The organism is Flavobacterium sp. LC2016-13 (assembly GCF_009707955.1).
Classification (GTDB): domain Bacteria; phylum Bacteroidota; class Bacteroidia; order Flavobacteriales; family Flavobacteriaceae; genus Flavobacterium.
The window spans coordinates 634,385-749,727 of record NZ_WMDQ01000002.1; the positions used below are offsets into that span (position 1 = coordinate 634,385).

Annotated in this window: 112 protein-coding genes and 1 tRNA gene (2 of these 113 running past the window's edge); 62 read left to right on the top strand and 51 right to left on the bottom strand. The window is 31.2% G+C overall.

Translation table 11 applies throughout. The features are described from left to right. Positions 1 to 60, top strand: partial view of a GNAT family N-acetyltransferase gene (locus GKZ86_RS06695; RefSeq protein WP_154782326.1) — the end only. Its footprint begins 462 nt before the window's first position; the window shows 60 of its 522 coding nt (coding positions 463-522); its start codon lies beyond the left edge, outside the window; its stop codon occupies positions 58 to 60. 89 nt (positions 61 to 149) lie between these two features. On the opposite strand, the gene GKZ86_RS06700 is transcribed toward GKZ86_RS06695, so the two are convergent. From GKZ86_RS06700 to GKZ86_RS06720, 5 genes are all read right to left on the bottom strand, one after another. After that, the gene (locus GKZ86_RS06700; protein WP_154782327.1) at positions 150 to 545 is read right to left on the bottom strand and encodes a helix-turn-helix domain-containing protein; all 396 of its coding nucleotides are present in this window, start codon (positions 543 to 545) and stop codon (positions 150 to 152) included. 180 nt (positions 546 to 725) lie between these two features. Continuing rightward, the gene (locus GKZ86_RS06705; protein WP_154782328.1) at positions 726 to 1,424 is read right to left on the bottom strand and encodes a hypothetical protein; all 699 of its coding nucleotides are present in this window, start codon (positions 1,422 to 1,424) and stop codon (positions 726 to 728) included. Between the two features lie 48 nt (positions 1,425 to 1,472). Further along, a complete protein-coding gene (locus GKZ86_RS06710; RefSeq protein ID WP_154782329.1) occupies positions 1,473 to 2,183 on the bottom strand; it encodes a hypothetical protein in 711 nt (236 codons plus the stop codon). 109 nt (positions 2,184 to 2,292) lie between these two features. Next, positions 2,293 to 2,823: a hypothetical protein gene (locus GKZ86_RS06715; protein WP_154782330.1), complete on the bottom strand. Its 531-nt coding sequence runs from the start codon at positions 2,821 to 2,823 to the stop codon at positions 2,293 to 2,295. Positions 2,824 to 2,965: 142 nt separating this feature from the next. Then, a tRNA-Val gene (locus tag GKZ86_RS06720) sits at positions 2,966 to 3,043 on the bottom strand. Positions 3,044 to 3,307: 264 nt separating this feature from the next. Between GKZ86_RS06720 and GKZ86_RS06725 the strand changes: the two genes are divergently transcribed. Beyond that, entirely contained in the window at positions 3,308 to 5,101 is a 1,794-nt protein-coding gene (locus GKZ86_RS06725) for an ABC transporter ATP-binding protein (RefSeq protein ID WP_154782331.1), read from the top strand. 299 nt (positions 5,102 to 5,400) lie between these two features. Here GKZ86_RS06725 and GKZ86_RS06730 read toward each other — a convergent pair whose 3' ends face one another. Continuing rightward, complete coding sequence (locus GKZ86_RS06730; protein ID WP_154782332.1) at positions 5,401 to 6,570, bottom strand: proline dehydrogenase family protein; 1,170 nt, start codon at positions 6,568 to 6,570, stop codon at positions 5,401 to 5,403. Positions 6,571 to 6,732: 162 nt separating this feature from the next. On the opposite strand from GKZ86_RS06730, the gene GKZ86_RS06735 reads away from it, so the two are divergent. The 6 genes from GKZ86_RS06735 (at position 6,733) to recQ (ending at position 16,094) form a co-directional block, all read left to right on the top strand. Then, positions 6,733 to 9,444: an O-antigen ligase family protein gene (locus GKZ86_RS06735; protein ID WP_194632461.1), complete on the top strand. Its 2,712-nt coding sequence runs from the start codon at positions 6,733 to 6,735 to the stop codon at positions 9,442 to 9,444. A 120-nt stretch (positions 9,445 to 9,564) separates the two neighbouring features. Continuing rightward, the gene (gene aroB, locus GKZ86_RS06740) at positions 9,565 to 10,632 is read left to right on the top strand and encodes a 3-dehydroquinate synthase (protein WP_154782334.1); all 1,068 of its coding nucleotides are present in this window, start codon (positions 9,565 to 9,567) and stop codon (positions 10,630 to 10,632) included. Positions 10,633 to 10,931: 299 nt separating this feature from the next. Next, positions 10,932 to 12,335, top strand: coding sequence for an arginine decarboxylase (locus GKZ86_RS06745; protein ID WP_154782335.1), 1,404 nt, complete (start codon positions 10,932 to 10,934; stop codon positions 12,333 to 12,335). 105 nt (positions 12,336 to 12,440) lie between these two features. Then, entirely contained in the window at positions 12,441 to 13,409 is a 969-nt protein-coding gene (locus GKZ86_RS06750) for a deoxyhypusine synthase family protein (RefSeq protein ID WP_059115305.1), read from the top strand. Between the two features lie 7 nt (positions 13,410 to 13,416). Further along, positions 13,417 to 13,827, top strand: coding sequence for a DNA primase (locus GKZ86_RS06755; protein ID WP_154782336.1), 411 nt, complete (start codon positions 13,417 to 13,419; stop codon positions 13,825 to 13,827). A 134-nt stretch (positions 13,828 to 13,961) separates the two neighbouring features. Then, complete coding sequence (gene recQ, locus GKZ86_RS06760; protein WP_154782337.1) at positions 13,962 to 16,094, top strand: DNA helicase RecQ; 2,133 nt, start codon at positions 13,962 to 13,964, stop codon at positions 16,092 to 16,094. 185 nt (positions 16,095 to 16,279) lie between these two features. Here recQ and GKZ86_RS06765 read toward each other — a convergent pair whose 3' ends face one another. From GKZ86_RS06765 to GKZ86_RS06780, 4 genes are all read right to left on the bottom strand, one after another. Next, positions 16,280 to 16,795 carry a DinB family protein gene (locus tag GKZ86_RS06765; protein ID WP_154782338.1) on the bottom strand — a complete coding sequence of 172 codons (516 nt, stop codon included), beginning with the start codon at positions 16,793 to 16,795 and terminating at the stop codon, positions 16,280 to 16,282. 34 nt (positions 16,796 to 16,829) lie between these two features. After that, positions 16,830 to 19,415: a phosphoenolpyruvate carboxylase gene (locus GKZ86_RS06770; RefSeq protein ID WP_154782339.1), complete on the bottom strand. Its 2,586-nt coding sequence runs from the start codon at positions 19,413 to 19,415 to the stop codon at positions 16,830 to 16,832. 90 nt (positions 19,416 to 19,505) lie between these two features. Continuing rightward, positions 19,506 to 19,985 carry an Lrp/AsnC family transcriptional regulator gene (locus GKZ86_RS06775; protein WP_007805990.1) on the bottom strand — a complete coding sequence of 160 codons (480 nt, stop codon included), beginning with the start codon at positions 19,983 to 19,985 and terminating at the stop codon, positions 19,506 to 19,508. Between the two features lie 77 nt (positions 19,986 to 20,062). Next, positions 20,063 to 21,217 carry a M14 metallopeptidase family protein gene (locus tag GKZ86_RS06780; RefSeq protein WP_154782340.1) on the bottom strand — a complete coding sequence of 385 codons (1,155 nt, stop codon included), beginning with the start codon at positions 21,215 to 21,217 and terminating at the stop codon, positions 20,063 to 20,065. A 312-nt stretch (positions 21,218 to 21,529) separates the two neighbouring features. Between GKZ86_RS06780 and GKZ86_RS06785 the strand changes: the two genes are divergently transcribed. Beyond that, complete coding sequence (locus GKZ86_RS06785; protein WP_154782341.1) at positions 21,530 to 22,003, top strand: helix-turn-helix transcriptional regulator; 474 nt, start codon at positions 21,530 to 21,532, stop codon at positions 22,001 to 22,003. Positions 22,004 to 22,086: 83 nt separating this feature from the next. On the opposite strand, the gene GKZ86_RS06790 is transcribed toward GKZ86_RS06785, so the two are convergent. Then, the gene (locus GKZ86_RS06790; protein ID WP_154782342.1) at positions 22,087 to 22,638 is read right to left on the bottom strand and encodes a 1-acyl-sn-glycerol-3-phosphate acyltransferase; all 552 of its coding nucleotides are present in this window, start codon (positions 22,636 to 22,638) and stop codon (positions 22,087 to 22,089) included. A gap of 66 nt (positions 22,639 to 22,704) precedes the next feature. Between GKZ86_RS06790 and GKZ86_RS06795 the strand changes: the two genes are divergently transcribed. Genes GKZ86_RS06795 through GKZ86_RS06815 form a run of 5 tightly spaced genes read left to right on the top strand, consistent with a single transcriptional unit; the run spans position 22,705 to position 25,596 of the window. Beyond that, the gene (locus GKZ86_RS06795) at positions 22,705 to 23,370 is read left to right on the top strand and encodes a spermidine synthase (protein ID WP_154782343.1); all 666 of its coding nucleotides are present in this window, start codon (positions 22,705 to 22,707) and stop codon (positions 23,368 to 23,370) included. Between the two features lie 11 nt (positions 23,371 to 23,381). Then, positions 23,382 to 24,059 (top strand): peptidoglycan DD-metalloendopeptidase family protein, encoded by a 678-nt coding sequence (locus GKZ86_RS06800; RefSeq protein ID WP_154782344.1) that lies wholly within the window; start codon positions 23,382 to 23,384, stop codon positions 24,057 to 24,059. Between the two features lie 6 nt (positions 24,060 to 24,065). Then, a complete protein-coding gene (locus GKZ86_RS06805; RefSeq protein WP_154782450.1) occupies positions 24,066 to 24,539 on the top strand; it encodes a hypothetical protein in 474 nt (157 codons plus the stop codon). A gap of 13 nt (positions 24,540 to 24,552) precedes the next feature. Then, positions 24,553 to 25,077, top strand: coding sequence for a hypothetical protein (locus GKZ86_RS06810; protein ID WP_154782345.1), 525 nt, complete (start codon positions 24,553 to 24,555; stop codon positions 25,075 to 25,077). Positions 25,078 to 25,125: 48 nt separating this feature from the next. After that, on the top strand, positions 25,126 to 25,596 hold the full coding sequence (locus GKZ86_RS06815) for a nuclear transport factor 2 family protein (RefSeq protein ID WP_154782346.1): 471 nt from the start codon (positions 25,126 to 25,128) through the stop codon (positions 25,594 to 25,596). A gap of 212 nt (positions 25,597 to 25,808) precedes the next feature. Here the strand turns inward: GKZ86_RS06815 and GKZ86_RS06820 are convergent, their stop codons facing one another. From GKZ86_RS06820 to GKZ86_RS06830, 3 genes are all read right to left on the bottom strand, one after another. Beyond that, on the bottom strand, positions 25,809 to 26,414 hold the full coding sequence (locus GKZ86_RS06820) for an NAD(P)H-dependent oxidoreductase (RefSeq protein ID WP_154782347.1): 606 nt from the start codon (positions 26,412 to 26,414) through the stop codon (positions 25,809 to 25,811). Between the two features lie 121 nt (positions 26,415 to 26,535). Then, on the bottom strand, positions 26,536 to 27,399 hold the full coding sequence (locus GKZ86_RS06825; RefSeq protein ID WP_154782348.1) for an AraC family transcriptional regulator: 864 nt from the start codon (positions 27,397 to 27,399) through the stop codon (positions 26,536 to 26,538). Positions 27,400 to 27,623: 224 nt separating this feature from the next. Then, positions 27,624 to 29,111 carry an aminotransferase class V-fold PLP-dependent enzyme gene (locus tag GKZ86_RS06830; protein ID WP_154782349.1) on the bottom strand — a complete coding sequence of 496 codons (1,488 nt, stop codon included), beginning with the start codon at positions 29,109 to 29,111 and terminating at the stop codon, positions 27,624 to 27,626. A 179-nt stretch (positions 29,112 to 29,290) separates the two neighbouring features. Between GKZ86_RS06830 and msrA the strand changes: the two genes are divergently transcribed. Together msrA and GKZ86_RS06840 are read left to right on the top strand one after the other, a co-directional pair. Next, positions 29,291 to 29,821 (top strand): peptide-methionine (S)-S-oxide reductase MsrA, encoded by a 531-nt coding sequence (msrA, locus tag GKZ86_RS06835; protein ID WP_154782350.1) that lies wholly within the window; start codon positions 29,291 to 29,293, stop codon positions 29,819 to 29,821. Positions 29,822 to 29,987: 166 nt separating this feature from the next. Next, positions 29,988 to 31,556 (top strand): YdiU family protein, encoded by a 1,569-nt coding sequence (locus GKZ86_RS06840; RefSeq protein WP_154782351.1) that lies wholly within the window; start codon positions 29,988 to 29,990, stop codon positions 31,554 to 31,556. Between the two features lie 138 nt (positions 31,557 to 31,694). Here the strand turns inward: GKZ86_RS06840 and GKZ86_RS06845 are convergent, their stop codons facing one another. Continuing rightward, positions 31,695 to 32,663 (bottom strand): YpdA family putative bacillithiol disulfide reductase, encoded by a 969-nt coding sequence (locus GKZ86_RS06845; protein ID WP_154782352.1) that lies wholly within the window; start codon positions 32,661 to 32,663, stop codon positions 31,695 to 31,697. Positions 32,664 to 32,667: 4 nt separating this feature from the next. Beyond that, positions 32,668 to 33,144 carry a CYTH domain-containing protein gene (locus GKZ86_RS06850; RefSeq protein WP_154782353.1) on the bottom strand — a complete coding sequence of 159 codons (477 nt, stop codon included), beginning with the start codon at positions 33,142 to 33,144 and terminating at the stop codon, positions 32,668 to 32,670. Positions 33,145 to 33,432: 288 nt separating this feature from the next. On the opposite strand from GKZ86_RS06850, the gene GKZ86_RS06855 reads away from it, so the two are divergent. Both GKZ86_RS06855 and GKZ86_RS06860 read left to right on the top strand, forming a co-directional pair. After that, complete coding sequence (locus GKZ86_RS06855) at positions 33,433 to 34,254, top strand: OmpA family protein (RefSeq protein WP_228526544.1); 822 nt, start codon at positions 33,433 to 33,435, stop codon at positions 34,252 to 34,254. 20 nt (positions 34,255 to 34,274) lie between these two features. After that, positions 34,275 to 34,823, top strand: coding sequence for a hypothetical protein (locus GKZ86_RS06860; protein WP_154782355.1), 549 nt, complete (start codon positions 34,275 to 34,277; stop codon positions 34,821 to 34,823). A gap of 92 nt (positions 34,824 to 34,915) precedes the next feature. On the opposite strand, the gene GKZ86_RS06865 is transcribed toward GKZ86_RS06860, so the two are convergent. From GKZ86_RS06865 to menD, 9 genes are all read right to left on the bottom strand, one after another. After that, complete coding sequence (locus GKZ86_RS06865) at positions 34,916 to 35,959, bottom strand: o-succinylbenzoate synthase (RefSeq protein ID WP_154782356.1); 1,044 nt, start codon at positions 35,957 to 35,959, stop codon at positions 34,916 to 34,918. A gap of 83 nt (positions 35,960 to 36,042) precedes the next feature. Next, positions 36,043 to 37,245, bottom strand: a complete 1,203-nt coding sequence (locus GKZ86_RS06870; protein ID WP_154782357.1) for a M48 family metallopeptidase — start codon at positions 37,243 to 37,245, stop codon at positions 36,043 to 36,045. A 20-nt stretch (positions 37,246 to 37,265) separates the two neighbouring features. Then, positions 37,266 to 38,717, bottom strand: coding sequence for a S41 family peptidase (locus tag GKZ86_RS06875; protein ID WP_154782358.1), 1,452 nt, complete (start codon positions 38,715 to 38,717; stop codon positions 37,266 to 37,268). A 235-nt stretch (positions 38,718 to 38,952) separates the two neighbouring features. Next, a complete protein-coding gene (locus GKZ86_RS06880; RefSeq protein ID WP_154782359.1) occupies positions 38,953 to 39,630 on the bottom strand; it encodes a metal-dependent hydrolase in 678 nt (225 codons plus the stop codon). A 29-nt stretch (positions 39,631 to 39,659) separates the two neighbouring features. Further along, on the bottom strand, positions 39,660 to 40,622 hold the full coding sequence (gene menA, locus GKZ86_RS06885; RefSeq protein ID WP_154782360.1) for a 1,4-dihydroxy-2-naphthoate octaprenyltransferase: 963 nt from the start codon (positions 40,620 to 40,622) through the stop codon (positions 39,660 to 39,662). A 120-nt stretch (positions 40,623 to 40,742) separates the two neighbouring features. Next, on the bottom strand, positions 40,743 to 41,576 hold the full coding sequence (locus tag GKZ86_RS06890) for a 1,4-dihydroxy-2-naphthoyl-CoA synthase (protein WP_035681238.1): 834 nt from the start codon (positions 41,574 to 41,576) through the stop codon (positions 40,743 to 40,745). 751 nt (positions 41,577 to 42,327) lie between these two features. Continuing rightward, positions 42,328 to 43,182: a S1 RNA-binding domain-containing protein gene (locus GKZ86_RS06895; protein ID WP_154782361.1), complete on the bottom strand. Its 855-nt coding sequence runs from the start codon at positions 43,180 to 43,182 to the stop codon at positions 42,328 to 42,330. A gap of 165 nt (positions 43,183 to 43,347) precedes the next feature. Then, a complete protein-coding gene (locus tag GKZ86_RS06900; RefSeq protein WP_154782362.1) occupies positions 43,348 to 43,689 on the bottom strand; it encodes a DUF2853 family protein in 342 nt (113 codons plus the stop codon). A 90-nt stretch (positions 43,690 to 43,779) separates the two neighbouring features. Continuing rightward, positions 43,780 to 45,441 carry a 2-succinyl-5-enolpyruvyl-6-hydroxy-3-cyclohexene-1-carboxylic-acid synthase gene (gene menD, locus GKZ86_RS06905; protein ID WP_154782363.1) on the bottom strand — a complete coding sequence of 554 codons (1,662 nt, stop codon included), beginning with the start codon at positions 45,439 to 45,441 and terminating at the stop codon, positions 43,780 to 43,782. A 178-nt stretch (positions 45,442 to 45,619) separates the two neighbouring features. Between menD and GKZ86_RS06910 the strand changes: the two genes are divergently transcribed. Both GKZ86_RS06910 and GKZ86_RS06915 read left to right on the top strand, forming a co-directional pair. Next, positions 45,620 to 46,795: a thioredoxin family protein gene (locus GKZ86_RS06910; RefSeq protein ID WP_154782364.1), complete on the top strand. Its 1,176-nt coding sequence runs from the start codon at positions 45,620 to 45,622 to the stop codon at positions 46,793 to 46,795. A gap of 13 nt (positions 46,796 to 46,808) precedes the next feature. Next, a complete protein-coding gene (locus GKZ86_RS06915) occupies positions 46,809 to 47,306 on the top strand; it encodes a GNAT family N-acetyltransferase (RefSeq protein WP_154782365.1) in 498 nt (165 codons plus the stop codon). Positions 47,307 to 47,462: 156 nt separating this feature from the next. Here GKZ86_RS06915 and GKZ86_RS06920 read toward each other — a convergent pair whose 3' ends face one another. Both GKZ86_RS06920 and GKZ86_RS06925 read right to left on the bottom strand, forming a co-directional pair. Next, a complete protein-coding gene (locus tag GKZ86_RS06920; RefSeq protein ID WP_154782366.1) occupies positions 47,463 to 48,050 on the bottom strand; it encodes a glutathione peroxidase in 588 nt (195 codons plus the stop codon). A gap of 404 nt (positions 48,051 to 48,454) precedes the next feature. Then, positions 48,455 to 48,592: a hypothetical protein gene (locus tag GKZ86_RS06925; RefSeq protein ID WP_154782367.1), complete on the bottom strand. Its 138-nt coding sequence runs from the start codon at positions 48,590 to 48,592 to the stop codon at positions 48,455 to 48,457. Between the two features lie 351 nt (positions 48,593 to 48,943). Here GKZ86_RS06925 and GKZ86_RS06930 point away from each other — a divergent pair, with 351 nt between their 5' ends. From GKZ86_RS06930 to arsB, 8 genes are all read left to right on the top strand, one after another. Continuing rightward, positions 48,944 to 49,474: an RNA polymerase sigma factor gene (locus GKZ86_RS06930; RefSeq protein WP_154782368.1), complete on the top strand. Its 531-nt coding sequence runs from the start codon at positions 48,944 to 48,946 to the stop codon at positions 49,472 to 49,474. Next, the gene (locus GKZ86_RS06935; RefSeq protein WP_154782369.1) at positions 49,474 to 50,262 is read left to right on the top strand and encodes an anti-sigma factor domain-containing protein; all 789 of its coding nucleotides are present in this window, start codon (positions 49,474 to 49,476) and stop codon (positions 50,260 to 50,262) included. Before GKZ86_RS06930 ends, GKZ86_RS06935 begins: the two co-directional genes overlap by 1 nt. Positions 50,263 to 50,365: 103 nt before the next feature. Then, the gene (locus GKZ86_RS06940; RefSeq protein WP_154782370.1) at positions 50,366 to 50,752 is read left to right on the top strand and encodes a DoxX family protein; all 387 of its coding nucleotides are present in this window, start codon (positions 50,366 to 50,368) and stop codon (positions 50,750 to 50,752) included. Between the two features lie 17 nt (positions 50,753 to 50,769). Then, positions 50,770 to 51,504 (top strand): DUF3667 domain-containing protein, encoded by a 735-nt coding sequence (locus GKZ86_RS06945; protein ID WP_154782371.1) that lies wholly within the window; start codon positions 50,770 to 50,772, stop codon positions 51,502 to 51,504. A gap of 82 nt (positions 51,505 to 51,586) precedes the next feature. Further along, positions 51,587 to 51,919: a helix-turn-helix transcriptional regulator gene (locus GKZ86_RS06950; RefSeq protein WP_154782372.1), complete on the top strand. Its 333-nt coding sequence runs from the start codon at positions 51,587 to 51,589 to the stop codon at positions 51,917 to 51,919. An 18-nt stretch (positions 51,920 to 51,937) separates the two neighbouring features. Continuing rightward, positions 51,938 to 52,411 (top strand): DUF6428 family protein, encoded by a 474-nt coding sequence (locus tag GKZ86_RS06955; protein ID WP_154782373.1) that lies wholly within the window; start codon positions 51,938 to 51,940, stop codon positions 52,409 to 52,411. Between the two features lie 15 nt (positions 52,412 to 52,426). Beyond that, on the top strand, positions 52,427 to 53,059 hold the full coding sequence (locus GKZ86_RS06960; protein WP_154782374.1) for a protein-tyrosine-phosphatase: 633 nt from the start codon (positions 52,427 to 52,429) through the stop codon (positions 53,057 to 53,059). Further along, positions 53,059 to 54,123 carry an ACR3 family arsenite efflux transporter gene (gene arsB, locus GKZ86_RS06965; protein ID WP_154782375.1) on the top strand — a complete coding sequence of 355 codons (1,065 nt, stop codon included), beginning with the start codon at positions 53,059 to 53,061 and terminating at the stop codon, positions 54,121 to 54,123. Before GKZ86_RS06960 ends, arsB begins: the two co-directional genes overlap by 1 nt. Positions 54,124 to 54,225: 102 nt before the next feature. On the opposite strand, the gene ccsA is transcribed toward arsB, so the two are convergent. Continuing rightward, a complete protein-coding gene (gene ccsA, locus GKZ86_RS06970; RefSeq protein ID WP_154782376.1) occupies positions 54,226 to 57,429 on the bottom strand; it encodes a cytochrome c biogenesis protein CcsA in 3,204 nt (1,067 codons plus the stop codon). Positions 57,430 to 57,742: 313 nt separating this feature from the next. On the opposite strand from ccsA, the gene GKZ86_RS06975 reads away from it, so the two are divergent. The 16 genes from GKZ86_RS06975 to GKZ86_RS07050 all read left to right on the top strand — a co-directional run bounded on the left by GKZ86_RS06975 (position 57,743) and on the right by GKZ86_RS07050 (position 74,626). After that, complete coding sequence (locus tag GKZ86_RS06975) at positions 57,743 to 59,428, top strand: glycoside hydrolase family 28 protein (RefSeq protein ID WP_154782377.1); 1,686 nt, start codon at positions 57,743 to 57,745, stop codon at positions 59,426 to 59,428. Between the two features lie 79 nt (positions 59,429 to 59,507). Then, on the top strand, positions 59,508 to 60,269 hold the full coding sequence (locus GKZ86_RS06980) for a Rossmann-like and DUF2520 domain-containing protein (RefSeq protein ID WP_154782378.1): 762 nt from the start codon (positions 59,508 to 59,510) through the stop codon (positions 60,267 to 60,269). A 7-nt stretch (positions 60,270 to 60,276) separates the two neighbouring features. Continuing rightward, positions 60,277 to 60,780: an HAD family hydrolase gene (locus GKZ86_RS06985; protein ID WP_195936671.1), complete on the top strand. Its 504-nt coding sequence runs from the start codon at positions 60,277 to 60,279 to the stop codon at positions 60,778 to 60,780. A 90-nt stretch (positions 60,781 to 60,870) separates the two neighbouring features. Continuing rightward, positions 60,871 to 61,797 carry a geranylgeranylglycerol-phosphate geranylgeranyltransferase gene (locus GKZ86_RS06990; protein WP_154782380.1) on the top strand — a complete coding sequence of 309 codons (927 nt, stop codon included), beginning with the start codon at positions 60,871 to 60,873 and terminating at the stop codon, positions 61,795 to 61,797. Continuing rightward, positions 61,790 to 62,374 (top strand): Maf-like protein, encoded by a 585-nt coding sequence (locus GKZ86_RS06995; RefSeq protein WP_154782381.1) that lies wholly within the window; start codon positions 61,790 to 61,792, stop codon positions 62,372 to 62,374. The genes GKZ86_RS06990 and GKZ86_RS06995 overlap by 8 nt, the downstream gene beginning before the upstream one ends. An 11-nt stretch (positions 62,375 to 62,385) precedes the next feature. Then, on the top strand, positions 62,386 to 62,916 hold the full coding sequence (locus GKZ86_RS07000; RefSeq protein ID WP_154782382.1) for a mechanosensitive ion channel domain-containing protein: 531 nt from the start codon (positions 62,386 to 62,388) through the stop codon (positions 62,914 to 62,916). 115 nt (positions 62,917 to 63,031) lie between these two features. After that, entirely contained in the window at positions 63,032 to 64,135 is a 1,104-nt protein-coding gene (locus GKZ86_RS07005) for an AI-2E family transporter (protein WP_154782383.1), read from the top strand. A gap of 86 nt (positions 64,136 to 64,221) precedes the next feature. Then, positions 64,222 to 66,054 (top strand): hypothetical protein, encoded by a 1,833-nt coding sequence (locus GKZ86_RS07010; protein ID WP_154782384.1) that lies wholly within the window; start codon positions 64,222 to 64,224, stop codon positions 66,052 to 66,054. Between the two features lie 195 nt (positions 66,055 to 66,249). Then, positions 66,250 to 66,765 carry a hypothetical protein gene (locus GKZ86_RS07015; RefSeq protein WP_154782385.1) on the top strand — a complete coding sequence of 172 codons (516 nt, stop codon included), beginning with the start codon at positions 66,250 to 66,252 and terminating at the stop codon, positions 66,763 to 66,765. A 142-nt stretch (positions 66,766 to 66,907) separates the two neighbouring features. Then, on the top strand, positions 66,908 to 69,439 hold the full coding sequence (locus tag GKZ86_RS07020; RefSeq protein WP_154782386.1) for a PIG-L family deacetylase: 2,532 nt from the start codon (positions 66,908 to 66,910) through the stop codon (positions 69,437 to 69,439). 124 nt (positions 69,440 to 69,563) lie between these two features. Then, positions 69,564 to 71,288 (top strand): sodium:solute symporter, encoded by a 1,725-nt coding sequence (locus GKZ86_RS07025; RefSeq protein WP_154782387.1) that lies wholly within the window; start codon positions 69,564 to 69,566, stop codon positions 71,286 to 71,288. 62 nt (positions 71,289 to 71,350) lie between these two features. Continuing rightward, positions 71,351 to 71,779, top strand: coding sequence for a hypothetical protein (locus tag GKZ86_RS07030; RefSeq protein WP_154782388.1), 429 nt, complete (start codon positions 71,351 to 71,353; stop codon positions 71,777 to 71,779). Between the two features lie 56 nt (positions 71,780 to 71,835). Then, positions 71,836 to 72,636, top strand: coding sequence for a hypothetical protein (locus GKZ86_RS07035; RefSeq protein WP_154782389.1), 801 nt, complete (start codon positions 71,836 to 71,838; stop codon positions 72,634 to 72,636). A 10-nt stretch (positions 72,637 to 72,646) separates the two neighbouring features. Continuing rightward, positions 72,647 to 73,126 carry a hypothetical protein gene (locus tag GKZ86_RS07040; protein WP_154782390.1) on the top strand — a complete coding sequence of 160 codons (480 nt, stop codon included), beginning with the start codon at positions 72,647 to 72,649 and terminating at the stop codon, positions 73,124 to 73,126. A gap of 34 nt (positions 73,127 to 73,160) precedes the next feature. Beyond that, positions 73,161 to 73,889 (top strand): alpha/beta hydrolase, encoded by a 729-nt coding sequence (locus GKZ86_RS07045; protein WP_154782391.1) that lies wholly within the window; start codon positions 73,161 to 73,163, stop codon positions 73,887 to 73,889. 107 nt (positions 73,890 to 73,996) lie between these two features. Then, a complete protein-coding gene (locus tag GKZ86_RS07050) occupies positions 73,997 to 74,626 on the top strand; it encodes an MCP four helix bundle domain-containing protein (protein ID WP_154782392.1) in 630 nt (209 codons plus the stop codon). A 154-nt stretch (positions 74,627 to 74,780) separates the two neighbouring features. On the opposite strand, the gene GKZ86_RS07055 is transcribed toward GKZ86_RS07050, so the two are convergent. The 5 genes from GKZ86_RS07055 to GKZ86_RS07075 form a co-directional block, all read right to left on the bottom strand. Next, positions 74,781 to 75,623, bottom strand: a complete 843-nt coding sequence (locus tag GKZ86_RS07055; RefSeq protein ID WP_154782393.1) for a DUF2911 domain-containing protein — start codon at positions 75,621 to 75,623, stop codon at positions 74,781 to 74,783. A 71-nt stretch (positions 75,624 to 75,694) separates the two neighbouring features. Further along, positions 75,695 to 76,357: an HAD family phosphatase gene (locus GKZ86_RS07060; protein ID WP_154782394.1), complete on the bottom strand. Its 663-nt coding sequence runs from the start codon at positions 76,355 to 76,357 to the stop codon at positions 75,695 to 75,697. A 179-nt stretch (positions 76,358 to 76,536) separates the two neighbouring features. After that, entirely contained in the window at positions 76,537 to 77,259 is a 723-nt protein-coding gene (locus GKZ86_RS07065) for a ThiF family adenylyltransferase (RefSeq protein ID WP_154782395.1), read from the bottom strand. A 47-nt stretch (positions 77,260 to 77,306) separates the two neighbouring features. Continuing rightward, entirely contained in the window at positions 77,307 to 77,957 is a 651-nt protein-coding gene (locus tag GKZ86_RS07070) for a TatD family hydrolase (RefSeq protein WP_154782396.1), read from the bottom strand. Continuing rightward, the gene (locus tag GKZ86_RS07075) at positions 77,957 to 78,556 is read right to left on the bottom strand and encodes a DUF1684 domain-containing protein (RefSeq protein WP_154782397.1); all 600 of its coding nucleotides are present in this window, start codon (positions 78,554 to 78,556) and stop codon (positions 77,957 to 77,959) included. The genes GKZ86_RS07070 and GKZ86_RS07075 overlap by 1 nt, the downstream gene beginning before the upstream one ends. A gap of 98 nt (positions 78,557 to 78,654) precedes the next feature. Between GKZ86_RS07075 and GKZ86_RS07080 the strand changes: the two genes are divergently transcribed. The 10 genes from GKZ86_RS07080 (at position 78,655) to GKZ86_RS07125 (ending at position 87,520) form a co-directional block, all read left to right on the top strand. Next, on the top strand, positions 78,655 to 79,872 hold the full coding sequence (locus tag GKZ86_RS07080; RefSeq protein ID WP_154782398.1) for an MFS transporter: 1,218 nt from the start codon (positions 78,655 to 78,657) through the stop codon (positions 79,870 to 79,872). A 165-nt stretch (positions 79,873 to 80,037) separates the two neighbouring features. After that, positions 80,038 to 80,406, top strand: coding sequence for a BlaI/MecI/CopY family transcriptional regulator (locus GKZ86_RS07085; protein ID WP_154782399.1), 369 nt, complete (start codon positions 80,038 to 80,040; stop codon positions 80,404 to 80,406). Positions 80,407 to 80,427: 21 nt separating this feature from the next. Further along, complete coding sequence (locus GKZ86_RS07090; protein ID WP_154782400.1) at positions 80,428 to 82,209, top strand: M56 family metallopeptidase; 1,782 nt, start codon at positions 80,428 to 80,430, stop codon at positions 82,207 to 82,209. 11 nt (positions 82,210 to 82,220) lie between these two features. Beyond that, positions 82,221 to 82,361: a hypothetical protein gene (locus GKZ86_RS07095; protein ID WP_154782401.1), complete on the top strand. Its 141-nt coding sequence runs from the start codon at positions 82,221 to 82,223 to the stop codon at positions 82,359 to 82,361. A 192-nt stretch (positions 82,362 to 82,553) separates the two neighbouring features. Further along, a complete protein-coding gene (locus tag GKZ86_RS07100) occupies positions 82,554 to 83,996 on the top strand; it encodes a serine hydrolase (protein ID WP_154782402.1) in 1,443 nt (480 codons plus the stop codon). 60 nt (positions 83,997 to 84,056) lie between these two features. Further along, the gene (locus GKZ86_RS07105) at positions 84,057 to 85,490 is read left to right on the top strand and encodes a serine hydrolase domain-containing protein (protein WP_154782403.1); all 1,434 of its coding nucleotides are present in this window, start codon (positions 84,057 to 84,059) and stop codon (positions 85,488 to 85,490) included. A gap of 77 nt (positions 85,491 to 85,567) precedes the next feature. Continuing rightward, positions 85,568 to 85,708, top strand: a complete 141-nt coding sequence (locus tag GKZ86_RS07110) for a hypothetical protein (protein ID WP_059115245.1) — start codon at positions 85,568 to 85,570, stop codon at positions 85,706 to 85,708. Positions 85,709 to 85,738: 30 nt separating this feature from the next. After that, complete coding sequence (locus GKZ86_RS07115) at positions 85,739 to 86,233, top strand: hypothetical protein (protein ID WP_154782404.1); 495 nt, start codon at positions 85,739 to 85,741, stop codon at positions 86,231 to 86,233. Between the two features lie 65 nt (positions 86,234 to 86,298). Next, positions 86,299 to 87,144: a DMT family transporter gene (locus GKZ86_RS07120; protein ID WP_154782405.1), complete on the top strand. Its 846-nt coding sequence runs from the start codon at positions 86,299 to 86,301 to the stop codon at positions 87,142 to 87,144. A 7-nt stretch (positions 87,145 to 87,151) separates the two neighbouring features. Next, positions 87,152 to 87,520, top strand: coding sequence for a hypothetical protein (locus GKZ86_RS07125; RefSeq protein ID WP_154782406.1), 369 nt, complete (start codon positions 87,152 to 87,154; stop codon positions 87,518 to 87,520). A gap of 58 nt (positions 87,521 to 87,578) precedes the next feature. Here GKZ86_RS07125 and GKZ86_RS07130 read toward each other — a convergent pair whose 3' ends face one another. Beyond that, entirely contained in the window at positions 87,579 to 88,133 is a 555-nt protein-coding gene (locus GKZ86_RS07130) for a fasciclin domain-containing protein (protein ID WP_154782407.1), read from the bottom strand. Positions 88,134 to 88,343: 210 nt separating this feature from the next. On the opposite strand from GKZ86_RS07130, the gene GKZ86_RS07135 reads away from it, so the two are divergent. From GKZ86_RS07135 to GKZ86_RS07145, 3 genes are read left to right on the top strand one after another with little or no spacing between them, the layout of a single operon-like run. Further along, the gene (locus GKZ86_RS07135; RefSeq protein WP_154782408.1) at positions 88,344 to 88,868 is read left to right on the top strand and encodes a biopolymer transporter ExbD; all 525 of its coding nucleotides are present in this window, start codon (positions 88,344 to 88,346) and stop codon (positions 88,866 to 88,868) included. A gap of 12 nt (positions 88,869 to 88,880) precedes the next feature. Next, complete coding sequence (locus GKZ86_RS07140) at positions 88,881 to 89,414, top strand: biopolymer transporter ExbD (RefSeq protein WP_154782409.1); 534 nt, start codon at positions 88,881 to 88,883, stop codon at positions 89,412 to 89,414. A 27-nt stretch (positions 89,415 to 89,441) separates the two neighbouring features. Then, a complete protein-coding gene (locus tag GKZ86_RS07145) occupies positions 89,442 to 89,963 on the top strand; it encodes a biopolymer transporter ExbD (protein WP_154782410.1) in 522 nt (173 codons plus the stop codon). Positions 89,964 to 90,123: 160 nt separating this feature from the next. Here the strand turns inward: GKZ86_RS07145 and rpsA are convergent, their stop codons facing one another. The 11 genes from rpsA to GKZ86_RS07200 form a co-directional block, all read right to left on the bottom strand. After that, positions 90,124 to 91,902: a 30S ribosomal protein S1 gene (gene rpsA / locus GKZ86_RS07150; protein ID WP_059115236.1), complete on the bottom strand. Its 1,779-nt coding sequence runs from the start codon at positions 91,900 to 91,902 to the stop codon at positions 90,124 to 90,126. Positions 91,903 to 92,284: 382 nt separating this feature from the next. Then, the gene (locus GKZ86_RS07155; protein ID WP_154782411.1) at positions 92,285 to 92,650 is read right to left on the bottom strand and encodes a DUF805 domain-containing protein; all 366 of its coding nucleotides are present in this window, start codon (positions 92,648 to 92,650) and stop codon (positions 92,285 to 92,287) included. 11 nt (positions 92,651 to 92,661) lie between these two features. Next, the gene (locus GKZ86_RS07160) at positions 92,662 to 93,018 is read right to left on the bottom strand and encodes a hypothetical protein (protein ID WP_154782412.1); all 357 of its coding nucleotides are present in this window, start codon (positions 93,016 to 93,018) and stop codon (positions 92,662 to 92,664) included. Between the two features lie 25 nt (positions 93,019 to 93,043). Next, entirely contained in the window at positions 93,044 to 93,517 is a 474-nt protein-coding gene (locus GKZ86_RS07165) for a hypothetical protein (protein ID WP_154782413.1), read from the bottom strand. Positions 93,518 to 93,862: 345 nt separating this feature from the next. Next, on the bottom strand, positions 93,863 to 95,239 hold the full coding sequence (locus GKZ86_RS07170; RefSeq protein WP_154782414.1) for a nucleoside permease: 1,377 nt from the start codon (positions 95,237 to 95,239) through the stop codon (positions 93,863 to 93,865). 68 nt (positions 95,240 to 95,307) lie between these two features. After that, the gene (gene cmk / locus GKZ86_RS07175) at positions 95,308 to 96,000 is read right to left on the bottom strand and encodes a (d)CMP kinase (RefSeq protein WP_154782415.1); all 693 of its coding nucleotides are present in this window, start codon (positions 95,998 to 96,000) and stop codon (positions 95,308 to 95,310) included. 45 nt (positions 96,001 to 96,045) lie between these two features. Then, positions 96,046 to 96,648 (bottom strand): murein L,D-transpeptidase catalytic domain-containing protein, encoded by a 603-nt coding sequence (locus GKZ86_RS07180; RefSeq protein ID WP_154782416.1) that lies wholly within the window; start codon positions 96,646 to 96,648, stop codon positions 96,046 to 96,048. Between the two features lie 107 nt (positions 96,649 to 96,755). After that, positions 96,756 to 97,355 carry a murein L,D-transpeptidase catalytic domain-containing protein gene (locus GKZ86_RS07185; RefSeq protein ID WP_154782417.1) on the bottom strand — a complete coding sequence of 200 codons (600 nt, stop codon included), beginning with the start codon at positions 97,353 to 97,355 and terminating at the stop codon, positions 96,756 to 96,758. Positions 97,356 to 97,367: 12 nt separating this feature from the next. Beyond that, complete coding sequence (porQ, locus tag GKZ86_RS07190) at positions 97,368 to 98,387, bottom strand: type IX secretion system protein PorQ (RefSeq protein ID WP_154782418.1); 1,020 nt, start codon at positions 98,385 to 98,387, stop codon at positions 97,368 to 97,370. 216 nt (positions 98,388 to 98,603) lie between these two features. Next, entirely contained in the window at positions 98,604 to 101,057 is a 2,454-nt protein-coding gene (gene lon / locus GKZ86_RS07195; protein WP_154782419.1) for an endopeptidase La, read from the bottom strand. A 262-nt stretch (positions 101,058 to 101,319) separates the two neighbouring features. Continuing rightward, a complete protein-coding gene (locus GKZ86_RS07200; RefSeq protein WP_154782420.1) occupies positions 101,320 to 102,018 on the bottom strand; it encodes a hypothetical protein in 699 nt (232 codons plus the stop codon). Between the two features lie 257 nt (positions 102,019 to 102,275). On the opposite strand from GKZ86_RS07200, the gene GKZ86_RS07205 reads away from it, so the two are divergent. The 4 genes from GKZ86_RS07205 to GKZ86_RS07220 are packed head-to-tail and all read left to right on the top strand — an operon-like array spanning position 102,276 to position 105,166. Further along, positions 102,276 to 102,830, top strand: coding sequence for an RNA polymerase sigma factor (locus tag GKZ86_RS07205; protein ID WP_154782421.1), 555 nt, complete (start codon positions 102,276 to 102,278; stop codon positions 102,828 to 102,830). Beyond that, positions 102,827 to 103,363: an anti-sigma factor gene (locus tag GKZ86_RS07210; RefSeq protein ID WP_154782422.1), complete on the top strand. Its 537-nt coding sequence runs from the start codon at positions 102,827 to 102,829 to the stop codon at positions 103,361 to 103,363. Before GKZ86_RS07205 ends, GKZ86_RS07210 begins: the two co-directional genes overlap by 4 nt. Then, the gene (locus tag GKZ86_RS07215) at positions 103,347 to 104,408 is read left to right on the top strand and encodes a hypothetical protein (RefSeq protein ID WP_154782423.1); all 1,062 of its coding nucleotides are present in this window, start codon (positions 103,347 to 103,349) and stop codon (positions 104,406 to 104,408) included. Before GKZ86_RS07210 ends, GKZ86_RS07215 begins: the two co-directional genes overlap by 17 nt. 17 nt (positions 104,409 to 104,425) lie before the next feature. Next, positions 104,426 to 105,166 carry a head GIN domain-containing protein gene (locus tag GKZ86_RS07220; RefSeq protein WP_154782424.1) on the top strand — a complete coding sequence of 247 codons (741 nt, stop codon included), beginning with the start codon at positions 104,426 to 104,428 and terminating at the stop codon, positions 105,164 to 105,166. A 135-nt stretch (positions 105,167 to 105,301) separates the two neighbouring features. On the opposite strand, the gene GKZ86_RS07225 is transcribed toward GKZ86_RS07220, so the two are convergent. The 6 genes from GKZ86_RS07225 to GKZ86_RS07250 all read right to left on the bottom strand — a co-directional run bounded on the left by GKZ86_RS07225 (position 105,302) and on the right by GKZ86_RS07250 (position 114,931). Then, positions 105,302 to 106,627 carry an MFS transporter gene (locus GKZ86_RS07225; protein ID WP_154782425.1) on the bottom strand — a complete coding sequence of 442 codons (1,326 nt, stop codon included), beginning with the start codon at positions 106,625 to 106,627 and terminating at the stop codon, positions 105,302 to 105,304. 167 nt (positions 106,628 to 106,794) lie between these two features. Then, complete coding sequence (locus tag GKZ86_RS07230; protein WP_154782426.1) at positions 106,795 to 107,607, bottom strand: M48 family metallopeptidase; 813 nt, start codon at positions 107,605 to 107,607, stop codon at positions 106,795 to 106,797. An 87-nt stretch (positions 107,608 to 107,694) separates the two neighbouring features. After that, on the bottom strand, positions 107,695 to 110,094 hold the full coding sequence (locus GKZ86_RS07235; protein ID WP_154782427.1) for a glycoside hydrolase family 31 protein: 2,400 nt from the start codon (positions 110,092 to 110,094) through the stop codon (positions 107,695 to 107,697). A 201-nt stretch (positions 110,095 to 110,295) separates the two neighbouring features. Next, on the bottom strand, positions 110,296 to 112,200 hold the full coding sequence (glgB, locus tag GKZ86_RS07240; protein ID WP_154782428.1) for a 1,4-alpha-glucan branching protein GlgB: 1,905 nt from the start codon (positions 112,198 to 112,200) through the stop codon (positions 110,296 to 110,298). Positions 112,201 to 112,233: 33 nt separating this feature from the next. Beyond that, positions 112,234 to 113,514, bottom strand: a complete 1,281-nt coding sequence (locus GKZ86_RS07245) for a glucose-1-phosphate adenylyltransferase (RefSeq protein ID WP_154782429.1) — start codon at positions 113,512 to 113,514, stop codon at positions 112,234 to 112,236. Further along, a complete protein-coding gene (locus tag GKZ86_RS07250) occupies positions 113,504 to 114,931 on the bottom strand; it encodes a glycogen synthase (protein ID WP_154782430.1) in 1,428 nt (475 codons plus the stop codon). The genes GKZ86_RS07245 and GKZ86_RS07250 overlap by 11 nt, the downstream gene beginning before the upstream one ends. Positions 114,932 to 115,071: 140 nt before the next feature. Here GKZ86_RS07250 and GKZ86_RS07255 point away from each other — a divergent pair, with 140 nt between their 5' ends. After that, on the top strand, positions 115,072 to 115,343 hold the 5' end (the start) of the coding sequence (locus GKZ86_RS07255) for an alpha/beta hydrolase (protein ID WP_154782431.1). The gene runs 595 nt beyond the window's last position; only the first 272 of its 867 coding nucleotides appear in the window; it begins with the start codon at positions 115,072 to 115,074; its stop codon lies off the right edge, out of view.

Genomic DNA, 115,343 nt, shown 5'->3' on the forward strand with positions numbered 1-115,343 from the left:
AAATTGGATGATGTAGTTGAAAATAATCCAAATCTTATTTTGTTTCGATTGATAATTTAAGCAGAGTTGTAAAAAAAGAGTTGTAAAAAATATAAGAACAAAAAAAACTCCAAAGTCTTATGATTTTGGAGTTTTTACTTTTTAAAGATTTATTTTTCTTTTATTATTTTCTCTAAATATTCGACTTTATCTTTTTCAGCCTGAACTAAACGTTCGTAAAGTTCTACAACTTTATCAAGCGGATTAAAGCTAGGTTGGATATTGATTGCGTTTAATGTTGAATTGTCATGGCTATTAAATGTATTATTGATAACACTTAATAAGATTTCATCATTATAGTTTTTAATAGCTTCTGCGCTTACACCAAGTACTTTTGCAATTTCAGCCAGTTTTGAATCATCTATAGTTTCGCTGTTTTCAATAGCAGAAATCGCTTGCTGGCTAGTGCCTAAAGCTTGCGCCAATGCTTCCTGTTTCATATCGCGAAGTTCACGAATGCGGCTTATGTTTCTTCCGATATGTTTTGGTTTTGTTATTGTGCTCATAATTCAAAGATAATAATTAAGTATAAAAAACAGGAACTGTAAAAAACATAATTTAAAATGTAAACTACAGATGTTGATGGGGGCTTGAGACAAAAATACAATTTTTCTTATAAGTATTGTGTTTTCCTTTTGTCGGATTTCCGGTTATAGACATTAAACTAGCTATTTGTAAAGCCTCCGTTAATTGTAGTTTTTTTGTTTTGTTATTTCAGAAATGTAATTTTTTAAATTTTCACTTTCTTTATTTTGTAACAAGGATAAATAATGGGTTAATAGTTCTTTGTCGTTTAAAATTTCATGAATGACATATAGACATCCCATTTTATGATGTTCATCATCAATAGTTTCCCATGAAATTTTTATTATTTTTTTTATGTCCGAATAACCAAGTTTTCCAAGTGTAATTAAAGCTAATCTTTTGGTATATTCATTTTTTTCATTGTAAAACACAAGCAATATTTCCTCAATTTCCTGAGTTAAAGAGCTAATTTTTTTAAATGAAGATACAAATTGAGATTTAGCATCGTCTAATTCAACTTTGTTAATCTTAGAAAGTGTTTTACTAAGATTTATAAAATCATTTTTTTTAAGATTTCCTAGATTAGATAATTGTGATCCCGTTGAAAGCCATGCAATCATTCTGCCTCGATCCCAATTACGTGAAATTAGATAAAGTAAATTTTCTTCATCTTCTTTATCTAAGTTTTTTATTAGATCTTTTTCTAATAACTCAGAATAAAAATCTTCAATTTCATTCCAGTCTGGATAACCTGCATCGTCAAATAAAAGCTCTTGAATATTTTGTTGAGAGTAATTTTCAGAAAGCCATTTTCTGAAATTAAAAACTAAGTCTTGTAGCTTTAGCTTAATGTCTTTCATGAAATTATCGTTTAATTATATATCTGGAGCTGTATAATTTTTTATCTTTTAATCATTTAATAACTTTCCTATTCTTCTCATTTCTTTACTATATGCTTTTCTAAAATCAATTTGGTCGTAATTTGTCAATTCTTCCCAAACAATATTTATGGGGTTGTAATTGACGCCTTTAAAATCTGTTACAATTATGGGAAAATCAAAATTAGTTTCCAGATTCCAATTTATTTCTTTTTTAGAATTCATTTTTATTACCTGTCCAATATAAGCAACCAAATTATCATAAATTTCAGTCATTGCTTTTACATTACCAAAATCAAAAACTAATTTTGATAATAAATCAAGGCTTTTTGTTGAATAATTTAATTGATTAATATCTGTTTCAAGAATTCTTGCTAAGTCTTTTTGTAATTGATCAACCTTATTTATTATAGAATTTTTATTTTTTGAATAAAATGACCAATGTTGAAAATTACTATTCCTGCCATTTTCCTTGTCCTCTTTCATTCGTTTGAGTTTGAACACGAAATTATCAAAATATTCTTTCTCAAATATTAGACCTTGCCCGCCCTTTTTCTGGTTCGCTTCTTGAATATATAGTATTCTATTTCTACTAATTAAGAAAACTTGATTTAATATAAAATTTCCATTATCAAATTCTTCAGTAAGGAAATTTGTGTATTCTTCGTTCAATATACCTTCTGAATTGACCAATTCAAAAGTTTCTGTTTTAGATAATTTTTCTATGTTTGGTTTTCCCATAAAATATGAAGCAATTGTGTATAGGTTTTAAAAGAGTTAATTTAACTGTTTTAAAATTATTATGGCATAAATTAAAAAATGAAAAACGAAATTGAAATAATATATTATTCTAATAATTCCAATAAGTTTCCGGTGAAGAAGCCGTTGTGTTCATTTCACCATTAACTAGCATTTTTAAAAGTTTAAATGAATGCTGATATCTGTCTTTAACTTTTTCTATTCCTGATGATGACTCCCATCCTGAGCTATTGACTGTTTTTTCAAATTCTTTTGAGTCGGTGAATTCCAATTTCCCATTTTCAAAAATTATATTCATGGCTCTTCTTCTCATTTCATGTAAATTAGAACCTGTTATATATTTGTCGGTTGATTCGATTTTTTCAATTATTATATCGATCAATTCAATTATTTGCGCTTTCCTTTCATCAGTAATAATGAACTCTTCAAGTTCCATTGACATTCCGCCATATATAAGTGGCAATGATTGTATCGCTAATTCATATTTGAATTCATTAATCCATTCTATTGAGTCGAGTTTTTGAGTTTCAATTTCATTTATCAGGCATAATTGCATAGCTTCAACAAAGCCATGTTTTGCCCAAAATCCATTTTCTTTAATATTAACGAAACTGCTTGCCATTTTCTATGTTACCTATTTGTGTGTTTTTACTAAGATAGAAAACTATTCTTTATAAACTATCAAATGAATTTTTAATGAATCTATACAGAAGCTGTAGAAAAATATAAAACAAAAAAACTCCTTAATTTCTTAAGGAGTTTCTTGGTGGGCGATGAGGGGTTCGAACCCCCGACCCCCTCGGTGTAAACGAGGTGCTCTGAACCAGCTGAGCTAATCGCCCTATTTTATTAGGTTGCTATCATTACTGATTGCGAGTGCAAATATACAGCTAGAATTCGTATTTGCAAGCGTTTTTAGAAATAAAATGAAATAATTTATTGCAATTTTATTTATCGATCTATTTTTCAGCTTTTTAAAAAGAAAATAAAAATTGCCTTTTTCTTAGTATTAAGTTAAAAAATGAAATCTGGTACTCTAATTAATAATATTCTTTTGTATTCACTTGCTATAATCATACATTTGCATACCTTAATTGTATATTCAAATGGCAAGATACCAAGAAAATGATTTACCGAAAGCTAAATTAGACTCTAACTCACTTCAAAAAGCACTCCGAATTTTTAAATATGGTAAAAATCATAAATGGAAATTTTTTCTAGGCTTAATTTTTCTCTTATTAACCAGCGCTACTGCCCTCGCCTTTCCTAAGTTAATGGGAATGCTGGTAGATTGTGTAACCAATAAAGATTTAAACAGAGCTAACGAAATTGCTCTTGCACTTTTGGTTATATTAACGCTGCAAGCTGTTTTTTCTTTTTTCAGAATTTCTCTTTTTGTAAATTTTACCGAAAACTCGTTGTCAAATATTCGTTTCGCACTTTATGAAAATTTGGTAAAACTGCCAATGTCTTTTTATTCTCAAAAACGTGTTGGAGAACTTAACAGCAGAATCAGTGCCGATATTTCGCAATTACAAGACACTTTTACGACAACCATAGCGGAGTTTTTACGTCAGTTAATCTTAATTATTGGTGGTTTTATTATTTTAGGAAATATAAGCCCAAAATTAACGCTTATGATGCTCGCAATTGTGCCAATCGTAGCAGTTGCAGCAGTAATATTTGGAAGATTTATTCGTAAATACGGTAAAAAAACACAAGATAAAGTAGCAGAAAGCCAGGTTATTGTTGAAGAAACATTGCAGGGAATTAGCAATGTAAAAGCTTTTGCTAACGAATGGTATGAAATTCAGCGTTATAAAAACAAGATTAAAGAAATTGTAAAAATTGCCATAAAAGGCGGTCAATACAGAGGTTATTTTGCTTCGTTCATAATTTTATGTCTTTTTGGATGCGTTGTTGCCGTAGTTTGGTACGGAATCACGTTGACTATTAAAGGTGAAGTTGAAGGCGTTGGAGATTTGATTTCATTTGTACTTTATACCACATTTATAGGTGCTTCTTTTGGAGGAATTGCTGAAATGTATGCACAAATTCAGAAAGCTGTTGGAGCAACAGAACGTGTTTTTGAATTGTTAGAAGAAATTCCGGAAGATATTAAAGCAAACTCAAAATCATCATCAGCTATAGAAAAAATAAAAGGAACTGTAAGTTTCAATAATGTTGCTTTTAGTTATCCTTCCCGAAAGGAAGTTCAGGTTCTTAAAGATGTAAACTTTAAAGCTGAATTTGGTCAGAAAATTGCAATCGTTGGACCAAGTGGTGCCGGAAAATCTACTATTTCTTCTTTATTATTGCGTTTTTACGACATTACTTCTGGAGAAATTCTGGTTGACGGGAAAAATATTTATGATTACGATTTAGAAAATCTTCGTGGTAATATGAGTATTGTTCCGCAGGATGTTATTTTATTTGGAGGAACCATTAGAGAAAATATAGCATACGGAAAACCGGATGCTACAGAAGAAGAAATTATGTTGGCTGCTAAACAAGCCAATGCATTAAATTTCGTAGAAGGATTTCCTGAAAAATTCGAAACTTTAGTGGGTGAACGTGGTGTAAAATTATCTGGCGGTCAACGTCAGCGTATTGCAATTGCAAGAGCACTGCTTAAAAACCCAAGTATATTGATTTTAGATGAAGCTACATCATCACTAGACAGCGAAAGCGAGAAACTGGTTCAGGAAGCATTAGAAGTATTAATGGAAGGAAGAACAAGTATTATTATTGCACACCGCCTTTCGACAATTAGAAACGCTGATAAAATCCTGGTTTTAGACAACGGAAAAATTACCGAAGAAGGAACACATCAGGAATTAATAAACCTGGAAAACGGAATTTACAAAAACCTAAGTAATCTTCAGTTTAGTAATTCTTAAATTAGAATTTTCAATTTTTAAATTGCAAATTTCAATAAAAAATCCAGAATTTATATTCTGGATTTTTTTTGTGCTTATTTTGTGTCATTTCGACCGGAGGGAGAAATCACATCCAGAGAGCAACGAACCGGAATTCCGTTATGTGATTTCTCCCTCCGGTCGAAATGACACAAACTTTGTCTACAACAACAAACCCGACAGGTTTTTAAAACCTGTCGGGTTTACCAACACAACGGAATAAAAAAGCTCCAATGAAAATTGGAGCTTTTTTTATGTAAACTGTAAACTGAGACTGAAAACTATTTCCCTTTTCTTCTCTTACGTTCTGCTTTTATCATCGATAATTCACGGCTTGTTTGTCCGGCTACAGATGTGTTTTCTTCAGCACGACGAATCAAATATGGCATAACGTCTCTAACAGGCCCAAAAGGCAGGTATTTAGCAACATTATAACCATTTTCGGCAAGGTTGTAACTAATATTATCACTCATTCCGTACAATTGCCCAAACCAAATTTTATTATCGTTAGTTGCAATTCCTTTTTCCTTCATCATTTTCATCAATTTGTATGAACTCAATTCGTTGTGAGTTCCTGCAAAAATTGACATTATATCTAAATGCTCTAACATATATTGTACAGCAGCATCATAATTAACATCGGTTGCTTCTTTAGAAACACAAATTGGCGAAACATAATTTTTTTCTTCCGCTCTTTTGTTTTCTTTTTCCATGTAAGCGCCACGAACCAATTTCATTCCAATAAAGAAACCTTCATTTTTGGCAATCTCATGCAATTTTTTCAAATAATCCAAACGATCCCAACGGTACATTTGTAAAGTATTAAAAACAATTGCTTTTTCTTTATTGTATTTACGCATCATTTCGGTAACTAAATCATCAGCAGCATCCTGCATCCAGCTTTCTTCACCATCAATCAATAAGGCAACATCTTTTTTGTGAGCTTCGCTGCAAACATGATCAAAACGAGCCACTACTCTATCCCACTCTGCTTGCTCATCTGGAGTTAACGTTTGTTTTTCTCCTAATTTTTCATACAATTCAAAACGACCAAAACCTGTTGGCTTGAAAACAGCAAACGGAATCGCTAAGCGCTCTTTTGCAAATTCAACCGTTTTTAATGTCATTTCTAAAGCTGCATCAAACTGAGCCTCTTCTTCTTTTCCTTCAACTGAATAATCTAATACAGACGAAACGCCTTTAGTAAACATTTTATCCACTACAGTTATACAGTCATTTTCATTTACTCCTCCACAAAAATGATCAAAAACCGTTGCACGAATCAATCCTTCAACCGGAAGATGTGCTTTTATAGCAAAATTAGTAACTGCAGTACCAATTTTAACCAAAGGTTCGCTGTCGATCATTTTAAAAAGAAAATAAGCCCTGTCAAGTTCGGTATCACTTTTTAGTGAAAATGCAACTTGAGTGTTATCGAATATTTTTTCCATTAAGTTTAGTTTTTGTGCAAAGATATAGACTGTTTTGAATATTATTTACTAAAACGTATCATATTTTTTAATATCATTAATCAGTTCAAAATTGTTTTATATTTAAAAAGTAAGATTTTACTTTATTTTTTTATGTATTTTTGCAAAAGAAATAAAAATATCATGAATAATACGATCGAAAATATAATAAACGAAACCAAAGGGAAACAGGCTACATCCGGTTTTGTTGTTCTTTCTTTTATATGTTCTCTGTTAATTATTGACTTTTTCCCTTATTTTAAGACCTTAGAGATCATTAATCCGCAGTTTTTATATTTATCGCTTTTAAATGTAATTATGGGCATTTATTTTTATGCCAATTCTAAAGCCATTTCTCAGGATATCTTACCTATTTTTAAACGTAATTCTGTTTTTAAACTTTATTTAGTCTTTGTTTTACTTTGCGGGATCTCTGTTTTTTCAGCCAAAAACACATCACTTGTATACACAAAACTGACTCAAATAATTATTATTTTCTGCCTTTTTATAAACCTTACTATTTTACTGAAAAACAAGCTGGATTTGGTTTACAAAATTGTATTCATCGTAAGTATTTCAGCCTTAATTCAATCTTGGCAGCAACTTTGTCATTTTGTAATTATTCCAAGAAATGCTTCAATTATCGATCTTTTAAATAATATGAAAGGAAACACAGGAAACATTAATATACTTGCTGCCAGCCTTACTATTAAAGTTCCGTTTCTGCTATGTGGTATAACACATTTTAATAAATACAAAAAATGGTTTACTGTTTTTTGCTTGTTTTCAGTTACTGCCGTTATCTTTTTAACAGGCGCCAGAACTCCGCTTATCAACTTGTTTTTAATATTTAGTATTTACATCATTTATCTTTTTAGAGAATTTTCGTTTACAAGAACAGCTCTTTCAAAAATCTTATTTCTAATAATTCCGGTATTAATTGCTATTTTATTTTCAAACTCCATTTTTCAAAAATCAAAAGATAAAAGCAGATACGTTTCTTTAGAAAACAGAGTTAGCCAAATTAACACCAAAGATGAATCATCACAAGCGAGGTTAACATTTTGGAATAATGCGCTTAAAATGAATGAAAAAGCACCATTTGGAATTGGTTTGGGTAATTATCAGGTTGAATCTATTCCTTATGAAAGAACAACCTCAAACGACTCTACGGTGTCTTTACATACGCATAATGATTTTCTTGAAATTTCAGCAGAAACCGGAATAATCAATGGTCTCGTTTATCTTTCTATTTTCATCTATCTTTTTATTATCAATTTAAAAAACATAATAAAACCAAAAAAGAAAGAAGATCAGGTAATTGCTCTGTTAACTATGATGCTGCTAATTGTTTACGGAATAGATTCTTTATTTAATTTTCCTATGTACAGGCCAACAATGGCGATCTTTTTCAGTTTAATTTTAGCCCTAAGTTTACTTAATAATTCAAATGAAAATTTGGCAGCGTTTAAAGCAAAGAAAACATCATATAAAATAATAATTTCAATTTTAACTGGTGTAGCCATACTAACGAGTTATTCTGCTTTTATAATTTTTAAAGCTTCAAATCTTGAATATTTAATTTCCGGAGATAACATTAATATGAATCAAAAAGGAAGATTGACGGGAGATGAAGTAATAAAAAGAATGTCAGCCTATCCAAATACATTTAGCAGTTCAGAATCATTTTATGAATATGCGGGAATTTATTACGTACGTGAAAAACAATACGACAAAGCTTTAAAATGTTTTGCTAAAGCAAGTAAAATTAATGGCTATTCAGGACGTATTGAGTTTTATAAACAAGTTATTTCTAAACACAAAGGAGATATAGATAGTGCTTATATCTATTCTAAAGAATCTTTTTATTTGCGTCCAAGAAATTATGCAATATTTGAACCTGCAATTGATTTTGCAATATCAAAAAAAGATACATTAGAAATACTAAAAGAACATAAATTATTTAATAAATACAGACCAATGCCCAAAACCTGGATTAAAGCAGCAAAAGGGCTGCAGTTTTCAGGATATAATGATAAAAGTTTAATTGGTTTTGTTGATCAGGGATTAAAAACTTTTCCTAAAGACAGCTCATTAACAGCAATGAAAAATAATCTGTTAATAACGAATTATCTTGTTGGCGGGCAAGGATTTGAAATGAATTCAGACTTAAATAAAGCATTGGATTCCTATGAAAAGGTTTTAAAGATTGATTCTAAGAATATATATGCATTGCAAAATATCGGTTTCAATTATTTTAAACAAGGACAGAATAAAAAAGCGATAAGCAGTTTGTTAAATGCGCTGGAATATTCCGGTTTAAATGATGGTAAAACAGAGTTTTATCTGGGTCTTGCCTATTTAAAAGAAAGAGACAAAACGAATGCCTTGAAATATTTTAATATTTCAAAAACCAGAAATTTCCCTTTGGCAAAACAATTAATATCTTCTTATTTGTATCATGAAGATCCTGCTACTGAAAAATCCTTTGCCAAAAGAAAAAATGATCTTTTAATTGCAGATTATATTGCAGAAGGTCAAAGCTTTGAAGAACAAAAAAAGATGGATAAAGCACTTGAATCTTATCAGAAAGCTTTAAAAGTTGATTCTAAAAACATTTATGCCTTTCAAAATATAGGTTTCTACTATTTAAAAGTAGGGCAAAGTAAAAAGGCAATAAATTATTTATTGAACGCATTAAAATATCCAGGCTTAAACAACGGAAAAACAGAGTATTTCTTGGCAATTTGTTATTTAAATGAAAATGACAAAACTAATGCGTGCAAATATTTAAATATATCCGAGGAAAAAAAATATTCTGGTGCGCAACAATTAACGGCAAAGATTTGTAAATAGTTTCTGTTCTATTTAAAGGACTAATTTAGAATGATTCGTTTTAAAACAAATTAGGGTTAAAGTTTGAATATTATTTGTTGAAAAATCCCTTATTTTGCGGTTTCAATTAACCGAAGAATTATGCAATCTATTCAAGCGAACAATTACCTCGTGCATTTTAACCAGAATGCTTACGAAGCTTTAAATAAACATTTAAGAGAGAATAAATACTCTAATATCTTTATTATAGTTGATACTCAAACAAATGAATATTGTCTTCCTAAGTTTTTACCTGTAATTGAAACGGATTTAAATATCGAAATTATTGAATTTGAATCTGGCGAAGTAAATAAAAATATTGAAACTTGTATTGAAATCTGGAATGTATTAACAGAACTTGGCGCAGATAGAAAAGCATTAATAATAAATCTTGGCGGCGGCGTTGTTACAGATTTAGGCGGATTTGTGGCCTCTACTTTTAAAAGAGGTGTTGATTTTATAAATATTCCAACTACACTATTATCAATGGTTGATGCTTCTGTTGGAGGGAAAACCGGAGTTGATTTAGGAAATTTAAAAAACCAGATTGGTGTTATCAACGTTCCGCAAATGGTTTTAATTGATACTCAATATCTTGAAACTTTACCGCAAAGCGAAATGCGTTCCGGATTAGCAGAAATGCTAAAACACGGTTTAATTTATGATGCAGCATACTGGAAACAGTTTTTAGATTTAAAAGCTATCGATTATGCTGACTTTGATGAATTGATTTATCGTTCAGTCGAAATTAAAAATGAAATCGTAATTCAGGATCCAACAGAGAAAAACATTCGTAAAGCATTGAATTTCGGGCATACTTTGGGACATGCGATAGAAAGTTATTTCTTAGAAAGCGAAACCAAAACAACATTATTACATGGAGAAGCAATTGCGATTGGAATGATTTTGGAAAGTTATATCTCATTACATAAAAATTTAATTACAGCAGAAGAATATGCTGAAATTAAAACCGCAATTAAAAGCATTTATGATGATGTAATTATTGAAGAAAATGACATCGAACCGATCTTGGAATTGCTAATTCACGACAAAAAAAATGAGTACGGTTTAATTCAATTTGCCTTAATTGAAGGCATTGGTAAAATAAAAATTAACCAATCCGTTGAAAATAAATTAATTCTGAACGCGTTTCAAGATTATAAATCTTAAACTTTTTTTAATCAAAAGCATTGCTTTAGGTATATATTATTTTTTACATTTGCCACGATGAAAACAAACAATAAACAAAGACATTTCAGTTCTTATAGAAACCGGCTCAATAGTTCCTTACTAAGGATGTTGAATCGTTTTTATAATAGTAAAAGTCCGTTTTGTTTTGATGTTTTCCAATGCTCAAAAGCAGAACACGAAAAACTGCAAATTATATTTGCCAATATTAGGGTTTGAATTTTAGATTTAGCAAAAAATCACTAAATTTAATAATTACTACTTAAAATATTGACAAATAAATGAATACAAAATATTCTGACCTAATAAATCAAACTTATTATTTTCCACAAGAGGAATTTAAATTAAATAAAGACAACTTACAATTTCACAACATCGATTTGATGAAATTAGTTGAGCAATATGGTACCCCATTAAAATTTACTTATTTACCTCAAATTTCTGAAAATATCAACAAGGCAAAAGCCTGGTTCAGAAAATCGATGGAAAAAAATAAATACGAGGCAAAATATTATTATTGTTATTGTACTAAAAGTTCTCATTTTGAATACATTATGAATGAAGCTTTTAAAAACAACATTCATATTGAAACATCATCTGCTTTTGATGTTAATATAGTAGAGAATTTGTTGGAAAATGGCAAAATAAACAAAAGTACTTATGTCATTTGCAACGGTTTTAAAAGAGATGAATACATCAGCAATATTGCAAGATTAGTTAATAACGGACATAAAAACACGATTCCGATTATTGATAATTATGAAGAATTAGACTTGCTTCAGGCTGAAATTAAAGGAAAATTCAAAATAGGAATTAGAATTGCTGCCGAAGAAGAACCTAAATTTGAGTTTTATACTTCAAGATTAGGTATTGGATATAAAAACATTGTTTCGTTCTATAAAAAACAAATTCAGGAAAATGATAAATTAGAGCTTAAAATGCTTCACTTTTTTATCAATACCGGAATAAATGATACAGCATATTATTGGAATGAGTTGGTAAAATGTATCAAAGTATACATTGCACTTAAAAAGGAATGCCCTACTCTTGATGGTTTGAACATTGGAGGCGGTTTTCCAATTAAAAATTCATTAGCTTTTGAATATGACTATCAATATATGATTGACGAAATCATCAATCAGATTAAAATAGCATGTGATGAAGCTGAAGTTGATGTTCCGAATATTTTTACTGAATTTGGATCATTTACAGTAGGAGAAAGCGGTGGTGCAATTTATCAGATTTTGTATCAAAAGCAACAAAACGACAGAGAAAAATGGAATATGATCGATTCATCATTCATTACCACTTTGCCGGATACGTGGGCAATCAATAAGCGTTTCATAATGTTGGCAGTGAATCGTTGGAATGATACTTATGAGCGGGTTTTATTAGGAGGATTGACTTGTGATAGTGACGATTATTACAATTCAGAACAAAATATGAACGCTATTTATTTACCTAAATACAACAAGGAAAAGCCATTATATATTGGTTTCTTTAATACTGGTGCGTATCAGGAAACTATTGGAGGTTACGGAGGTTTACACCACTGTTTGATTCCACAACCTAAACATATTTTGATAGATCGTGATGAAAATGGAATTTTGGCAACTGAGGTTTTCTCAGAACAACAAACTTCTGATGATGTATTGAAGATTTTAGGGTACACAAAAAAAATATAAAAAAAAACCTGCAAATTAAATGTTAATATCCATAAAATTATTAATTTGCAGTACCATCTAAAAGGTTAAACTTTTAATTCAAAAAAAAACAAAAAAACAAAAAAAATGAAAGGACCAATCAGTCAGTTTATTGAAAAACATTATTTACACTTTAATTCTGCTTCTTTAGTTGATGCTGCAAAAGCATACGAACAACAACTAGCAAATGGTGCCAAAATGATGGTAAGTATGGCTGGCGCTATGAGTACAGCAGAAATTGGTAAAATTTTTGCCGAAATAATTAGACAAGATAAAGTACAAATTATTTCATGTACTGGAGCCAATCTAGAAGAAGACATCATGAATTTAGTAGCACACTCTCATTACGAAAGAGTGCCTAACTATCGTGATTTGACACCAGAAGACGAATGGGCTTTGCTTGAAAGAGGATTAAACCGTGTTACTGATACATGTATTCCTGAGCATGAGGCATTCCGTCGTTTACAAAAACACATTTACAAAATCTGGAAAGATGCTGACGATAAAGGTGAGCGTTATTTTCCTCATGAATTCATGTATAAAATGCTTTTATCTGGCGTTTTAGAAGAATATTATGAAATAGATTTGAAAGATAGCTGGATGTATGCTGCAGCAGAGAAAAATTTACCTATTATTGTTCCGGGGTGGGAAGATAGTACTATGGGTAATATTTTTGCATCATACGTAATCAAAGGAGATTTAAAAGCTTCTACCATGAAATCAGGAATTGAATATATGGTATTCCTGGCAGATTGGTATCCAAAAAACAGCACTAACGGAATTGGATTTTTTCAAATTGGTGGTGGTATTGCAGGAGATTTTCCTATTTGTGTGGTACCAATGTTGTACCAGGATATGGAAATGCATGATGTTCCGTTTTGGTCATATTTCTGCCAGATTTCAGATTCAACAACCAGTTATGGTTCTTATTCCGGAGCAGTTCCAAACGAGAAAATTACTTGGGGTAAATTAGATATTAAAACCCCTAAATTTATTATTGAGTCGGATGCTACAATTGTTGCACCGTTAATTTTTGCTTACTTATTAGATTTATAGGATATTTATGAAAAGAGTTATAGTAGACTACGCTAAACTTACCAACGAAATTTTGAACCTTTTGGTAGAAAAATTTCCTGATGGTTATGATGATTCGGATGTTATCCGTTTTAGAAATGCTAAAAACGAATTGATCGAAGCTGTTGAAGTTCGTACTGAAGACACTATTTATTTAGTAAAAATTAGTACTAAACTTGCTGACAGAATCGAAAATTACGATGAAGACGATGATATTGACGTTGATGTTGATACAATCGAGCCAGTTAAAGGTCTTGATCTTGATGATGATATTGATGATGACGAAGATGACGACACACAAGATAAACCAGATGCTGACGGTGGAGATGATGACGATGATGATGACAGGGATCCGGATGATATTGCTGACGAAGATGATGATGAAGACGATGAAGATTAATTCATCTCTTTCTAAATAAATTAAAGGAACTCATTCGGGTTCCTTTTTTTATTACTTAAAAGAATATTTTAAATATAAGAAAAATACTATATTTAATACTTTTTATTATATTTACTGCTTATACAATCATTACAATGACTTCAGAAATTCTACACGCCAAACTGAAAGAAAATTTCGGATTTGAAAAATTCAGGCCAAATCAGGAAACTATAATTAATACCATACTTTCGGGTCAGGATACTTTGGCTATTATGCCAACTGGTGGAGGAAAATCAATTTGTTTTCAATTACCAGCATTAGTTTTGCCGGGAATTACAATTGTAATTTCTCCTTTGATAGCTTTGATGAAAGATCAGGTTGATAGCTTAAAAACCAACGGAATTAATGCCTGTTATATTAATAGCAGTCAATCTAGTGAAGAACAGCAATTTTATATTGAAAACTTAAAATCTAATAATTTTAAACTGGTTTACATTGCTCCTGAAAGTTTATCTTATCTTGATGTTGTTTTTAATGAACTGACGGTAAGCTTAATTGCAATTGATGAAGCACATTGTATTTCGTCATGGGGACATGACTTTCGTCCGGCATATACTAATTTAGGGTATTTAAAAAGCCGCTTCCCTTCTACTCCAGTCTTAGCTTTGACTGCGACTGCTGACAAGGCAACACGTACAGATATTACAAAACAGTTAAAACTTATAAATCCTAAAACATTTGTAGCTTCGTTTGACCGAAAAAATTTAAGTTTAGAAGTTCGTCCAGCTTTAGACAGAGTAAAACAAATCATTGATTTTGTTGAAAATAAGCCCAATGAATCTGGAATTATTTATTGTTTAAGCCGTAAAACAACAGAAGAACTGGCAGATAAATTGCAAAAAAAAGGAATTAAAGCGAAAGCTTATCACGCTGGTTTAGAAAATAAACTTCGTGCCAAAACTCAGGACGAATTTATAAATGATGATTGCCAGGTTGTTTGTGCTACTATTGCTTTTGGAATGGGAATTGATAAATCGAATGTTCGTTGGGTGGTTCATTATAATTTACCAAAAAATATTGAAGGATATTATCAGGAAATTGGACGTGCCGGCCGTGACGGATTGCCCGCAGAAACTGTTTTATTTGAAAGTTATGCAGATGTAATTCAGCTTCAGAAATTTGCTTCTGAAGGATTGAACTCTGATGTTCAATTGGCAAAATTAGAGCGAATGAAGCAATATGCAGATGCTTTGAGCTGCAGAAGAAAAATACTTCTCTCCTATTTTGGTGAATTGGTTACAGAGAATTGTGGTAATTGTGATATTTGCAAAAAACCTCCAACATTTTTTGACGGAACGATTTTAGCACAAAAAGCATTGTCAGCTATTAGCCGTTTGCAAGAAACAGAGCCTTTAGCTGTAATTGTTGACTTTTTAAGAGGCTCGAGAAACGCATATATCTACGAAAAAAATTATCAAAGCTTAAAAACGTACGGAATTGGCGTTGACATTTCATGGTATGACTGGAATCAATACTTAATTCAGTTGATTAATCTGGGATATTTGGAAATTGCCTTTCATCAGCACAATAAAATCTTATTAACTCCTTTTGCGAGGAAAGTTTTATTTGAAGGTGAAAAAGTAAAATTGACAACAGTTGTCAAAAAAGTAATTGATAAAAACGAAATCAAAGAAGCTAAAGCAAAAATGACAAAGAATTCACTTTTTGAAACACTTCGAAAATTACGTTACGAAATTGCCCAGGAAGAAGAAGTTCCGGCGTATGTAATTTTTAGTGATGCTGCTTTACGACAAATGGAAGTTTTAAGACCAATGAGTGATGAAGAATTCCTTGCTGTTGAAGGAGTTGGAAAAGCAAAACTCGAAAAATACGGTTCGGAGTTTATAAATGCGATAATTGAATTTCAGAAAGAAAAAAAGACAAATACAAAAAGTAAAAAAGAGGGCAATACGTATAAAACAACCTTAGAGCTTTTTGAAAATGGAAATACTGTAGAAGAAATTGCCGGAAAACGAAATCTTGGGCAAACTACTATAATTTCGCATTTAGCTAAATTATATGTTGATGGTCATGATATAAATATAAGTCAATTTATAACTAACGAAGAAGTTGCTGAAATACAAAAAGCACAAATTGAATTAGAATATCCAACAGCTCTAAGATCTTATTTTGATCATTTTGAAGAAAAAGTTTCTTATGACAAAATTAGGTTTGGTCTTGCTATTATAGAGAGAAAGAAAGCTGATACTGAAACCGTTAAATTGTAGTTAAAATAGATTATTATCATTTTGTGTCATTTCGAGGAACGAGAAATCACATCCAGAGAGCAACGAACTGAAAATATGTTATGTGATTTCTCGTTCCTCGAAATGACACAAGATTGCGCTTAAATAAAAAATCCTGTGAAAAGTAATTTCACAGGATTTTTTTATTTTCAAACATTTTTAAAAGTTTACAAATATCTTTCTGCAAACACTTTTTGATGATGTTTTTGATGTCCGATAATAACAAAGCCCAACGCACGCACAGAAATTTGATTATTCGATGCAGTTCCAATTCGTTTAAGTTGTTCTTCAGATAAACTTTTATAAAATAATAAATTTGAATGTCTTACGGCTGACAATTCAGTTAGTAAATCCTGAATACTTCTTCCGTTTGAATTAGTACTATTTGCGTAATCATCTTCTTCAAAACTTGCTAAAGGAGTTTTATCACTTCTTGAAAAACGTAATGCGCGATAAGCAAAAATACGTTCGCTATCAATTAAATGCTGAATAATATCTTTGATTGTCCATTTGCCTTCAGCGTAACGGTAATCAAATTTATCCATTGGAATGTTTTGAACAAACCTGATAAAATCATGAAGGGATATTTCTAACTCTTCGATCAAATTTACATTTCCTGCTTCCTGAATATAGGTTTTAAATCCGCCTGAATATTCATTTTCTAATAATTGGTCTGAATTCATTTTGATATTTTTATAAACGTGTTTTAAAATATAATTAAGCTGAATTTCTACTTGCATTTGTGTTTCCAAAAAGAGATCTGGTCACGATTTTTTCGTACACTTTAATTAACTCTTCGTGATTATCATTTTCTTTGTTCAATTCATTAATTCTCAATAAAGCATATTGTTGTATTGTCAACAAAGGCATTACGATACGCTCTCTTATTTGAATTGATGCTATACCATCAGGATAATTTTCCATCAAGCTTTTATGATCTGCAATCTTAAGCAAAAGACGTTTAGTTTCTAAAAACTCATCGTAAATAATTTGCCAGAATTCACCAAATTCAGGATCTTTTCTCATGTATGCCGTTAATGGAAAAAATGATTTTGCCAATGACATCATACTGTTTTCAAGCAATGTTTTGAAAAATAAAGAGTTTTGATATAAATCATGCACTTTATCCCATTGATTTGTGTCTTCAAAATATTTCAATGCCGTTCCTACTCCAAAAAATCCTGGCACATTTTGTTTCAATTGGCTCCATGAACCTACAAAAGGAATCGCTCTTAAATCTGCAAAATCCAATTGCTCAGATTTACTTCTTTTCGAAGGACGGCTTCCTATATTTGTTTTAGAATAATACTTCAACGTACTCATCTTCTCTAAATACGGAATAAATTTCGGGTGATTTTTAAAGCTTAAATATTTATCATATCCTAAACCGGCCAACTGCGTTAAAATCTCAGTTTCCGTGCTAGTTAACTCATTTTTCTCTTTACTAAAAACCTGATTAGTTACACCGGCACTTAATAAGTTTTCGATATTGTAACGGCAAGAATCTAAAGTACCAAAATTTGAACTAATAGTTTGTCCCTGAACAGTTATCTGAATTTCGTTATTTTCAATTTTAGGACCTAACGAAGCATAGAATTTATGTGTTTTTCCGCCACCACGTGCCGGAGGGCCACCGCGTCCGTCAAAGAAAATTGCTTTAATGCCATATTTTCTTGAAATTTCAGTTAATGCAATTTTTGCCTGATAAATACTCCAGTTAGCCATTAAATAACCACCATCTTTAGTTCCGTCAGAGAAACCAAGCATAATGGTTTGTTTGTTTCCTCTTGCTTGTAAATGCTTAGAATATTCAGGATTTGTATACAATTGCTCCATGATTTCATGGGCTTTTTGCAAATCATCAACCGATTCGAAAAGCGGAATAATATCAACTGTAGGGTTTTCCCAGTTATTCAGACGAATCATGGCAAAAGTTTCCATTACATTCAGTGCGCTTTCGTTATTACTAATAATGTAACGGTTTGCACCAAATTCACCATTGTTTTCCTGAATTGTTTTAATTGCCTGAACTGATTCTAAAGTAGATCTTGTAATTTCATCCTCAAAATCAGCAGGATTCAATTCTCCTTTAACTTTAGATAAAACAACTAATTTCTCTTCCTCAGATAATTCAAAATAATTTTTAGGGAAAATGTTTGAACCGGAATTTAAATAATAATTCACAACATCTTTAAAAACAACATTATGAATTTTACTATTCTGACGAATATCCAAAGTTGCAAAATGAAATCCAAACAAATTTATTTTAACCAAAAACGCATCTAATTCATCTAAATATAAAGACTGATGTTTTTCGATTATGATGTTTCTGATTTTGTTTAATTGCGAAAGCATTTCTTCTAAAGTAATGTAAATTTCACCTTTAGAATAAAATACAGAACGGTAGAGTTTTTGTTCAAGTTCAGTTACTAAAGTATCTACTCCTGAGAAAGTTAACTTTCTTTTTAAGTTTCTCATTTCAACATAATAACACTTTAAGATTGACGTTCTTAAACGATCGGCAACTTTTAAAGTTATTTCTGTTGTGACAAATGGATTTCCGTCTCTGTCTCCTCCCGGCCAGAAACCAAGTTTTATTAATTGGTTTTGAATTGCGTTTCCGTGAAGAATATTTTTCTGTAAATAATGAACAATTTCTCCCGAAGTAGCATAAAAAACATTCTCTAAATACCAGATCAAACTAACAGCCTCATCATAAGGATTTGGCTTTTCGTTTTGAATAAAAGGCGTTTTTCCTAACTGAGCTAACAACTGTTTAATTTTAAACAAATCATTTGAGCGAATAGCTGCCGTTAAATCATTGATAATACCCAATACCGGACCAGGGTAAAACTGTGTAGGATGTGCTGTTAAAACTGTTCTGACATTAAAGTTTTCCAGGAATTCAACAAGTTCGTCTTCCTTCTCTTTTGCATCTGTTTTTTCTTTAATATCACGAAGAGAACCACGACCTTCCATGTTATTAACTTCCGGAAAAGCTGCGTCTTCTATAGCATCAAATAGTACAATTTGGCGCTCTATATACTGAATAAATCGAAACATTAAGTCGATTTTTTCAGTCTCTGAAGCATTATTTAAATATTTGTTTGAAAAGAAATCAAAAATTTCTTTTGGTGTTTCTTGTTTTTTAAAGCCCGTTTCGCATGTTTCTGTAAATAAAGGAAGTAAAACTCCAGTATTATCTATCGAATCAAAAGGTAATGTTATAAAAACACTATTATAAATATGATATTTCGATAAAACATCTTGATTAAAACGTTCAATTTTTGGTAACGTATACATAATCTTGTTGTAGTTGGTTGGTTAATAGGTCATAAAAAAACCCCAAGAATAAACTTGAGGTTATATTTTAATATAGCATTCAAGAAGTTATTACATATTTTTAAAAATAGTATGCATCAAACGCTTCTTATCGTTTATACTTTCTTCCAATGAAATCATTGTTTCTGTTCTGTAAACACCTTCAATATCGTCAATCATGAAAATAACTTCTTTCGCGTGTTTCGTATCTTTTGCTCTAATTTTGCAAAAAATATTAAACTTTCCTGTCGTTACTGAAGCTACAGTTACGAATGGTATTTGATTGATTCGCTCTAATACAAATTTTGTTTGAGACGTATTGTTAAGGAATACACCTACATAAGCAATAAATGAATACCCTAATTTATCGTAATCTAAGGCTAGTGAAGATCCCATGATAATTCCTGCGTCTTCCATTTTTTTTACTCTAACATGTACTGTTCCAGCAGATATCAATAGTTTTTTTGCAATGTCAGTAAACGGAACTCTCGTATTGTCTATTAACATATCTAAAATCTGGTGATCTACTTCATCTAAACGAAATTTACTCATAATTCTTTAATTAATATTACTAATTGCTATAACAAAGTATAAAAATATATATAAAAAATAACAAATTCACATAAAAATTAACTTTTTGTCAATCCGTTAACAAATTTAACATTTTTATTTAAATAAAAATCTGCTTTTTGATTCAATTTCGGAAAATTGGTATTGTCATCAGAATAACTGGCGCCTTGCCCGTCATATTCAAAATGTCCAAAATAATTTTCCAATTCGCCTACTTCAACTATATAAGCGTTGAACTGAATCTCATTTTCAATCAATTCTTCTTTGTATTGTGCGACAAAATTCGTAATAATTTCGATACCATCATAATTTATTTTGATGTTTTTATACATAAAATCATAAAAAACAGCTTTATTTTGTGAAATATTCAAATAATCATTAATTCGATTATCAACTAAATCGTTTTCGGAAAGTAGTTTGAAGCTCGAAATTAGTGAGAAAAATATGAACTTTCTTGTGATTTCCCTTTGATAATCGTCAGCAAAATGTCCTGCTTCAAATAAAATTGTCGGAACTCCCAAAAACTGAAAAGTGTCTCCTATACAATTAATATTAAAGGAATCATCAAATCTACCTACCTGACCCGGAATGTATTGCTGTAAAACATCATTTAGCCCCGCAATAAGGTTTATTGCTTTTAACCTATTATCATTAATCTCTCTTTCTTCATTGTAAGATGGTGCTAAAAACGATACAGTTGCCGGTTTTCCTGTTTCTCCGGCACCAAAAATAGTACGCTGATCATGTAGGTTAAAGCAATAATGTGGTTTAAAAGTCTCAAATACTTCTCTTAATACATTGCTTTCTGGTTGTGTAAGGTTTTGAGAATCACGGTTTAGATCTATCTTATTGGCATTTTCACGTGTATATAAGGCAGCTCCATCAGGATTTAATATCGGAATTGCATAAAAAGTAAAAGTCTCGAGCATTTTCTTTGCAAAATCAGAACCGCTGTTTAAGACGTTGATAAAGTCAAATAAAGCTTTTGTGGTTGTGCTTTCGTTTCCGTGCATTTGAGACCATAAGTAAATGCGTGTTTTTCCTGTACCAATTTCGTAACTATATATAGGTTTGTCTAAAACTGATCTGCCTATAACTTTTACCGGATTATTGATACTTAATTTATCTAATAAGGGTTGAATATGATCTAAAGTCAAATAACGACCTTGAATAGATTGTTCTTTGTGTTGGTTAAATAATTCTTCTAAATTCATTATAATTCGATTAGTTTACAAAAGTAAACATCTTTATTTTTACAATTGTAAACAGTGAAAAGAAAAGATAATTTAGAAATGTAAACAGGTTTTTAATGCAGAAATCAACTCTTTTGCCTAATGGAGTTAACAAATGTTATCTTTGTTAATAAACTTAATTAAATATTTAAAAATCAATTAGTTAATATCATTTACTTCTAGTGATTTTACTCTATTTACAGGTATAAAAAACCATTTTACAAGTGTAAAATTGCTTATATCACTTCTTTTAGTTACATTTGTAAACTCACCAATTTAAAAACAGAATTTACAATGGTAAACATCGATGATTTTGTAAAAAGGCTCGAAATAATCCTCGATTATTATGCCTTAAATGCTTCTTCTTTTGCAGATAAAATTGGTGTGCAACGCTCTAGCATGTCGCACCTGCTTTCTGGCAGAAACAAACCAAGTCTTGATTTTGTAATGAAAATTATGGAAGTTTTTCCGGATGTAGATCTGTATTGGATTTTAAATGGTAAAGGAAGTTTTCCTAAAAATGATGAAACTATACATTCAAAAACAGAAGAAATTATTGAAATTGAAAAATCTTCTGCTCCTATTCCATCCAATCAAAATATAATTTCATCTAATTTATTTTCGGATATTAGTCAGACAAAAAATGAAAGTACAGAAATAAGAAATTTTTCAGATCCCAAAAACTCAAATTTTGGCACTGATGAAAATGAAATTGAAAAAATTGTTTTTTTTTATAAAAACGGAACCTTTAAGGTATATAATCCTTAATTTGAAATTTTCGCATATTTGAAAATTTTTTAAAATATTTTTCATTTAAGCGATTCTCACGGAAGCAAAAAAACATCGAAAATTTAGAGTTGGAATCCATTTTCGGGAATTTTACCTAAAACTCCTTCATAATGCTTTTTCAAAATCTGCAAATCGGCTTCATAATTTCCAGTAGGAAAAAATGGCGCTCCTAAATTAACTTCTTTCTTTCCCCAGTCAAAAGCAACAGGAATAATTGGCACATTAGCTTTAAGTGCAATATAATAAAAACCGCTTTTTATTTCTTTAACACCTTTGCGTGTTCCTTCTGGTGCAACGGCCAAACGAAAAACTTCTTTTCGATCAAAAATCGCCGCAATCGAATCTACTTTATTCAAACCACCTGTACGATCTAATGGCTCGCCTCCTGCACTTCTAAAATAATATCCGAAAGGAAATTTGAATAATTCTTTTTTTCCAACCCAGTTCATTTCCTTTCCGGAAATCCCACGCGTTAATACTCCCAAGTAAAAATCATGATTACTTGTATGGGGCATTACCATCATAACACATTTTTTCACTTCAACATTTTCTAACCCTACTATCTTCCAGCCAATTAACTTATAAAAGATGAACTTGTACAATTGTTTCTTCATTAAAATTTATTATTTCATGCAAAATAAAAGATTTAAAATGGTAAATTTGAGTAAAACCCGTACAAAATGATCCAAAAAATATTTAGTTACATTATTCCAATCAAAATATTTAAAAAAAAATCAGCCCGAAGTAAAACTATTGAAGTTACCTGGGCAAACGGAGAATTAGTTTTAGATTCTGAAAATACAAATTATTCGTACGGAAGTTTGCAACGTATATTAAGGTATGGTTTACGAAATATTGGTTATGAAAAAATCACCAAGATGAATCATATTTTATTATTAGGAGTTGCTGGTGGAAGCGTCATTAAAACTTTGGTTGATGAAGTTGAATATAAAGGTAAAATTACCGGTGTTGAAATTGACTCTGATATGATTCAGATAGCTAATCAATATTTTAATCTTGACCAAATCAAACAACTTGAAATTATAATTGATGATGCTTTTGAGTTTGTCCTAAAAACCAAAGAAAATTACGATTTAATTATTATTGATGTTTTTGAAGATATAAAAATGCCGAATTTTTTATTTGAGACGTTTTTTACGGAACGAATATTATTTCTTTTAAAAAATAAAGGATTTGTTATTTTCAATACTATGATATTAGATGAAGCACATAATGTGCGGAATAGAAAGTATATTTCAGAAATAAATCCTAAATTGTTTACCTCAAAAATGTTGCCTCGCGTAGAAGTTCACAACGAATTAATAATCATTGAAAAAGTCGCTTAATTTACCATTTTATGAAGACCCTAGTTTCTATTTTAAAAGCTTTACCCCCTACTAAAGTTATCGATTCGAGTATAGAATTTTCAAAATATATAGCTTTGGATTTATCCGTTACCAATCAGGAATTGGTTGAGAAAAAACCCGAAAATGCTACTGAATTTGAAGCTTTTATTTCGAATTATTTAAAAAAAAACAATGCAGAAGTTGCTTATGGCGGCTATATTGAAGGACGGAATTTATATCAAAGAAGTACCATTTTTAAAAATGAATCGAATCCTGAACGTAATATTCATATCGGTCTTGATTTATGGTGCAAAGAAGGCACCACAATTTTAGCGCCTATAGATGGTAAAGTGCATAGTTTTAAAGACAATGTAGGACTGGGAGATTATGGCCCAACGATTATTTTGGAACATGAAATTGAAAATGAAAAATTTTATACTTTATACGGACATTTATCGTTAGAAAGTATACAAGACCTTACCGTTGGGACAATTTTCAGAAAAGGCGAAAGTTTTGCAACCTTTGGAAATTCGGCAGTTAATGGAGATTATGCTCCACACCTACATTTTCAGATTATAAATAATATCGAAAATTATAATGGTGATTATCCAGGAGTTTGTAACATAAACGACTTAAACTTTTATATTGAAAACTGTCCCGACCCAAACTTATTATTAAAAATAACTTAAATGATTATGAAGAAAGCGGGATTGATTATATGTTTGTTGTTGCTAATTGGTTGTAAATCGAAAAACATCAGTAGAGACACAGAAGATTTAAAAATTAAAAAAGTTGTTTCGACTGAAGTTAGCTCAGATCAACAAAGAAAAGCTTATGATTTAGGCAAACGAGTTTTAGAAACTTGTAATACATCAAAATTTAAACCTTTTAACGAAACAGAAGTTACCCAGTCTGTAATGGAAAATACAACTGAAGAACGATTGACAAAAACCTGTCAAAGGTTTAGACAATATTATGGAAGTTTTGTTGATTTGAAATTAGATGGAGTTTATAAAACAAAACAAGAGACTATTTATCGATACCATGCTGTATATACAAAAAAAGTAGCTAACAAAGAATTACGTGTTTTTGTGAATGAAAATAATTTAGTTTCTGCCATAAAATCAATGGACTGGGATGAAAAATTTGAGTCTCAAATAACAGATTAAAAAATCTAAAAATATGAATATAAAATTCCCTCTTTTTGTGTTATTGTTTATCTCAGCTATAACAAATGCTCAGCAAACCATGATTGTAAATGGTTCTAAACCTTTCTCAGCAACACAAAATTATACTTTTATCTGCGAGAAATATGCTTTTACGGGCGAAGTAAATGTTCAGGTTGCAAAAACAGAAAAAGGAGGAATTTTAAAATTAACAATTGCAACATCAAACGGCAAAACCAAAATTGCCGGAGGTGTTTATGTCGATTTGGCAAATGCAGATGTTATTGCCTGCACTGATAAAAACGTTAAAGAATCTGCTGATGGTAAAACAACCTCTTACTATTATTTTACTCCGGCAGAAATGAATAAACTTAAAAAGACTGATATCAAGGCAATTAGATTTATAATTACAGGAAGTTCAAATACCTTTGGTGATCAAACAGGATATTTTACGGCACAAAACAAAATATCTTATTTTTCTACCGCTTACGATCAATCAAAAAAAACATTCGATACGGCCAAAGAAATTAGTGTTTTATAAAGATTTTTTAATGTAATAAATCTTATATTTATAAACTAAACGTATTTTATGAACTCAAACGAAAAACTTATAGAAAAATTCTACTCTGCTTTTGCAAACGCTGATTACAAAACAATGAGCGAATGCTACCACCCAAAAATTCATTTTATAGATCCAGCTTTTGGCTTACTAAAAGAAGGACAAGTTTCTCGCATGTGGCAAATGCTGCTTTTAAGAAGCAAAGGAAATTTAAAGATCGAATTCTCCAATATTAAAGCCGATGATTTTACCGGTTCAGCAAATTGGGTCGCAACTTATAATTTCAGTAAAACCAATAGAAACGTCATTAATAAAATTGCTGCCGAATTTGTTTTTCAAGATGGCTTAATCATCAAACACACTGATAATTTTGATGTTTGGAGATGGTCAAAACAAGCCTTCGGAGTTACAGGATATTTATTAGGCTGGACAGGTTTTTTTCAGAATAAAATAAAAGAGCAGGCATTATTGTCACTGAGAAAATTTCAGGAATCAAAATAACTTTCATCTTTTACAATTTAATTTTGTGAAGCAGAACTATCACGGTTTTTTCAAGACCATTAGTTCCCGCTTTCGCCTTTATCTTTGTTCGTTCCTCTCAAAGGATACCGGCTCTATCGGGGCTAAACAAGAACCAATAGCGATTTTTAAGAAATAGTAAATCCGACATTTTTATTCTGAAGTCTCAGACAAAAATGTCGGATTTGTAGTTTCTATAAATTAAAAACTTTAGCCAAATGTTTAGGATAATTTTCAAGATCATTTTCTATAGTTCCACTTTTAAAAATATCAAAACAATTATAATCAGGTGAAATATCGAAACCACAAAAACGGTAATTACTCGAAATATTCAAAAATAAATCTGATGTTGTTTTTCCTTCCATAAATTTTTGATTAGCATTTCCAAAAGCTTCAGACGGCGCATTCCAGGTTGCACAAATCATAAACTTCTTTCCATGTAATTTTCCACCACTTCCATATTGTCTTGTTAAATCTTCCCTTGTTCTTCCATCTCCCGAAAGAAATTTTTGACTATGCAATCCACTATTAAAAACTTCATCTGCATATTTTTTATAAATCCACGGTGCACCAAACCAATTTACCGGAGTTTGCAAAATAACAATATCTGATTTTAAATGTTTTTCTACTTCATCATCAGCATTATACCCATCTTCGACTTTTGTTTCAAGAACCTCATAATTCTTAGTTTCAAAAAAATGCTTAGCTTTTTCAACAAAGGAATTATTCAATTTTCCTTCTGTCCAATTTGGGTAAGTTAAATGTGTATTGATTAATAGTACTTTTTTCTGTTTTTCCATTTTAATATTTTTTACTCAGCAAAAGTAAAAATGGATGATCGGACAGGAAGAAACAAACTACCAGTAAAAAAGAAACAAATTACTGATAAAAAAACGCTGTATTTTTTTGAGTTTTGGAATATTATTGATGATTGCTATTTATTTGTTCCCTATATTCTTTAGGAGTTAAATTGACTTGCTTTTTGAAAAACTTAGAAAAGTAGTTAGGATACTCAAAACCTAATTCATAAGCAACCTCGGTATTATTCATCGAATTATTTTTCTCTAATAATTCTTTTGCTCTTTTTATGACAAATTCATGAATGTTTTCAAGAGCCGATTTATTTGTAAAATGTTTAATAATATCTCCCAAATAATTTGGAGTCAAACCCAATTGATCTGCAAAATACTGAACATTAGGAAGTTGTTTTACAGGTTGATTATAATAATCTTTTAAACTTTGTTGAAAATCAGATACAATACGATTGTATTGTTTTGGATTTGTAGAAAATTGTCTGATATAAAAAGATTCAACTACAGAAATCAAAACATTGACATAAGAAAGTAAAACACCAAAACTTCCTTTTTCGCTTTTGTAATATTTAAACATTAAACTAAAAATAGAAGTTATTTCCTCTACTTCACTTTGCGTTAAATATAAGGCTTCATGTTGTCCGTAATCAAGATAAGTTTTGAATAGAAATCTATTTTCATCTATTAGCTTTTTAGAAAGTTGCACATACATTCCTGTATAGTTAGGTTCAACATCCCAGCCATTTACCATGTGAGGACTACTGAAAAAAATAGCGGTTATAGGTTTTGGAATTGTTACTGATTTATCAATATAATCAATTTTTATAGAAATACGATAAAAATCAGCCATTACCGGTTCCGATTGTGAACGCATATTTTTAGAATCATAATAACCAATATCAATGTCGTTATCGATTGGTTTTTTTAATCCAACATATTCGTTAAACGATTCGAATTCCTTAAAGATTTTCATTTTATTATAATTCTGGTTTCGACAAAGGTTAGAAAAAAATCAAGAAACTACTAATCATTTTACCGCAAAGAACGCTAACTGTTTTATCTTGTATAATGTTAAAAACACACAAAGTTCGCAAAGCTTATTAGATTTAGCTTTGCGAACTTTACATTTTTTATAAAACCTCAAATATAAATACTTAGTGTTTCTTTGCGGTAAAATAACGCTACAATAAAATAGTACTACGATTTAAACCAGCCGGCAACCAATTCATCTTCAAATGAATTCGCATTTTTATGAATAAACTCGTTTGTGCTTTTATTATAAGAATAATCTAAAGCCCATGTTTTATGATTTTTAGCCAAATCTTTAATACTATCACAAACAAAAGCAATTTCTTCGTCAGTAGTTGTTGGGTGAATCGACATTCTGATCCATCCCGGTTTTTTGATTAAATCTCCAATCGTAATTTCATTAACCAATTTATTCGAAGTTTCCTGATCTACGTGTAATAAAAAATGACCGTAAGTTCCCGCGCAACTGCATCCTCCTCTGGTTTGAACTCCAAATTTATCATTCAATAATTTTACACCTAAATTAAAATGCAAATCTTCAATAAAAAATGAAATTACACCCAAACGGTTTTTATGTTGTCCTGCTAAAATTCTGATATTTGGTACAGTATCCAATTCATTAAAAACATAATCAACAATTTCATGTTCACGTTGCAAAATGTTTTCAATTCCCATTTCTTCCTTTAGCTCAATTGCCAAAGCGGTTTTTATAACCTGAAGGAAACCAGGAGTTCCGCCATCTTCGCGATCCTCGATATTGTCAATATATTTATGTTCTCCCCAAGGATTTGTCCAGCTTACCGTTCCTCCACCCGGACAATCAGGAATCATATTATTGTATAATTTTTTATTAAAAATCAAAACTCCCGAAGTTCCGGGTCCACCTAAAAATTTGTGTGGCGAAAAGAAAATAGCATCAAGATACGATTCAGGATCTTCAGGATGCATATCAATTTCTACATAAGGTCCTGAGCAGGCAAAATCTACAAAACAAACACCATTATGTTGATGCATTAATTTGGCAGCTTCATGAAAAGGTGTTTTTAAACCTGTAACATTCGAACAGGAAGTAATCGAAGCAATTTTGATTGTTCTATCTTCGTATTTATCAAGCAATTGAGCTAAATTATCCAAGCAAAAAAGTCCTTTTTCGCAAGACGGAATAATTTCAACATCTGCAATTGTTTCTAACCAGGAAGTTTGATTTGAATGATGTTCCATATGTGAAATAAAAACAACCGGTTTTTTTTCAGCAGGAACTGTTATAAAATCTTTTAAATTTTCCGGAATTTTTAAACCCAGAATACGTTGAAATTTATTGATAACGCCTGTCATTCCTGTTCCATCTGTAATCAAAACATCATCATTATTAGCATTAGTATGACGCTTAATAATATTTCTGGCATGATGATACGCTTTTGTCATGGCAGTACCTGACACGGTAGTTTCAGTATGTGTATTGGCTACAAAAGGCCCAAATTCATTAAGAAGTTTATCTTCAATTGGGCGATATAATCTTCCGCTGGCAGTCCAATCGGTGTAAATAATCTGTTTTTTTCCGTAAGGAGATGTAAATTCCTGATTAATTCCGACAATATTTTTTCTAAAATCCTGAAAATAGGTTTCTAAAGTGATGGTATTATTTTTGCTATTCATTAGTGTGCCTAGTTTGATTGCAAATATATTGCTTTTTTATAGAATTGTGAATTTATCAATTATAAACTTCAAACATTAAACAACCTTTTAGTATCTTTAGTTAAATGGTCTTTTTTTAATTAATTTATCATAATATTCTATCAGATTAATAGGGCATATAAACTTAACTCTAAACATTTATGCAAAATTTATCAGTAGCCACTTTTGGTGGTGGATGCTTTTGGTGTATAGAAGCTGTTATTCAGCGTTTAAAAGGAATAGAATCCGTAAAATCAGTATATTCGGGAGGTTTTATTAAAAATCCACCCTATCGGGAAGTTTGTACTGGCAGAACCGGACACGCAGAAGTCATACAAGTTACCTTTGATCCTGACATAATTTCATATCATGATTTGGTTTTTATATTTATGACAAGTCATGATCCAACGACGTTAAATCGTCAGGGTGCAGACAGTGGTACTCAATATCGTTCTATTGTTTTATATCATGATGATGAGCAAAAAAGCATTGCTGCTCAGGTTTTTGAAGAAGTAAAAGCTTTTTATGAAGATCCGATTGTAACTGAATTAAAAGCTTTTGAAGTTTTTTATAATGCTGAAGAAGACCATCAAAACTATTACAATAATAATCAGGAAGCGCGTTATTGTCAAATCGTAATCGATCCGAAAGTACAGAAATTAAAAAAAATGTACGCTGATAAATTAATTTAAAAAAGTTTAGCCACAGATTAAAAATGATTTACACAGATTATTTAAATGTTTATTCCACACAGATTTAAGCAGATTTATTTATTTCTAAATTTAAAAAATCTGCTTAAATCTGTAGAATCTGCGAGAAACAAAAACATTTTAATCTGTGGTTAAAAATAAAACTCAAATGAAAAATTTAAAAATAAATAATCGATTTACTGCTGAATTACCTGCTGATCCTAACGAAACCAATGAAATTCGTCAGGTATCAAATGCTGTTTTTTCTTATGTAAATCCAACAGAACCAAAAAATCCGAAGTTAATTCATGCTTCAAAAGAAGTAGCCGAATTAATTGGAATTTCAGAAGATGAAATTCAGTCTGAATCTTTTTTAAATGTTTTTTCAGGAAAAGAAATTCTTCCTGAAACTCGCCCGTATGCAATGTGTTATGCAGGACATCAATTTGGAAACTGGGCAGGACAATTAGGTGATGGCCGCGCCATTAACTTAACAGAAGTTGAACATAATAATGCTTTTTTTACGCTGCAATTAAAAGGCGCCGGAAAAACTCCTTACTCAAGAACTGCAGATGGTTTAGCGGTTCTACGTTCTTCCATAAGAGAATATTTGTGTGCCGAAGCTATGTATTATTTGGGCGTTCCTACTACCCGATCACTTTCTTTAATGCTGTCTGGCGATGAAGTTTTGCGTGATATTTTATACAACGGAAATCCTGCTTACGAAAAAGGAGCCATTGTTTGTCGAGTTGCTCCATCGTTTATTCGTTTTGGAAGTTTTGAAATGCTTACTGCCCGAAATGAACTTAAAAATCTAAAAGAATTTGTAGAATATAATATCAAGCACTATTTCCCGGAAATTAAAGGCGAACCAAAAGAACAATATTTACAGTTCTTTAAATCGGTGGCGGACAAAACACGCGAAATGATTTTACATTGGCAAAGAGTGGGTTTTGTACATGGTGTCATGAATACTGATAATATGTCTATTCACGGAATCACAATTGATTACGGCCCATACGGTTGGTTAGAAAACTATGATCCTAATTGGACTCCGAATACAACTGATAGCCAAAACAGAAGATATCGTTTTGGGAATCAACCTCAGGTTGCGCAATGGAATTTGTATCAATTAGCAAATGCACTTTATCCTTTACTTAATGAAGCTGAACCTCTGGAAAAAATCTTAGAAACATTTATTGCTGATTTTGATTCAGATTATAAAACAATGTTTTTAAGTAAATTAGGTTTATTTACTTCAACTGAAGCTGATGGTAAATTAATTACTGGTTTAGAAACTATTTTGCAATTATCTGAAACTGATATGACGATCTTTTTTAGAAATTTAAATAGAATAAAAAAGACTGATTCTGCAAAAGATGCCATCGAAAAAATTCGTGATGCTTTCTATATTCCAGAAGAAATTTCAGGAGATATTTTAGATTCGTGGACAAAGTGGTTTTCGGTTTACATCGAAAGATTAAACACAGAAGAGCTTTCAGATGAAAATCGTGCAGAAAAAATGAATACCATAAATCCGAAATATGTATTGCGAAATTATATGGCACAATTAGCAATCGATGCCGCAGATCAAGGCGATTATTCATTAATAGATGAACTATTTCTGCTTTTGCAAAAGCCATACGACCAACAACCAGAATCAGAAAAATGGTTTGCAAAACGACCAGATTGGGCACGTTCTAAAGTGGGGTGTTCAATGCTTTCTTGTAGTTCTTAACAATATTTTTTGCCACAAATTTCACGAATTTACACAATTTTTTTATTGATAATAAATGTCACATTGAGCGAAGTCGAAATGCACACAAAGTGTTCTCGACTTCGCTCGAACTGACAACAAAATTCGTGGCGAAAATTTTTATTTCGAAGTAATATAATCTACAATCATACTAGCGTGAACGCGTGAATTTTCTATAAACCATTTGTGTGTTTGCATTCCACCACAAACTACACCGGCCAAAAATAAACCTTCAATATTTGTTTCCATTGTTTCCGGATTATACGTTGGCGTTTTTAGTTCATCATCAGAAAGTTGAATACCCATTTTTTCAAGGAAAGTCAAATCTGGTTTGTAACCGGTTAGAGCCAGAACAAAATCATTTTCTATCGTAACTTTTCCTTCGGGAGTTTCAATTTCAACTTCATTTTCTCGAATCTCAGTAATATTCGATTCAAAATAAGCTCTGATACTTCCCTCTTCAATTCGGTTTTCAATATCGGGTTTTACCCAATATTTTACTCGTTTATTGATCTCGTTTTTGCGAATAACCATTGTAACGTTAGCTCCTTTTCTCCAACACTCTAACGCTGCATCGACAGAAGAATTATTGGCACCAACAACCAAAATATTCCTAAAAGCATATTCGTGTGCTTCTTTGTAATAATGACGAACTTTTGGCAATTCCTCTCCTTTTATGTTCATTTCAATCGGAATATCATAAAATCCGGTTGCTATAATTACGTTTTTTGATTCGTAAATAGCTTTGTCTGTCGCAATTTTAAATAAGTTGTTGTCTAATTTCTGGACCTGATTTACTTTTTCAAATAAATTGATCGAAAAATTAAAATAACAGTGAATGTTTCGATAATATTCTAAAGCTTCCTGACGACCTGGTTTTGATGCCAGGCAATTAAAGGGAATGTTTCCAATTTCAAGTCTTTCGGCTGTTGAGAAAAAAGTCATGTATAACGGGTAATTAAAAATACTATTTACAATCGCACCTTTTTCTATAATTAAATAACGTAAGTTTTTCTTTTGAGCTTCAATTGCACAGGCAAGTCCAATTGGTCCGCCTCCAACAATAATTAAATCGTATTGATCTGTCATAAATCTATTCTTTTCCCCAATATTTAAAAGGATTTTTACTTAAATATGCGTTGTAATATCGTTCATCATTAGTTACTTCTTCTCCCAGCCAATCCGGTTTTTCAAAAGTATCTGTTTCTGATTTCAACTCAATTTCAGCCATAATTAATCCTTCATTTTCTCCATAAAATTCATCTACTTCAAAAACATGATCTCCGGATTTTATTTCAAAACGAGTTTTTTCAATTTTACCTTTCTCGCAAAGTTTAAGCAATTCCAGCGCTTCATCAATCGGAATTTCATTTTCCCATTCAAAACGCGACATTCCGCCATGGTGGCCAATTCCTTTTATGGTCAAAAAACCTCTTTCTCCTTTAATTCTAACACGAACTGTTCTTTCAGGAAGTGAGCTTAAATATCCCTGAGCAATTTTATTTTGAGTAAAAGCCTGTTCTTTAAAATTATCTGATTTTACAAGAAACTTTCTTTCAATTTCAATCATTTTAATTTATAAATTAATTTATAATGCAAGTTACTCAATTTAATTCAGTCTTAAGATTGAGAATTCTAATAACTTCTCTTTACATATCAAAAACATAATTACTTAATAACCAAACTATTAACTATTAAATATTTAGATAAATCGCTATTCTGTATTTATTTTTTTGTTAAATTTGATATAATCTTAACTTCAATACTTATGTCTAAAAAAGCGCTCTATCTATTAGGCATTGCTATAACCATTATTTTAGGTACGTTTTTGTATATAAAATTTTGTTGCAATTGCAGTATGAATACACCAGTAGTTGATACTCAAAAAGATTCGACTGTAGTGGTAAAGGAAACAAAATGGGTTCCTTTTGTTCTTAGTGGTTCAGGAATTGATTATCATACCAATGATAATATCAAGTTCTTAAAAAATAGTCCATCGATTATTGTTCCTGTAAGTGATTCTGTGACTATTGGAATTGAAAATCTTAAATCATTTTTAATAGCAAATCCTAAGCAAAAAGTAACAATTACCGGTTATGCAACTTCTGATGAAACCAATACAACTAAATTCGAGAATCTTGGTCTTGCAAGGGCAAATGAGGTTAAAAATTATTTTGTTTCTAAAGGTTTATCAGGAAATCAATTTGATGCAAAAGGTGAGATTATCGATAAATGGAAATCAAATTCAGACACGCTTATAGGTCCGGTTGAATATCAATTTGCGACTTTGGATACGACGGCAATCGCTAATGATGAATGGAGTATTTTGAAGGAAAAAATTAACTCTGATGCATTGATTCTTCATTTTAATACCAATAAAGCCAGTGACAAAACTAGCGCTGATGAAAAACAAAAAATAAGCGAAATTGTTAAGTATTCAGAGCATGTAAAAGATGCAACAATTTTGATTGTTGGCCATACTGACAATGTTGGAAATAGAGATGCAAATATTGTTTTGGGGCAAAAACGTGCTGAATTTGCAAAAAACTATTTGACCAAAAATGGTATTGACGGATCTCATATCATAACAGAATCAAAAGGGCCAGATGAACCAATTGGAGATAATACAACTACTGAAGGTAAAGCGAGTAATCGAAGAACAGTAATTACAATCAAATAATTAATCAAAAATATACTATTATGAATATACCTTGTATTTTAATACCTGTGCTAGTGGGATTAATCTGTGGAATTTTAGGTTACTTACTAGGAAAATTGAATTCAAAAAATGATGATTCGCTTGCATTGGCTTTACAATCTGATTTAGATCTCTGCAAAGACAATACGAAGCGCTTAAATACAAAAATAGCATCGTTAGAGGCTGAATTAGAAGCAAAAGCAAATACTTCTGCACCACAATCTTTTAAAGCAAATGTACCGCCATCAATTTTATTTGACGCTGAATTAGCGAAATTAGTTTATGGAAAAAAAATAGGAAATAATGATTTGAAAATTGTTGAAGGTATTGGCCCAAAAATAGAAGCTTTGTTTAATGCTGCCGGAATCAATACCTGGAAAGAATTATCTGACGCATCAATAGAAAAGCTGCAAGCAATTTTGGATGCCGGAGGAGAAAATTATGCAATTCATAATCCGAGTACCTGGGCAAAACAGGGATTATTGGCTTATGAAGGCAGATGGCAGGAATTAAAAGACTGGCAGGCAGGAATGACTGGAGGGAAAGAGTAAGGAGAAAGGTTCAAAGGTGCAGAGTTACAGAGGTTCATAGGTTTTTAATACTTTGTCCCTTTGTAACTCTGCACCTTTGAACCTTTGTAACTTTAATTATCAAGAAAATCTGAATTCCAATTTTTAGATGTATTGTACCATAATTGTCCTTTTGAGACTTCTAGCGGGCAATCAAAATTATTGGTATAAAGTGCTCCCGTTCCTAAACCTTGCGGCATTTCAGAATTTTGCAAAAATGTCCATTGTGCAATAGCATTCAAGCCAATATTACTTTCTAATGCAGATGTAATCCACCAACCAATATTATATTTATCGGCCAAAGTAATCCATTCCTGCGTTCCTCTAAAACCTCCTATAAAACTTGGTTTCAGAATAATGTATTGTGGTTTAATTTGTTGCAATAATTTTTCTTTTTCTTCTAATGAAAATACACCAATTAGTTCTTCATCTAAAGCAATAGGAAATGGTGTTGTTTCGCATAAACTTTTCATTGCTTCAATGTTTCCTTTTTTAATAGGCTGTTCAATACTATGAAGTTGAAATTGATTGAGTTGATTTAATTTATCTAAAGCTTCATTTAAAGCAAATGCGCCATTGGCATCTACTCTGATTTCGATTTGTTCAGCAGAAAAATGACTTCGGATAAATTGCAATAATTCTAATTCTTTTTGAAAATCAATTGCGCCAATTTTCAATTTTATGCATTTAAATCCTTCGGCTAATTTTTCTTCGATTTGTTGTTTCATGAAGGAAGATTCTCCCATCCAAACTAAACCATTTATTACAATTGACTTAGAATTATTGGTAAAATCAGAAGGAAATAATAGATATGGATTTTCACTTTTTAATGATAAAAAGGCCATTTCTATTCCAAATTGTATCGATGGGAATTCTAATAAAGATTCCCAAAGCGCGGTTTCTCCCAAATGAATATTTTCGCAAGTCCATTTAAGTTTTTGCTCATAATCATCTCTGTCATCTGCACTTAAACCACGCAAAATGCCACACTCACCTATTCCTTTTTTGCCATCTTTTTCAAGAACGATAAACCAGGTTTCTTTTTCGGTCATAATGCCACGAGAAGTCCCGGACGGGCGTTTAAATTCGAGCATGTATTTATGATAGGTCGCTTTCATAGAAATGTTTTTTCACCATATAAGTAATATAAGAAAGTTTAAAATTGAAGTAAAAGTTTAATGAACTTATATGGTAAAAAGATTTAGTTAAAAAGATTTAAAACGCGTTCAAAATCTTTTGATGGTAATCCTGCTTTTTGAAAAACAGCAAAATCTTGTTTTGTTTTATCGGTCCAGCTCAAACTATCGGTAACATTTTGAGTCTGGTATTTTTTATAGATTGCTTTTGCTTCGCTATAATCATCGCTCATCAAATAAACATGCGCTAAATTAAGTTTGACAAGTAGTTCAGTATCGTCAAGCTTTTCACCTTCTTTTAGAGATTTAATTGCTTTGGCGTATTGTTTGGTTAAAATATAGCAATAACCAATTGAACTGTAATCAATTGCTGTAGCTTTTCCGTCATTAATTATGGTGTTTAATTTTGGAATTGCTTCGTTGTATTTTTGCAAGTTTATTAAAGTTGAAGCTTGTGTTCTTAAATCATTATAAACGTTTTTAGAAATATCAGCATCGTTATAACAAAGGTTTCCGAAATCTTTGTAGACTTTATTTTTTTCGATTGGCAATAATTTCTGAAACTCTGTATAACGGTATTGTTTCATGATTTTTTCTAAAATACAAACACAGAAATCATCAGAATTGGCCATTTTTTGCGCCATTGTTGATGTTTTGCACAAACTGATAATTTCATTTTTATTATCCTGATTCCAACCACGATTTAGTTTTGTATCAACCCAAGGCACAACTTCTAAAACAATTTTCTGGCTTAAAACCCAGTTTTTGCTATGAAATCCAAAATATATGGTGCTTATATTTTGTCCTAAACAAGATGATTTATCCAGTGATAATCGTTTGGCATCTTTACTGATTGCTTCTTCTTGTGCATAACAAGCTTTATCTGTTTTACCATCATCAATATATTTTTTTACATCTTCGTTTGAAGTAAAAAGTGCATAAGTACAACTGTCATCGCCTGAAATTTTCGACATTAAGAAAACTGCTCCGGCAGAACCCTGACTTATTCCGGTTGGATCCGGAATTGCTTTTAAAACTGAAACCAAACTGTTTGCCATTTGTTGGTTTTCATCCAAAAGTGTAATTCTATATACAATTTCAGTTGTTCCAACTGGTAAATCTTCTGTTTTTAAAGTAATTCTATCGCGGGCGTATGCAATAATTTCTTTTGTTGTTGCACGCTCTTTATCCCAATAACCATCTTTTTGTGCAAAAGAATTGTAAGTAGAAGCTATTAAAAGGATTAAAAATATTCGTTTTAGATTCATATTCTAAATGGATTTTAAACTTAGTTTGCTTTTAATTTATTTTCTGTAAATCTAATCCATTCATAGTCAGGAATGGTTTTGTCAATATAAAAATCAGGCTGAATGCCTTTACCGTCAATTTGCATGTCTGGAATTCTAAAACTTTTGGTTAGGGAATAACCTAATTTTAAAGTTTTGCATGGAAAATCAACAAAATACATATTAGAGATATCAAGTACGCCTTCAGTAGTAGTACCAAAAAGTTTAACTTTTTTACTTTGCTTTGCAATTAATAAAAATTCCTCTGCTGTACTGCCATTATTTTCATTAATAATAACACCAACATTTTTTGGATTTGCATAGAATAGATCCGATTTAATTTCGTCAACTATTTGGTCTTCAATATTTATAAATTTACCAATATTTGCGTTTAATTTATCCAATCCTTTTTTTGCCCATTCTTTCTCTTCTGCTGACCAATTAGGATCTGCCATAAAATCTTCCATTCTCTTGTTGTTTAGAGGTGTCGATAAATATTGAACGCCTACACTTCTAATTGTATTTGTATAGATGTATGGAATTATTTTTTGGAAACTGGCATCAGATCCTCCTCCATTATTTCTTATGTCAATAATTAAATTTTCTTTTGAAATTATGAGTTCATGATTGGCTGTGATGATACTATCAATTATTTTTTTATTAGCATATTTAAATGACGGAATGCGCAATAAAACAGTTTTGTCTGAAATTTGTTTTATAAAAGGGATTTGAGCTGTCAGCGATTCAACATAAGTTTTTATGTCTGAATCATCTTCAGGATTGTTAGGAAAAATTCTTTTTAATGAAACTGATCCAAATTTTAGAAAGTTATTGCCAACAAGTTTCACGTTATCAAACTTTTGAGCAGTATAATCGCCCATATAATAAACAGCATTATTGGTTTTATCCGGAAACTCTTTTATCTTAAATTTTACTTGATATTGTTTCCATTTGCTGTCTTTTACATCTAAAACATAACCAATATATTCATTATCTTTTTTGATAACTCCAATGGTATAAGGAGGAGAGAGCCAAATTCCTTCGAATGTTGGGTTAGAAATCTTTGCAAAATTATTTTTTAATTCTGCTTCGGTTATTTCTATTTTTTCCCATTTTGTTTCAGTTTCTGTATCACTTTTAGCAACTGCTTTTTCAGCATATTCGGGTTTTATTGCTAAAGATAAATGTGCAGGTCTAAAAAATAGCATCCAATCAAAAAGGACATTTCTACAATCAGTCAGATCTTTTATTTTTTTTACTTTTTTAATAAATAGATCATTATGATTTTGATATTCTGCTAATCCTTTTTTATCTATTACATATTGAAAACCAGCATCATTATCTTCAAAAGTTTTTTTAAGCCAGTTAAAATTATCTTCGCATGAGCATTTTTGCGCAAAGGAAGCATTTGAAACGATAATTAAAGCGAATAAAAATATTCTATTTAAATTCATATTTGGTTTGTTCTTTTTAGCTGGATTTTTTAGATGAGAATGACACATATTATGCCAAAAATAATTTTGTTATGAAACTGATTGCCCTAGCCCCGATAGAGGCGGTATCCTTTTTTAAGGCGTCCTGAAACTTCGGGATCTCGCCTTAAAAAAGATATAGCCGAAAGCGGGATTAGCTCCTTATTCTTCGACTCCGCTCAGAATGACAAATTCATTTTGCTGAGAATAAGAATTATTACAATTCTATTGATTCTCCTATTTCTAAAAGCATCAAATCTTTTCCTTTGTCAAAAAACTTACGGATAGATTCTTCGTGATTGATTTCGATATAACCAAAAGTATCAAAATGGTAACCTAAAATTTTATCGCATTCTACAAAATCAGAAGCAATTATAGCGTCTTCAACATCCATTGTAAAATTGTTTCCGATTGGAAGGATCGCTAAATCTAATTTAGTTCTTAACGGAATCAATTTCATATCAAATGTAAGAGCGGTGTCTCCGGCAATGTAGATGTTTTTGTGTTCTCCTTCGATCACAAAACCTCCAGGATTTCCGCCATAACTTCCGTCAGGGAATGAACTTGAATGAATTGCATTTACGTATTTTACTTTTCCAAAATCGAAATTCCAGCTTCCGCCGTGATTCATGGGATGCGCGTTAAGTCCTTGTTTTGCGTAATAGCTTGTAATTTCTGCATTTGAAACAATTACTGCATTTGTACGAGTTGCAATAGCTTCAACGTCAAGAACGTGATCGCCATGTGCATGTGTTAGTAAAATATAATCGGCTTTTAATGTGTTTATGTCAATTGCCGCAGCTTTTGGATTTCCTGTAATAAATGGGTCAACAATGATGTGTTTTCCTCCAACTTCAATGCCTAAAGAAGCGTGTCCGTAAAATGTGATTTTCATTTTTATAAATTTTAAAGTTGAACTTATTTTTATCTTCCTCCCAGGAAGAGATTAACAATGATGTCTGAAATTAATGAAATCATACATACTGTCAATAATATTGAAAGCAAAAATGTACTAAGTGCCAGTTTTTTTAATTCTGGATCTAACAGCTTAGGATTTTGGTTTTTATAAACAGTAATTAAATGTTTGGTTAAAGGAATAAATGCCAATAAAAACAAATACTGATCAAAATTATAATCGCTTAAAAAAGCAAAAATAACCACCAAAAGCATAGCGGTAACAATTAAAGTGAAATGATAAATTTTAGCTTTTTTGCCGCCTATTTGAACTACAATTGTGTTTTTTCCTGATTTTCTATCTGATTCTTCGTCACGCATATTGTTTAGGTTTAAAACGCCAACGCTTAATAAACCAATTGAAATAGCGGGTAAAATTAAAAGTGGATCTACTTCTTTTGAATATAAAAAGTTAACTCCCAAAGTGCTTACAAGCCCAAAGAAAATAAATACAAATACATCTCCAAATCCTCTGTAACCGTAAGCTGAATTACCTACTGTATAACGAATTGCCGAAACAATTGCAGCGATTCCCAGTAATAAGAAAAAGATTGAATAAAGGAAATTTGTTTGTCCAAAGGCAAAATATATTAAAGTTATGGCAGATAATAATGTTAGTACAGAAGTTATTATTATTGCTTTTTTCATCGCCTGAGGTGTAATTACTCCGCTCTGAATAGCACGCATGGGACCTACTCTGTCTGCGTTATCAGTACCTTTTACACCATCTCCGTAATCGTTTGCAAAATTTGATAAAATCTGTAAACCAAGTGTTGTTAAAAGTGCAAAACCAAAAATTTTCCAGCTAAAAACCTCTGTTGGCGTATTGATGGTTTCGGTTGGGTTAGACAAAGCATAAATACTTCCTACTATAATTCCGGAAACTGATAAAGGTAATGTGCGCAATCTGGCGGCTTCAATCCAATGTTTCATTATTTTTTAATTTTAGATTTTAGTCCCGACGCTTCGGGATTGATTTTAGATTGTTACATACTGAATTTAAATTGCAGATTTCAAAAACCTAAAATCTGCAATCTAAAATCTAAAATATTTTTATGGAAGCCATTTATTTTCTCCAAAGTTTGGTTTTCTTTTTTCTAAAAAGGCATTTCTTCCTTCTTTTGCTTCTTCGGTCATATAAGCCAAACGGGTTGCTTCTCCGGCAAAAACTTGCTGACCAACCATTCCATCGTCTGTTAAGTTCATGGCGAATTTTAGCATTTTTATAGAAGTTGGTGATTTTTGAAGTATTTCCTGCGCCCATTCATAAGCGGTGTCTTCAAGCTCGTCATGCGGAATCACAGCATTTACCATTCCCATATCCATCGCTTCCTGAGCTGAATAATTTCTTCCTAAAAAGAAAATCTCACGCGCTTTTTTCTGACCTACCATTTTAGCTAAATAAGCAGATCCGTATCCACCATCAAAACTGGTTACGTCAGCATCTGTTTGTTTAAAAATTGCATGTTCTTTACTGGCCAAAGTCATGTCGCAAACTACGTGCAAACTATGTCCGCCACCAACAGCCCATCCGGGAACAACGGCAATGACAACTTTTGGCATAAAACGAATTAAACGTTGTACTTCAAGAATATTTAAACGATGTTGACCATCTTCTCCAACATAACCCTGATGTCCGCGTGCATTTTGATCTCCTCCGCTACAAAAAGAATATACTCCGTCTTTGGTAGAAGGACCTTCTGCAGAAAGCAAAACGACTCCAATTGACGTGTCTTCCTGTGCATCGTAAAAAGCCTGGTATAATTCTGAAGTTGTTTTTGGGCGAAAAGCATTTCTAACATTGGGTCTGTTAAACGCGATTCTTGCAACTCCGTTACATTTTTTATAGGTTATATCTTCAAATTCTCTGGCAGTTATCCAATCCATTGCTATTTGTTTTGTTTTTAAAAATTATAGCGTAAAAATAAAGCATTTTTATATTTATACCTACTCAATTTGCTTTAAGTCTTTATGAAAATATCTTCGAATGTTAACAATTGGTATTTACTTACAAAAAATAACATTATTTAACATTTGATTTAAAAAAAAAGAAGTAATTTTACAACCTAGAAATCAATGAGATACAATTAATTTCATTCTTTTCAGATTGATTTTCTTTCACTGATTTATTAACCTAAAAAATGATTTTTTTGAGAAAATTTAAAAAATTTGTCGCTCATTTTTTTGGGGTTTTAAATACTAAGACTTTAATTGATGGGCAAATGGTTTATTCGTTTGTTGAAACTTCAAGGAAGAGATAGTAACACCTATGGTTAAAGAATAGAATTGTGTATTCAATTTGTCTAAAAGGATTACGATAATGGGGACTTAATTAAAAATTGAAGTACTTTCTATAAATATATAATTATCCAACTAAATGGTTCTGCCGTGAAATTGATTTTTTGCTTTTAAAACGAATGCATTAAGCTATTTAAAGACATACAAAAAAAAGATCAAAGAAGTAATTTCTAAAATTTTTAAAGCTGTTATTTTTTTGATTGATTCGAATAATTTTATTTCTGTTTTTTTTTAATTACAATTTTTTTTAAAACTAGAATAAAAAAGGGAAAGGCTACTCGTATGAGTAGCCTTTCTTGTTATAATGATTTTAAAAAAAACTTAATTATTCTTTTATGAATTATTCTTTTACAATATAAATTCCGTCATCTTTAATCTCTATGAGTTTTTCTTTATATAAAGCTCCAATTGCTTTTTTAAACGTTTTTTTGCTCATTTTCAATACCGTTTTAATATCCTCCGGATGCGAATTATCATTTAAACGTAAAAAACCTCTGTTGGCTCTTAATTCATCTAAAATCTTTTCTGCATTTGGTTCAATACTTTGATAACCTTGTACTTGCAAAGCAATATCTATTTTATTATCAGGTCGAATGTTTTTGATGTAACCACGCATTCTGTCGCCTGTTCTAATCGCATCATCATACACTTCATCTTTGTACAATAATCCTTTGTGCTTTTCATTGATGATAACATTAATACCAATTTCAGTAATGTGTGATACAATTAAATCAACTTCTTCACCTTTTTCAACTGTTAAATCATCATTGCTTAAAAACTGATTGGTTTTACTTGATGCAACTAAACGATTTGTTTTTTCATCCATATACAGATAAACTAGATAACGCTTTCCTTTTTCCATAGGACGCGCTTGCTCTTTAAACGGAACCAGAATATCTTTTTCCATTCCCCAATCCATAAAAGCACCAACCTGATTAATGTAGTTTACTCTTAAAAGTGCAAATTCATTCAATAAAATATACGGTTCTAGTGTTGTTGCAACCGGGCGCTGTTCATGGTCCAAATAGACAAAAACAATAAGCTCTTCGCCTATTTCAAATTCGTTTGGAACATATTTATTGGGTAATAATATATCATGAATTCCTTCAGGGTCTTTTTCAGGATTTCCTAAAAATAAACCAACTTTGGTATCACGTAATATGGTAAGTGTATTGTATTTTCCTATTTCAATCATATTCTTGAGTTTCTAAGCCGATAAGTGACTAAGTTTCTTTGCTGCAAATGTACGAAGTTTGAAAATGGTTCAAAGAAATGTTTTAGATAAAAGCAACAATAAATGCAATATAAAAACAAAAGCGCCCAATAAAGGCGCTTTTGTAATTTTGAATTGCTTTAAATCTTATTTATAAACACTTTCTTTTTTAAAGTGCAAAGTCAGTAAATAATAAACTACTGCTCTATATTTGTGTTTGTTAGATCTGCCATATTTTTCTAAAACAGCTTGAATTGCAGCATCTAATTCAGGCGAATCTTTTAGGCCTAATTTTTTAATTAGAAAATTTTTCTTTACAGTATCTAATTCAGACTGTTGGCTTGCTGCAACTGTAGATGAATCAGCGTTGTAAATTGATGGTCCGCAACCAATTGTTACTTTTGTCAGCAAATCCATGTTTGGAGTTACACCACATTTTTCCTTTAAATCTTCTGCATACTTTTTAATTAATTCTTCTCTTGCACTCATAATAAATATAAATATTGGTTACTTTTAATGTTTCCAAATATATAAATTATATCAAGTGAATAATTAATTTTAACACTATTTAACTTACAATTAAATTAACTCTTTAAAGTATTGTTTTAATATTTTATCATTTTCAATAGTTGGAGTAAATATTTCTAAGATTACCGGCGTTTCGTCATTAGCATATAAACTGTTGATTCCTTCTTTTAAAGTATCTGAATCACTCGCTGTTAAATAATTCATCTTATACATTTTAGCCAAATGTTCAGCGGTTAAATGATGCGATGTTTCAAAATAAGTATTAAAAACAGGTTTTTCTTCGTGTCCCGGTAAGATTCTGAAAATTCCACCTCCTCCATTATTAATCAAAATAATTTTGAAGTTTTTAGGAATATAAGAATTCCATAAAGCATTACTATCGTATAAAAAACTAATATCTCCAGTAACGAAAACAGTTTGTTTCTGGTTTCCAACTGAAGCACCAATTGCTGTAGACGTACTTCCGTCGATTCCGCTGGTTCCTCTGTTGCAAAAAACTTCAATTGAAGGATCAATATCAATTAATTGTGCATAACGAATTGCAGAACTATTGCTAATTTGCAATTGAGAATTAACCGGCAAAGATTCAATCACTTTCTCAAAAACCTTGAAATCTGAAAACGAGATTTTATCTAAATATTTACTTCGTTTTAATTTTCTTAAATCATAAACTTCCTTTATTTCTTCAAAATAATTGCTTTCCGTAAAACTGGTTTTCGCCAGTAATTCATTGAAGAAATCGTTTGGTTTCATGACAAAATGCTTTGTCAAAGCTCCAAATGTATCATAAGCACGTAAGGTATCAATATGCCAATGTTGTTTTGGTTTATACTTTCGTAAAAAGCCTTTTATTCTTTTTGAAACAATCATTCCGCCAAAAGTTATCAGAATTTCAGGATTAAAGGCCTCAAAATCATGATCATCAAATGGTGTAATTAAAGTATCAATGCTACTAACAAAATCAGGATGATGTAGGTTTGAAGTAGTTTCTGTCAAGACTACAATTGATGGATCGTTGGCAAAATTTTGAATAATTTTTTCATCAATAGAATTTGCTTCATTTACACCAACTAAAACTAATTTTCGTTTGGCTGAGTTCCAAATTGAAACAAATTCCTCTACATTTTCTATAATTTTTGTTCCGATAATTTCTTCAGAATGTGTGATTTTTGGTTCAACAGAAAGTGTTTCAACAGTTTCATACAAAGGTTCTTCAAACGGAGCGTTTATATGAACCGGTCCTTTTTGAAGAATGGCAGTTTCGATTGCTTTATTGATTTTTAAATCATTTTCTACAGAAGCTTCTTCGGTTAGATTGGCATTAAAAACCGAATGATTTTCGTAAACATTTTGCTGACGAATGGTTTGCCCGTCTCCAATATCAATTTTACTCTGAGGTCTGTCTGCAGAAATTACGATTAACGGAATCTGGCTGTAAAATGCTTCGGCCACAGCCGGATAATAATTTAATAAGGCAGAACCTGACGTACAAATAATAGCGGTTGGCTGTTTGGTTTGCTGTGCAATTCCTAAAGCAAAAAATGCTGCACAACGCTCATCTGCAATGCTGTAACAGTTAAAATTATGATTTTGTGCAAAACCTATTGTTAAGGGAGCATTTCTTGATCCCGGAGAGATAATAATATTGGTGATTCCTTTTGCTAAACAAATTTCGATAATGCTTTGTGCAAGCGGTATTTTGGGGTAAATCATTCTAAATGGTGTATAATATTTTTAGAAAATTTATTGCTTGAAAAATTTTCTTTTACTATTACAAAGTTACAAACTTCATGTTTGATTTGACTTATATATTAGGAAGATATTAAGACTGATTTTAGAAAAAGGCAATATATTTGTAAATCATAATTTTCTTTATCAAAATAAATACTTTATGCGTTTCTTATATTTATTTTTTGTTTTTGTTTCCCTGCAGGCTGTACAATCTCAGAATCAATTTACTGTCGATGGAATTTCATACAAAACTGCGTTAGAGAATGCTAAAACACAAAATAAACCTGTTTTCGTAATGCTTTATGCAGATTGGTGTCCGCATTGCAATCAAATGAAAAAAGAGGTTTTTAGCGATGCAAATGTTATGGATTTCCTGAATAAGAATTATATCTGTATTTGGAAAAATATAGAAAAGGAAGAAGGAATTGCTCTTAAAAATAAATTTAAAACGACATCCCTTCCTTCATTTTTATTTTTAGATTCAAATAAAACACTTTTATATGCTTTAAAAGGCGAAATGAAAACGCCTGAATTTTTAGCTGAAGCCAATTATGCTTTAAACCCGAAATTTCAACTGCCTTATTTAGAAAAAGATTTTTTAGCAGATCCTAGCAATTCAACAAAGTATTTCGCATATTTAAATACCCTGAAAAAAGGGAAAGACAGAACTGAATTATCGATTCCTACTCATATTTATCTTGAAACACAATCTGATGCACAACTAGTAAGTGAAACCAACTGGCGTGTTATTGCAAACGGTGTTACTGATATTAATTCGAGAGAATTTCAATATGTTTTAAAACATCAAAAGGAATTTGCTGCTGTAGCTTCGCAAAATCGCATTGATCGAAAAGTTGAAAGTATTGTCAATGAGTTACTTCGGCCTCTTGTTGATAATTTAGATACTATAAACTATTATAAACAAAGAGAAATTGCTAAATCAATACGATTACAAAAAACAGATTCTCTTGTTTTTAAATTTGATTTGACATTGGCTGAACGAACTGAAAAATGGGATTTTTATAAAAAGGTTACGCTTGAAAATACCGAAAAATTAGTTTGGAATGATGCCAGTTTTCTAAAAGATATTGGTCAAACCTTTTTAAAACATATCTCTGATGCTGAAAGTTTGAAAAAATCTATTTTTTGGGTAAAACATTCCTTAGAATTAAATGATTCTTATGATGGAAATTTATTGATTGCAAAGCTTTACAATAAAATCAAAGACAAAAAATCGGCTTTAAAATACGCCAAAGATGCTAAAGTTATTTCGAATGAAATGAATTGGAATCCTAAAGAAGTTGATACTTTATTAGCAGAATTAAATACAAAATAAACTCACCAAAACCATGAACGTTACTCTTAGACCAGCAACCACAAACGATTTAGAAAAAATCCTCGAGATTGTAAATTATTCTATTTTGCATACAACAGCAAATTATAATTATGATATTCAGACTCTTGAAGTACAGACAAAATGGTTTGAAGATAAAAAAGCTAAAAACATGCCTATTGTTGTAGCAGATTTAGATGGCGAAGTCGTTGGTTTTGGAAGTTACGGGCAATTTCGTGAGAAAATTGGTTACCAATATACTGTAGAACATTCGGTTTATGTAGTAGATAATATTATTGGAAAAGGTGTTGGATCTCAATTATTAACCGAATTAATTCGTCTGGCTAAAGAACAAGGCCTGCACGTAATGATTGGCGCTATTGATGCAGATAATGCAGGAAGTATTGCTTTTCATGAAAAATTCGGATTTATTGCTACCGGAACGATTCGCGAAGTAGGTTATAAATTTGATCATTGGCTTGATTTGGTTTTTATGCAGTTGATTTTGAAGTAGTTTATTTGCACGCGGATGACACGGATTCGCTAAAGCGAAAACGCGGATTTAAAACGGATTTTTTATTTTACTAATATTTTGATCGAAATAGCACAAAAAAAATCCACAAATTTGATTTATTCAAATTTGTGGATTTTTTGGTTTAGATAGTTCTAACTAGCTTTTAATCCAGTTGATAACGTCCGGCTCTGTAACTAAAGTTTTTGGTTTAATTACTTTTACCAATTCTCCTTTTTCGTTGATTAGGTATTTTTGAAAATTCCATTCTACTTCAGAATCCTGTAAACCATTTTTAGATTTTTGTGTCAGGAATTTGTATACTTCGCACATATCATCTCCTTTTACAGAAACTTTATCCATCATAGGAAATGTTACACCATAATTTTGTTGGCAAAAAGCACCAATTTCCTCATTTGTACCAGGTTCCTGAGAAGCAAAATTGTTAGCAGGAAAACCTACAATTACAAAACCTTTATCTTTATATTCTTTATAAACAGCTTCAAGATCTTTATATTGAGGCGTTAATCCGCATTTTGAAGCGGTATTTACAATTAATATCTTTTTTCCTTTCAGAGACGCAAAATCAAAAGTATTTCCAGATAAATCTTCTACTTTAAATTGGTAAATAGTTTCTTTTGTCATGGCTTGATCCGTTTTAGGCGTTTTTGTTTTATTGGTTTGCGCTTGGTTTTGGCAGCTAAATAATAATAGAACGCCATACGCTAAACATAATATTTTTTTCATTGTTTCTAATTTTTTTATAAAATTAATCAAAATCTGTTTTGATGATTGAGTTTAAGCGCTTTATTTTTTATTAAACTTAAGTTAAATAAAAAAATGAAGCCTAGCGTTAATCAGACGCTAGGCTTCTCCCCATACAAACAAATCAAACCATGAATTAATCCTTATATATCTTTTGAGTAACAAAATTTTCTTTTGTTTTTACTCGTTATTTATTAGTTTAAAAATTATAGCTGACGCCTTGGTTTTAATGAAATTATACTATTAATCAATAAATTACACTAATCTCAAAATATTTTAATTGGCTTGTAAATGTTATTTTAATTTGCTTGGTGTATATTTAGTGTGCATTGATAAAATCTTTCACTTGGAAGTCCAAGGACATCAACTATAAGCTTTATAAATTTTTAATTATTATTAAAATCAATCGAAATACTTAAACGGGCCTTACTATTTTTAAAATTGCTGTCGTTAGAATTTGTAAGTGCCAAAACAGTAGTTAATCCTACAATTAATATTTTCAAATTATTTGTCATATTATTCATGATATTAATTCTTTAATTATTCTAATTATTTTACAATTTCAATCTTAAAAAGCGCCGTTTGTAATAATCATCGCAGAGTTGTTTATCGGCATATATTTTAATTCTTACAAATTTGATCTGCTTTGCTATTTACTGGCACATTTCATTTTATGTTATAATAGCATTTACGTAATAGGATTACTTTTGGTTTTAAAAAACGTGAAAAAAACTTATTTTTTTTCATAATCCCTTATTTTGCTAAGGTTTAGACTGTTAAAAAAAATGCGTTTTTCACAAAAAAATAAATTATCTTTATCTCAGAGATCTAAAAAAAGATTCTATAAAATTTGTTTAAGCTTAAAAACCACATCTATGAGTCAAGAAGAATTATTAGTTTTAATTTATAAAAAAGACGAAAGAGCTTTTACCCATTTGTACGACATGTATTCTAAAAGTCTGTTTTCGGTCATTAACGTTTTAATAAAAAACCGCGAAGAAGCCGAAGATGTTTTGCAGGAAGTTTTTGTCAAAATCTGGAAAAACATAGATTCCTATAATGAAGGTAAAGGACGATTTTACACCTGGATCCTTAATATAGCTCGTAATACGTCGATTGATAAGTTAAGATCCAAAAATTTTAATAACAGCCAAAAAAACCTTTCTTCAGATAATTTCGTAAATCTGTTAGATGACAGTAATAAATTAACTAATAGAATTGATACAATAGGAATTCAGGAGTTTGTAAAAAAACTAAAACCAAAATGTATTGAGATTATAGATTTATTATTCTTTAAAGGATATACCCAGCAGGAAGCTTCAGAAGAATTAGCAATGCCACTGGGAACTGTCAAAACTCAAAACAGAAACTGTATTAACGATTTACGTAATTATTTAAAAATCTAATGGAAGCACAAGAATATATAGAATCAGGAATTTTAGAATTGTATGTTTACGGTTTATTAACCGAAACTGAAAATCTGGAAATAGCGGAACTGGCTAAAAAGAATCCCGAAGTTGATCATGAAATTATTGAGATAGAAAAAGCTATTGTAGCCCTGTCATCAAGTTTCTCACCTTTTCACTCGGTAGCTAATTTCGAGAAGATAAAAGCTCGTTTAGAGCTTAAACATGGTAAAGTGGTCGACATGAAACCGGCTTCAAACTGGTCTCAATATGTGGGCTGGGCAGCTTCTGTTTTATTGCTTTTAGGACTTGGATACCAAACCTTAGAGTTAACAAAAACAAAAGAAGCAATTGCTACTGTTGGCACTGAAAAAAATAAAATTCAAAGAGAATTTGCTTATTTAGATCAACAAAATAAGCAGACTGAGAAAAACTTAACTATCGTTAGGGATATCAAAAATACTGGTGTAACACTTGGCGGTCAGGCGGTTTCTCCTACATCATTTGCAAAAGTATATTGGAACAAAGAAACCAAAACTACTTATATTGATGCTGCAGGTTTACCAAAACCACCAAAAGGAATGGTTTATCAGGTTTGGGCTTTAAAACTTAGTCCGGTACTTACACCAACAAGTATTGGTTTGTTAAGCGATTTTGAAGGAAATGATCAAAAGATATTCTCTGTAGAGCAAACAGATTCTGCTGAAGCTTTTGGAATTACGCTTGAACCGGCCGGAGGAAGTTTAACTCCTACTATGGAACAACTGTATACTTTAGGAAAAGTTTAAAAATCAATTTATTATAAAACTCAAAACGCATATTAATTTATTTTAATATGCGTTTTTTTATTATTTTTAAAACAAAATAACAACCAAAAAACCAAAATCAAACATGAACGGAACTTTACTTTTAAGAATTGCAACTGCTATTATACTGCTCTCCCATTCCGTTATCGGAATTTTTGATAATGGCATAAATGATTTTGGGAACTTATATCTAAATCAGATTGGATTTGCTCCTTTCGGCGTTTTTTTGGCGTGGTCTATTAAATTATCCCATATTGTTGCGGCTGTGCTTTTGCTTCTTAATAAGTATATAAAACTTGCGGGATTTGTAACCATTTTTGTTTTGATTATGGGAATCGTTTTAGTTCATTTTCAGGAAGGCTGGTTTGTTGTTGGCGGCGGAAGAAACGGCGTTGAGTATAACTTTTTATTGATTTGCGTTTTATTGGCTATTATGTATCCAAACGGTTTGAAAAAACAAAATGAGTTGTAATTCAAAAGAATTTAAACATGGAAATAATCTGTAAAAACTGTCATCAAATTTACAAAGGTCATTATTGTAATAATTGCGGACAATCTGCTGAAACCCATAAAATAAACCTGCATTTTTTGTGGCATGATATTCAGCATGGATTATTTCATTTTGATAAAGGAATTTTATATTCTGTTAAACAATTATTTACACGACCAGGAGATTCTATAAGAGATTTTATTGAAGGAAAACGCGTAAGGCATTTTAAACCATTGTCTTTAGTCGTGATTTTGGCAACACTTTACGGGCTTTTGTATCATTATTTTCGTATTAATGTAATACATGCAACGTCGACAGATCCTAAAGTAGATTATTTGAAGTTTAATGAATGGATGGCAACGCATTTTTCCTGGGTAACTATCGCTACCATTCCTATTTTTACGTTAGGAACTTATATCTGTTTTAGAAATCAAGGCTATAATTTTATAGAATATTTCATTCTAAACACCTTCAAGGCTTCGCAAAAACTCTGCGCCCACATTGTCACATTTCCTTTACTATATATCTTCAATAATACACCACACATTCAAAAAGTAACAATTCTGATATACACTATTGATCTTGTTTTAATTTTTTGGACAAATATTCAGTTTTTTAATAAAATATCTAAAACAAAGGCCTTCTTTTTATCCTTACTGAGCCATATTATATTTTTAGTTTGTTTTATTACACTATTGGTGATCATTTTTATATTGAAAGCAACATTTAATTAATACATTCCAAAAATGAAATTTTCAGGTTTTTCCTTTTTTTATAAAAATCTATATCGTAATATTGCAATATAAAAATAAAACGATGGGAATTACTAAATCAGATCATTTTACAGACAATCAAAATGAATTGGCCATTTTAGCAAAAGCTTTAGGTCATCCGGCCCGAATTGCCATTATACAATACTTGCTTAAAGTAAATACTTGTATTTGTGGTGATATTGTAAACGAGCTTCCTCTTTCTCAACCTACAATTTCCCAACATTTAAAAGAGCTTAAAAATGCCGGATTAATTAAAGGAAATATAGAAGGAAATGCCATCTGTTATTGCATTAACGAAACTGGATTTGAAAAAATTAGAGGCTTTTTTGATGTTGTAACGCTTCATCTGGAGAAAAGAAAAAACGAATGTTGTTAATCATTAAATCAAATTATTATGAAACTTTCAGAAATTAAAAAAATATTAAATAGTGTTGAAACAGTAAATTTTCAATTGCCTAACGGAAATTTTGTTCCGGAACATTTTCATGTAACTGAAGTAGGTTTAATTACTAAAAATTTTATCGATTGTGGCGGAGTTGTTCGTAAAGAAACTGTTGTAAACTTTCAGCTTTGGGATGCTAACGATTTTGAGCATCGCTTAAAACCTCAAAAATTAATTCACATTATCGAACTTTCAGAAAAAGTTTTAGGAATTGAAGATTTTGAAATTGAAGTAGAATATCAGGATCAAACCATTGGGAAATACGATTTAGGTTTTAATGGAAAAGATTTTGAATTATTAAATAAAACTACAGCTTGTCTGGCTCAAGATCAATGTGGAATTCCTGCAGAGAAACCAAAGCTTAAATTAACTCAATTAAACGCCGATAGCGGAAATTCTTGTGCTCCCGGCGGCGGATGTTGTTAATTAATATTTGTAGCTATGACCAATTCAAATAGATTATTTCCTGAAATACAAGAAATTATTACTTCTTTTAATTTTGAAACGATTAGTGTAGAACGTAAAAATGTTTTGCAACCGCTAATTGATTTTATTCAATCGAAAACTGATGCTAAGCAAGAAATCAGACTAAATTTAATTTGCACCCACAATTCAAGAAGAAGTCATTTATCGCAAGTTTGGGCGCAAACGGCAGCTTATTATTATGATATAAAAAATGTTTTTTGCTATTCAGGCGGTACTGAAGCAACCACTTTATTTCCTAAAGTTGCCGAAATTCTGGAAAAGGAAGGTTTTAAAATTAAAAAGCTTTCAGAACAAAATAATCCGGTTTATGCTATAAAATTTGCTCAGGATTCAGCACCTGTTATTGGATTTTCTAAAACATATGATGATGATTTTAATCCTGAAAATGGTTTTGCAGCTATTATGACGTGCTCACAAGCTGATGAAGGTTGTCCTTTTATAGCAGGTGCTGAAAAAAGAATTCCTATTACATACGAAGACCCTAAAATCTTTGATAATTCAGATGAACAAGATGAAAAATATCAGGAACGAAGCCTTCAAATTGGTTTAGAAATGTTTTATGTTTTCTCTCAAATTAAAAAGCAATAATGTTAATAGATCAATCTAGTCCAGTTATAGGCCGAAAAAAGCTTAATTTTCTCGATCGTTTCCTAACGCTTTGGATTTTCATAGCGATGGCAATTGGAGTTTCAATTGGATATTTTATTCCGTCAAGCGGAAATATAATAAACACATTTTCCAAAGGAAGTACCAATATTCCATTAGCAATTGGACTTATTTTAATGATGTATCCTCCTCTTGCAAAAGTAAAGTATGAACGAATGCTGAATGTTTTTAAAAATGTAAAAGTACTTGGTGCATCATTAGTTTTAAATTGGATTATTGGTCCAACTCTTATGTTTGCTTTGGCATTATTATTTTTACAGGGATATCCAGAATATATGATCGGACTGATTTTAATTGGATTAGCGCGTTGTATAGCGATGGTTGTTGTCTGGAATGATCTTGCAGATGGAGACAGAGAATATGCGGCAGGATTAATTGCTTTAAATAGTATTTTTCAGGTTCTTCTTTATAGTTTTTACGCTTATATTTTCATAACCATATTACCTCCATTTTTTGGATATTCAGGTTTTAATATAGCTATAAGTATTAGTCAGATTGCAGAGAGTGTGGGTATTTATTTAGGAATTCCGTTTGCACTTGGCATAATTAGCCGCTATATTTTGATAAAATATAAAGGCGAAGAATGGTTCCAGAATAAATATTTGCCTTTTATTTCTCCCATCACTTTGATAGCTCTACTATTTACGATTGTAATTATGTTTAGCTTAAAGGGAAAATTAATTGTTGAGATTCCACTAGATGTTATTAGAATTGCAATACCATTAGCACTATATTTCGTGATCATGTTTATCCTTAGCTTTTTCATCGGAAAATATTTTGGAGCTGATTACTCTAAAAGTACAGCAATTGCATTTACAGCAACTGGAAATAATTTTGAGCTTGCAATTGCCGTTGCGATTGGTGTATTTGGAATTAATAGCGGTCAGGCTTTTGCTGGCGTAATTGGTCCTTTGGTTGAAGTTCCAGCCTTAATTGCTTTGGTAAATGTCGCTTTTTGGTTTCGAAAGAAATATTTTTCATCTTAAACAAATAACATTTACACTTAAAGAAATTAAACATCTTTAAAATCAAATATTCATTCATAAAAAAAGGTTCAACTTACGTTGAACCTTTTTTATGAAAATTAATTATTTTTTGCTTTTATAATATTTTCTATATTTTGGATATGTTAAAGCTCCAATGACTGAAATTGTTCCCAACGAATACCAAATCCAGCTTAGTGAATGCGCTTCTCCACTTGCGTACGAGTGTAAACCAACCAAATGGAAGTTTACTCCATAATACGTAAACAAAATCGATACAAAGGCATACATACTCATTAAATTGAAGAACCATTTACCTCTTAAAGAAGGAACAAAACGTGCGTGAATTACGAACGCATAAACCATAATTGAGATTAATGCCCAGGTTTCTTTTGGATCCCATCCCCAGTAACGTCCCCAACTTTCGTTTGCCCATTGTCCTCCAAGGAAGTTACCAATGGTTAACATAATCAAACCAATTGTCAATGACATTTCGTTGATATAAGTGATTTCTTTTATGTTTAAGCTCATTTTGGCTTTGTTTTTTTCATTGGTAAAGAAAATCAATACCAAGGCAACAAAACCTAAAATCATTCCAAGAGCAAAAGGTCCGTAACTTGCTACAATTACTGCAACGTGAATCATTAACCAATACGAGTTCAATACAGGCTGTAAATTAGCAATTTCAGGATCAATCCAGTTTGCGTTTGCGGCCATGAAAATCATTGAAGTAACAAATGCTGCAGATGCTACAGTAAGTTTCGATTTTCTGTCGAAAGCTAAACCAAAGAACATCGTTGCCCACGCTACATATACAATTGCTTCATAAGCATTACTCCACGGTGCATGCCCGGAAATATACCAACGAGCGATTAAAGCTACGGTATGAAGTGCAAATATTAACCCTATCAAAATATGGAAACCATTTACAGTGTAGCGTAAAAACTTTTTCTCAAAGAAAATGTTAAATAAAGTAAAAATCAACATAAAAATACCGGCAAGTGAATACCAATAAAACATTTTTGGTAAAATATTATAGGTATTATAGGCAATTTCAAGATCGATTTTTCTTTCGCCAGGACGTACTGCGCTTCCAAATTTCTTTTGAAAGCCATTAATACTTTCTACCAACTGATCGGCTGTAGTAAAGTTTTTAGAAATCGAACCATTATTTAAAGCACTAAAATACATAGGTAAAATTTGCTTTACATAAGTAGAATCCATGCCTTTTAAACCTGCGTTTTGTATTTCTAAATAAGAAATCCATTTATTGCCGGGATCATTTGGAATTGGAAATATTTTTAAAATACTTCCGCTTAAAGCAGATTCCATTAAGTTTACTTTCTTATCAGTTTCAATAAAATCTTTCTCAAAATTATTTGGATTCGCTGCTTTATATGCTGCATCTAAATAAGGAGAAAGTTTATAATTTCCGTTTTCATCAAAGAATTTTACAAAAGGAGCAAATTTAGCTTCTTTCTCAATTCCGATAATTCTGCGAATACTGTCGTTTTCAGGTTTGATGTAAATTATAGGAATCTGAATCCAAACCTGAGCATATTGTGTCATAGACAAAAATACCTGATCAGAATTCATTCCGTTATACTTATCATCATGGCTTACTTTTCTCAATAATTCAGATGAGAAAGTATTAATAGGCTTCATTCTTCCTCCCGCATCCTGAATAATCAAGCGTCCAAATTTAGCGGCATGCGCTTCCGGAGCTTTATAAATAGACAATAACGAATCTAATTGTTTTTGACTTGGCGGAGCGGTAACGTGATTGGCATGATCATTAGGATCTGCTGTATGATTATGATCGTGTCCAGGTGTGTGAACGTGAGGTGCTTGTGCAAAACCACTCAAACCAATCATTAAAACCAAAATGGTAATTAATTTTTCTTTTTTCTTTTTAACAACTTCTAATTTGCGTTTTAAATCTGCAAAACGAGAATGTTTGGTAAACATGATAGCCATTAATCCAAAAAACAATATAAAATAGCCTAAATAAGTAATTGAAGTTCCCCACCAATCGTGGTTTACAGATAATACAGTTCCTTTTTCGTCCGGATCAAATGAAGATTGGAAAAAACGGTATCCTTTATGGTCTAAAACGTGGTTCATATAAATATCAGCATCAAAAGTTTCAGCTGAATCCTGAACGGTAACTTTACTTTCAAAAGCAGAATAACTTTTTTCTGTTCCCGGATATTTTGTAGCAATAAAATCGTTTAATTTAATTTTAAAAGGTAAAACATACGCTTTACTTCCATAAAATAAAGAATATTCTATTTTACCAATTTTAACGGTTTGAGGCTCTCCTACACTTCCTTTAGAACCTAAAAGTCGTACTTCTTTTTCCTGGCCTTCAGCTTTTACTTTAACAATTAAAGCATCAGTATGCGATTTTGCTTTAAAATCTTTACTTGATTCATAATCAACAATTCCTTTTACAGCAGGATCCGGAAAAACAATTCGGATATCACCAATACTATATAACGAACGCATCATTAAAGGCTGAACATTATCTTTGGTTACAGTTCCTTTTAGTTTATCTGCCATTCGCATAAATTCCCCTTCAAAAGGAGTTTGAATGGTATATTTTTCACCTTTTGTATTAATATTTATGGCACCGTCTGTCTGCTTATTCAAAGCAAATAAAACGTTATGAATGTTCTGAACTTCACCTTCTTTCAGGAAATGTTCTTCACGTCCGCCAGCACCGGCTTCAACTAATTTTAAGTATAAAGTTCCGTTAGCGGTTGGTTTTATCGTTTCTTTCGCTCCCATAATATAGTTTACGTAACTCACTTCAAAAGGAGTTTCATCAAACTTTCCTGAAATCGAAAAATCATTATTGGTAACCGGCGAAAGCAAAAGGCTTTTATCAAAAACCCTGCGTTTCATTTCGCCTTTATATTCTCCATCTGCAAAAACAGTGATGAATGTTTTGTCTGAATAAATTTGGTTTTCTGCTGCACCTTCACGGATTGGCATCATTCCTTCGTAACTAATATAACGTGTAATAAAAGCTCCTAAAATGATAAAAACAAAAGCAATATGAAGTAAAAAAGTGGCCCATTTTTCTTTTTTAAGCAATTGATAACGCTTAATATTTCCAAAGAAATTCAACATAAAAACGGCCATTATAGCCTCAAACCACCAAGTATTGTAAATTAAAATTCTGGCTGTATCAGTATTGTACTTACTTTCGATAAAAGTTCCAACACCCATTGCGATTGCAAATGTTAAAAAAAGAACGGCCATTAATCGTGTAGAAAACAAAAAAGAGAATATTTTTTTATCCATTTTTGAGGAATTACATTGTATAAAAGTGCCACAAAAGTACTTAAAAATGTTGAGTTCCAATATTTGGTATTTGTTAATTAAAACCAAAAAAAGGATCTTTAACAATGTCGAATTATGTTAAATCGTAAGTTATTATTTACGTGCAAATACTATTAAACAATTTCTTTGATAATTGATATTTTTTATTAGATTTGTGTAATCGATTACATTATTAATTTGTTTTTTATAAAAACAGATTTTTTAAGGATCCGCAAAAAGTAGTAATCAAAATAAGAATTATAGCTATCAATAACCACCTCATATAATAACTAACATGAAAATTAAACCAACAAACTTGTTGTGGATTACTTTGACAGTTTTATCTATAAACTGTTTAAAAAGTACTGCACAAAATTCAAAGCCAAGCGAAACCTATAAAAATATAGAATTCAAAATGGCAAAAGTTCAGGAACCTATAATACCAAAAAATACAGTAAACATAATCGATTTTGGTGCTGTAAATGGCGGATATGTTTTAAATACAAAGGCCTTCGCCGATGCCATTGATGCAGTTTCTAAAAAAGGCGGCGGAAAAGTTATCATTCCACCCGGAATATGGCTAACCGGACCAATTATTTTAAAAAGTAATATCGAATTATATGCTTCAACCGGAGCATTAATTAAATTCTCGACAAACAAAGATTTATATCCTATTATAGAAACCAGTTTTGAGGGATTGAATACATGGCGCTGCATCTCTCCTATTTATGGAAAGAACTTAGAAAATGTAGCTTTTACAGGAAATGGCGTTTATGATGGTTCAGGGGAAGTTTGGCGTATGGTAAAGAAAAGTAAATTAACCGAAAGCCAATGGAAAACTTTAATAGCTTCCGGCGGTGTTCTTAATGATAAAAAAGAAAGTTGGTATCCATCTGAACAATATGTAAAAGGAAACCAAAATGCAGATCAAAATGTACGCCCGGATTTAAAAACAAAAGAAGAATTTCAGGCTATTCGTGACTTTCTTCGCCCGGTAATGGTAAGCATTCAAAATAGTAAAAGAGTACTTTTTGACGGACCTGTTTTTCAAAATTCTCCTGCATGGAACATTCATCCTTTGATGGTTGAAGATTTAATTGTACGCAATGTTACCGTTAGAAATCCATGGTATTCTCAAAACGGAGACGGCCTTGACGTAGAATCCTGCAAAAATGTTGTCATAGAAAATTCTAGTTTTGATGTAGGTGACGATGCTATTTGTATTAAATCAGGAAAAGACAAAGACGGTCGTGATCGTGGTGTTCCGTGCGAAAATATCATTGTCAAAAATAATATCGTATACCACGGACACGGCGGTGTTACCGTGGGAAGTGAAATGTCCGGAGGCGTAAAAAACCTTCATGTATCTAATTGTACTTTTATGGGAACTGATGTTGGTTTACGTTTTAAAAGTACACGCGGACGTGGCGGAATTGTTGAGAATATCTTTATTTCTGATATTTATATGATTGATATTCCATCGCAGGCAATTTCTTTTGATCTTTATTATGGAGGAAAATCAATTGCCGAAACTTTGGCTGAAGGAGGAAATAAAGTAAGTACTAAAATGGTTCCTGTAAATGATGAAACGCCACAGTTTAAGAATATTTCTATCAAAAACATAACCATTTCAGGAGCTTATCAAGCTGTATTTCTGCAAGGTTTACCTGAAATGAACCTTGAAAATATTGAAATTTCAAATCTTACTGCAAAAGCACAAAAAGGCTTTTCGATTATTGATGCCAACGGAATCAAAATTAACAACGCTAAACTAGACATTGAAAACCCGACTGTTTTTGAAATCTATAATGGTAAAAATATGTCTTTGAAAAATGTTGAATTCAACTCAACTTCAACTAAAGCAATTACTATTGATGGCGCAGCAAGTGAGAAAATCGAATTGGTTACAGATAAAAAATCTGATTATTCTAAAAAGACAACTATCACAGAAACAGTTTCTAAAGGAGCTGTGAAATTTTAAATAAATTAAATATACAAAACATTCCAAAGACGCACTTCTGTGCGTCTTTACATTTAAAAAATAATGCTAATTTTGCGATATGATTCGAATAACGCTAATTGGTTCCGGAAATGTCGCGCAACATTTAATAAAAGCTTTCACCAAAAGTGAGCTTATTGAAATTGTACAGGTATTTTCGAGAAAAAAAGAAACTCTAGCTCACCTACTCGATTCTGATAAAATTACAAATGATTTTTCTGCTCTAAAAGAGTCTGATTTATATATCATAGCTGTTTCAGATAATGCTATTGCACACGTTTCTAAGCAATTACTTTTTCAAAATAAGCTTGTGGTTCATACTTCAGGAACGGCTTCAATTGATACTTTGGATGCTAAAAATAAAAGAGGCGTTTTTTATCCGTTACAAACATTTTCTAAAGATAAAGCAGTGGATTTCTCCATAATTCCGATCTGTTTAGAAGCTGAAAATCAAGCAGATTATGCTATTCTGGAAACGGTTGCGAAAAGTATTTCGAATGCCGTTTATTCCATTAGTTCAGAACAACGAAAAGCGCTGCATGTTGCCGCTGTTTTTGTCAATAATTTTACGAATCATTTATACCAGATTGGTCACGAAATTTGTGAAGAACACCAGGTTCCTTTTGACGTTTTAAAACCTTTAATTCAGGAAACTGCAGAAAAAATCAATACATTAAATCCAATTGATGCCCAAACCGGACCTGCTAAACGCGGTGATTCGACAACAATCGAAGCGCATTTGGAATATTTATCAAAAGAAAATCAAAAAAATATCTATAAACTTTTAACTCAATCTATTCAAGATGATAGACAAACATTTTAAACAAATAATGAACGACATCACAACATTTATTTTTGATGTTGATGGCGTGCTTACAGATAGTTCAGTTTTTGTTACCAATGAAGGAGAAATGCTTCGCACAATGAATATTCGTGATGGTTATGCCATGAAAGCAGCTATTGAAAGCGGTTATAATGTCTGTGTTATTTCTGGCGGAAGCAATGAAGGCGTTCGCATTAGACTTCGTAATTTAGGAATTACAGACATTCATTTAGGAACTCCGGATAAAGTTAAAACTTTTAAAGAATATACCGATACTTATAATATAAAACCAGAACAGGTTTTATATATGGGAGATGATATTCCTGATTATCATGTTATGAAATTAGTAGGATTGCCAACTTGCCCGCAAGATGCAAGTCCTGAAATCAAAAATATTTGTCGTTACGTCTCACACGTTAAAGGCGGAAGAGGCGCTGCACGTGACGTAATCGAACAAGTCATGAAAGTACAGGGGAAATGGATGGAATATTTTAATGGAAAACACGACTAAATAATTTTAGATTAATTCTACAAAGATTAAACCTTAGTTTTAAACCTTTGCACCTTTGTTACTTAGAACCTCAGAACCTTTAAAAAAAAAATGAAATTTTTAAAACTAATCCGATATCAAAATTTACTAATGCTGGCTTTTATGCAGCTTTTATTTCGTTATGCTTTCTTAAAACAGCAAGATATTCCTTTGTCTTTAGCAGACTGGCAATATGGTTTATTGGTTTTAAGTACAGTTTTATTGGCCGCTGCGGGATATCTAATTAATAATATCCTTGATGTTGCCACAGATACTATCAACAAGCCAAATGACGTTATTATTGGTAAAGGAATTTCAGAAACTGCAGCTTATAATATTTATATCGGACTTAATATTACCGGTGTTGCTATTGGTTGCTATTTATCGAACGTGATCATGAGACCAAGTTTTGCAGTTATATTTATTCTGATTGCTTCTGTACTTTATTTTTATTCTACGTCGCTAAAACAAATTATGATTTTAGGAAATTTTGTCGTGGCTGCTGTACTGTCCTTTAGTGTTATTATTATCGGCGTTTTCGATCTTTTTCCGGCTACAAATGCAGAAAATCAAGCGCAAATGGCAAGTATGTTTTCTATTTTACTCGATTATGCTTTATTTGCTTTTATGATTAATTTTATTCGCGAAATCGTAAAAGATATTGAAGATGTAAATGGAGATTATAATCAGGGAATGAATACTTTACCGATTGCGATTGGTAAAAGCCGAACCTCAAAAATTGTTATCGGATTTGCTATTATTCCGTTTATTTCATGTTTGCTTTACATCAACAAATATTTTGTAGAAAATAAACTTTTCATTGTTACTTTTTATGCTTTTGCTTTTGTTTTAGCACCACTTTTATATTTTATCGTTAAAATATTTAGTGCAAAATCACAAAAGGACTTTCATCATTTAAGTACCGTTTTAAAGTTGATTTTACTTTTCGGAATTTTATCAATTTTGGTTATCACTCTAAATATCAAGTACAATGCTTAAGGAAAAATTAAAAAAATATACTTTAATTCTGGCTTCGGGATCACCGCGCAGACAGCAATTTTTTAAGGATTTAGATCTTGATTTCGAAATTAGAATAAAAGAAGTCGAAGAAGTTTATCCTCCGCAATTAAAAGCGGCTGAAATCACTAATTTTTTAGCTGAATTAAAAGCGGCTGCTTTTGAAGGAAAGTTAAAACCAAACGAAATTTTGGTAACAAGCGACACCATTGTATGGCATCAGAATAAAGCTTTGGGAAAACCAAAAAGTGCCGAAGAAGCTTTTGAAATGATCAAATCTATGTCGAACACAACGCACGAAGTTATTACGTCGGTTTGTTTTAAAACAGACTCTGCTTCTACCCTCTTGCACGATATTACAAAAGTTACTTTCAATGATTTATCTGATGAAGCAATTTTGTATTATATCGAAAATTATAAACCTTACGATAAAGCCGGAGCTTACGGTATTCAGGAATGGTTTGGTTTTATGGCAGTTGCAAAAGTCGAAGGTTCATATACCAATGTAATGGGGCTTCCAACAGATAAAGTTTACCAATATTTGAGTACTTTAGTATAAAAAAATTATCTATGTTTTCTTTTAAAGGATATAGCCAGGAAATATTGGCAACAGGAATTCTCATTTTTGCATTAGTGGCTTTACGCTTAATTATTGCGAAGTTAATTCGTCGTTATGCCAAAACAAGCCAGTTATTAGAACATCGTACTAATTTGGTAATCAAATATATTCACTTGTTAATGAATGTGTTAGTTGTTATCAGTTTAGTTGTAATCTGGGGAGTTAATACAGATGATATTTTTATAACCGTTTCTTCAATTGCAACGGTAATTGGTGTGGCTTTTTTTGCGCAATGGTCTATTTTGAGCAATATAACTTCCGGAATGATTTTGTTTTTTTCATTTCCATTCAGAATTGGAGATACAATCAAGATTCATGATAAAGATTTTCCTATCGAAGCAGAAATTGAAGACATTAGTGCTTTTCATGTTAATTTGAAAACAAAAGAAGGCGAAAGAATTATTTTTCCAAACAATTTATTATTGCAAAAAGGTATTTCTATAATGCCAAGTCACTACGAGGAAAAAGAGTTTTTTGATTAAAATTTGAATGGGAATTTTGTAATGTAATTCAGAAAACGTACAACATTACTTATAGAATAAAAGAGGAATTTTGTTATAGATCTTATCTAATTTCTAAACCTAATTTCACCACCAAATGACTCGTTCAGTAAAATTGCCATTTTATGCCAAACTTTCCCTTATTCTTGTAAGTTTAATTTGTTTTGCTTTTATTTTCTGTCTCGGAAAAGATATCATTACGCCCGTTTTGATGGCTTTTTTATTTGCTGTTCTACTACTTCCAATCTTTACGCTTTTACATGTAAGACTTAAATTTCCAAGACATCTTGCAGCGATTATTTGCGTCCTTATTTTTGCCGCATTTATCGTTGGTATATTAGTTTTTATCTCTTATCAGGTTAAGGATATTGCTAACGATTTTGATACTATTAAGAAAAATACAAATGTTTTTATCACTGAGATACATAAGTTTGTAAAAGATAATTTTCATATCAGTATTGGCGAACAAAAGAAATATCTTGATACAGTTACGAAAGATTCTGTTAAAAACGGAGGTGTTGTTACTGTAGGTTCGGCAATATTATCTATCACAGATCTACTAATAGATTGTACTATTATTCCAATATATACGTTTTTATTTCTTCTTTATAAAGACCATTTTATTCTTTTTCTGGCAAAATTAGTGAACAAGGAAGATCATTCTGCATTAAAAGATATTTTGGCGCAAATACGAGTTTCCATAAATAATTATATTGTCAGTTTATTATTAGAAATGATTATTGTTTCAATCCTGACTGGCTTAGGACTTTGGATTGTTGGCGTAAAATATTTTATTCTATTAGGATTAATAACAGGAATCTTAAACCTAATACCGTATATAGGGATAACAGTTGCAGGTGTTATAACTCTTTTGGCTACTTTATCGGGAACACCGGATACATCAATATTTATAAGCATATTAATTGTAAATGTTGTAGTTCAATTAATTGATAATAATTTGCTCGTGCCTTTAATTATTAATTCTAAAGTAGAAATTAATGCCTTTGTATCTATTATCGGTATCATTGTTGGTGGTGCCGCAGCGGGAATTTCAGGTATGTTTTTAGCGATTCCGTTACTAGCTATTTTAAAAATTATTTTTGAAAGAATAGAATCATTAGAACCATGGGGATATTTGATGGGCAATCATATGCCTAAAAAATTTACATGGAGAGTTCGAAAAATAAAAGTTGAAAATTAATATTAACAAAGTCTTTAGAGGGTATGAGTATTATTTGACTTATATTCATACGAAAATCCTCTTTTTAAAAGCCAAAATAAATCTGAATGAATCGAAAATTAAAAATACTATTTTCTATTTTACTTTGCTTTTGTTTACAAAGTATTTGTGCACAATCAGATAAGCCTAAAAAAGAGGTTAAAAAAGATAGTGCCGCTGTATACAAACAAATTCAGAATTATTCTAAAAAAAATAAATTTACCAAAACACTGCACAAATTACTTTTCAGAGCCAATAAACCTAAGCGCGAAGAAGATCAAATTCTAGAGAATAAAATCAAGGATTACGACGGTAAAATTATTCGAAAAATTAATGTTATTACGCTGGATCCTTTTGGCCAATCTATAGTAGATACCACTAAACAACCCAAAAACTGGGGAGAAAGAACCGGTAATAAACTGCATTTAAAGACAAAGAAAATAGCCATTTACAACTTATTGCTTTTTAGAAGAAATACACCTTATGATTCTTATAAAATACAGGAATCTGAACGTTTGATACGTTCTCAAAGATATGTTTCAGCAGTAAAAATTACAAATGAACTGGTTAGTACAGCATCAGATTCTGTCGATGTTACAATTCGTGTTTTAGATTCCTGGAGCACTATTCCAAGATTTTCAATATCAGGAAGTAAAGTTTCTGTTGGATTCAAAGAAAAAGATTTTTTTGGTTCCGGTCAACAATTGGAATATCGTTTTACCAATCGTTTTGATGATGGTCAAAATGGAAATGACGTAACCTACACTGTACCAAACATAAAAAATACTTATGTAAGCGCTGTATTTAAGTACAACATGGACTTAGATAATAATTACAGTAAAAGTGTTGATTTTGAAAGGGCTTTTTATTCTCCGCTAACCAAATGGGCCGGAGGAATTTATGTTGGGCAAAATTTCAGAAAAGATTCTTTACAGGCTCCTGCGCCTGACACAACGTATGCTTTTCAGACTTTTAAAAATAATTTTCAGGATTTATGGGTTGGAAAAGCTACAAAAGTCTTTGAAGATGATGTTAACGGAATAACTAATTTGATTGTTTCTGCTCGTTTTTTAAATGTCGATTACACAGAAATGCCTTCAGAAATATATGATCCTACACATTTTTATTCAGATGAAAAATTCATTTTGAGCGGTATCGGAATCAATACAAGAAAATTTATCAAGGACAGTTATATTTTTAGGAACGGTGTTACAGAAGATGTACCTATTGGTAGAATTTACGGTATAACACTTGGTTATCAATATAAAAATAAAATGTGGCGGCCTTATGTCGGAGCGCAGTTTTCGTTTGGAAATTATTATGAATGGGGATTTTTAAGTACCAATCTTGAAGTTGGAACTTTTATTCATCAATCAAAAACCTATCAAACCGCCTATTTATTAGAGTCCAATTATTTTACACAATTGTTTAGTATCGGAAATTGGAAATTAAGACAATTCGTTAATCCTAAATTGGTTTTAGGCGCAAATCGCGAAGAAATTATTGGCGATGAGCTTAATATAAATAACCAAAATGGTTTGCAGGGATTTAATACTGCTTTGTACGGAACCAGTAAATTGCTTTTGTCTTTACAAACCCAAACCTATGCGCCACATGCAATTGGAGGATTTCGTCTGAATCCATTTTTTAATTATACTTTAGCGTTGTTAGGAAGTCCAAATGATGCCATGTTTAATAACAAAGCTTATCATAAAGTTACACTTGGCTTATTAATAAGTAATGATTATTTAGTTTTCAGTTCCTTTCAATTATCCATGTCATACTATCCAAGTATTCCATTGCAAGGAGATAATGTATTTAAAACCAATACTTTTGAAACCACAGACTATGGTTTGCAAAATTTTGAACTGGCAAAACCAAGAATTGTTGAATATAAATAGCCCTAAAAAAATAGAAATTTATTTTATTTTTAAATTATTTATAACTTTTTAAAAATCAATTGTTTCCAGATATCGTAAGGGATAAAGCTCGACCAAATGGATATTTTGTTCGACAAAATGCACCTCATTTTCATTTTTGGCACAGTATATGAATATCGGTAAATAGGATTACGATTAACATAAAAACTAAAAAAAATGAAAACAGTTAAGATAGCAATCGCAGGATTATTTCTTTTGATTGCAAATGCCACGCAAGCCCAGGTATCAGTAAACGTAAATATTGGGACACGCCCTGATTGGGGACCAGCAGATTACGACCAAATGGAATATTACTATTTGCCAGACGTAGAAGCATACTACGATGTTAGAGCCTCTCAATTTATTTATTTTGGCGGAGGAAGATGGGTTAGAGCAAGCCGTTTACCAAGACAATACCGCAATTATGACTTATACGGAGGATATAAAGTAGTTTTAACAGATTACCACGGAAGAACTCCTTATACTTACTTTGACAGACACAGAGTTAAATATTATAAAGGATATCACGGTGCACCACAAAGACCATACAGACCAAGACCGGTTTATGGATATAATGATCGTCCAGTTCGTCACGAGCACAGAGATAACAGAAATCATGATAAACATGATAGACACGACAATCACCATGACAGACATGATGATCGCCACGATGATCATCACGGAAGAAGGTAATAATACAAATATTAGAGAGCATCAGACAATGATGCTCTTTTTTTATTGGTGGTTATTAAATTCAATATTAACATTTCATTTAAATAATCTTCAAAGATATAATTAGTATTTTTGAAGCTCTTTCAAAACACCTAATTGCGCTATGCGAAAAATTCAATTACAAATTCTTTTATTTTTCTTTACAGGGATTTCTATTTCTTTTGCACAACAACCACAAAAACTAAGTTCTGTAGAAATTTACAATCAAATTAAAAAACTAAACTTTCTAGGTTCTGTATTGTATATTGCTGCACATCCTGATGACGAAAATACGCGTTTAATAACCTATATGGCAAATGAAATGAATGCCAGAACAGGTTATTTATCGTTAACACGTGGTGATGGAGGACAAAATTTAATTGGTCCGCAATTGCGCGAATTATTAGGTGTTATTAGAACTCAGGAATTAATTGAAGCCAGAAAAATTGATGGTGGAGAACAGTTTTTTTCTCGTGCCAATGATTTTGGTTTCTCAAAAAATCCAGATGAAACGTTACAAATTTGGGATAAAGATAAAGTCCTTGCCGATGTAGTCTGGACAATCAGAAAATTTCAGCCAGACGTTATCATCAATAGATTTGATCACCGCTCGCCTGGAACAACGCACGGACATCATACATCATCTGCAATGCTGAGTGTAGAAAGTTTTAAATTAACAAACGATTCAAAAATATATCCGGAACAATTAAAATACGTAACACCTTGGCAGGTAAAACGTCAGTTTTTTAATCCGTCGTGGTGGTTTTATGGAAGTCAGGAAAAATTTGATGCTGCCAATAAATCAAAATTTACAAAGTTAGAAACAGGTGTTTATTATACCGGAATCGGGAAATCGAATCAGGAAATTGCCGCTTTAAGCCGCAGCCGCCATCAATCGCAAGGTTTTGGAAGTACGGGAGCACGTGGCAATGAAACTGAATATTTAGAACTTATAAATGGAGAAAATCCAAAAGATCGTGATAATTTATTTGATGGAATTGATACAACCTGGAATCGTGTTAAAAACGGAAAACCTGTTGGTGAATTAATCACTAAAATTATCGCAAATTATAATTTCAGTAACCCTTCTGCAAGTATTCCGGATTTGGTAAAAGCTTATGCAATGATTGAAGCTTTAGAAGATGACCATTGGAAAACGTTAAAAACAACTGCCATAAAAAATATCATCAGCTCTTGTTCCGGATTATATCTGGAAGCAGTTGCAAGTGAGCAGGAAGCAACTCCGGGAAGTACAGTAAAATTAAGTCTTGAAGCAATTAACAGATCATCTGTCGAAATGCAATTAACAAGTTTAACAACATTGCCGGATAATAAAACTACGGTTCAAAACAGTATTTTAAAAAACAATAACGATCAAAAAATAAACCTTCAATTACAACTTCCTAATAACATTGAATACACACAACCGTACTGGCTTAAAGAAAAAGCAAGTGTTGGAATGTACACGGTTTCAAATCAGGAAAATATTGGAATTCCGGATATTATCAGAGAAGTAAAAGTTGTTTTTAATGTAAAAATAAATGGCGTTGAAATTCCGTTTGAGCGTAATGTAATTTATAAATACAATGATGGCGTAAAAGGCGAAATGTACAATTTTCTGGATATTGTACCTGAAGCTACAACTTCGATTCCTGAAAGAGTTTTGATTTTTAAAGATACCAAAAGCAAAATGATTCCTGTAAAAGTTCGTGCAGGAAAAGACGGAATTAAAGGAAATTTACAATTAGAATTACCAAAAAGCTGGGCCGTTTCTCCGCAACAAATTCCGTTTTCTTTAGACAAAAAAGGAAATGAACAAGTATTTTATTTTGAAGTTACACCGCCAACTTTACCGGAAGAAGCCGTTGCAAAAAGCATTGTAACCATAGACAATAAACGTTTTGATAAAGATGAAACGATCATTGATTACAGCCATATTACCAAACAAATGGTATTAAAACCAGCTGAGTCAAAATGCATCAGAATCGATTTAAAAACATCTGGAGATGCCATTGGTTATATTATGGGTGCAGGTGACGAAGTCCCGGAAAGTTTAACCCAAATGGGATATAAAGTAACGATTTTAAAGGCAGAAGAAATTACGCCCGAAAAACTAGATTCTTTTAGTACCGTTATTACAGGAATTCGCGCCTACAACACAGTAAACGTTTTAGCCAACAAACAAAAAATACTTTTTGATTTTGTAAAAAGCGGTAAAAATATGATCGTTCAGTATAATACACCGCATAGTCTGGTTACAGATAAAATTGCGCCGTATGATTTAAAACTTTCAAATGATCGTGTAACCGAAGAAAATGCAAAAATTACCTTTCTTGCGCCAAATCATCCTGTTTTGAATACACCAAATAAAATAAGTACGAAAGATTTTGAAGGTTGGACACAAGAGCAAGGTTTATATTATCCTAATGAATATGATCCTGCCTTTATCCCTATTATATCTTCGCATGACAGAGGAGAATCTGCCAAAGACGGCGCATTATTAGTCGCTCCTTACGGGAAAGGATATTATATTTACACCGGTTTAAGCTTTTTTAGAGAATTACCGGAAGGCGTTGCAGGTGCGTACCGATTGTTGTCGAATATAATTTCATTAAAACAACCGATAGAAGCTCCTAAACAGGAATTAAAAAACTAAATGAATCAAAATCATGGAAGTTAAAAAAACAAAAAAGTGGAAAAAAAGCTATACCTACGTTTTGGTAGCCAACGCTGTTTACATTGTGATTTTTTTCTTAATCATGCAATTATACTCATAACCTATGCAACTATTTGATTGGATCGTACTGATTGTTACGCTTTTGTTTATTGTTGGATATGGATCCTGGAAAACCAAAGGAAGTAAAAACGTCGAAGATTTTATTCTCGGAAACAACGAAACTCCCTGGTATACCGTTGGACTTTCTGTTATGGCAACGCAAGCCAGCGCCATTACTTTTTTATCGACGCCCGGACAGGCTTATCATGACGGAATGGGTTTTGTGCAATTCTATTTTGGATTGCCTATTGCAATGATTGTTATTTGCGTGACTTTTATTCCTTTATATCATAAAAATAAAGTCTTTACAGCATACGAATTTCTTGAAAAACGATTCGATCTTAAAACCCGTTCTCTTGCTGCAATTTTATTTTTGGTACAAAGAGGTTTAGGAACCGGACTTACAATTTATGCGCCTGCTATTATTTTATCGGCTCTTTTGGGATGGAATTTAACGTATATGAATATCATTATTGGTCTTCTAGTTATCATTTATACATTCTCCGGAGGAACAAAAGCCGTAAACGTAACGCAAAAACAGCAAATGTTTGTGATTATGACGGGAATGATAATTACTTTTTTCCTGATTTTACATTACTTACCAAACGATATGACGTTTAATAACGCATTGCATATCGCCGGAGCAAATGATAAAATGAACATTGTTGATTTTTCATTTGATCCTGAAGAAAAATATACTTTCTGGAGCGGAATTACAGGTGGTTTTTTCCTTGCCCTCGCCTATTTTGGAACTGATCAATCTCAGGTTGGACGTTATTTATCCGGAAAATCGGTTCGTGAAAGCCAAATGGGATTAATCATGAACGGACTTTTAAAAGTTCCGATGCAGTTTTTTATTTTGCTAACGGGAGTTATGGTTTTTGTGTTTTTTCAATTCAATCCGGTTCCTTTAAATTTTAATCCGAACAATAAAATTGTCATTGAAAAATCTGCTTATAAAGAAGAATATCATGCCTTAGAGAAAAAACTGGCAACACTTTCAGAAGATAAAAAAGTAATTAATCTTTTATACATCGATCAGTTGAATCAGGATTTTGATAATCCTATTTTGCGTAAAGAACTGGTCGCTTTATCAAACAAAGAAAGAGATTTGCGAGATCGCGCTAAAGAAATTATTTCGAGAGCCGACAGTACAAGTGAAACCAATGATAAAGATTATGTCTTTTTTCACTTCATTTTACATTATTTGCCAAAAGGTCTTATTGGTTTATTACTGGCTGTAATTCTTTCAGCAGCGATGTCGTCAACAGCTTCAGGCTTAAATGCATTGGCATCTACAACTGCAATTGATATTTACAAACGAAACCTTAAAACAGAAAAATCAGAGAAACATTATCTAAATGCAACCAAATTTTTTACACTTTTCTGGGGAATTGTAGCGATCCTTTTCGCTTGCGTTGGTACATTGTTTGAGAATTTAATTCAGCTTGTAAATATTATTGGTTCTATTTTCTACGGAACTGTTTTAGGAATCTTTTTAGTTGGATTTTATTTGCGTCATGTAGGCGCAAAAGCAATGTTTACAAGTGCTGTAATAAGCCAAACGACTATTTTTATCATTTATTATTTCTTGATATACAAACAGGAAAGACTGGGCTATTTATGGTTGAATTTTATTGGGGCAATTTTAACGATTTTACTGGCTCTGATTATTCAGTTTATATTTTGTAAAAGAAAAGCAAAATGTGATGGTATAGTTTTGGAATAATATTTTTAAATATTTACATAATTTAGAGTTTTGAATTGTGTTAAATAATTTGATATAAAAAAATGACGAAACAAGAATTATTATTTCATTTGAAAGGTGCAAGTTTTGTAGCGCTAAAATTTGCAGAAAATTATGTTAAAGATAAATTGACTACTAATTTCAGATATAACGTAATCTTTACGCCGGCAAATACAAGTGGAAATATTGATCAGTTTGATATTTATCCTGAAGATGAAGGAATTATAAAACTAAATTTAAGTGATAATGAAGTTGTAGATTTACTTTATAGAAAAAATAAAATTCCAATTTGGATTGATATAAATGTTCTTAAAGTAAATGGAAAAACTACAATCTTAAATCTTGCATGCGCTGGACGTTATTCTGAAAACAAAGAAGTGTATTATTATAACGATGACGGATTTGCTCCATTTGGAATTAAAGGCCCAACATTTCCAATTGGCCATAAAGAAGGCAAAAAATTTAGATTGTAAGCTAAAACTTTTAAATAGTAATTCTAATTTATTCTCATAAACTAATATCTTTTAAAATGAAAATATCAAAAATAGCTTTATTTATCATTTTAATTTTTATAATTCTACCTCTAAATTGCTATTCTCAAAAACTAAATGTAATAAAACTTGATAGTTTATTTAACGAGTTTAAGAAAAATTCATTCTATGCAAGTATTTATCCTGCAAAAAAAGAACTTGAAAACTACCAAATAGCAGTCATACCTAAGTTAATTAAACTTTTAAGTGATACAACTTTTGTAAAATTAAAGGGTACAGCAGATTTAATTTATCCAGGAACTACAACTTATTATGGACATGGGCATTATATACCCTATAATATGGATTGGATATCGATACGTTCTGGTTGGCTGCTTGAAGATTTAACATTTCAAGATTTTGGTTATAAAAATTCTGAAGTTAATGATGAAACACTTATGAAACTCATGAAAGAGAATTATTATGATTACATTAATAATGGAACTTATGAGTTAGATTGGAAAAATAAAACTTCACAACAAAAAAACATAGAGTACAAAAAAATACTTTTTAAGAAAACTGAAAAATGGTGGAAAGAAAATCGAAAAAAATGGAATAGAATTTCAGCTATAAAAGAAGCATTAAAATCTAATAATGAGAACAGACTGAGTAATGTATTTCAATATTTAAGATTTGGAAATTCCAAGTGTGATAATTTAACCAAAGAAATATATCTAAAGGAAATAGAACCTTTAATACTTGTACTAAAAGAAGCCAATACTTACCCAGAAATACAAGAACAAATTAAATTGATATTGAGTGACTCTGTAAATTCAAAGATATTAGATAATAAAATTTAATAAAAAAACTATGTTAAAACAATGTCTTTTGGTCGTCGTATTGTTTTTCTGTGTTCAAGTTGAAAGTCAAAATATAGCAGATAACGAAGAAATTGAGGGTAATTCGATTTCAGCTCAACTTTACACAAAATGTTTTGATAATCTAAATCAAGGCTTAGATATTTTAGAAAAGTATCCTACGTTTAAAGATGTAAAACTATGTTCTATAGCATATTGCATGATGTTATTATATTATAAAGATGAAGAAATAAAACGCGTCGCTGAACAAAGATTAAGAGGAATTGCAACACAACTTTTTCAGGAAGGAAATCCAGTATATTTAATTTCCGGAATGGATAGTTATTTAACGGCACAGGAAAAAAACAAAAATCTCGAAGATGATAATCATATCGTTTATATTAGTATTGCGGCTTGTCTAACTTTATCATTTGAAGCCAAAGCACAAGAAATAGTAAACGAGCAAACAATGCAATTAATAAATAGAAAGTAAAATATTATATTCGTTTAATTAATCTTTTATTAAAATGAATAATAAGAATAAAATATTAAAAACCTTAAAAAGAATATGGTTTGTTTGTGCCATTTCATTTATTTTTTGGTTATTCTATTCTGCTCAATCTCATGGAGTTTCAAAATCATTCTTAGAAAGTAATCATAAAATCACGGTAAAAGATAATGGAGATTATTTTCTATTTGATCCCCAACAAACTACAGATAAAGTCTTTGTTTTTTATCCTGGTGCAATGGTCGATCCTAAAGCTTACGTGCCATTATGCAGAAAAATTTCAGAAAACGGTATAAAAGTTTATTTGATTAAAATGCCTTGGAGATTAGCTACAAATGGTTACGAACTTCCAAAACAGCTTGGTTTATTATTAGATAAAAACAAAACATATATTTTAGCCGGACACTCGCAAGGCGGAAAAATGGCAGCGCAATTCGTGAAAGAAAATCCAAATTTAATTGATAAATTGATTTTAATCGGAACAACACATCCTCGAGATATTTCACTTGCAGACAGTAAAATTCCAATCTTAAAAATATATGGTTCTAATGATGGTATTGCAGATGAAAGAACGATTTTTAAAAATAAGAGCAAACTTCCCGCTACTGCAAAATTTGTAGAAATCAAAGGTGCAAATCATGCTCAATTTGGTTATTATGGTTTTCAATTGGGCGATAATTCTGCCGAAATTTCACGCGAACAGCAACAAGCAGAAACATTAAAAATTATAATGAAATTTATTAATTGAAATTTCAATTTCTAAATTTTGTGTTCGAATAGCTTTGTAAATTCTACATCAAAATCTTTTATCTTTGAGAAGCTAACCATTTGTAAGTCAATTTTAAAATCAGCATTATGAAAGATCTAAAGAAATATAGCAATAAAACAAAAGCTGCTTTCATTTTGCTAATTATAATGTTGATTATTATTCTGAGTAATTTGAATACATTACAAAATTCTAAAAAAGTCAACGAAAACATCAATGCAATTTATAACGATCGATTGGTTGTTGCACATTATATTTTTCAATATTCTAAAGAACTTCATTTTATAAAAAGCGAGGCCGAAAAACTTGATTTAAGCGATAATATTAAAAAAGATGAAATTATTCATACTTTAAATATCGTTCATAACATTGATGATCTCTATGCTAAAACTGTTTTAACCAATAAAGAAAAAGAACATTTTGATACGTTTCTAGCTTCCTGTAAAGAAATCAATAATCAGGTAGAAAATAAAAACTGGAATAAAATTGCCTTTGCCAGTGCAGAAGCTTTAAAAACTTTAGAATCATTATCTGAAATTCAGATTAAGGAAGGAAAAGCAAAATTAGCAAATGCCAATGCGATGTATAACAAAAATAATAGTTTGGGACAACTTCAGATTGCTTTGCTTATTATTTTAGGAGGAATTACTTTTTATTTACTGATTGTAAAAAAAAGAAAAAGAAAAATCAAAATCCCTGAACCGCCGAGTATGAATTAGATAATCTAGTTTCATGTTATTTTTGTTTCAGGTTTCAGGTTTAGTTGTTGTGTTATTTCGATACGTTTATTTTTCCTGTAAAGCATAAAAAAAACCAAATTCTAAAGCTAAACTTTAGAATTTGGTTTTTCAAAAATATTGCAATTTTAAAGTATTATCTACTCCACTCAGCAATACTATCTTTATTCATTTTTACGTAATCCTGATTGTTTGCAGCTTCAGCAGCAGCTAATGAAACTTTTGCCGTTTCGATTGCTCCTTTTTTATCACCTTGTTTTGCCTGAATTAATGATTTTAATCTCGACATAAAATAAGGCTTATCAGTGCTCATATCTAGTGCTTTGTCTATATAAACTTTAGCAGTTGTAATATTTCCGTTTGATTGAAACAAATATTGAGACGCAGCATAATAATCATTAGAAGTTGGTCCGCCCAAAGTTTTTTCAATACTTGCAGTTGCATTTTTAGCAGTAGGAACTTCAAATTTCAAAGCAACATGAGAATTTTCCCAAGCCATTTCTAAATAACCAAAATTAGGATCTAAACCATTAATTCCAATTGTAAAAGTTTCAACCGGATTTGGTAAAGCATCTTCTTTAACTGTAGTTCTTAAAGCAACATAAGCATCGTTCCAGTTTTCAGGCAATCCCCAGTTATCAGTTGAAAGATAAAAAATTACTTCCCAGCTTTCGATTTTAGGAATTGTATAAATTGCATATTTCCCTTTTTTTAATGTTTTACCATCAATAACAACATCATCACTAAAATTAATGATCGTGTTTTCATTAGCTCCTGTTCTCCATAATTTACCAAACGGAACCAAGTTTCCAAAAACCGCTCTGCCTCTCGCTCCCGGTCTTGAATAAGTAACTTCAACATCCGTTAAACCAACAGTTTGTTTTATATAACCTTTTGGACTCGCTTGTGGTGTTTTTATTTGCGCCTCTATAGCAAAAGGAGCCAAAATAATGGCCAATGCAATAAATAATTTCTTCATTTTTTAAGTTTATTTTGTTTTGTTCAAATTTACAAATTCAATTAGCGAACGAATGTTAAATTTTATATAATTCAAGCTCCTAACTGTGATATTTTTTGTGCATTTAGTTCACTAAACTCGTTTATTATTAAGTCGGCTTCAGATAGATCCTGCAATTTAGAATGATGACTATTATAGCCAACACAAAAAATTCCTGCTGCTTTTGCAGCCCTCACTCCATTTGTACTGTCTTCGATCACAATACAATTTTCTTTTGGAGCAATTGATAATGAAGCTGCATGCAGGAAAATAGCCGGATTTGGTTTTGATTGCGGAAAATCTTCACCACTTACAACATACGTAAAATATTGATGTAAATTGAATCTTGTAAAAACACGCTCAATCGTTACTTTTGATGCAGAAGAAGCCAAAATCAGCTGAATTCCATTAGCATACAAATCTTTAATCAAATCTTCAACTCCTTCTAATAAATACAAGTCTTCCTTAGTATCAAAAGCATCATTAAAAATGTTTCTTTTTCTTTGAATCAAATCTTCAACTTCATGCTCAATTGTTGGAAAAAAACCTTTTAAAGTCTGAAAAGTATTTCGCGTAGAAAATCCCGTAAACGAAGTATACATTTCTTCGGTTACTTCAATATTTAATTCTGAAAATTGTTTGTAATACGCATAACGGTGAACGGGTTCTGTATCGACAATTACGCCGTCCATATCAAAAATTACTGTTTTTATCATTTTTTTTAAGGTGCTAAGGTTCTAAGTCACAAAGGTGCAAAGGTTTTCTGTAGAGGCGCACAGCAGTGCGTCTTTTTCTTTTATAATGCTTTTAAATTTCTTCTAAAGTGCCAGGATTATGAAATACTAAGTTGCTAAGTTTTTTAGCTAAAATCTTAGCAACTTAGAACCTTAGTATCTTAGTCTCTTTTTTTAGCAAGCAAATATCTAATTACAGTTTCTGCGGCATGAAGTCCAAATAAACCTGGCATATAACTGTTGGTTCCGTAAAAAGATTTTTTAAAATTTTTTCCGTCTGTTAGTTTCAAACTCTTTTCGTCTTGAATTTCAGATGAAAAAACTACTTTCAATTTATTGATTTTTACTTCTTTTAAACGCTTACGTATAGTTTTAGAGAAATAACAATTAATTGTTTTAGAAATATCACTCACTTTTACTTTCGAAGCCAGCATTTTTCCGCCAGCACCCATACTGCTTATAATTTTAACTCTTTTGCGTTTTGCGGCAATAATTAAATTTAGTTTTGGAGTAATACTATCAATACAATCCAGAACATAATCAAATTCAGGCGAAACAATCTCAAAAGCGCGTTCCGGAGATAAAAATTCCTCCACACGAGTCAATTTCAATTCCGGATTAATATCCATCAAACGATCTCCAACAATCTTAATTTTTGGCTGTCCAACTGTCGAATGCAAAGCAGGTAATTGTCTGTTAATATTCGTAATATCAACAACATCACCATCAACAATTGTCATGTTTCCTACTCCTGCCCTTGCTAAAAATTCAGCTGCAAAAGATCCTACTCCGCCTAAGCCTACTACTAAAACATTTGCATTACGCAAGTTTTCTAATCCTTCTTTTGTAAATAAAAGCTCGGCTCTTTCTGTCCACTCTGCCATATATATTCTTTTGTTTGTTTTTATTTTTTTTGTTTCAAGTTTCAAGTTCACTCTTCACTAAACACATCTCTAAAATTACTTGAAATAATATCTTGTAATTTCTTAATTGTTAATTCTTTATATTCTGAAGCTAAATCATAAACCTGTTTAATATTTTCTTCAATTGTGTCGGTTTCCAGAAAAAAACGATCATTTGGAATGTTCTGAAAAACAGTTTTCAAATCCGGATTTCTAAGTAAATATTTCCCAAACGAAATATAAAATCCTTCTTTAATAAGTTGTTCTGCAATTTGATTGTTTTTAGAAAAACCGTGCATAATCATCGGAACTGAAATTTTCAATTTCTTTTTAATTGCTATAACTTCCTGAAAAGCTGCAACACAATGTATTACTACAGGTTTTTTATATTTTTCGGCTAAAACTAATTGCTTTTCGAAAACTGAAATTTGTAATTCTAACGGAATTTCGATTCGCTTATCTAAACCACATTCACCAATTGCCAGACAATTTTGGGTTTGCAATTTCTCTTCAATAATTTTCAAATCAGCATCAATTCTGTTTTCTACAATATACCAGGGATGAATTCCAATTGAATAAGACGGAATTGAAGCATCAAATTCATGCGGATATTGATTCACCAACTCTAAAATATCAGGTTGGTTTGTAAAATGATGTGTATGAAAATTAAAAAATTCCATTAATGAAATGTTTTCACTCCGGCTTTAATCTCAACATTCAAATCATTTTCCAAAGGAACAAGCGGACATGAATATTTGTGATTATAAGCACAATAAGGATTGTAAGCCTGATTAAAATCTACTGCAATAGTACTTCCTTTCGGAATTTTTAGATCAATATATCTTCCACCTATATAACTTTCTTTTCCTGAAGTTAAATCTGAAAAAGGTAAAAACAAATGATCTTTATATTCTTTCGTTTTAGAAAGTTCAATATTTCTGTAAACATTCAATTGCAATGCAACATTGTTTAAAGTAAAATATAAAGTTCCGTATTTTATATATTTTGGAGTTCTTGTTCCGGTAGTTTTCATTTCAAAAACTTTTTCATTCTTTGCTTTTACGAACTTTGCATTCACAAAATATTTTCCATCAATCGGGTAAAAATCCAAGGCTTTAAAAGCCTTTAAATCTTCTTCCATCAACGGACTCGTCTTAGCATCAGCATATTCTGAATTTATTGTTTTCTGAAATTTTTCTGTATCAGTTTTATTAAATTTACTTTGGCTAAAGCAAAAATTAAAAACCAGCAACACTAAAAAAGCAATACTATTTTTCATCTTTGAAATTTTGAGCAAAAATAGTTTAAAAGTAACAAAGCACCAACCGCTATACCCGACAAAGTTTCCTAACTTTGTGGCAAATAACTTCATTTATAATGCTCAAAACTGCTTTTAACCAATACATCAATAATTTTAGGGGATTTTCAAGAGAAATTTGGATACTTACGCTTGTTACTTTTATCAATCGTGCAGGAACAATGGTGCTTCCTTTTTTATCAAAATATTTAAAAGAAGATCTACAATTTACTTATAATCAAGTGGGTTGGATCATGGTTTCTTTTGGATTAGGTTCTATGTTAGGTTCATGGTTGGGTGGAAAATTATCTGATAAAATCGGATTTTATAAAATCATGATTTTTAGTTTGTTTACGAGTGGTGTTTCACTTTTTTTCATACAATATATTACTACTTTCTGGGCATTATGTTTTGCAATGTTTGTGTTAATGGTTATTGCAGATATGTTTAGACCTGCAATGTTTGTTTCATTGGGCGCTTATGCAAAACCAGAAAATAGAACTCGTGCCTTAACTTTAGTTCGTTTAGCGGTAAATTTAGGTTTTGCTGCCGGTCCTGCTTTGGGAGGTTTAATTATTATGGGAATTGGATATCAAGGGCTTTTTTGGGTTGATGGTGCTTCCTGTATTATTTCAATTTCAATTTTTGCTTTATTAGTTAAAGAAAAGAAGAAAGCAGTTCATGGTGATAAAATGGAAATTCCGGCAGAAATAAAATCAGTTTTTCATGACCGCATTTTTTGGGTTTTCTTATTTGTGAGTTTTATAACCGCGATGATTTTTTTCCAGTTGTTTACCACTTTACCATTATATCATAACGAGAAATTTGGTTTAAGCGAATTCCAAACCGGGTTATTAATGACTTTAAACGGACTTTTAATTTTTGCTCTAGAAATGCCAACTGTTGGTTTTATGGAAAGAAAAGCATTTCCTAAAATTCGAATTATTATTCTTGGGTCATTTATAATGGCGTTGAGTTTCTTTCTATTATTGATTAATGTCTGGGCCGGAATATTAGTAATTAGCATGATTTGTATTTCTATTGGAGAAATTTTGACCTTTCCTTTTTCAAATGCTTTTGCTCTAAGTCGTGCGCCACGTGGTCAGGAAGGTCGTTATATGGCACTTTATACAATGAGTTTTAGTTTGGCACATATAATAAGTTCAAAAGTTGGTTTCGAAATTATATCTCGTTTAGGATATCAAATCAATTGGTTTTTTATGGCTTGTGCTGGAGTTATTGCAACGCTTTGTTGCTTTTGGATTAAAAAAGCATTGCTGGACGAAAAAATATCTTAAAAATTTTATTGCACATAAATCATTAATATTCAATTTATTACATTTAAATTTGAATGGTTTTTTTATACTCTAAACTCAAATTGAACTTGTTTTTTAGTTAAATAACTATATTTATAGTTGTGTAACTAAAAAAATAGTTGTAGTTTTGAATTAAAATTAGAAAACATGCAAAAGTTAACCAACAAAGAAGAGGAAATCATGCACATTTTATGGAGGCTTAAAAAAGCATTTGTAAAAGAAGTTCAGGCTGAGATAACTGAAGATCAACCGCATTACAATACCCTATCGACTATTGTTCGTAATCTTGAGGAAAAGGGTTTTGTGGGACATAATGCTTTTGGGAATACGCATCAATATTTTCCAATTATTACTTTAGAAGCCTACAGCAAAAAGTATATGAAAACGGCCATAGACAACTATTTTAATAGTTCGTATAAAAATATGGTTTCATTTTTTGCTAAAGAAGAAAAAATTTCGGCAGATGAATTACGCGAAATTCTGGCTATGATCGAAAATCCAAAAGAAGAAAAATAGAAGCAAAATAATTATTTATTTATGGAAGCACTTTTCATTTTTATCGCAAAATCAAGTGGACTTTTAGTCTTGTTTTACTTTGCTTATTATTTTTTATTACGCAAAGAAACATTTTTCAATAGTAATAGATGGTTCCTGTTAATTGGTTTGGTGACTTCTGTAGCATTGCCTTTTTTGGTTTACACCAAGATTGTTTGGGTCGATCCTACTCCACTGCCAACTCTGAATTATTCTCATGCTTATATTCCACAAACAATTCAAGAAGAATCTTTTGAAGTTAATTGGAATTTAGTTTCACTTGCTATTTATGCGATAGGATTTTCTGCTTTTATGATCAAATTTGCTTTAGATTTTTATAGTTTAAATTCAGTTTTAAAAGGTAAAAAAGTACAGCAACAAGCTGATTTTAAATTTGTCGATATCAACGAAAATATTGCTCCATTTTCTTATTTTGATTATATCGTGTACAACTCATCAATGTATACTGAGGCAGAATTAGAAAATATTTTGGAACATGAAAAAGTGCATAGCGATCAAAATCATACTATTGATGTGCTAATTTCGAGAGTTTTTTGTGTATTGTTTTGGTTCAACCCAATTATTTGGCTGTACAAAAAAGCCATTCTTCAAAACCTTGAATTTATTGCCGATAGCGAAGCTGCCAAAAAAATATCTGACAAAAAAGCGTATCAATACACGCTTTTAAAAATAACAACACATGAAAGCTGTGTTGCAATCACCAATCATTTTTATCAATCATTAATCAAAAAACGAATTGTCATGTTAAACAAAAATCAATCAAAAAAATGGAATTACTGGAAGTATTATGCCGTAATTCCGGCACTGGTAGCCTTTGTACTATTATTTCAAATTAAAGTAATTGCACAAGAGAAAAAAGAAATCGAAGAAAAAATCGAAAAAGAAGTTCAGGTAGAGAAAAAGCAAGATATTGATGTTTATAAAATCAGAAAAACAACAACAGATCAGGAATTAAAAACAATTGCCGAAAAGCTAAAACAAAATCATAATCTTAATTGTGAAATATCTGATGTAAAAAGAAATGCTGCTAATGAATTGACTGCTATTAAGGTTGATATCGAAAAAGGGACAGGAAAAGCACAAACTATTCAAATTGAAGGAAATAATGCCATTAAAAGTTGCGGTATTGTTATTACAACCCATAATGACGGTGTTAAAAAAATCAACGTTATTACAGATGGAGGAATTGATAAACCAATGGTTATTGAAAATCGTATTGTTGAAGTTAGAGAAATTCACAACGACAATAATAATAACAACAACAATAATAATGTAGATGCGATTGATCCTCCATCTCCGCCTTCTCCACCTTCTCCTCCGACAATGCCAACTTTTCCTGATGGACCAATGCCTCCAGCCCCGAATATAGACATGTCTAAAATGCCAAAAGCTCCTAAAGCGCCTAAAAATGTAAATGATAAGGTAGCTATGAAACAGTTTGAAAAAGAACTGGAGGAATTTGAGAAAAAAATGGAATCTTTTGAACCGGATTTATCTACTTACGAAAAACAAGTAGAAGAAGTCATGTCTAAACGTGAAGCTATTTTTGAAAAGGATATGGAGAAGTACGATCTAGCCATGGAAAAATACGATGCTGATATGGAGAAATTCAATGACTACATGGAACAAAAATACGGCGTAGATAGTGATTTGTACAAGAAAAGTATGAAACAGTATGAGAAAGGCATGAAAGAGTATGAAAAGAATATGAAGGAACATGAAAAAGCGATGAAGAAACTTCAGAAAGAAAATAAACGATCTTAATTTTTTTTAGAATGAAAGAGACATTTTTTATTGCAGCATTATTGTTCGTTTTAAATTTATGTTTTGGCCAAAAATTAGAAGATAAAGAAACGAAACACAAAATAGAGCGTTATATAAAAGAAGTGAAAGAAGTAAATAAAAAATGCTTTTAGGATCTTTCTTTTGTAAGAACAAAACCAGTGAATAACTCACTGGTTTTTTATTGCCTTATTTTAAATAAAATTCAGATATTTTTTACTAAAAAGTGAAACAAACATCTAATTTGAAAGTCTTTAAAATTAAAAGACAATATAAGTTTGAATACGATTTCAAAAAATAAATAACAATTCCTAATATTTTTAGATATGAAAAAATCAATTATAATAATATTAATGGGAATAAGTTTTTCTTGTTTCTCACAACAAAAGATGGCGACATTTTCTGAAAAAGAAATTTTAGCATTGATGGATAAAAATGCCGCTGTTTTATTAGAAAATTCCAAATCCAATTCAGTTTCTATTGGTATCGTAAAAGATGGTAAAACCTATACCAAACATTATGGTGAAATAGACAAAGGAAAAAGCAATCAGGCCAATAACAATACTGTTTTTGAAGTTGCTTCGATCACGAAATTATTTACCGGGTTATTAATGGCTCAAGCTGTTTTAGAACATAAAATAAATTTAGATGATGATATTAGAAAATTCATAACGGGTTCTTATCCAAATTTAGAATATCAGGGAAAACCTATTCGGATTAAGGATTTAGTTTCTTTTAAATCAGGTTTCAGCAAAGATTTACCGGATACGAGCGAGTTGAGAAAAACTCAAAATGACAGCAGTTATATTGGTTTTAAAAAGCTTGATGAATCTTATACCAGAGAAAAATTCTTTGAAGATTTAAAAGCAATGAAATTAGATACTTTACCAGGAACAAAGTTTAAATATAGCAACGGCAGCGTTCAACTTGCGGCTCATATTTTAGAAAATGTGTATCATAAAAGTTATGAAACGTTGCTTAAAGAAAATATTCTTTCTAAGCTGAACATGAAATCTACAGCATTAAATGTGAGCAAAAATACTGTTATTGCAAATGGATATAACGGAACGAAATTAATGCCAACCATATCTGATAATCTTTGGGGAGCCGCCGGTTATTTAAAATCAACTTTAGGTGATTTGACTAAATTCCTTGCTTTTGAATTAGATACTAAAAATAAACTTGTTCTGGAATCTCAGAGAAATATCAACAACAGCGACAGCGATTTTAACGGTTATTTTTGGGACGGAATACAAGTTGATGAAAATGGCAGAAATTGCTGGAAACATGGTGGTGCTTTTGGTACGCAAAATATGTTTCTGGTTTATCCGGAACGCGATTTAGGAATTTCTATAATCGTTAATATAAGTAATGAAAAAACAGCAAATGCATTAGGAAATGCTATTATAAGTTTATCCGGCGCTTTATTATCTAAAGACGATTCTAAAAAGGAAATCTACGGATATAAAATTGTAAATGATAATGTTGTTTTTACTTATCAGCATGATAAATCATTGAACGCAGATTTAGTAAAAAGTGTTTCAATTGCCGGATCATTTGATAATTGGAATCCAAGAGATAAAAATTATCAGATGGTTAGAAAAGATAAAAATACATTTGAACTTTCTGTTCCGAAAAGTCAATTTGAAAAAAATAAAATCTACATGTTTAAATTCGTAATTAATAAAACAGGCTGGATGGAAGCTCCCAAAAATGCTTCAAACAGTGAAATTGGTGGAGATCAAAATTTGATTTTGAAAATCGATTAAACAATTAAAAGCTTAAAGAAATATTCCTCACTAAAAAAACAACCTTTTACAACCTTAAAAATGAGAGAAACTTTTATTATCACATTCTTGTTGCTGACTATTACGATATGTTCCGGTCAAACAAAAGAAAGTAAAGAAACTGAACAAAAAATAGATACTTATATTCAAGACGTTATAGCAATAAATGAAATACCCGGCGCGGCTTTAGCGGTTATTAAAGATGGCAAAATTATCTATGAAAAATATTACGGAAAGGCTTCTTTGGAAGAAAATAAAGCAGTAGATAAAAATACGATCTTTAAAATTTTCTCAACATCAAAACTAATTACAAATGTTGGTGTTTTTCAGCTTATAGAAAACGGAAAATTAGCTTTAGAAGATCCAATTTCTAAATATTTAGAAAATTTACCAAAGGAATGGCAGGCAATAAAAGTCGAAAATTTATTAACGCATTCTTCTGGTTTACCAGATATTATAAAGTTTAATGACATACCAATTACATTATCTTATAAAGAGAGAATCGATTTATTAGCAACAAAACCTATGGATTTTGTTACCGGAAATGAATATCGCTATAATCAGACTAACTATTTGTTTTTAGCAAAAATTATAGAAAAAATATCCGGTTTAACGTTTGATCAATACATATTGCAAGACCAATTTTCAGATGTAAAATCGGGTCTGTATCTTTCTTCTAACTTTGCAGAAATCTTTTCTAATACTGCTGTTAGATACAATTTTAACAGAGAAACAAATTCATATCAAAAAAGTTTTTTTGATAGTGGGATTGATTCTCATTCGTCAAACGGAATAAATATTTCGCTTCACGAATTTATTCGATGGAATCAAAATCTGGATAATAATACTTATTTAAAAAGCGAAACAAAGAATGCCATGTGGAAGCCTTTTGAATTTAAAACTAAATATGATTTTGGATATGGCTGGGGAATTTATCCTGTAAATAATATTCTGAGTTATGGATTTAGCGGTGGAAATGAAACTGCTTTCAGAAAATTTACCAAAAACAATTTAACTGTTATCTTTTTATCAAATGGACATAAATATTCTGGTGTACAAGATCAGGTTGTAAATCACGTGGCCGGAATTGTAGATAAAACCTTGTTTGACGAATATGCAATTACGGATGAAAAAATAACTTTTGATTTTTTAAAATTGGATATCAAAAAAGCAGAAGAAAATTATGTTGCTATTAAAAAGAAACATCCGAATTGGAATTTTGAAGATCGATTAAATACTACTGGTTATGCTCTAATGAGTTCTAAAAGGGTAAATGATGCTATCAAAGTTTTTGAATTAAATACCAAAGAAAATCCACAATCAGGAAACGCTTTTGATAGTCTGGCCGAAAGTTATTTTTATAATAATCAGTTTGAAATTTCAAGATTGAATTACAAAAAATCACTAGAATTAGCGCCTGACAACAATAATGCTAAAGAGATGCTGAAAAAAATTGACATGAAATTAAGTAAATAATCTTAAATTTATGACTCAAAAAGACTTTGCCAAAACGCAAAGTCTTTTTTTATATCTTTGATAAAAATTAACCAACCATGTATAAAATTTTAGCCAAATTAAATAAAGTTCTTTTACCTAGTTTTACCAAACAAGGTTTAGATATCGCAAAAGCAAAAAAATGGCAAATGGCTATTATTGGCTATCGCGCATACGTTACAAAACGTGCTTTGGAATAATTAAAGAATAAAATTAATTCTTATCCTAATATGAGGAAATTAATATGTTTTATTGTTTTAGTCTCATTTGGATTTTCTGGCCATTCACAAAAATCCGGTATTGAAATTTATTTTTTGCAAAAATATCAAAACACAGAACCAAAATGCTGTTATTGTTTTGATGAAAAAAAATTAGTTTTTTCCGATAAGCCAATACTTGAGGAAAATGATATAGATTATTTTGACTGGAAAAAGCAGAAAATTACATTATCCAAAACTGGAAAAAACAAAATTTCAAAATTAAAAATTGCACTTTCAGGCATTCCGGTAGTTATGGTTTTAAATAATAAGTTAATTTATGGATTTTGGTTTTGGAATAATTTTTCATCTTTTGGATGCGATCGAGTTTATACATATCCTAAAAAAGATTTTAAAATAAAATTTGGATTACCTTCTAACAATATTTTTGGTGTTGATCCAAGGTTTAACCCAGAACTAAAAAAATATATTCTAAAGAAATTTCCTCAGCACTATTCCGTTGATTAAATCTCCTTAGATGCCGAAAAGCATAATAGCTCAAAATCTATAACTTTACCGCTCTAAAAATTTCGATGAAAAATAAAGAATTTAACCTCCCACCTGTTCCGGCAGTACTTTTAGCTATTATTAGTGTACAATGTGGTGCTGCAATTGCTAAAACATTATTTCCTGCAATTGGAGCGGCAGGAACAGCGTCAATCCGAATTGGAGTTTCGGCTTTAATTTTATTAATTGCATATAGACCTAATTTAAAAGAAATTACACGTGAACAATGGAAAATTGTAGTTCCGTATGGTTTGTCATTAGGCGCAATGAATTTGGTTTTCTATTTTGCTATCGAAAGAATTCCAATTGGGTTAGCCGTTACTTTAGAATTCATCGGACCATTATTGGTTGCCATTATAGGTTCAAGACGCTTAATCGATTATTGTTGGGTCTTGCTTGCCGCAGCAGGAATCGTTTTGATTGCTCCGTGGTCAAATGGAAGAATAGATCCTTTAGGTGTATTGTTTGCTCTCATTGCCGGTGCGCTTTGGGCTGCGTATATTGTTTTGGGTGGAAAAATTTCTAAAATAATGAACAGCGGTCAGGCCGTTTCTACAGGAATGCTTTTTGCCGCTATTTTAATTCTGCCTTTCGGTTTTTACGAAAACGGACTTGCAAATCTTACTCCAAAACTTTTGGGAATGGGTGTTGCTTTGGCTCTTTTGTCAAGTGCGATTCCATTTACATTAGAAATGAAAGCTTTAGGACAACTTCCTCCTCGTACATTTAGTATTTTAATGAGTCTCGAACCAGCTGCAGCTTCTATTTGTGCTTTTATATTCTTGCAGGAAAATCTAAGCTTTTATGAGATTTTAGCTGTTGTTTGTGTGGTTGTTGCTTCGGCAGGAAGTACTTTGACGGCAAAAAAATAAATTAAATATGAAGAAAGGTTTTTTTGAGTTGTTTAAAATTATTGGCGGAATATATCTAATTTCTTCTTTAACCTGGATACCTTTTTTATATATTTCTGATGGTATATTTATTGTTGACACATTAAAAGTATCATTTTTTATAATATTCAATCTAATCATTGTTTTATTTGGCAGTGCAATTTTTTATTCTTTTACAAAAAACAAATTTTTAATTGAAGAACAGATTACATATGTGCTAATAGCGCTGATGTTAATGTATGACATATTTTACTTAAAAAGTACAATGGATCATACTGATGATAATGGAGCACTGGTTTTTGCACTTTCATTTAATTTATTATCTGTATTCTACATTGTGAAAAATGAGAATTCATAAAAAAGTCCTGTAAATAAATCTACAGGACTTTTTTCTTTGATCGTGGAATTATGCTCAATTACATTTTTGGCAATAATACTGTATCAACAACATGAATTACACCATTTGATTGGTTTACATCTGCAATCGTTACTTTAGCTTTGCTTCCGCTTTCGTCGCTTATGTATAAATCTTTTCCATCCATCCAGGCAGTTAAAGTTCCACCACTAACAGTTTTAAAAGTTGCTTTTCCTTTACCTGCTTTTATTGCTTTAGCAATATCAGATGCATTTAGTTTTCCGGCAACAACGTGGTATGTTAAAACAGTTTGTAATGTTTTGATGTTTTCTGGTTTCAATAATGTTTCAACTGTTCCTGCTGGTAATTTATCGAACGCAGCATTTGTTGGGGCAAAAACGGTGAATGGTCCTTTACTTTGTAATGTTTCTACTAATCCTGCAGCTTTTACAGCAGCAACAAGTGTAGTATGATCTTTTGAATTAACGGCATTTTCGACAATATTTTTATTTGGGTACATTGCTGCTCCACCAACCATTACAGTTTTTTGCGCAAATGATGTAAATCCAAATCCTAATGTTAAGATTGCAACGGCTAAAAATTTTCTAGTTTTCATAATTAATATTTTAAGTTATAAGCTCATTTACGCTGGAATATTGGTTTTGGTTTTATGAAATAATTAAAAAAGCATAAACTTTATTAAAACATTTTCAAAAAACACTGTATAACAAGGCTTTAATGCTTAAAATTATTTTTAAATATTTTTGAAATTCGCATCTTCATTGTATCTGTTTTTTCGATAACTTTAGTAACAAATTAATTCATTATGGAAAATTTACCTAAAAAAGTTAGAAGTAAAAAGTTAAGTACTAGAGTTGATTTAACGGCAATGGTGAGCGTTTCTTTTTTGTTGATTATATTTTTTATGGTGACAATTGAATTGTCTAAACCAAAGGGAATTGATTTAGGATTGCCTGATAAAGATCCAGGCTGTGGTCCGATAGGTTGTGTTGATGGAAATCGACTTTATACAATTTTGCTTGATGATAATGATAAAATAGTAACTTATTCAGGTTTATTATCTTATCCTACTGAAAATCCTAAACAAGTTCGATTTGGAAAACAGGGTATTAGAACAGAAGTTTTCTTAAAAAAGAAACAAATTGTCGAATATATGACAGCAATGGGAAAACCTAAAAGTGGTGTCATAGTAATTATAAAACCAAGCAAAAAAAGCAATTTTAAAAATTTAGTTGAAATCTTAGACGAGATGAATATTGCTAATATTGATACATTCGCTATTGTAGATGAATTTACTGATGAAGAAACAAAATTATTAGCATCAAATTAAAAATATATTTTTATGGAAAATTTACCTAAAAAAGTCAGAAGTAAAAAGTTAAGTCCAAGAGTTGATTTGACGGCAATGGTTAGCGTTTCTTTTTTATTGATTATATTTTTTATGGTGACAATTGAATTGTCAAAACCTAAAGTTATGGATTTGAGTTTGCCATATTATGATGAAGATGAATTTGGAGGATCACATGGAGGTTGTGGAGGAGAAAATAGATCCGTTACAATATTATTAGGTGAAAATAATAAACTAGTATCGTATACAGGACTTTTACAGGTACCTATTGTTGCCCCTAAAGAAACTATATATGGTAAAAATGGGATTAGGAAGGAACTTTACGCCCGAAATAAAACAGTATTAGAATATTCTGCTGCACTTGGCAGACCCGGCAGAGGAATTACTGTAATTATAAAGCCTAGTAAAAAATGCAATTATAAAAATTTAGTCGATATTCTAGACGAAATGGCAATTGCAAAAATTGATACTTATGCCATTGTAAATGATTTTACTCCCGAAGAATCGAAATTATTAGCTTCAAAATAATTCTTAAATTAACTAAAACGAAAATCTATGCAAAATCTACCTAAAAAAGTTAGAAGTAAAAAATTAAGCACAAAAGTAGATTTAACGGCTATGGTCAGTGTTTCGTTTTTGTTAATCATCTTTTTTATGGTTGTTGGTGAATTGTCAAAACCAAAAGTCATGGATCTAAGTATTAGAAACGATTGTTGTGACTGTCCTGTTCCGCATTACGGAGAAAATAGATCAATAACTATAATGCTAGGTGAAAACAATAAATTGATCTATTACATGGGAATTTTAGGTTCTCCTATAATTTCTCCTAAAGAAATTAAATACGGCAAAGAAGGAATTCGCCAAGAATTACTAAAAAGAAATAAAAGCATGCTTGAATATTCAGCTGCTTTAGGAAAACCTGGACGAGGAATTACGGTAATTATAAAACCAACCAAAAAATGTAACTTTAAAAATTTGGTTGATATTTTGGATGAAGTGAAAATTGCTAATATACATTCTTATGCAATAGTTCCTGAGTTTAGTCCTGAAGAAACCAAATTACTGGCTTCAAAATAAAACATGGTTTTAACCATTGAAACGCAAAGGAATCACAACACGTTTCCCACGGTTGAAACCGGGGGCTATGTTGAAAAGCAGGTCAAAAAATAAAGAAAACTTGAAACCAAAAAAAAGTCCCACATTGCTGTGGGACTTTCTATTTAAAGAAACTTAAGAATTATTTTTTCTCAGTTTTTTCCATTTTAGCTTTTAATGCAGCTAATACATCATTGTTATCTCCTAAAGTTGCAGCTGGTGCATTTGTAGTAGAGTTAGATGAAGTATTTTCAGTTGCAGCTTTCACATTTTTCTCTTCTTCTTCACGGAAGATAGCAGTGTGAGAAGCAACTACTCTTTTGAATTCTTTGTTGAATTCGATTACTTTGAAATCAGCAGAATCACCTTTTTTCAATTTCTTTCCGTCTTCTTTTTCAAGGTGACGAGTAGGAATGAAAGCAACGATATCATCTCCGAATTCTACAGTAGCTCCTTTGTCAACGATTTCAGAAATTTCACCATTATGGATAGTTCCTACAGCGAAAGAATCTTCGTATTGATCCCAAGGATTAGCAGTAGTTTGTTTATGACCTAAAGATAATTTACGTCCTTCAACATCTAATTCTAATACAACTACATCAAGTTTTTCACCAACATTTACAAATTCAGATGGGTGTTTAATTTTCTTAGTCCAAGAAAGGTCAGAAATGTAAATTAATCCATCAATTCCTTCTTCTAATTCTACGAAAATACCAAAGTTTGTAAAGTTTCTAACGATACCTGTATGTTTAGAACCTACTGGGTATTTAGAAGTAATGTCAGTCCATGGATCTTGAGTTAATTGTTTGATACCTAATGACATTTTACGGTCATCTCTATCTAAAGTTAAGATAACAGCTTCAACAACATCTCCAACTTTTACGAAATCCTGAGCAGAACGTAAATGAGTTGACCATGACATTTCAGAAACGTGGATTAAACCTTCAACACCTTCAGCAACTTCAATAAATGCACCGTAATCAGCGATTACAACTACTTTACCTTTTACTTTATCACCAATAGTTAAATTAGCATCTAAAGCATCCCATGGGTGAGCGTTTAATTGTTTCAATCCTAATTGAATTCTTGTTTTTTCATCATCGAAATCAAGGATTACAACGTTTAATTTTTGGTCTAATTCAAGAACTTCACTTGGGTGGTTGATTCTACTCCAAGAAAGGTCAGTAATGTGAATTAATCCATCAACACCACCTAAGTCAATGAACACACCATAAGAAGTAATGTTTTTAACAACACCTTCTAATACTTGTCCTTTTTGTAATTGACCGATGATTTCTTTTTTCTGTACTTCGATATCAGCTTCGATAAGCGCTTTATGAGATACAACAACGTTTTTGAATTCGTGGTTAATTTTTACCACTTTGAATTCCATCATTTTGTTTACATATACATCGTAGTCTCTAATTGGCTTAACATCAATTTGAGAACCAGGTAAGAAAGCTTCAATTCCGAAAACGTCAACGATCATACCACCTTTAGTTCTGCATTTTACAAAACCATTAACGATTTCACCTGTTTCGTTTGCAGAAATAACTCTATCCCAAGATTTAATAGTACGTGCTTTTCTGTGAGATAATACTAATTGACCAGTTTTGTCCTCACGGATGTCGATTAATACTTCTACTTTGTCACCAACTTTTAAGTTCGGGTTGTAACGGAATTCGTTTAAAGAAATAACACCTTCCGATTTTGCGTTGATATCAACGATAACGTCTCTATCTGTAATTCTAACAACTACTCCTTCAACTACTTCTTCTTGATCTGTAGCGATAAAAGTTTTAGATACTAGTTCTTCGAATTCTTGTAAGTTTTTCTCATCTACTGCATCAATTCCTTCTTGGAAGTTATGCCAGTTAAAATTTGCTAAAAACTCTTCTTGTGATTTTAATTGTTCAGACATGCTGATAAAAAATTTGTATTCTGTTTTTCTTGAGTTTCTTAATGCGATAGAAAAAACAGAAGTTGTTTTACATAAATAGTTGATACCTAATGGAAACTCTTCTCTGCCAAAAGGTTTGCAAAATTACTACATTTATTTGTAATAGCAAAATAATTCTAAATGATTCTCAGCCAATTGTTCAGGAGCAGAACATTTTAGGTTTTCAACACCTGAAGTCCCGCTTTCGCTATTATCTTTTATGGTGAACCCCACCATAAAAGGATAAACACTCTATCGGGGCTAGATTAGAAAATTTGGAGTTTTATAAGAACCTTTTATATAGAACTCCACAAGGTTTTAAAAATCTGTCGGGTTTATCATATCTTCATACTTTGAGCTGAATTTAATTTCCAATTTCCTTTATCTCAATTGATAAATCAACTTTTTCTTTTGCAACAGATAAATAAATTCTAAATAACAGATTTAATATTGGAACAAAATTTATAAAAATAAAAACCGGATTTAAATTTATATCCCTCAAACGTCTTGTAATTGCAACTTGCATTGGTATAAACTTCAATAATAACAAAATACAGAGATAGAATAAATTAAGAATATTTCTATTATCTAAATTGACGTTAGCATATAATACAATAATGCCTATTTCTAATATACTATCAATTAAAAAATAAACCTTAAATTCATTTCTTCCAATCTTTCCGGAAAAACTAAACCAAAAAATCCATAACTTTTTTAAATCTTCTATCATCCAACTATAGTTTATTTTAGTTTTTGCCTAATCCAAAAATAACCACCTAAAACAGAAACCGGAGCAAAAATAAAAATTGCCAACAATTGCGTCCAGGAACTACCATTTGACTTAAAAAATGAAAATGCAGCAAAACCAGCCATTATAATCAATAAAATATAATTGACTTTAAGATTTTTTGTTCTCGAAATAACTTGCGTTACAAGTCCGCTTATAAAAGAAAAGACAGTTCCATAAACAAATGTCAATATCATAAACAATTGAGAAGCATCTGAATGCGGATTAACTTCTGAAACTCTAAAAAGCAATACCGAACTAATTACAAAAATCGCATAACCGGCAATTACAGCTAAAATCTGTCTAATCATAACCAAAACCTTTTTAAGTTAGAAATCAATGAAATACAAAATAATATGACAATGCTAAAATAAATACACAAACTCCGAATCCTAAAACTTGAGTAATTCTACGTTTACGATAATCAATAATATAATTTTCCATATCGATATTGTGATTCACAAAAATAGCAGGATTAACAGTAATATCAGGTCTATAACGAGCAATTCCTAATAAAAAACTTCGAATCAATTCTGTTCGATTTGAATAGAACATGCAAAAAAAGTGTCTTCCCAAAAAAGCATCTGTATGAATGACTACATTTTTATTTATTAAAACCGGCCAGGCAAACTGATCAAAAACAGATTTCATGGGTGTGTTTGAGCTAACATCATATTTTGGAGATTCTAATAAATATGTAAAATCTTCTTTCTTCGCAAAACTGCTCCAAGGTAAATCTTTCACAACAAATCCATTAAATTTATTCAAATAACGAATCCCTTTTTCATCAACTATAGTAGTTGTAAACATCTTTTTTCTCGCATAAATTAATAATGTAACTATACCTGATAAAGCGATGAAAAATATAAAAAAAAGAGCAATGGTAGCAATTTCATCTAGTCCGGTTTCCTCAAAAGAACTTGACAACAAATAAATTATTCCTGTTATAAAAAATAACACAAAAAATACCCAAAAAAGCCCAAAGACAAAATTAAGAAATATCGTTGGAATTGAACTAACAGATTGAAAAGGTGGAAGTGACTTTATTTGTTGATTTTGCATATTCAAATATACATATTAACGTAAACAGAGTAATAAAAAAAAATCCCGTTTTCAATAAATTGAAAAACGGGATTTAGAATATTTTGTTAGTCTTTAATGACTTAGATTCTCTATTTCTTTTGGATCGTGTTTGTGTTTAAATAAAACAGCAAAAGCAATTGCAATTACCAAAGCGTAAGCAGCAAACGAAAGCCAGATCGTATGCCAGTCTTTCATTAGAATTGGATTTGAAAAAATTCCATCAGCAGAAATTGTATTGCCTTGACCTTTTACAAATTCTAGCATTTTAGAGTTATTTTCATCAGTCTGTAAAAATCCAGACAATTCAATTGTATTACTAAATGATTTTGTAAAGAAACGATCAATTGCCCAACCAGAAGTTAAACTTCCCAGAACTGCTCCTACTCCATTGGTCATCATCATAAATAATCCTTGAGCTGATGAACGAATTTTAGAATCCGTATTACTCTCTACGAATAATGAACCTGAGATATTAAAGAAATCAAATGCCATTCCGTAAACAATACAAGACATAATAATCATCCATAAACCTCCTACAGGATCTCCAAAAGCAAATAATCCGAAACGTAAAACCCAAGCCAGCATACTAATAAGCATAACTTGTTTGATTCCAAAACGTCGTAAGAAAAAAGGAATAGCCAGAATAAATAATGTTTCAGAAACCTGAGAGATCGACATAATAATAGTCGAATATTTAATTACGAAAGAATCCGCATATTTTGGAAAATGTTTAAATTCATCCAAAAAAACATCTCCATAAGCGTTTGTTAATTGCAATGCACCACCTAAAAACATAGAGAATACAAAAAACAAGGCCATTTTATAATTTCCAAATAATTTAAAAGCCTCTAAACCCAGAGTTTCAACCAATGAAGCATCTTCTTTAGTTAAACGTTGCGGTTCACATTTTGGCAATGTAAAAGCATAAATACCAAGAATTAAAGCACCAATTCCGGCAATATAAAACTGATATTCATTTGCTTTGCTTCCACTTAAATTAGTAATCCACATTGCTGCAATAAAACCTATTGTTCCCCAAACACGAATTGGCGGAAAATCTTTTACAATGTTTTTATTATTTAGCTTTAGCGAGGTATATGAAATCGAGTTACTTAATGCAATTGTTGGCATATAGCAACACATTGCGGCAAACATTACATATATAAAATTATCCGGTGTAGTAACATGTGCAATACCAAATAAAACTACTGCATAAATTATATGTAAAAAACCATACAATTTTTCAGCGTTTATCCATCTGTCTGCAATAATTCCGGTAAGAGTGGGCATGAATAAAGAAGCAATTCCCATGGTTCCGAAAACAAGACCAAACTGAGTTCCTTCCCAGTTTTTAGTTCCAAACCAATAATTTCCAATTGTTATAAGCCAGGCTCCCCAAACAAAAAATTGAAGAAAGCTCATTATAATCAACCTGTTTTTTATGCCCATATGATGAAATTTGTCTTTAGAATAAATGAAGCGGTAAAACTACCATTAAAAATGATATCTACAAAAAATTAAACTGTTTTAACAACGTCATTTATTAATTCTAAAACAGCTGAAAATTGTTCTTCTCTTGTTAAGTAAGAATTATCTATTTCAATTGCATCATTTGCTATTACTAAAGGAGAATCTTCACGGTGTGTATCTATATGATCTCTTTCTACAACATTTTTCAAAACGTCTTCATAAGAAACGTTATCGCCTTTTTGCTGTAATTCATCAAAACGTCTTTGCGCTCGGGTTTCGGCACTTGCTGTCATAAATATTTTAAGCTCTGCATCAGGAAAAACTACAGTTCCTATATCTCTTCCGTCCATAACAATAGCTTTGTTTTTACCCATTTCCTGTTGCTGTTCTACTAATTTAGAGCGCACTTCAGAAACTTCAGCTACTTTACTAACAAAATTAGAAACCTCGATCGTTCTAATTTGTTTTTCGACATTTTCTCCGTTCAAATACATTTCGCCAAATCCCAAATCAGCATTAAACTTAAACTCTAATTGAATTTTTGATAAAGCATCAATAAGACTTTTTTTATCAAAAAAATCAGCTCCTATTAATTTATTTTGCATTGCATATAAAGCCACAGCACGGTACATTGCACCAGTATCAACATAAACATATTCGAGTTCTTTTGCCAACTGTTTTGCTAATGTACTCTTTCCTGTTGACGAGAATCCGTCGATTGCAATGGTTATTTTTTTCAATTTTATATTTTTAAAGTTTAATTTTCTGTCGTTTAGGTTCTTTCCTTAATAATAAATACTCATTACAATATTTGATTTTGAGTTATCAATTATTTTGGCAATTCGGTCAAAATATTTTTCATTGACCATAGGGCAACCATAACTGTTGCAAATATAGTTATCCTGTTCTTTATATGGAACATCAAAATAATAATGAAATACAATATCACGGTTAAATGCATTACTATTCGTAGTATCTAATCCGTAGAGTTTATAAGCTTTGCCAAACTTTCCGTTATAGTGATTTCCTATTGAATATCTTCCTAACGATGTACTTAATGAATTTTGAACATTACTAAATTTCAATTTGCCTTTAATAGAAGTTTCAGAACCAGAACCGTGTGCAACTAATCCTCTGTCAATAATTTTATTATTTTTTAAATCGTAAACAAAAAAACGATTTTTCCCGGAAGGAATTTTCATGTCAATAAAAAAAGCAATTTTATTGTTATACTTCGAATTACTATTGATTATTTTTTTTACTTCAGCTAGTCGGGCAATTTCAATTTCCCTATCAACTTTTACTACTTCAGTTTTCTCTTCATTAAAAAAAATAAAACCAATAAAAAGAAAAAGCATCAAAAGAAAAACGATAAAGATCTTTTTCATATGATGCTTGTATAAAATTTATGGAAATTTAAAATTATCTGTAGCTATTGATAAAAAGCCTAATGAGTTCTAAAATTGAAGAACTAAGATTTTAACTATATAATTTACTAATAGTAAATATCTAAAATAATTTTCGACTTAGAACTATCAATTATCTTTTCTATTCTTTTAAAGAATTGTTCATTAACCATTGGACATCCGTGGCTGCGTGAAATATAATATTCTTGTTCATCAAGTGGAACTGCAGAATAGTGATGCAAAACTATTGCTCTTTTTAAAGCATTATTATTTGTTTCATCCAATCCTGTTAATCTGTACGCTTTACCAAAAATTCCTTTGTAACACTTTTCGATCGAATATCTGCCTAGTGCCGTACAGTTTGAATTTGGCTCGTTGCTAAATTTCAATTCTCCTCCAATTCCAGTGTCAGAGCCTGATCCGTGAGCTACAAGACCTTGATCTAAAATCTTATTGTTTATTAAGTCATAAACAAAAAAGCGATTTTTGCCGGATTTTATTCTCATGTCTACTAAAAAAGCGATTTTAGTATTGTAGTTAGAACCGGTTTCAATCTTCTCTTTTACCACATTTAACTGATAATTAAATCTTTCGATTTCAGCATCAGTCATATTTTCGTCTTTAAAATTTAATTTTGAGGTATTAAAAAAACCTACAGTAAAAAACAGAATCAAATAAAATAGTTTCATAAAATTACCTAATTATTGAAAGTTTAATATTAGTCCAAAAAGACTCGAATTGCCCGCTAAAGTATATCTTGAATATGAATAATTAAATTTTAATCGATTCATTCTTAAACCGAAACCCAATGAGAGCCCTGAGAAGTTACGTTGATCGTTAATTCTCAATTCTTCTGCTCTTCTAAAATTATAACCTAATCTCAAATTAACTGCTTTTTTTGGAAAAAGTTCAACACCAAAAACAACGTGTCTTAAAGCATTATTTACAAAAGAAACCTTTTCTTCACTTGTCGATCCGTCGATATTGGTTTCACCACGATTTGGATTCGAAAAAGCAACGTTCCATTGCTGTAAATTATCTAATGAAAGATGCCAACGTATTGGCACATGCTCTAATTCTTGTGACATTCCGGCAATGATTTCAAGGGGCAAATTTTCATGTATTCCTGAATACGTTGTAAATTGTGTCCCAAAATTTCTAATTACCAAGGCCAAATTTACATTATTTTCTGGAATTTCATACATAATTCCCACATCAATTGCTCCACCAATAGAATTATAACTTTCTAAAGTAGAAGTTATTAGCTTTCCACTAACCCCAATATGAACATCTGTAAAAGGAATATTATAAGCATATCCCAGTGATAACGCGGCTTCGCTTCCTGTAAAGTTTGAAGTTGCCTGTCCGTTTTCATCATAACCTTCAAATGAACCGTAATTTATATAACTAATTCCGGCATAAAAAGTTTGTACATGCCTATCGTAAGTATAAGCATAAGAAGCAGTTCCGTAGGAAGCTTCTCCATAATAACTTCCATAATTCATAGCCAGATGATTATCCATATCTTCGTTTAAAGTTGCTGGATTATACATGACCTGATTAACATCTTCATCATAAATCGTTATTGTCTTTCCCCCCAACGCTGCTTGCCTTGGTGACGTTGTTAAATTAAGAAACTGATAGGTGTAGCGCCCTCCAATTTGTCCGAAGGAAACCGAACAAACCATTAACATTAAAAATAAAACAAATTGTTTTAGCATGCTTTTTAGGCGTTCCTATATGGGAATAACGCAAATACTGATATAAAATTGTGTAACTGGAAAAAAATAAATTTGCTAACTTACTATAAATCAATATTTATAAAGATTTTGCAAATCTAATTCAAAACAAAAGTAAGTAAAAATGGGATAAAAAAAATCCAAATTTCAATCTGAAATTAATCAGCTTGAAATTTGGACTGTATTTTTAAAAAAATATTATTTTAAAGTCTTAGCGTTTTTAGCATTTTGATCTGTCAAAGCCAGCGTTAAAACCTCACTCATTTCTTTTACATAATGAAATGTAAGACCTTCTAAATATTCTGCTTTAATTTCATCAATATCACTTTTGTTTTCATGACATAAAATGATTTCTTTGATGTTAGCCCTTTTAGCCGCTAATATTTTTTCTTTGATTCCGCCAACTGGTAAAACTTTTCCACGAAGCGTTATTTCACCTGTCATCGCTAAACTTTTCTTTACTTTCTTTTGTGTCAGTAAAGAAACTAATGACGTCAACATTGCAATACCGGCACTTGGTCCGTCTTTTGGCGTTGCACCTTCAGGAACGTGTAAATGAATATTATATTTTTGAAATAATTCTACACTAAGCCCTAACTTTTTGGCATTTGCTTTAATGTATTCTAAAGCAATTGTAGCCGATTCTTTCATGACATTTCCAAGATTTCCGGTAATAGTCAATGAACCTTTTCCTTCAGAAATTAAGGATTCAATAAATAAAATATCGCCACCAACACTTGTCCAGGCTAAACCTGTAACAACTCCTGCAACATCATTATTTTCATATTTGTCACGCTCTAATCTTGGCACTCCCAAAACAGTTACAATATCTTCATCAGTAACTTTTTTATTATACTCCTCTTCCATCGCAACTGCTTTTGCTGCATTACGAATTACCTGAGCAATTTTAGTTTCTAAATTACGAACACCGGATTCACGTGTATAACCTTCAACAATTTTTTCTAATTGTTTTTTCCCAATTGTCAAATCTTTGCTGGTTAATCCGTGTGCTTCTAATTGTTTTGGAAAAAGGTGTCTTTTTGCAATTTCTACTTTTTCTTCAATTGTATAACCTGACATTTTGATTACTTCCATTCTGTCACGTAATGCAGGCTGAATGGCAGCCATATTATTTGAGGTTGCAATAAACATCACTTTAGATAAATCATATCCCATTTCAAGGAAGTTATCATAAAATGAACTGTTTTGTTCAGGATCTAAAACTTCTAATAATGCAGACGAAGGATCTCCGCTGTTTCCGCTCGAAAGTTTATCAATTTCATCTAAAATAAAAACCGGATTTGAAGTTCCTGCTTTTTTCAAACTCTGAATAATTCGGCCTGGCATTGCACCAATATACGTTTTTCTGTGTCCGCGAATCTCTGCTTCGTCACGCAAACCACCTAAAGAAATACGAACATATTCACGTCCCAAAGCTTCAGCAACAGAACGCCCAATAGATGTTTTACCAACTCCAGGAGGCCCTGTCAAACAAATAATTGGCGATTTCATATCGTTACGAAGTTTTAAAACTGCCAAATGTTCAACCATTCTTTTCTTTACTTCTTCAAGTCCAAAATGATCTTTATCTAATATTTTCTGAGCATATTTTAAATCGAATTTATCTTTAGAATATTCACCCCACGGCAATTCTAAAAACAATTCTAAATAGTTACGCTGAATTCCAAAATCTGGCGATTGTGGGTTCATTCTACGCATTTTAGACAATTCTTTTTCGAAATGTTTTTGCGTTTTTTCGTCCCATTTTTTGGTTTTCGCCTTAATTCCCATTTCGTCCATTTCTTCCTCTTGCGAAACGCCTCCCAATTCTTCCTGAATGGTTTTCATTTGCTGATGAAGAAAATATTCACGTTGCTGTTGGTCTAAATCAAAACGAACTTTTGACTGAATGTCATTTTTCAATTCTAATTTTTGCAACTCCACGTTCATATAACGTAAGGTTTCAAGCGCTCTGTCTTTTAATCCGTTTATCGATAAAAGTCCTTGTTTTTCTTTTACGGATAAATTCATATTAGAAGAAACAAAATTGATCAAAAACGATTGGCTTTCAATGTTTTTGATCGCAAAAGTAGCTTCAGATGGAATGTTTGGACTTTCTTTTATAATTTGAATTGCCAGCTCTTTTACAGAATCTAAAATTGCCGTAAATTCTGTGTCATTTTCGTCAGGACGTTCTTCTGAAACTTCTTTGATAGTTGCCGTAATATAAGGCTCTTCTGAAACTACTTCATTAATTTCAAAACGTTTTTTTCCTTGCAGAATAACGGTTACATTTCCGTCAGGCATTTTTAAAACACGCAGAATTCTCGCTACGGTTCCTATTTTATGAATATCGTCTTTTGACGGATCTTCGTCTTCTTCATTAATTTGAGAAACTACACCAATTATTTTTCCGCCGGCATTGGCATCATTTATTAATTTTATCGATTTATCTCTTCCTGCAGAAATTGGAATAACTACACCCGGAAATAAAACAGTATTACGTAAAGGTAAAATTGGCAACGAAAGCGGAAGCTCTTCATTGTTCATTTCCTCTTCGTCTTCTGGAGTTAATAATGGAATTAATTCTGCTTCTGAATCAAATTCTTGAAGTGACAGATTGTCAATAGTAAGTATTTTATGATTTGACATAATAATATATAAGTCTTTTTGTCATTAAAAGTTTAATTCTAATTGTATTTGCTGTCTTAAATATTACCGTTTTCATACAAACCATAATAAGTGTTTCATTTACAAGATAGATCGTAAAAATAGACAATCATTATGCCAAATGCAAAAGAGTCAGCTTTGAAATTTAGTATTTTTAGTCCTAACTATTTATAACACTTAGAAAAAAAGCATAAAAAAAACCTGAAATAACTTTCAGGCTTTTATAATCTTTATAAAAAATATTTTAATTCAGTTTATAAGAAACCAATTCAGAAGATGAATTATTGAAACCAAACTTAATGATACCTACACCTTTTGCAATCGAATATTCTGCCTCTGTTGAACTGGCAGTTTGTCCTTCATATGAAGTCTCTAATTTTAGTTTAAATTTAATAACATCTTTATAAGTAACATTCTTAATAGTAACCGTTGCACCTTTCTCTAAAATTGTTCCTGTATATTTTACATTCATTTTCATAGCAGGAATTCCAGGATAATCAAATGTAGTAGTTTGTGTATAGCTTCCGGTCCATGTTTTATTTACTTCTAAATAATCTTTAAAGAAAACAAATTCATATCCGCTAATTTTGCTTGATATACCGTTTGCGCTACTTACAATATCATCTAATTTAATATAATAATCTCCTTGTACTTTTTTAAGTGAAGCAGAAGCTGAAGCTGAAACGTCACTGGTTGAAGAGAAAAACTTATCAAATTTAAAATAAGTTTCTCCGTTTATTTTTTCTGAGCTAATAATTTTCATAGTAGTTTCAGAACCACTTTGGTTTAAAACCCACTGATTGCCAATTGCAGTTGGCCAATAATCTCCTGTAGTTACTTCTGGTGTTTCTTCATTTGAATTATCAGTATCGCTAGAACAAGAAACAAATAAAGATGTTGACATAAATAATGCCACTAAAGCAATGCTTTTTAATTTTTTCATGGTTAAATTTTGTTTTTAGTTCTTCAAAAATAACAAAAACATTGATTCAATTTTAACATTTTTTAACAAATGAATTCTTAGAAGAAGTGTTTTTATTTAATTTATTCATTATCAACTTATTATAATCATTTCTAAAATAATGATCTCAAAATGACAATTACTTTTAAAGTTCTTTTTAACTAATTTTAAAAAAAATATTGAAAAACTGTAACATCCTGAAAAAAGCAAAGTCATTATAAAAAACTAGCAACCATTACTTGAGTACAACCAATCAAAATATCGAAGAGTTAATCGCACTTTGTAAAGACAATAACCAAAAGGCACAATTTGAAGTTTACAATCGTTATTGTAAAGCCATGTATAATGTGGCTTACAGAATTGTAAAAGATGAACATTTTGCACAAGACGTCATGCAGGAAGGTTTTTTGAAAGCCTTTACAAAAATTAACGATTATAAGCAGGAAGTCGCATTTGGAGCATGGCTTAAAAAAATCATTATTAATTATAGTATTGATTTTTATAAAAAAAATAATGCTTTTCAGATGGAAGACATCAACAAAACGCTTTATAAAATAGAAGAAAATGATAGTTTCTTTGCTGAAAACATAGATTTGGATTCACTTAAAGTGAAACAGGTTTTAGAGGCCATTTCAGATTTAAAAGATAATTATCGAATGGTTTTGACGCTGTTTTATATTGAAGGTTATGATCAGGAGGAAATTAGCGAAATCTTAAATATCAGTTATGCTAATTGCAGGACGACATTAAGCAGAGCTAAAGAAAGTTTACGAAAAAAATTAGAGAGTATATGAAAAAGGAAAATGAAGATTTAGACCAATTATTTAAAAGATTAGAGAATCAATGGGATGTTCATGAAATGAGTTCAGATCATCAGGTTGATTTTTTAAATAAATTGAATAAAAAACAACCAAAGAAAAAGAATTACACCATTTGGGCGATCGCCGCATCTATAACATTATTATTAGGAGTATCTATTTTATACAATAACAATACAAAACCTAAGGAATTTAAGTTTGCATCGAACGAAACGAAACGTACGGATTCTATCTTTAATATTTTGATTGATAATGAGCTAGTTAAATTAAAAGAAAAAAGTTCTCCTGAAAACGAACAAATCGTAAATGATGCCTTAAAACAAATGAAGGTTTTTGATGCAGATTATCAAAAAATCATAAAAGAGGTTCAGAAAAACGGAGAAAACAAACAAATCATTTATGCGATGATTAGCAATTTGCAAACGAGAATATCTTTTTTGCAAACGGTTTTGCAACGCATTGAAGAAAACGAAAACTTAAAAAACACGACCCATGAAAAAACATTATAAAATACTAATTCTATTCATTTTAATTCCCTTTTTAGGATTTTCTAATGATGATACTTTTATTTCAAAACAAAAAACAATCAAAAAAACCTATATCGTAAATTCTAATGCCGGAATCGATATTCAGAATAAATACGGAAGCATTACGGTAAGTACCTGGGATGAAGACAAAATTGATCTTGACATTACCATAAAGGTAACGGGCGGAAATGAAAATTGGGTAAATGAAAAACTAAACAGTATTGATGTTGACATTACCGCGCTTAAATCGATGGTTTCAGCGGTTACTAATATGGGAAATTCATCTCTAAAAAGCCAGGGAAGCAGCAATAGTTTTGAGATAAATTATGTGATAAAAATTCCGAAAAACGGAACTGTAAAACTGGATAATAAATACGGGAATATTACAACGCTTACTTTAGAAGGCGCTACGGATATTTCGTGTAAATATGGCAAAGTTACACTTGGCAAATTGAATGGTTCAAGCAATCGCATTCAAATTGAGTATTGCCAAAATTCCAGTATTGATTATATTAAAAACGGAACTCTTGAAGCTCGATATTCAAATTTAAAAATTAATGATTCAGGTAATTTGAATTTAGATACCAATTATACTGATTTAACGCTTGCAGATGGTCAAAACATTAAATATGACTGTAATTACGGAAATTTTAAATTTCAGAAAATAAACTCTTTGTCGGGATCCGGAAATTATGTTACTATTAATATTGCTGAAATTTCGAATAGTGTAAATGCAAATGTAACTTACAGTAAAGTAAACATTTCGAATATTACTGAAAAAGCCAACAACATTAATATCAATTCGGGTTATTCAGATGTTTCTTTGGGTTATGATATCAACTATTCTTTTGATTTTGATATAAATACGAAATACGGAAACATTAAAAACGATAATTCATTGGATGTTTCGGTTACGGAAAGTAAAAATACAAGTAAAAGAATCAGCGGATATAATAATAAAAAAGGCCAGAACAAAGTTGTTGTTAACTCTAATTATGGCAATGTTACATTAATCAAAAAACAATAATCAAAAAGTCAATCAAAATGAAAAAATCAATTCAATTATTAGTTTGTGGTGCATTTTTAATAGGATTTGTTACTAATGCACAATGGTCATCAAATGACAAAAATAAAATTAAAGGAAATGGTAAAGTTGTTACCGAAACGAGAAATACCGGAGATTATGACGCTATAAAAGTTGGAGGTCCTTTTGATGTGAATTTAATTGCAGGAAAAGAAGGTAAAATCACTATTAAAGGCGAAGAGAATTTATTGTCTGCTATTAAAATCGAAGTAGAAGATAATGCACTTAAAATATATGTTGATAAAACGGTAAATATTCGCTCTAGTAATGGACACAAAATAGAAATAACTGTTCCGTTTGAGAAAATTTCAGCCTTAAGCCTTGCAGGTTCAGGAGATATTCAGACCAAAAGCATTATCAAAAACGACAAATTTGAAGCTAAACTGGCAGGTTCAGGGAATTTTAAATTAGATGTTGATTCAAATGATTTTGAATTGAATGTAAGTGGTTCAGGAGATGTCACCTTAAAAGGATCAGCTGATAATTTTACGACTAAACTTTCAGGATCAGGAAATATAAATGCATCAAATTTAAAATCTAAAAATGTGACTGCAAATGTTTCCGGCTCTGGCAATAGTATTGTGAATTGTGAAGGAAATTTAACGGCAAGAGTTTCTGGCTCCGGCGATATAAAATATATTGGAAATCCTGATAAACGTGATGTAAAAGTTTCTGGTTCAGGAAATATCTCAAAAGGTTAATTCAATTAAAAAGCTCAATAATAAATTTTATTAAATCATCAATCCGTTTTAAACGAACAAAATCATCTCTTTTATTATTGAGCTTTTTATATAAATTTACCAACTAAAATAACAAAGCTATTTTAAGGTGTTTTATTAATTTAAAACGCCTTTTTTTGGCACTCTTCTTAATAAGAGAACTCCAATTGTAAAAAATACTGCCAAAATAACAATAGAAAATCTAGGGCTTCCGGTAATTTGATCAATTATACCATAAATACACATTCCAATTACAATTCCAATTTTTTCAGCAACATCATAAAAACTGAAGAATGATGCTGTATCTTCTGATTCTGGTAATAACTTAGAATATGTTGAGCGGGATAATGCCTGAATTCCTCCCATAACAAAACCAATTAGAGTTGCCATAATATAAAAATGAATTGGTAATGTTATGAAAAAGGCTAATATGCAAAGTACTGCCCAAATGCAATTTATAGTAATTAATGTTGGAATGTTTCCAAATTTAGCAGAAGCTCTTGATGTTAAAACGGCACCAATTATCGCAACTAATTGTATTAATAGAATACAAATAATTAAACCTGTTGTACTTTCGTTTTTTGATGACCACTGAATTTCCTGTGCGCCAAAATAAGTAGCAACAATCATTACGGTTTGTACAGCCATACTATAAACGAAGAAACTACCCAAATATCTTTTTAAAGAAATATTTTCTTCCAGTAATTTCCAAACTTTTTTCAATTCAGTAAAACCATTAAAAATAACATCTTTGGTTACTTTTTGATCTGTAGTTTTATTTCCTTTTGGTAAATAATAATAAGTGTATTGGCTAAAAAGAATCCACCAAATACCTACCATTAAAAATGAATATCGCATGGCTTTCATTGCAGCTTCACCTTCTGTTCCTGAGATACCGAAAATGGTTGGTTTCATAATCATTGCTAAATTAATGATCATTAAAACAACGCTTCCTACATATCCTAATGAATATCCTTTAGCACTTAATTTATCTTGTTGTTCCGGAAAAGCAATGTCCGGTAAATAGGAATTGTAAAAAACCAAACTTCCCCAGAAACCAATTAATCCTAAAAAATAAAAAAGTAAGCCAACATATATATTTTCAAGATTAAACCAGTATAAGCCCATACAAGACAAGGCGCCCATATAGCAAAAGAATTTCATAAACGATTTTTTATTCCCTACATAATCAGCGATACCTGATAATAAAGGAGAAATAAAAGCTACAACCAAAAATGCTGCAGCAGTAACAAAACTTATTAAAGCTGAATTTTTAAGATTCATTCCGAAAACATCAATATAATGATCTCTGTCTGAAAATAAAGCTTCATAAAAAATTGGAAAAACAGCCGATGAAATAACTAATGGATAAACCGAATTAGCCCAATCATAAAAGGCCCAGGCATTTAGTAATTTTTTATCTCCTTTTTGTAAGTTCTTCATAAAAATGGTTTTGTTAAGTGGCTACGAATTTATCCAATTTTTATCATAATCAAATAGAAAAATGACAAATCATATATTAATAAATCATAAACATTTTAAAATACTTTAGTGCATAAAAAAAGCTATTCGTAATGAATAGCTTTTTAGATATTTTTAAATTTTCAATATTATCTTATAACGCCAACTTTTGCTGCTGTTGCTCTTGCTTCCGGAATTAATGCTTTTAAATTGGCAATTCTGGTAGCGTCAGAAGGATGTGTACTCATAAATTCAGGAGTTCCTGCTGCGCCTGATTTAGCTGACATTCTGCTCCAAAAAGAAATTGCATCATCTGGGTTATATCCTGCAATCGCCATAAGTGTTAATCCAATTTTATCAGCTTCAGTTTCATTGCTTCTGCTAAATGGAAGCATTACTCCTACTTCAGTACCAAGTCCGTAAGCTTGAGAAAATATTGCTTGTGTAGCCTCAGATTTACCGCTTGTTGCAGCGCCCAGTGCTACTCCGCCAATTTGCTGTAATTGTGCGGCGCTCATTCTTTGTGCACCGTGATTTGCTAAAGCATGAGAAACTTCGTGTCCCATAACAGTTGCTAAACCTGCATCGTTTTGTGTAATTGGTAAAATTCCTGAATAAACCACAATTTTACCTCCTGGTAAACACCATGCATTTACTTCTTTATTATCTACTAATTTATATTCCCAGCGATAATCTTTCAAGTATTGTGATTGTCCTAAAAAAGTCAAATATTTTTCTGCGGCGTTTTTTATTCTGGTACCAACTGCATCAACTCTTTTTGCATCTGCTGTTCCTGTTATAACTTTATTTTCGGCTATAAAAGTATTGTATTGTTGAAAAGAGGTTGGAAACAATTCACTGTTTGAAACAAAATTCAGATTCGTTTTTCCTGTAACAGGATTGGTTGCACATGCACAAACTAAAAGTGCTGCAAAAATTGTTAAGAAAAAGTAATTTTTCATGATCATAAATTTTAATTATAAAGTAAAAATAACGAATATTTTAATAAGATATTTTATATAATTAAATCCAAACCTATCATAATTTTATCATTCACCAACAATATGCAATTCAGTGAACTCTTTATCAATAATTAAAGAATTATTCTCTCCAAAATTTACATTGTCAAATTCGACTTTTTCATTATCAATTTCGATTTCTGTAACTTTAAAAGGTAAACCAATCAAGTTGATTTTATATTTGGTATACGGTGTATCAAATTTTCCTTCTTTATGTAATTGAACTATCAGCTCTTTTTCTTTTCCGATGGTTTTGAAAGATAAAAAACTGTAACGTCCTTTTTTATAATCATAACCGTCTTGTGCATCTTCATAAACAACAGATTTCTCTTTACCTCTTTTATAATAAATATCAAGTGTTAATTCATCAAATTCAAGTTCTCCCACATATTGTTGAACCGGATATTTCGGAATTATGGCACCCGCTTTTACAAAAACCGGAATTTCATCAAATTTAGTATCAATCCAAACCTCTCTTCCTCCTGTATAAAATTCATTTGTCCAGTAGTTATACCATTCTCCTCTTGGGATATACATACGTCTTCCTAAAGCATTAGGTTCAAGAATTGGACATACTAAAATTTGATTTCCAAAGATGAATTCATCATTGCGATAATGTGTTTGTGTATCGTCCTGATCATAATAAACCAATGGTTTCAACATCGGAATCCCTTCTTCGATATATTGCCAAAACATAGTATATAAATAAGGTAATAACTGATAACGAAGGCTGACAAATTTTCTGGTAATATTGATTACTTCTTCATCAAAAGCCCAAGGTTCCTGATTACCGTGATCTCCTGAAGAATGCGTTCTGCAAAACGGATGAAAAACACCCAATTGAATCCAACGCGCGTACAATTCGCCTGTTGGCTGTTCTGCAAAACCTCCAATATCAGAGCCGGTAAAACCCATTCCTGAAATACACATTCTTTGAACCTGAATATTGGCAATCCATAAATGTTCCCAAGTAGCTACGTTATCACCCGTCCAAGAAGATGTATAACGCTGTGCTCCTGAATAAGCCGATCTTGTAATTACAAAAGGTCTTTTTGGATAAGCAAAACGTTTCACACCATGATACGTTGCCCTTGCCATTTGGGTTCCATAAATATTGTGTGCTTTTCTATGACTGCAAGGATTTCCATCGTACCAATGACGCACATCCATTGGAAAAGTTTTATTAGGAACCTCCATAACAGCCGGTTCGTTCATATCATTCCAAACACCTTTTACGCCAATATCTGAAATTAATTCTTTAAATAATCCTGCCCACCATTCTCTAACTGCGGGATTTGTATAATCTGGAAAATTACATTCTCCAGGCCAGACTTTTCCTTTCATATAAGGTCCATCGGCTCTTTTACAGAAATAATCTTTTTCTAAAGCTTCCTGATAAACCCAGTAATCTTTATCGATTTTAATTCCGGGATCTATGATTACAACGGTTTTAAAACCGTCTTCAGCTAATTCGGCAACCATCCTTTTCGGATCAGGAAAATATTCTTTACTCCACGTAAAACATCGAAAACCTTCCATATAATCGATATCGAGATAAATGGCATCACATGGAATTTTAAGTTCTCTAAATTTCGAGGTAATTTCTTTTACTTTGCTTTCCGGATAATAACTCCACTTACATTGATGATATCCCAAAACCCATAAAGGCGGTAATTCTGGTTTACCGGTCAAATCTGTATAAGTTACCACAACATCTTCCATTTGTGGCCCGTAAATGAAATAATAATTCATCTCGCCGCCTTCTGCCCAAAAACTGGTCACATTTCTTCTTTCCTGACAAAAATCGAAGAAAGTTCTAAATGTGTTATCAAAGAAAATTCCGTACGATTGTTTGTTATGTAAACCAATATAAAACGGAACTACTTTATATAATGGATCTTGTTCTTTTTGATATGCATATTGATCTGTGGCAAAATTTTCTAATCTTTTGCCTTTTAAATTCATTTGAGTTGCTTTGTCGCCAAGACCATAAAAACATTCTCCATCTTTAGAAGATTTACTCATTTTTACGATATTTCCACCATATTCATAGCTTTCCTCCCAATGAAAACCAAGTTCATCTTCTAGGATTAAAAGGTCATTTAAATCATAAATAGACAAACGAAGATCTGCTTTCTGAATTTTGCATTTTACTTTACTGGTTCTTATCTGAAAGAAAGCTTCTTCTTCTGTTAATTCCAGAAAATTATATCCATGCAATTGGGTTTTATCAATGGCGTATGAGAAATCATTGCTAAAATAACCTTTTGTAGTAAAACGAAACCGAATTAAACTATCTCTAAGAATCGTGACTTTTAAGATTACTTTGTTGTCTGTATTAAAAAAGATAGTATCGCCTTCATGCTCGTATGAAACGATTTTTGATGGATATAAATCGCCTTTATATTCTAATGATGTATTTGTAATCATATCGCTAATGAATTAATTATCCTAATGCTAATCTCTATTTCAAACATACAAAAAAACTTCATAAGCCTCTATGAATAAAAGGTTTATTCACGAAAACGTTTTTGTTGCCTGACTAATAAATTACGTATTACAAAATCGACAAATTGATAATTTAAGTATATTAAATTAGCAAAATGGCATCAAACAAATTAATCTTAAAATTTATTCGAAAGAATAAACGGTAACGCTTAAAGGCGGTAAAATTAATTCGATAGAAAAATCTCTGCCATCATAAGGAACAGCTTCAATTTTTAAGATATTTGAATTTGAAACTCCGCTTCCTCCATAAATAATAGCATCACTATTAAAAATCTCGTGTAAACTGCCTTTTTGTGGAATCCCGATTCTATAATTTTCTCTCACAACTTGCGTGAAATTACAAACTACAACAACATTTTCGTTCGAATTATTCCCTTTTCGGATATAAGATAAAACAGCATTTTGATGATCTGAATAATTAATCCATTCAAAACCTTCTCCACTAAATTGCTTTTCATACAAAGCGGGACGTGATTTATATAATTGATTTAAATCTGTAATTATTTTTTTAATTCCTGAATGATAGTCATATTGCAATAAATGCCAGTCTAAACTTTGTTCAAAATTCCATTCGTCACTTTGTCCAAATTCAGAACCCATAAATAATAATTTGGTTCCGGGATGTGTAAACATGTAGCCATATAACAATCGTAAATTGGCAAATTTCTGCCATTCGTCGCCAGACATTTTATTAGCTATAGATTTTTTTCCGTAGACCACTTCATCGTGTGAAAACGGAAGCATGAAATTTTCTGTAAAAGCATACGTCATCGAAAAAGTCAAGTCATTTTGATGGTATTTTCTATAAACAGTTTCTTTTTGAAAGTATTTTAAAGTATCGTGCATCCAGCCCATCATCCATTTCATTCCAAAACCTAAACCACCCGTAAATGTTGGTCTTGAAACCATTGGATAAGAAGTGCTTTCTTCAGCAATAGTCTGAACTCCATCAAAATTAGCGTAGATAACTTCATTAAATTCTTTAAGAAAACTTATCGTTTCTAGATTTTCTCTTCCTCCGTAAATATTCGGTTCCCACTCACCTTCATTTCTCGAATAATCAAGATATAACATCGAAGCAACAGCATCAACACGCAAACCATCAACATGATAATTTTGAAGCCAGAAAACAGCATTGCTAATCAGGAAAGCGCGAACTTCATTCCTGCCATAATTAAAAACAAGACTCTTCCAATCCGGATGATAGCCTTTTCTGCGATCCGGATGTTCGTATAAATGTGAACCATCAAAAAAACCTAAACCGTGCGCATCATCAGGAAAATGCGACGGAACCCAATCTAAAATTACTCCAATACCGGCCTGATGTAATTTATCGACCAAAACCATAAAATCCTGTGGTTTTCCAAAACGTGAAGTTGGTGCAAAATAACCAACCAATTGATAGCCCCACGACGGATCATAAGGATATTCCATAATGGGCATAAACTCAACATGTGTAAAACCAGTTTCTTTTACATAAGAAACTAAATCTTCTGCCAGTTCCAGATAAGTTAAAAAACGATTATTTTCTCCTCGTTTCCAGGAACCTAAATGGACTTCATAAACAGAATATGGTTTATCTAATGTATTGTTTTCTTTACGGGATTTCATCCATTTTTCATCTTTCCAATTATGATCTAAATCCCAAACAACAGAAGCTGTATGTGGCGGTTTTTCACAATACAAAGAGAAAGGATCTGCCTTTTCTGTAATAACTCCATCGATACTAGATTGAATTTTATATTTATAAAGCGCTCCTTTATCAAGTTCCGGAATAAATCCTTCCCAAATTCCTGAAGAATCCCAACGAACTTGCAGTAAATGTTCGCCTTGTGTCCAATAATTAAAATCACCTACAACAGAAACAGATTGTGCTGTAGGCGCCCAAACTGCAAAATATACACCTTTAACTCCATTAACTTCAACTAAATGCGCTCCTAATTTTTCATACAATTTGAAGTGTTTCCCTGCTTTGAATAAATCAATATCAAAATCAGTAAATAAAGAGTGCGTGATGACTTTATTCATATTTGGTTTTTAAGGCAATAATTAGTTTTGAGTTTATTCTATTCTAAAATTATCAGAAAGAACAGCTCCTTTTTTAATAACAACAATTCCATCTTTAATACTGTATAATTCATTGGTAAAATTATCTAAATGCTTGCCTCCGCTGATATGAACATTGTTTCCAATTCTAACATTCTTATCAATTAAGGCATTATTTATATAACAGTTTTCTCCAATTCCAACATGAATTTTATTGATGGTACTTTCATGATTCATTTCATCAAGATCCTGGTAGAAATCATTGCCCATTACATAGCAATTCTCTAATACGGTTCCTTCTCCAATTCTGGAACGAATGCCAATTACAGAGCTTTTAATTTCTTTTGCATTGATAATACAACCCTCTGAAATTAGGGATTGATTAATAATCGAATTTCTAAATTTTGACGGTGGTAATAATCTTGGTCTGGTGAAAATTTTATTATCGTTATCAAACAAATTAAACTCAGGAATATCAGCTGTTAAACCAATATTTGCTTCAAAAAATGATTCAATATTTCCAATATCTGTCCAATATCCTTCGTATTGATAACTTAATATTTTATGTTTCCCAACAGCTTGCGGAATAATTTCTTTTCCAAAATCTTTGGTATGCGGGTCCGACATTAAATCTTCTAATAATTGTCGGTTAAAAATATAAATTCCCATCGAAGCCAAATATTTTTTCCCTTTCTCCTGCATTTGTTCGCTAACTTCAGATTCCCATTGAGGCAAAAGTGAAGCATCCGGCTTTTCTATAAAAGCTTCAATACAGCTTTCGTGATTGGTTTTAAGAATTCCAAATTCAGGTGCATCTTTAGCATTTACTGGTAAAGTTGCAATAGAAATAGCTGCATCAGCGGCAATATGAGCTTCTAGCATTTCATTAAAATCCATTTGATACAATTGATCTCCTGATAAAATTAAGGCATGATCAAATTCATGTTTTAAAAAATGCGACATACATTGGCGAACAGCATCAGCCGTTCCCTGAAACCAGGTTGGATTATCAGGAGTTTGCTCTGCGGCCAAAATATCTACAAATGATTGACTGAAAATACTAAAATTAAAAGTGTTTTTGATATGTGCATTTAAAGACGCAGAGTTAAATTGTGTCAAAACAAATATTTTAAAAATATCCGAGTTGATACAATTTGAAATAGGAATATCAACCAATCTGTATTTTCCACCAATTGGAACTGCAGGTTTTGATCGAGTTTCTGTTAACGGAAACAAACGTGATCCTTGTCCTCCTCCTAAAATAATAGCAACGACATTTTTCTTTTTAAATTTCATTTTTCTCAATTATTAGGTTGTATATCTCAATATATTCTTGGCAAACGCTTTCCCAGGAATGATCTGTCTCCATTCCTTTTTTTCTTATTTCATTGAAATTGATTTTATCATCATACAATTTTACCGCACGATTTACAGAGTAACAAATATCTCCAACAGAGGCCTGATCGTGGCAAATTCCGTTTCCATTATCTCCAAAATCAATTACAGTATCACGCAATCCTCCGGTTCTTCTAACAATCGGAATCGTTCCATAGCGCAACGAATACATCTGATTCAATCCGCAAGGTTCTACTCTCGAAGGCATTAAAATAAAATCTGAGCCAGCATAAATTAAGTGTGCTAATTCTTCATTATAACCAATGAAAACATTGTAATTCCCGTTATAATCATTTCTCAACTGAACCAATTGTTCTTCAATAACTGAATTCCCGGATCCTAAAATCAGGATATTTATATTTTCAAAATTTTCTGATAACGCTAATGCAGTAGCCTGAGGCAATAAATCGCCACCTTTTTCTTCAAATAATCTTCCTATAAAACTAAATAATGGTTTTGAAGGATCTAATTCAAATTGCTCACATAATTTTTCTTTATTCTTTTGTTTTCCGATTTCGGATGAATCAATTGAATAATTTTTAACAATCATTTTATCTTTTAAAGGATCCCAAACTTCAATATCAATTCCGTTTAAAATTCCTCTGGATTTGTTGCGAACCATATTAAATAATGACTCTAAACCATTTGCCGAAATATTAATTTCGTTTAAATAGCTTGGAGAAACAGTTGTTACCGCGTGAGCACATTTTACTCCAACAGCTAACGAATTAAGTGAATTTTCCCACTCTAAAAATCCAACGTGAATCAGATCAAACTCCGGTAAATAATGAAGTTTATCAAAACCAAACCATCCTTGATATAAACCATTATGGATCGTAATTACAGTTCTTACTTTTCTTAAGCCTTCGTATTTATAAGCATATTTCAGTAAAAACGGAATTAAACCAGTATGGTGATCGTGACAATTTATAATATCTGGAACTTGCTTTCTGGCTGAAATCCAATCGAGAACAGCTATTTGAAAAGACAAAAATCTTTCAATATCATCTTCATATCCATAAATATTTGGACGATTAAATAATTCATTAATTTCGATCAGATATAATTCGTATCCTAGTTTATTTGTTGTTTCCTTTAAAACACTAAACGGAAAATCAAAATTTCCCAATTTTACACTTCCCCAATGAACACATTCAAAATCATTTTCATTTCTAAATTTTGTATCATAACAAGGAACCACAACTCGAACCTGATGGCCCGCATTCGTTTGATATTTTGGTAATGCACCTACAACATCTGCCAGACCGCCAACCTTTGCCATTGGATAACATTCTGCACTAATATGAAATATTTCCATTTTAGAAACGTATAACTATTATTATTAAAATTATTTTTGGTTTATTTTTTTAAGTAAACATCTATTAATATGCTACTTTTATGTTTCCTAAATTTAGGAAAAAATAAGTAAAATAAAGACTTCCGAAAAAAATTAGTAATATGGCAAAAAAGGCTATCAATCCAACTCAATCTTTAAAAATTCCACAATTTATCATATTAACAAGTAGAATATGCGCTTTTATTTCAACTAATTTGGTTACAAAATATGCTGCAAGACTTTTTACAACACCAATAAAACATAAGGTTCCAAAAAGAGAACTAGATATGGATCATAAAAGCATTCAAAACACAATTTTCATTCCTTCAATTAATAAAAATATTGTAACGTATAAATACGGAACAAGCCCACGTCAAATTTTGTTAGTACATGG

What these genes read in the sequence shown, in the direction of transcription:
- GKZ86_RS06705 (WP_154782328.1), bottom strand. Translation starts at nt 1,424, where the DNA reads ATGAAAGACATTAAGCTAAAGCTACAAGACTTAGTTTTTAATTTCAGA.
- GKZ86_RS07230 (WP_154782426.1), bottom strand. Translation starts at nt 107,607, where the DNA reads ATGAAAAATTACTTTTTCTTAACAATTTTTGCAGCACTTTTAGTTTGT.
- GKZ86_RS06785 (WP_154782341.1), top strand. Translation starts at nt 21,530, where the DNA reads ATGGTAAACATCGATGATTTTGTAAAAAGGCTCGAAATAATCCTCGAT.
- GKZ86_RS06895 (WP_154782361.1), bottom strand. Translation starts at nt 43,182, where the DNA reads ATGATTGAAATAGGAAAATACAATACACTTACCATATTACGTGATACC.
- GKZ86_RS07250 (WP_154782430.1), bottom strand. Translation starts at nt 114,931, where the DNA reads ATGGAAATATTTCATATTAGTGCAGAATGTTATCCAATGGCAAAGGTT.
- aroB (WP_154782334.1), top strand. Translation starts at nt 9,565, where the DNA reads ATGCAATCTATTCAAGCGAACAATTACCTCGTGCATTTTAACCAGAAT.
- GKZ86_RS06890 (WP_035681238.1), bottom strand. Translation starts at nt 41,576, where the DNA reads ATGGATTGGATAACTGCCAGAGAATTTGAAGATATAACCTATAAAAAA.
- GKZ86_RS06875 (WP_154782358.1), bottom strand. Translation starts at nt 38,717, where the DNA reads ATGAATTTAAATAGAATATTTTTATTCGCTTTAATTATCGTTTCAAAT.
- GKZ86_RS07085 (WP_154782399.1), top strand. Translation starts at nt 80,038, where the DNA reads ATGCAAAAGTTAACCAACAAAGAAGAGGAAATCATGCACATTTTATGG.
- GKZ86_RS07010 (WP_154782384.1), top strand. Translation starts at nt 64,222, where the DNA reads ATGAATCGAAAATTAAAAATACTATTTTCTATTTTACTTTGCTTTTGT.
- GKZ86_RS06770 (WP_154782339.1), bottom strand. Translation starts at nt 19,415, where the DNA reads ATGTATACGTTACCAAAAATTGAACGTTTTAATCAAGATGTTTTATCG.
- GKZ86_RS07035 (WP_154782389.1), top strand. Translation starts at nt 71,836, where the DNA reads ATGAAAATATCAAAAATAGCTTTATTTATCATTTTAATTTTTATAATT.
- GKZ86_RS07005 (WP_154782383.1), top strand. Translation starts at nt 63,032, where the DNA reads ATGACTCGTTCAGTAAAATTGCCATTTTATGCCAAACTTTCCCTTATT.
- GKZ86_RS06790 (WP_154782342.1), bottom strand. Translation starts at nt 22,638, where the DNA reads ATGAAGAAACAATTGTACAAGTTCATCTTTTATAAGTTAATTGGCTGG.
- GKZ86_RS07170 (WP_154782414.1), bottom strand. Translation starts at nt 95,239, where the DNA reads ATGGGCATAAAAAACAGGTTGATTATAATGAGCTTTCTTCAATTTTTT.
- menA (WP_154782360.1), bottom strand. Translation starts at nt 40,622, where the DNA reads ATGAAACATTGGATTGAAGCCGCCAGATTGCGCACATTACCTTTATCA.
- GKZ86_RS06755 (WP_154782336.1), top strand. Translation starts at nt 13,417, where the DNA reads ATGAAAAGAGTTATAGTAGACTACGCTAAACTTACCAACGAAATTTTG.
- GKZ86_RS06715 (WP_154782330.1), bottom strand. Translation starts at nt 2,823, where the DNA reads ATGGCAAGCAGTTTCGTTAATATTAAAGAAAATGGATTTTGGGCAAAA.
- GKZ86_RS06735 (WP_194632461.1), top strand. Translation starts at nt 6,733, where the DNA reads ATGAATAATACGATCGAAAATATAATAAACGAAACCAAAGGGAAACAG.
- GKZ86_RS07015 (WP_154782385.1), top strand. Translation starts at nt 66,250, where the DNA reads ATGAAAACAGTTAAGATAGCAATCGCAGGATTATTTCTTTTGATTGCA.
- GKZ86_RS07115 (WP_154782404.1), top strand. Translation starts at nt 85,739, where the DNA reads ATGAGGAAATTAATATGTTTTATTGTTTTAGTCTCATTTGGATTTTCT.
- GKZ86_RS06810 (WP_154782345.1), top strand. Translation starts at nt 24,553, where the DNA reads ATGAATATAAAATTCCCTCTTTTTGTGTTATTGTTTATCTCAGCTATA.
- GKZ86_RS06955 (WP_154782373.1), top strand. Translation starts at nt 51,938, where the DNA reads ATGAAACTTTCAGAAATTAAAAAAATATTAAATAGTGTTGAAACAGTA.
- GKZ86_RS07245 (WP_154782429.1), bottom strand. Translation starts at nt 113,514, where the DNA reads ATGAAATTTAAAAAGAAAAATGTCGTTGCTATTATTTTAGGAGGAGGA.
- GKZ86_RS07020 (WP_154782386.1), top strand. Translation starts at nt 66,908, where the DNA reads ATGCGAAAAATTCAATTACAAATTCTTTTATTTTTCTTTACAGGGATT.
- GKZ86_RS06805 (WP_154782450.1), top strand. Translation starts at nt 24,066, where the DNA reads ATGAAGAAAGCGGGATTGATTATATGTTTGTTGTTGCTAATTGGTTGT.
- GKZ86_RS07095 (WP_154782401.1), top strand. Translation starts at nt 82,221, where the DNA reads ATGAAAGAGACATTTTTTATTGCAGCATTATTGTTCGTTTTAAATTTA.
- GKZ86_RS06860 (WP_154782355.1), top strand. Translation starts at nt 34,275, where the DNA reads ATGAATATACCTTGTATTTTAATACCTGTGCTAGTGGGATTAATCTGT.
- GKZ86_RS06750 (WP_059115305.1), top strand. Translation starts at nt 12,441, where the DNA reads ATGAAAGGACCAATCAGTCAGTTTATTGAAAAACATTATTTACACTTT.
- GKZ86_RS06920 (WP_154782366.1), bottom strand. Translation starts at nt 48,050, where the DNA reads ATGAAAAAAATATTATGTTTAGCGTATGGCGTTCTATTATTATTTAGC.
- GKZ86_RS07065 (WP_154782395.1), bottom strand. Translation starts at nt 77,259, where the DNA reads ATGGCAGAGTGGACAGAAAGAGCCGAGCTTTTATTTACAAAAGAAGGA.
- GKZ86_RS07080 (WP_154782398.1), top strand. Translation starts at nt 78,655, where the DNA reads ATGCTCAAAACTGCTTTTAACCAATACATCAATAATTTTAGGGGATTT.
- GKZ86_RS07105 (WP_154782403.1), top strand. Translation starts at nt 84,057, where the DNA reads ATGAGAGAAACTTTTATTATCACATTCTTGTTGCTGACTATTACGATA.
- GKZ86_RS06855 (WP_228526544.1), top strand. Translation starts at nt 33,433, where the DNA reads ATGAATACACCAGTAGTTGATACTCAAAAAGATTCGACTGTAGTGGTA.
- ccsA (WP_154782376.1), bottom strand. Translation starts at nt 57,429, where the DNA reads ATGGATAAAAAAATATTCTCTTTTTTGTTTTCTACACGATTAATGGCC.
- GKZ86_RS07235 (WP_154782427.1), bottom strand. Translation starts at nt 110,094, where the DNA reads ATGATTACAAATACATCATTAGAATATAAAGGCGATTTATATCCATCA.
- GKZ86_RS07055 (WP_154782393.1), bottom strand. Translation starts at nt 75,623, where the DNA reads ATGAAGAAATTATTTATTGCATTGGCCATTATTTTGGCTCCTTTTGCT.
- GKZ86_RS06960 (WP_154782374.1), top strand. Translation starts at nt 52,427, where the DNA reads ATGACCAATTCAAATAGATTATTTCCTGAAATACAAGAAATTATTACT.
- porQ (WP_154782418.1), bottom strand. Translation starts at nt 98,387, where the DNA reads ATGCTAAAACAATTTGTTTTATTTTTAATGTTAATGGTTTGTTCGGTT.
- GKZ86_RS07090 (WP_154782400.1), top strand. Translation starts at nt 80,428, where the DNA reads ATGGAAGCACTTTTCATTTTTATCGCAAAATCAAGTGGACTTTTAGTC.
- GKZ86_RS06775 (WP_007805990.1), bottom strand. Translation starts at nt 19,985, where the DNA reads ATGAGTAAATTTCGTTTAGATGAAGTAGATCACCAGATTTTAGATATG.
- GKZ86_RS07070 (WP_154782396.1), bottom strand. Translation starts at nt 77,957, where the DNA reads ATGGAATTTTTTAATTTTCATACACATCATTTTACAAACCAACCTGAT.
- GKZ86_RS07060 (WP_154782394.1), bottom strand. Translation starts at nt 76,357, where the DNA reads ATGATAAAAACAGTAATTTTTGATATGGACGGCGTAATTGTCGATACA.
- menD (WP_154782363.1), bottom strand. Translation starts at nt 45,441, where the DNA reads ATGATTTACCCCAAAATACCGCTTGCACAAAGCATTATCGAAATTTGT.
- GKZ86_RS06925 (WP_154782367.1), bottom strand. Translation starts at nt 48,592, where the DNA reads ATGAATAATATGACAAATAATTTGAAAATATTAATTGTAGGATTAACT.
- GKZ86_RS06940 (WP_154782370.1), top strand. Translation starts at nt 50,366, where the DNA reads ATGAACGGAACTTTACTTTTAAGAATTGCAACTGCTATTATACTGCTC.
- GKZ86_RS07075 (WP_154782397.1), bottom strand. Translation starts at nt 78,556, where the DNA reads ATGAAAAATAGTATTGCTTTTTTAGTGTTGCTGGTTTTTAATTTTTGC.
- GKZ86_RS06865 (WP_154782356.1), bottom strand. Translation starts at nt 35,959, where the DNA reads ATGAAAGCGACCTATCATAAATACATGCTCGAATTTAAACGCCCGTCC.
- GKZ86_RS06815 (WP_154782346.1), top strand. Translation starts at nt 25,126, where the DNA reads ATGAACTCAAACGAAAAACTTATAGAAAAATTCTACTCTGCTTTTGCA.
- GKZ86_RS06975 (WP_154782377.1), top strand. Translation starts at nt 57,743, where the DNA reads ATGAAAATTAAACCAACAAACTTGTTGTGGATTACTTTGACAGTTTTA.
- GKZ86_RS06725 (WP_154782331.1), top strand. Translation starts at nt 3,308, where the DNA reads ATGGCAAGATACCAAGAAAATGATTTACCGAAAGCTAAATTAGACTCT.
- GKZ86_RS06990 (WP_154782380.1), top strand. Translation starts at nt 60,871, where the DNA reads ATGAAATTTTTAAAACTAATCCGATATCAAAATTTACTAATGCTGGCT.
- GKZ86_RS07210 (WP_154782422.1), top strand. Translation starts at nt 102,827, where the DNA reads ATGAAAAAGGAAAATGAAGATTTAGACCAATTATTTAAAAGATTAGAG.
- GKZ86_RS07200 (WP_154782420.1), bottom strand. Translation starts at nt 102,018, where the DNA reads ATGAAAAAATTAAAAAGCATTGCTTTAGTGGCATTATTTATGTCAACA.
- GKZ86_RS06765 (WP_154782338.1), bottom strand. Translation starts at nt 16,795, where the DNA reads ATGAATTCAGACCAATTATTAGAAAATGAATATTCAGGCGGATTTAAA.
- rpsA (WP_059115236.1), bottom strand. Translation starts at nt 91,902, where the DNA reads ATGTCTGAACAATTAAAATCACAAGAAGAGTTTTTAGCAAATTTTAAC.
- GKZ86_RS06915 (WP_154782365.1), top strand. Translation starts at nt 46,809, where the DNA reads ATGAACGTTACTCTTAGACCAGCAACCACAAACGATTTAGAAAAAATC.
- GKZ86_RS06830 (WP_154782349.1), bottom strand. Translation starts at nt 29,111, where the DNA reads ATGAATAGCAAAAATAATACCATCACTTTAGAAACCTATTTTCAGGAT.
- GKZ86_RS06870 (WP_154782357.1), bottom strand. Translation starts at nt 37,245, where the DNA reads ATGAATCTAAAACGAATATTTTTAATCCTTTTAATAGCTTCTACTTAC.
- GKZ86_RS06800 (WP_154782344.1), top strand. Translation starts at nt 23,382, where the DNA reads ATGAAGACCCTAGTTTCTATTTTAAAAGCTTTACCCCCTACTAAAGTT.
- GKZ86_RS07110 (WP_059115245.1), top strand. Translation starts at nt 85,568, where the DNA reads ATGTATAAAATTTTAGCCAAATTAAATAAAGTTCTTTTACCTAGTTTT.
- GKZ86_RS06730 (WP_154782332.1), bottom strand. Translation starts at nt 6,570, where the DNA reads ATGGAAAAAATATTCGATAACACTCAAGTTGCATTTTCACTAAAAAGT.
- GKZ86_RS06825 (WP_154782348.1), bottom strand. Translation starts at nt 27,399, where the DNA reads ATGAAAATCTTTAAGGAATTCGAATCGTTTAACGAATATGTTGGATTA.
- GKZ86_RS06850 (WP_154782353.1), bottom strand. Translation starts at nt 33,144, where the DNA reads ATGATTGAAATTGAAAGAAAGTTTCTTGTAAAATCAGATAATTTTAAA.
- GKZ86_RS06900 (WP_154782362.1), bottom strand. Translation starts at nt 43,689, where the DNA reads ATGAGTGCAAGAGAAGAATTAATTAAAAAGTATGCAGAAGATTTAAAG.
- GKZ86_RS06880 (WP_154782359.1), bottom strand. Translation starts at nt 39,630, where the DNA reads ATGAAAATCACATTTTACGGACACGCTTCTTTAGGCATTGAAGTTGGA.
- GKZ86_RS07225 (WP_154782425.1), bottom strand. Translation starts at nt 106,627, where the DNA reads ATGAAGAACTTACAAAAAGGAGATAAAAAATTACTAAATGCCTGGGCC.
- GKZ86_RS07180 (WP_154782416.1), bottom strand. Translation starts at nt 96,648, where the DNA reads ATGAAAAAGATCTTTATCGTTTTTCTTTTGATGCTTTTTCTTTTTATT.
- GKZ86_RS07155 (WP_154782411.1), bottom strand. Translation starts at nt 92,650, where the DNA reads ATGATAGAAGATTTAAAAAAGTTATGGATTTTTTGGTTTAGTTTTTCC.
- GKZ86_RS07045 (WP_154782391.1), top strand. Translation starts at nt 73,161, where the DNA reads ATGAATAATAAGAATAAAATATTAAAAACCTTAAAAAGAATATGGTTT.
- GKZ86_RS06840 (WP_154782351.1), top strand. Translation starts at nt 29,988, where the DNA reads ATGAAAAATTTAAAAATAAATAATCGATTTACTGCTGAATTACCTGCT.
- GKZ86_RS07215 (WP_154782423.1), top strand. Translation starts at nt 103,347, where the DNA reads ATGAAAAAACATTATAAAATACTAATTCTATTCATTTTAATTCCCTTT.
- GKZ86_RS06985 (WP_195936671.1), top strand. Translation starts at nt 60,277, where the DNA reads ATGAACGACATCACAACATTTATTTTTGATGTTGATGGCGTGCTTACA.
- GKZ86_RS06845 (WP_154782352.1), bottom strand. Translation starts at nt 32,663, where the DNA reads ATGACAGATCAATACGATTTAATTATTGTTGGAGGCGGACCAATTGGA.
- GKZ86_RS06980 (WP_154782378.1), top strand. Translation starts at nt 59,508, where the DNA reads ATGATTCGAATAACGCTAATTGGTTCCGGAAATGTCGCGCAACATTTA.
- GKZ86_RS06745 (WP_154782335.1), top strand. Translation starts at nt 10,932, where the DNA reads ATGAATACAAAATATTCTGACCTAATAAATCAAACTTATTATTTTCCA.
- GKZ86_RS06710 (WP_154782329.1), bottom strand. Translation starts at nt 2,183, where the DNA reads ATGGGAAAACCAAACATAGAAAAATTATCTAAAACAGAAACTTTTGAA.
- GKZ86_RS07135 (WP_154782408.1), top strand. Translation starts at nt 88,344, where the DNA reads ATGGAAAATTTACCTAAAAAAGTTAGAAGTAAAAAGTTAAGTACTAGA.
- GKZ86_RS07050 (WP_154782392.1), top strand. Translation starts at nt 73,997, where the DNA reads ATGAAAGATCTAAAGAAATATAGCAATAAAACAAAAGCTGCTTTCATT.
- GKZ86_RS07145 (WP_154782410.1), top strand. Translation starts at nt 89,442, where the DNA reads ATGCAAAATCTACCTAAAAAAGTTAGAAGTAAAAAATTAAGCACAAAA.
- GKZ86_RS07120 (WP_154782405.1), top strand. Translation starts at nt 86,299, where the DNA reads ATGAAAAATAAAGAATTTAACCTCCCACCTGTTCCGGCAGTACTTTTA.
- GKZ86_RS07025 (WP_154782387.1), top strand. Translation starts at nt 69,564, where the DNA reads ATGCAACTATTTGATTGGATCGTACTGATTGTTACGCTTTTGTTTATT.
- arsB (WP_154782375.1), top strand. Translation starts at nt 53,059, where the DNA reads ATGTTAATAGATCAATCTAGTCCAGTTATAGGCCGAAAAAAGCTTAAT.
- GKZ86_RS06930 (WP_154782368.1), top strand. Translation starts at nt 48,944, where the DNA reads ATGAGTCAAGAAGAATTATTAGTTTTAATTTATAAAAAAGACGAAAGA.
- GKZ86_RS06910 (WP_154782364.1), top strand. Translation starts at nt 45,620, where the DNA reads ATGCGTTTCTTATATTTATTTTTTGTTTTTGTTTCCCTGCAGGCTGTA.
- lon (WP_154782419.1), bottom strand. Translation starts at nt 101,057, where the DNA reads ATGTCAAATCATAAAATACTTACTATTGACAATCTGTCACTTCAAGAA.
- GKZ86_RS07030 (WP_154782388.1), top strand. Translation starts at nt 71,351, where the DNA reads ATGACGAAACAAGAATTATTATTTCATTTGAAAGGTGCAAGTTTTGTA.
- GKZ86_RS07185 (WP_154782417.1), bottom strand. Translation starts at nt 97,355, where the DNA reads ATGAAACTATTTTATTTGATTCTGTTTTTTACTGTAGGTTTTTTTAAT.
- GKZ86_RS07125 (WP_154782406.1), top strand. Translation starts at nt 87,152, where the DNA reads ATGAAGAAAGGTTTTTTTGAGTTGTTTAAAATTATTGGCGGAATATAT.
- GKZ86_RS06935 (WP_154782369.1), top strand. Translation starts at nt 49,474, where the DNA reads ATGGAAGCACAAGAATATATAGAATCAGGAATTTTAGAATTGTATGTT.
- GKZ86_RS06700 (WP_154782327.1), bottom strand. Translation starts at nt 545, where the DNA reads ATGAGCACAATAACAAAACCAAAACATATCGGAAGAAACATAAGCCGC.
- msrA (WP_154782350.1), top strand. Translation starts at nt 29,291, where the DNA reads ATGCAAAATTTATCAGTAGCCACTTTTGGTGGTGGATGCTTTTGGTGT.
- GKZ86_RS06780 (WP_154782340.1), bottom strand. Translation starts at nt 21,217, where the DNA reads ATGAATTTAGAAGAATTATTTAACCAACACAAAGAACAATCTATTCAA.
- GKZ86_RS07220 (WP_154782424.1), top strand. Translation starts at nt 104,426, where the DNA reads ATGAAAAAATCAATTCAATTATTAGTTTGTGGTGCATTTTTAATAGGA.
- glgB (WP_154782428.1), bottom strand. Translation starts at nt 112,200, where the DNA reads ATGAATAAAGTCATCACGCACTCTTTATTTACTGATTTTGATATTGAT.
- GKZ86_RS06950 (WP_154782372.1), top strand. Translation starts at nt 51,587, where the DNA reads ATGGGAATTACTAAATCAGATCATTTTACAGACAATCAAAATGAATTG.
- GKZ86_RS07160 (WP_154782412.1), bottom strand. Translation starts at nt 93,018, where the DNA reads ATGATTAGACAGATTTTAGCTGTAATTGCCGGTTATGCGATTTTTGTA.
- GKZ86_RS07100 (WP_154782402.1), top strand. Translation starts at nt 82,554, where the DNA reads ATGAAAAAATCAATTATAATAATATTAATGGGAATAAGTTTTTCTTGT.
- GKZ86_RS07130 (WP_154782407.1), bottom strand. Translation starts at nt 88,133, where the DNA reads ATGAAAACTAGAAAATTTTTAGCCGTTGCAATCTTAACATTAGGATTT.
- GKZ86_RS07165 (WP_154782413.1), bottom strand. Translation starts at nt 93,517, where the DNA reads ATGTTTACAACTACTATAGTTGATGAAAAAGGGATTCGTTATTTGAAT.
- GKZ86_RS06995 (WP_154782381.1), top strand. Translation starts at nt 61,790, where the DNA reads ATGCTTAAGGAAAAATTAAAAAAATATACTTTAATTCTGGCTTCGGGA.
- GKZ86_RS06945 (WP_154782371.1), top strand. Translation starts at nt 50,770, where the DNA reads ATGGAAATAATCTGTAAAAACTGTCATCAAATTTACAAAGGTCATTAT.
- GKZ86_RS07040 (WP_154782390.1), top strand. Translation starts at nt 72,647, where the DNA reads ATGTTAAAACAATGTCTTTTGGTCGTCGTATTGTTTTTCTGTGTTCAA.
- GKZ86_RS06820 (WP_154782347.1), bottom strand. Translation starts at nt 26,414, where the DNA reads ATGGAAAAACAGAAAAAAGTACTATTAATCAATACACATTTAACTTAC.
- GKZ86_RS06795 (WP_154782343.1), top strand. Translation starts at nt 22,705, where the DNA reads ATGATCCAAAAAATATTTAGTTACATTATTCCAATCAAAATATTTAAA.
- recQ (WP_154782337.1), top strand. Translation starts at nt 13,962, where the DNA reads ATGACTTCAGAAATTCTACACGCCAAACTGAAAGAAAATTTCGGATTT.
- GKZ86_RS07000 (WP_154782382.1), top strand. Translation starts at nt 62,386, where the DNA reads ATGTTTTCTTTTAAAGGATATAGCCAGGAAATATTGGCAACAGGAATT.
- GKZ86_RS07140 (WP_154782409.1), top strand. Translation starts at nt 88,881, where the DNA reads ATGGAAAATTTACCTAAAAAAGTCAGAAGTAAAAAGTTAAGTCCAAGA.